This window comes from Alloprevotella sp. (genome assembly GCF_057240785.1).
In genome coordinates this window covers 1-115,343 of sequence record NZ_DBHHRH010000032.1, presented here as the reverse complement: position 1 = coordinate 115,343, position 115,343 = coordinate 1, and the positions used below count along the sequence as shown (strand labels likewise).

Annotated in this window: 84 protein-coding genes, 2 tRNA genes and 3 pseudogenes (1 of these 89 running past the window's edge); 42 read left to right on the top strand and 47 right to left on the bottom strand. The window is 38.9% G+C overall.

Features of this window, described 5'->3' with window-relative positions:
- Nucleotides 1-1,050 carry the 5' portion of an alpha-L-fucosidase gene (locus ACO4R2_RS07605; RefSeq protein WP_484769772.1) on the bottom strand. The gene continues 249 nt to the left of window position 1, outside the view, so the window shows 1,050 of its 1,299 coding nt (coding positions 1-1,050); it begins with the start codon at nucleotides 1,048-1,050; the stop codon falls past the left edge of the window.
- Between the two features lie 262 nt (nucleotides 1,051-1,312).
- Here ACO4R2_RS07605 and ACO4R2_RS07600 point away from each other — a divergent pair, with 262 nt between their 5' ends.
- From ACO4R2_RS07600 to rplT, 7 genes are all read left to right on the top strand, one after another.
- Nucleotides 1,313-2,506 carry a pyridoxal phosphate-dependent aminotransferase gene (locus tag ACO4R2_RS07600; protein WP_484769771.1) on the top strand — a complete coding sequence of 398 codons (1,194 nt, stop codon included), beginning with the start codon at nucleotides 1,313-1,315 and terminating at the stop codon, nucleotides 2,504-2,506.
- Between the two features lie 25 nt (nucleotides 2,507-2,531).
- A complete protein-coding gene (locus ACO4R2_RS07595; protein WP_311490472.1) occupies nucleotides 2,532-3,779 on the top strand; it encodes an ABC transporter permease in 1,248 nt (415 codons plus the stop codon).
- A gap of 540 nt (nucleotides 3,780-4,319) precedes the next feature.
- On the top strand, nucleotides 4,320-6,113 hold the full coding sequence (locus ACO4R2_RS07590; RefSeq protein ID WP_484769770.1) for a M6 family metalloprotease domain-containing protein: 1,794 nt from the start codon (nucleotides 4,320-4,322) through the stop codon (nucleotides 6,111-6,113).
- A gap of 247 nt (nucleotides 6,114-6,360) precedes the next feature.
- A complete protein-coding gene (thrS, locus tag ACO4R2_RS07585) occupies nucleotides 6,361-8,310 on the top strand; it encodes a threonine--tRNA ligase (protein WP_347719107.1) in 1,950 nt (649 codons plus the stop codon).
- Nucleotides 8,311-8,463: 153 nt separating this feature from the next.
- The gene (gene infC, locus ACO4R2_RS07580) at nucleotides 8,464-9,102 is read left to right on the top strand and encodes a translation initiation factor IF-3 (protein WP_311490475.1); all 639 of its coding nucleotides are present in this window, start codon (nucleotides 8,464-8,466) and stop codon (nucleotides 9,100-9,102) included.
- Between the two features lie 74 nt (nucleotides 9,103-9,176).
- Entirely contained in the window at nucleotides 9,177-9,374 is a 198-nt protein-coding gene (rpmI, locus tag ACO4R2_RS07575; protein WP_311490476.1) for a 50S ribosomal protein L35, read from the top strand.
- A 91-nt stretch (nucleotides 9,375-9,465) separates the two neighbouring features.
- Nucleotides 9,466-9,810 (top strand): 50S ribosomal protein L20, encoded by a 345-nt coding sequence (rplT, locus tag ACO4R2_RS07570; RefSeq protein WP_311490477.1) that lies wholly within the window; start codon nucleotides 9,466-9,468, stop codon nucleotides 9,808-9,810.
- Between the two features lie 80 nt (nucleotides 9,811-9,890).
- Here rplT and ACO4R2_RS07565 read toward each other — a convergent pair whose 3' ends face one another.
- From ACO4R2_RS07565 to ACO4R2_RS07530, 8 genes are all read right to left on the bottom strand, one after another.
- Complete coding sequence (locus tag ACO4R2_RS07565; RefSeq protein ID WP_311490478.1) at nucleotides 9,891-10,658, bottom strand: ABC transporter ATP-binding protein; 768 nt, start codon at nucleotides 10,656-10,658, stop codon at nucleotides 9,891-9,893.
- On the bottom strand, nucleotides 10,655-11,401 hold the full coding sequence (locus ACO4R2_RS07560) for an MlaE family ABC transporter permease (protein WP_315090744.1): 747 nt from the start codon (nucleotides 11,399-11,401) through the stop codon (nucleotides 10,655-10,657). The genes ACO4R2_RS07565 and ACO4R2_RS07560 overlap by 4 nt, the downstream gene beginning before the upstream one ends.
- A gap of 96 nt (nucleotides 11,402-11,497) precedes the next feature.
- Nucleotides 11,498-12,646: a diaminopimelate decarboxylase gene (gene lysA, locus ACO4R2_RS07555; protein WP_484769769.1), complete on the bottom strand. Its 1,149-nt coding sequence runs from the start codon at nucleotides 12,644-12,646 to the stop codon at nucleotides 11,498-11,500.
- 13 nt (nucleotides 12,647-12,659) lie between these two features.
- On the bottom strand, nucleotides 12,660-13,970 hold the full coding sequence (locus ACO4R2_RS07550; RefSeq protein WP_347719110.1) for an aspartate kinase: 1,311 nt from the start codon (nucleotides 13,968-13,970) through the stop codon (nucleotides 12,660-12,662).
- Between the two features lie 9 nt (nucleotides 13,971-13,979).
- Nucleotides 13,980-14,687, bottom strand: a complete 708-nt coding sequence (locus ACO4R2_RS07545) for a cell division ATP-binding protein FtsE (RefSeq protein WP_311490484.1) — start codon at nucleotides 14,685-14,687, stop codon at nucleotides 13,980-13,982.
- A gap of 135 nt (nucleotides 14,688-14,822) precedes the next feature.
- Nucleotides 14,823-17,288 carry an alpha/beta hydrolase family protein gene (locus ACO4R2_RS07540; RefSeq protein WP_484769768.1) on the bottom strand — a complete coding sequence of 822 codons (2,466 nt, stop codon included), beginning with the start codon at nucleotides 17,286-17,288 and terminating at the stop codon, nucleotides 14,823-14,825.
- Nucleotides 17,285-18,100, bottom strand: a complete 816-nt coding sequence (gene lptB / locus ACO4R2_RS07535; RefSeq protein ID WP_311490487.1) for an LPS export ABC transporter ATP-binding protein — start codon at nucleotides 18,098-18,100, stop codon at nucleotides 17,285-17,287. The genes ACO4R2_RS07540 and lptB overlap by 4 nt, the downstream gene beginning before the upstream one ends.
- 105 nt (nucleotides 18,101-18,205) lie before the next feature.
- Nucleotides 18,206-19,879 (bottom strand): AMP-binding protein, encoded by a 1,674-nt coding sequence (locus tag ACO4R2_RS07530; protein WP_311490489.1) that lies wholly within the window; start codon nucleotides 19,877-19,879, stop codon nucleotides 18,206-18,208.
- Between the two features lie 316 nt (nucleotides 19,880-20,195).
- Here ACO4R2_RS07530 and ACO4R2_RS07525 point away from each other — a divergent pair, with 316 nt between their 5' ends.
- The 8 genes from ACO4R2_RS07525 (at nucleotide 20,196) to ACO4R2_RS07490 (ending at nucleotide 28,339) form a co-directional block, all read left to right on the top strand.
- The gene (locus ACO4R2_RS07525) at nucleotides 20,196-21,119 is read left to right on the top strand and encodes a glucosaminidase domain-containing protein (RefSeq protein ID WP_484769767.1); all 924 of its coding nucleotides are present in this window, start codon (nucleotides 20,196-20,198) and stop codon (nucleotides 21,117-21,119) included.
- Between the two features lie 182 nt (nucleotides 21,120-21,301).
- Nucleotides 21,302-22,255 carry a hypothetical protein gene (locus tag ACO4R2_RS07520; protein ID WP_484769766.1) on the top strand — a complete coding sequence of 318 codons (954 nt, stop codon included), beginning with the start codon at nucleotides 21,302-21,304 and terminating at the stop codon, nucleotides 22,253-22,255.
- 46 nt (nucleotides 22,256-22,301) lie between these two features.
- Complete coding sequence (locus tag ACO4R2_RS07515) at nucleotides 22,302-23,939, top strand: OmpP1/FadL family transporter (protein WP_484769765.1); 1,638 nt, start codon at nucleotides 22,302-22,304, stop codon at nucleotides 23,937-23,939.
- A 441-nt stretch (nucleotides 23,940-24,380) separates the two neighbouring features.
- Complete coding sequence (locus ACO4R2_RS07510) at nucleotides 24,381-24,917, top strand: DUF1599 domain-containing protein (RefSeq protein WP_311490496.1); 537 nt, start codon at nucleotides 24,381-24,383, stop codon at nucleotides 24,915-24,917.
- Nucleotides 24,910-26,832, top strand: coding sequence for a triose-phosphate isomerase (gene tpiA / locus ACO4R2_RS07505; protein ID WP_484769764.1), 1,923 nt, complete (start codon nucleotides 24,910-24,912; stop codon nucleotides 26,830-26,832). Before ACO4R2_RS07510 ends, tpiA begins: the two co-directional genes overlap by 8 nt.
- A gap of 120 nt (nucleotides 26,833-26,952) precedes the next feature.
- Nucleotides 26,953-27,633, top strand: coding sequence for an SPOR domain-containing protein (locus tag ACO4R2_RS07500; RefSeq protein WP_484769763.1), 681 nt, complete (start codon nucleotides 26,953-26,955; stop codon nucleotides 27,631-27,633).
- Between the two features lie 4 nt (nucleotides 27,634-27,637).
- Nucleotides 27,638-28,210 carry a GTP cyclohydrolase I FolE gene (folE, locus tag ACO4R2_RS07495; RefSeq protein ID WP_484769762.1) on the top strand — a complete coding sequence of 191 codons (573 nt, stop codon included), beginning with the start codon at nucleotides 27,638-27,640 and terminating at the stop codon, nucleotides 28,208-28,210.
- A gap of 56 nt (nucleotides 28,211-28,266) precedes the next feature.
- Nucleotides 28,267-28,339, top strand: a tRNA-Gly gene (locus tag ACO4R2_RS07490).
- Between the two features lie 123 nt (nucleotides 28,340-28,462).
- Here ACO4R2_RS07490 and ACO4R2_RS07485 read toward each other — a convergent pair.
- The 14 genes from ACO4R2_RS07485 to mazG all read right to left on the bottom strand — a co-directional run bounded on the left by ACO4R2_RS07485 (nucleotide 28,463) and on the right by mazG (nucleotide 43,634).
- A complete protein-coding gene (locus tag ACO4R2_RS07485) occupies nucleotides 28,463-28,969 on the bottom strand; it encodes a hypothetical protein (protein WP_484769761.1) in 507 nt (168 codons plus the stop codon).
- On the bottom strand, nucleotides 28,956-29,318 hold the full coding sequence (locus ACO4R2_RS07480) for a hypothetical protein (RefSeq protein ID WP_484769760.1): 363 nt from the start codon (nucleotides 29,316-29,318) through the stop codon (nucleotides 28,956-28,958). The genes ACO4R2_RS07485 and ACO4R2_RS07480 overlap by 14 nt, the downstream gene beginning before the upstream one ends.
- A 52-nt stretch (nucleotides 29,319-29,370) precedes the next feature.
- On the bottom strand, nucleotides 29,371-29,901 hold the full coding sequence (locus ACO4R2_RS07475; protein WP_311491123.1) for an RNA polymerase sigma factor: 531 nt from the start codon (nucleotides 29,899-29,901) through the stop codon (nucleotides 29,371-29,373).
- A 71-nt stretch (nucleotides 29,902-29,972) separates the two neighbouring features.
- On the bottom strand, nucleotides 29,973-30,284 hold the full coding sequence (locus ACO4R2_RS07470) for a T9SS type A sorting domain-containing protein (protein ID WP_484769759.1): 312 nt from the start codon (nucleotides 30,282-30,284) through the stop codon (nucleotides 29,973-29,975).
- Between the two features lie 64 nt (nucleotides 30,285-30,348).
- The gene (locus tag ACO4R2_RS07465; protein WP_484769758.1) at nucleotides 30,349-31,194 is read right to left on the bottom strand and encodes a glycoside hydrolase family 25 protein; all 846 of its coding nucleotides are present in this window, start codon (nucleotides 31,192-31,194) and stop codon (nucleotides 30,349-30,351) included.
- 68 nt (nucleotides 31,195-31,262) lie between these two features.
- Nucleotides 31,263-32,915, bottom strand: coding sequence for a diphosphate--fructose-6-phosphate 1-phosphotransferase (locus ACO4R2_RS07460; protein WP_484769757.1), 1,653 nt, complete (start codon nucleotides 32,913-32,915; stop codon nucleotides 31,263-31,265).
- A 74-nt stretch (nucleotides 32,916-32,989) separates the two neighbouring features.
- The gene (locus ACO4R2_RS07455; protein WP_484769756.1) at nucleotides 32,990-33,436 is read right to left on the bottom strand and encodes a lipocalin-like domain-containing protein; all 447 of its coding nucleotides are present in this window, start codon (nucleotides 33,434-33,436) and stop codon (nucleotides 32,990-32,992) included.
- Nucleotides 33,436-34,917, bottom strand: coding sequence for a capsule assembly Wzi family protein (locus ACO4R2_RS07450; RefSeq protein ID WP_484769755.1), 1,482 nt, complete (start codon nucleotides 34,915-34,917; stop codon nucleotides 33,436-33,438). The genes ACO4R2_RS07455 and ACO4R2_RS07450 overlap by 1 nt, the downstream gene beginning before the upstream one ends.
- 153 nt (nucleotides 34,918-35,070) lie before the next feature.
- Nucleotides 35,071-36,600 carry a ribonuclease Y gene (gene rny, locus ACO4R2_RS07445; RefSeq protein WP_311491129.1) on the bottom strand — a complete coding sequence of 510 codons (1,530 nt, stop codon included), beginning with the start codon at nucleotides 36,598-36,600 and terminating at the stop codon, nucleotides 35,071-35,073.
- A 98-nt stretch (nucleotides 36,601-36,698) separates the two neighbouring features.
- Entirely contained in the window at nucleotides 36,699-37,010 is a 312-nt protein-coding gene (locus tag ACO4R2_RS07440) for a cell division protein ZapA (protein WP_484769754.1), read from the bottom strand.
- 25 nt (nucleotides 37,011-37,035) lie between these two features.
- Nucleotides 37,036-37,329 carry a hypothetical protein gene (locus ACO4R2_RS07435; protein ID WP_311491131.1) on the bottom strand — a complete coding sequence of 98 codons (294 nt, stop codon included), beginning with the start codon at nucleotides 37,327-37,329 and terminating at the stop codon, nucleotides 37,036-37,038.
- A gap of 926 nt (nucleotides 37,330-38,255) precedes the next feature.
- Nucleotides 38,256-40,529: a GumC family protein gene (locus ACO4R2_RS07430; protein WP_484769753.1), complete on the bottom strand. Its 2,274-nt coding sequence runs from the start codon at nucleotides 40,527-40,529 to the stop codon at nucleotides 38,256-38,258.
- A 153-nt stretch (nucleotides 40,530-40,682) separates the two neighbouring features.
- A complete protein-coding gene (locus ACO4R2_RS07425) occupies nucleotides 40,683-42,680 on the bottom strand; it encodes a family 20 glycosylhydrolase (RefSeq protein WP_484769752.1) in 1,998 nt (665 codons plus the stop codon).
- Nucleotides 42,681-42,836: 156 nt separating this feature from the next.
- Nucleotides 42,837-43,634: a nucleoside triphosphate pyrophosphohydrolase gene (gene mazG, locus ACO4R2_RS07420; protein ID WP_484769787.1), complete on the bottom strand. Its 798-nt coding sequence runs from the start codon at nucleotides 43,632-43,634 to the stop codon at nucleotides 42,837-42,839.
- A gap of 159 nt (nucleotides 43,635-43,793) precedes the next feature.
- On the opposite strand from mazG, the gene ACO4R2_RS07415 reads away from it, so the two are divergent.
- From ACO4R2_RS07415 to ACO4R2_RS07400, 4 genes are all read left to right on the top strand, one after another.
- Complete coding sequence (locus tag ACO4R2_RS07415) at nucleotides 43,794-44,708, top strand: ribonuclease Z (RefSeq protein WP_484769786.1); 915 nt, start codon at nucleotides 43,794-43,796, stop codon at nucleotides 44,706-44,708.
- Between the two features lie 98 nt (nucleotides 44,709-44,806).
- Nucleotides 44,807-46,789, top strand: a complete 1,983-nt coding sequence (locus ACO4R2_RS07410; protein ID WP_315090021.1) for a fructose-1,6-bisphosphatase — start codon at nucleotides 44,807-44,809, stop codon at nucleotides 46,787-46,789.
- Entirely contained in the window at nucleotides 46,786-47,994 is a 1,209-nt protein-coding gene (locus tag ACO4R2_RS07405) for an L-serine ammonia-lyase, iron-sulfur-dependent, subunit alpha (RefSeq protein WP_484769751.1), read from the top strand. The genes ACO4R2_RS07410 and ACO4R2_RS07405 overlap by 4 nt, the downstream gene beginning before the upstream one ends.
- A gap of 105 nt (nucleotides 47,995-48,099) precedes the next feature.
- The gene (locus tag ACO4R2_RS07400; protein ID WP_311491137.1) at nucleotides 48,100-48,657 is read left to right on the top strand and encodes a 30S ribosomal protein S16; all 558 of its coding nucleotides are present in this window, start codon (nucleotides 48,100-48,102) and stop codon (nucleotides 48,655-48,657) included.
- Nucleotides 48,658-48,976: 319 nt separating this feature from the next.
- On the opposite strand, the gene dapA is transcribed toward ACO4R2_RS07400, so the two are convergent.
- Together dapA and ligA are read right to left on the bottom strand one after the other, a co-directional pair.
- On the bottom strand, nucleotides 48,977-49,867 hold the full coding sequence (gene dapA / locus ACO4R2_RS07395; RefSeq protein ID WP_484769750.1) for a 4-hydroxy-tetrahydrodipicolinate synthase: 891 nt from the start codon (nucleotides 49,865-49,867) through the stop codon (nucleotides 48,977-48,979).
- 57 nt (nucleotides 49,868-49,924) lie between these two features.
- Nucleotides 49,925-51,934 carry an NAD-dependent DNA ligase LigA gene (gene ligA, locus ACO4R2_RS07390; RefSeq protein WP_484769749.1) on the bottom strand — a complete coding sequence of 670 codons (2,010 nt, stop codon included), beginning with the start codon at nucleotides 51,932-51,934 and terminating at the stop codon, nucleotides 49,925-49,927.
- 72 nt (nucleotides 51,935-52,006) lie between these two features.
- Between ligA and trmD the strand changes: the two genes are divergently transcribed.
- The gene (gene trmD, locus ACO4R2_RS07385; RefSeq protein ID WP_311490439.1) at nucleotides 52,007-52,687 is read left to right on the top strand and encodes a tRNA (guanosine(37)-N1)-methyltransferase TrmD; all 681 of its coding nucleotides are present in this window, start codon (nucleotides 52,007-52,009) and stop codon (nucleotides 52,685-52,687) included.
- Nucleotides 52,688-52,779: 92 nt separating this feature from the next.
- Here trmD and ACO4R2_RS07380 read toward each other — a convergent pair whose 3' ends face one another.
- Both ACO4R2_RS07380 and ACO4R2_RS07375 read right to left on the bottom strand, forming a co-directional pair.
- Nucleotides 52,780-53,370, bottom strand: coding sequence for an OmpH/Skp family outer membrane protein (locus ACO4R2_RS07380; RefSeq protein ID WP_484769748.1), 591 nt, complete (start codon nucleotides 53,368-53,370; stop codon nucleotides 52,780-52,782).
- A gap of 8 nt (nucleotides 53,371-53,378) precedes the next feature.
- Nucleotides 53,379-53,564 carry a hypothetical protein gene (locus tag ACO4R2_RS07375; protein WP_484769747.1) on the bottom strand — a complete coding sequence of 62 codons (186 nt, stop codon included), beginning with the start codon at nucleotides 53,562-53,564 and terminating at the stop codon, nucleotides 53,379-53,381.
- A gap of 173 nt (nucleotides 53,565-53,737) precedes the next feature.
- On the opposite strand from ACO4R2_RS07375, the gene ACO4R2_RS07370 reads away from it, so the two are divergent.
- The 3 genes from ACO4R2_RS07370 (at nucleotide 53,738) to dnaB (ending at nucleotide 59,032) form a co-directional block, all read left to right on the top strand.
- On the top strand, nucleotides 53,738-55,258 hold the full coding sequence (locus ACO4R2_RS07370) for an aminoacyl-histidine dipeptidase (RefSeq protein WP_484769746.1): 1,521 nt from the start codon (nucleotides 53,738-53,740) through the stop codon (nucleotides 55,256-55,258).
- 744 nt (nucleotides 55,259-56,002) lie between these two features.
- Complete coding sequence (locus ACO4R2_RS07365; RefSeq protein WP_484769745.1) at nucleotides 56,003-57,439, top strand: hypothetical protein; 1,437 nt, start codon at nucleotides 56,003-56,005, stop codon at nucleotides 57,437-57,439.
- A 72-nt stretch (nucleotides 57,440-57,511) separates the two neighbouring features.
- A complete protein-coding gene (dnaB, locus tag ACO4R2_RS07360) occupies nucleotides 57,512-59,032 on the top strand; it encodes a replicative DNA helicase (protein WP_311490433.1) in 1,521 nt (506 codons plus the stop codon).
- Here dnaB and ACO4R2_RS07355 read toward each other — a convergent pair.
- On the bottom strand, nucleotides 59,029-59,922 hold the full coding sequence (locus tag ACO4R2_RS07355) for a glycosyltransferase (RefSeq protein WP_311490431.1): 894 nt from the start codon (nucleotides 59,920-59,922) through the stop codon (nucleotides 59,029-59,031). The two genes, dnaB and ACO4R2_RS07355, sit on opposite strands and share 4 nt — an antisense overlap.
- A 191-nt stretch (nucleotides 59,923-60,113) precedes the next feature.
- Here ACO4R2_RS07355 and ACO4R2_RS07350 point away from each other — a divergent pair, with 191 nt between their 5' ends.
- The 5 genes from ACO4R2_RS07350 to udk all read left to right on the top strand — a co-directional run bounded on the left by ACO4R2_RS07350 (nucleotide 60,114) and on the right by udk (nucleotide 64,463).
- Nucleotides 60,114-60,317: a winged helix-turn-helix domain-containing protein gene (locus tag ACO4R2_RS07350; protein WP_311490429.1), complete on the top strand. Its 204-nt coding sequence runs from the start codon at nucleotides 60,114-60,116 to the stop codon at nucleotides 60,315-60,317.
- A 92-nt stretch (nucleotides 60,318-60,409) separates the two neighbouring features.
- The gene (locus tag ACO4R2_RS07345; RefSeq protein ID WP_484769744.1) at nucleotides 60,410-62,341 is read left to right on the top strand and encodes a BatD family protein; all 1,932 of its coding nucleotides are present in this window, start codon (nucleotides 60,410-60,412) and stop codon (nucleotides 62,339-62,341) included.
- 7 nt (nucleotides 62,342-62,348) lie between these two features.
- A complete protein-coding gene (locus tag ACO4R2_RS07340) occupies nucleotides 62,349-63,086 on the top strand; it encodes a tetratricopeptide repeat protein (RefSeq protein WP_484769743.1) in 738 nt (245 codons plus the stop codon).
- A gap of 24 nt (nucleotides 63,087-63,110) precedes the next feature.
- The gene (locus ACO4R2_RS07335) at nucleotides 63,111-63,731 is read left to right on the top strand and encodes a hypothetical protein (protein WP_311490425.1); all 621 of its coding nucleotides are present in this window, start codon (nucleotides 63,111-63,113) and stop codon (nucleotides 63,729-63,731) included.
- 105 nt (nucleotides 63,732-63,836) lie between these two features.
- A complete protein-coding gene (gene udk / locus ACO4R2_RS07330) occupies nucleotides 63,837-64,463 on the top strand; it encodes a uridine kinase (RefSeq protein WP_311490423.1) in 627 nt (208 codons plus the stop codon).
- Nucleotides 64,464-65,033: 570 nt separating this feature from the next.
- Here udk and lpxA read toward each other — a convergent pair.
- The 8 genes from lpxA to ACO4R2_RS07290 form a co-directional block, all read right to left on the bottom strand.
- Nucleotides 65,034-65,831 carry an acyl-ACP--UDP-N-acetylglucosamine O-acyltransferase gene (gene lpxA / locus ACO4R2_RS07325; RefSeq protein ID WP_484769742.1) on the bottom strand — a complete coding sequence of 266 codons (798 nt, stop codon included), beginning with the start codon at nucleotides 65,829-65,831 and terminating at the stop codon, nucleotides 65,034-65,036.
- A 22-nt stretch (nucleotides 65,832-65,853) separates the two neighbouring features.
- Nucleotides 65,854-67,239 carry an efflux transporter outer membrane subunit gene (locus ACO4R2_RS07320; protein ID WP_484769741.1) on the bottom strand — a complete coding sequence of 462 codons (1,386 nt, stop codon included), beginning with the start codon at nucleotides 67,237-67,239 and terminating at the stop codon, nucleotides 65,854-65,856.
- Nucleotides 67,240-67,297: 58 nt separating this feature from the next.
- Nucleotides 67,298-70,504, bottom strand: a complete 3,207-nt coding sequence (locus ACO4R2_RS07315) for an efflux RND transporter permease subunit (RefSeq protein WP_484769740.1) — start codon at nucleotides 70,502-70,504, stop codon at nucleotides 67,298-67,300.
- Nucleotides 70,505-70,523: 19 nt separating this feature from the next.
- Complete coding sequence (locus ACO4R2_RS07310; RefSeq protein WP_484769739.1) at nucleotides 70,524-71,693, bottom strand: efflux RND transporter periplasmic adaptor subunit; 1,170 nt, start codon at nucleotides 71,691-71,693, stop codon at nucleotides 70,524-70,526.
- 263 nt (nucleotides 71,694-71,956) lie between these two features.
- On the bottom strand, nucleotides 71,957-73,252 hold the full coding sequence (locus ACO4R2_RS07305; protein WP_484769738.1) for a bifunctional folylpolyglutamate synthase/dihydrofolate synthase: 1,296 nt from the start codon (nucleotides 73,250-73,252) through the stop codon (nucleotides 71,957-71,959).
- A 39-nt stretch (nucleotides 73,253-73,291) separates the two neighbouring features.
- Complete coding sequence (dnaJ, locus tag ACO4R2_RS07300; RefSeq protein ID WP_484769737.1) at nucleotides 73,292-74,449, bottom strand: molecular chaperone DnaJ; 1,158 nt, start codon at nucleotides 74,447-74,449, stop codon at nucleotides 73,292-73,294.
- Nucleotides 74,450-74,455: 6 nt separating this feature from the next.
- Nucleotides 74,456-75,049: a nucleotide exchange factor GrpE gene (locus ACO4R2_RS07295; protein WP_484769736.1), complete on the bottom strand. Its 594-nt coding sequence runs from the start codon at nucleotides 75,047-75,049 to the stop codon at nucleotides 74,456-74,458.
- A gap of 77 nt (nucleotides 75,050-75,126) precedes the next feature.
- Nucleotides 75,127-76,743: an ABC-F family ATP-binding cassette domain-containing protein gene (locus ACO4R2_RS07290; protein ID WP_347719603.1), complete on the bottom strand. Its 1,617-nt coding sequence runs from the start codon at nucleotides 76,741-76,743 to the stop codon at nucleotides 75,127-75,129.
- Nucleotides 76,744-77,381: 638 nt separating this feature from the next.
- On the opposite strand from ACO4R2_RS07290, the gene ACO4R2_RS07285 reads away from it, so the two are divergent.
- On the top strand, nucleotides 77,382-77,567 hold the full coding sequence (locus ACO4R2_RS07285; protein WP_484769735.1) for a hypothetical protein: 186 nt from the start codon (nucleotides 77,382-77,384) through the stop codon (nucleotides 77,565-77,567).
- 83 nt (nucleotides 77,568-77,650) lie between these two features.
- Here ACO4R2_RS07285 and ACO4R2_RS07280 read toward each other — a convergent pair.
- Nucleotides 77,651-77,890 (bottom strand): annotated as a pseudogene (locus ACO4R2_RS07280) (IS982 family transposase); the annotation flags it as partial.
- 297 nt (nucleotides 77,891-78,187) lie between these two features.
- On the opposite strand from ACO4R2_RS07280, the gene tig reads away from it, so the two are divergent.
- The 9 genes and pseudogenes from tig (at nucleotide 78,188) to ppdK (ending at nucleotide 90,313) form a co-directional block, all read left to right on the top strand.
- Entirely contained in the window at nucleotides 78,188-79,546 is a 1,359-nt protein-coding gene (tig, locus tag ACO4R2_RS07275; RefSeq protein WP_484769734.1) for a trigger factor, read from the top strand.
- A gap of 162 nt (nucleotides 79,547-79,708) precedes the next feature.
- The gene (gene clpP / locus ACO4R2_RS07270) at nucleotides 79,709-80,374 is read left to right on the top strand and encodes an ATP-dependent Clp endopeptidase proteolytic subunit ClpP (RefSeq protein WP_484769733.1); all 666 of its coding nucleotides are present in this window, start codon (nucleotides 79,709-79,711) and stop codon (nucleotides 80,372-80,374) included.
- A 5-nt stretch (nucleotides 80,375-80,379) separates the two neighbouring features.
- Nucleotides 80,380-81,630 (top strand): ATP-dependent Clp protease ATP-binding subunit ClpX, encoded by a 1,251-nt coding sequence (gene clpX / locus ACO4R2_RS07265; protein WP_484769732.1) that lies wholly within the window; start codon nucleotides 80,380-80,382, stop codon nucleotides 81,628-81,630.
- A 230-nt stretch (nucleotides 81,631-81,860) separates the two neighbouring features.
- Complete coding sequence (recQ, locus tag ACO4R2_RS07260) at nucleotides 81,861-84,041, top strand: DNA helicase RecQ (protein ID WP_347719605.1); 2,181 nt, start codon at nucleotides 81,861-81,863, stop codon at nucleotides 84,039-84,041.
- Between the two features lie 21 nt (nucleotides 84,042-84,062).
- Nucleotides 84,063-85,754 carry a glutamine--tRNA ligase/YqeY domain fusion protein gene (locus ACO4R2_RS07255; protein ID WP_484769731.1) on the top strand — a complete coding sequence of 564 codons (1,692 nt, stop codon included), beginning with the start codon at nucleotides 84,063-84,065 and terminating at the stop codon, nucleotides 85,752-85,754.
- Between the two features lie 271 nt (nucleotides 85,755-86,025).
- Nucleotides 86,026-86,273: pseudogene (locus ACO4R2_RS07250) on the top strand (GlsB/YeaQ/YmgE family stress response membrane protein); the annotation flags it as partial.
- 87 nt (nucleotides 86,274-86,360) lie between these two features.
- Complete coding sequence (locus tag ACO4R2_RS07245) at nucleotides 86,361-86,660, top strand: glutaredoxin-related protein (RefSeq protein WP_311490402.1); 300 nt, start codon at nucleotides 86,361-86,363, stop codon at nucleotides 86,658-86,660.
- A 1-nt stretch (nucleotide 86,661) separates the two neighbouring features.
- A complete protein-coding gene (locus tag ACO4R2_RS07240; RefSeq protein ID WP_484769730.1) occupies nucleotides 86,662-87,066 on the top strand; it encodes a translation initiation factor in 405 nt (134 codons plus the stop codon).
- 523 nt (nucleotides 87,067-87,589) lie between these two features.
- On the top strand, nucleotides 87,590-90,313 hold the full coding sequence (ppdK, locus tag ACO4R2_RS07235; protein WP_484769729.1) for a pyruvate, phosphate dikinase: 2,724 nt from the start codon (nucleotides 87,590-87,592) through the stop codon (nucleotides 90,311-90,313).
- Nucleotides 90,314-90,925: 612 nt separating this feature from the next.
- On the opposite strand, the gene ACO4R2_RS07230 is transcribed toward ppdK, so the two are convergent.
- The 5 genes from ACO4R2_RS07230 to fabD all read right to left on the bottom strand — a co-directional run bounded on the left by ACO4R2_RS07230 (nucleotide 90,926) and on the right by fabD (nucleotide 104,860).
- Nucleotides 90,926-101,086 (bottom strand): LPD3 domain-containing protein, encoded by a 10,161-nt coding sequence (locus tag ACO4R2_RS07230; RefSeq protein ID WP_484769728.1) that lies wholly within the window; start codon nucleotides 101,084-101,086, stop codon nucleotides 90,926-90,928.
- A gap of 48 nt (nucleotides 101,087-101,134) precedes the next feature.
- Complete coding sequence (locus ACO4R2_RS07225; RefSeq protein WP_484769727.1) at nucleotides 101,135-101,812, bottom strand: hypothetical protein; 678 nt, start codon at nucleotides 101,810-101,812, stop codon at nucleotides 101,135-101,137.
- Nucleotides 101,813-101,979: 167 nt separating this feature from the next.
- A tRNA-Ser gene (locus ACO4R2_RS07220) sits at nucleotides 101,980-102,066 on the bottom strand.
- 58 nt (nucleotides 102,067-102,124) lie between these two features.
- On the bottom strand, nucleotides 102,125-103,837 hold the full coding sequence (locus ACO4R2_RS07215; RefSeq protein WP_347719967.1) for an alpha-amylase family protein: 1,713 nt from the start codon (nucleotides 103,835-103,837) through the stop codon (nucleotides 102,125-102,127).
- 120 nt (nucleotides 103,838-103,957) lie between these two features.
- Nucleotides 103,958-104,860, bottom strand: a complete 903-nt coding sequence (gene fabD, locus ACO4R2_RS07210; protein ID WP_315090602.1) for an ACP S-malonyltransferase — start codon at nucleotides 104,858-104,860, stop codon at nucleotides 103,958-103,960.
- Nucleotides 104,861-105,239: 379 nt separating this feature from the next.
- Between fabD and ACO4R2_RS07205 the strand changes: the two genes are divergently transcribed.
- The gene (locus ACO4R2_RS07205) at nucleotides 105,240-105,854 is read left to right on the top strand and encodes a deoxynucleoside kinase (RefSeq protein WP_484769726.1); all 615 of its coding nucleotides are present in this window, start codon (nucleotides 105,240-105,242) and stop codon (nucleotides 105,852-105,854) included.
- Nucleotides 105,855-105,883: 29 nt separating this feature from the next.
- Nucleotides 105,884-106,501, top strand: coding sequence for a deoxynucleoside kinase (locus tag ACO4R2_RS07200; protein WP_311490385.1), 618 nt, complete (start codon nucleotides 105,884-105,886; stop codon nucleotides 106,499-106,501).
- Between the two features lie 206 nt (nucleotides 106,502-106,707).
- Here the strand turns inward: ACO4R2_RS07200 and ACO4R2_RS07195 are convergent, their stop codons facing one another.
- From ACO4R2_RS07195 to lon, 4 genes are all read right to left on the bottom strand, one after another.
- Nucleotides 106,708-108,006 carry a DEAD/DEAH box helicase gene (locus ACO4R2_RS07195; protein WP_347720152.1) on the bottom strand — a complete coding sequence of 433 codons (1,299 nt, stop codon included), beginning with the start codon at nucleotides 108,004-108,006 and terminating at the stop codon, nucleotides 106,708-106,710.
- An 11-nt stretch (nucleotides 108,007-108,017) separates the two neighbouring features.
- Entirely contained in the window at nucleotides 108,018-109,109 is a 1,092-nt protein-coding gene (locus ACO4R2_RS07190; RefSeq protein ID WP_311491298.1) for an LptF/LptG family permease, read from the bottom strand.
- 122 nt (nucleotides 109,110-109,231) lie between these two features.
- Nucleotides 109,232-110,389 (bottom strand): tRNA guanosine(34) transglycosylase Tgt, encoded by a 1,158-nt coding sequence (gene tgt, locus ACO4R2_RS07185; protein WP_311491293.1) that lies wholly within the window; start codon nucleotides 110,387-110,389, stop codon nucleotides 109,232-109,234.
- On the bottom strand, nucleotides 110,376-112,841 hold the full coding sequence (gene lon, locus ACO4R2_RS07180) for an endopeptidase La (RefSeq protein WP_484769725.1): 2,466 nt from the start codon (nucleotides 112,839-112,841) through the stop codon (nucleotides 110,376-110,378). The genes tgt and lon overlap by 14 nt, the downstream gene beginning before the upstream one ends.
- A gap of 145 nt (nucleotides 112,842-112,986) precedes the next feature.
- Between lon and ACO4R2_RS07175 the strand changes: the two genes are divergently transcribed.
- Together ACO4R2_RS07175 and ACO4R2_RS07170 are read left to right on the top strand one after the other, a co-directional pair.
- Nucleotides 112,987-113,685, top strand: coding sequence for a tRNA1(Val) (adenine(37)-N6)-methyltransferase (locus ACO4R2_RS07175; RefSeq protein WP_347720150.1), 699 nt, complete (start codon nucleotides 112,987-112,989; stop codon nucleotides 113,683-113,685).
- A gap of 147 nt (nucleotides 113,686-113,832) precedes the next feature.
- A complete protein-coding gene (locus ACO4R2_RS07170; RefSeq protein WP_311491296.1) occupies nucleotides 113,833-114,753 on the top strand; it encodes a M23 family metallopeptidase in 921 nt (306 codons plus the stop codon).
- Between the two features lie 31 nt (nucleotides 114,754-114,784).
- Here the strand turns inward: ACO4R2_RS07170 and ACO4R2_RS07165 are convergent.
- Nucleotides 114,785-114,967: pseudogene (locus tag ACO4R2_RS07165) on the bottom strand (IS256 family transposase); the annotation flags it as partial.
- Between the last annotated feature and the right edge of the window lie 376 nt (nucleotides 114,968-115,343).

The window sequence follows — 115,343 nt, the reverse complement described above, 5'->3', positions numbered from 1 at the left end:
TCCATAAATACTTTCCCCATATTCTTTGAGCCAAATTCCTATTTGGGTTAATCTAGCGAGTGCTGTATCAGGTAAACTTCCATCTGGTTGTGGTCCAATATTAAGGAGGAGATTTGCTCCCTTTCCACTTGTTTTGACAAGTAGTTGGATAAGTTCTTTCGGGCTTTTATAGTTTTGATCTTTTACTTTATATCCCCACATTCCATTCATCGTTTGGCATGTTTCGAGGGGTAATCTTCCAATCGTTTGTCCTGATAATCCTGCCTTGTTTTCCCCTGGCACATCTCTTTCAAAGATTTGAATATCCTCTCCTTCGAAAGGGTGCTGATGATGATTGTTTCCAATCAAGCATTGAGGTTGTAGGCGGTGTATGTTATCATAAATTTCATTAAACTGCCAATTAAAAGGAATAGAATCTTCGTCATGATCCCACCATCCGTCAAACCAAATAGCTCTGATATTACCATAATTACAAAGAAGCTCTGTCAGTTGATTATTCATAAATGCTAGATAACTGGGCCAGTTTCCTGTCTTTGATGCATGTATTCTCTTGGTGCCGAGTCCTGTTCTTCCTAACGGGTAATCTTCTCGTGTCCAGTCAAGAAGTGAATAGTAGAGATGTAAGGAAATACCTTGTTTGTGACACTCATCTGCTAATTCCTTTACGATATCTTTGCCGTACGGAGTATTCATAATGTTGTAGTCACTCTGCTTCGTGTCCCACAGAGAAAAGCCGTCGTGGTGTCGAGTTGTAAATGTTATGTATTTTGCTCCACTTGCTTTTATTGCCTCTACCCATTTCTCTGCGTTAAAGTTATGCGGGTAGAACGCTTGTGCCGATTTTGCATATTCATGACAATCTATATTTTCATTTGTCATATACCATTCGCCTTGTCCGAAAATAGAATATAATCCCCAATGAAGGAAAATGCCGAACTTATCGTTTGCAAAATCATTCCTGGATTGAATATTTTCTTGTGTTGGTTTATAACTCTGAGCAAAAGATGAAAGAAAAGAAAATAAGAAAATTACTACAATAATCTTTTTCATACGAATCTAACATTTTATCTTTTAAGTGTGTGAAATGGATCGCTTATTTTAACGGTGTTGAGAGAAAATACTTCTTTTAGTGTGATTTCTATCGTTTCTTCTGCAATATTCTTAAAAAATATTCATAATAGCAAATGTTTTTGAGAAATCCTTCTCTATTAGGATTCTTGACAATAGTGCTGCAACAGATTAAAATATTTGTGAAATTTGTGTCATAAGGCAATAATTTGTACATTTGCCTGAATAATATAAATATTTAATTATGCTAACAATTTCACACCGTGCAGAGATGATGCCGATGTCACCTATACGTAAATTGGCACCTTTAGCAGAGCAAGCGAAAGCTCGTGGAATCAAAGTGTATCATCTAAATATTGGACAACCAGATTTACCGACTCCCGAAGAAGGCTTAGAGGCGTTAAAGCATGTCACCCGTACAACGTTAGAATACAGTCCAAGTGAAGGTTTTTTTTCCTATAGAGAGAAATTAACTCATTATTATAGCAAGTATAATATATCTCTTTCTCCAGACGATATAATAATAACTACCGGGGGCTCAGAGGCTGTCTTTTTTGCTTTTATGACTTGTTTGAATCCAGGAGATGAAATTATAATGCCAGAACCCGGCTATGCAAATTATAAATCATTTGCAATAGCTGCAGGAGCTAAAATTAAAACGATTGCGACCACGATAGAGGAAGGATTTGCTTTACCTAAAGTGGAAGAATTTGAAAAGCTAATCAATCAGCATACTAAGGCAATAATGATTTGCAATCCCAATAATCCAACGGGGTATTTGTACACGCGTCGTGAAATGAATCAAATCAGGGATTTAGTTAGTAAGTATAATCTGTATTTATTTAGTGATGAGGTTTATAGAGAATTCATATATACAGGCTCCCCCTATATAAGTGCTTTTCATCTTGATGGCATCGAACAAAATGTTATTTTGATTGATTCCGTTTCTAAGCGTTATAGCGAATGTGGTATTCGTATTGGAGCATTAATTACAAAGAACGAAAAGGTACGTGAAGCCGTAATGAAATTTTGTCAGGCACGTTTGAGCCCTCCTCTTTTAGGACAGATTGTTGCCGAGGCTTCTATGGATGCAGGACCAGAATACAGTATGGCTTGTTATGAAGACTATGTGGATCGACGCAAGTGTTTGATAGATGGACTTAATAGGATTCCTGGTGTATATTCTCCTATACCGATGGGGGCTTTCTATACGGTTGCTAAGCTACCAGTAGATGATGCTGAGAAGTTTTGTGCTTGGTGTCTAACAGATTTTGAGTACGAGGGAGAAACTATAATGTTGGCGCCGGCTGCTGGATTCTATGTGACGCAAAATGCGGGGGGTGATGAGGTTCGAATAGCTTATGTTTTGAAGAATGCGGATCTGAGTCGAGCTCTATTGATACTTCGTAAAGCCTTGGAATGTTATAATCTAAAATAATAAAAGAAAAGAGTCTGTTTAAGTTATGAATCTTTTTTTAGCCAATCGTTTCTTTAGAAATAATTCGCAAAGAAAACGGAAGGCATCTGTTCCTGCCATTCATATTGCAACTTTGGGTGTTGCATTAGGCTTGGTTGTGATGATATTAAGTGTATGTGTTGTTCGTGGCTTCAAATTTGAAATAACAAATAAGCTCACGGGCTTTGCTTCGCATATAGAGATATTGGATATAAACTCTTTTAGTTCTCCTGAAAGCTATCCAATATCTGTTAATCCACAGCTGATTTCTAAAATTTCTCATCTTCCAAACGTAGAGAAAGTTCAGTATTTTTCTGAGAAAATGGGAATACTTAAAACTGACAATGATTTTCAAGCTGTGAGTATAAAAGGAATTGGGGAGGACTATGATACCTCTTTCATTGCTCAAAGTATAATTTCTGGTAAAATGCCACAACTGAGTAATAGTACTCCTTCGAATGATATTATTATCTCAAAAATGATGAGCGATGCCTTAAACCTGCGCGTGGGCGATAGAGTTTTTGCATACTTCTTTGAGAACACTGTGAAGATGCGCCGCTTTCGAGTTTCAGCAATATATCAAACGAACTTAAAACAGTTTGACAAAACATTTGTTTTAACAAATCTAGCCTCTGTTAATCAATTGAATGGATGGAATACAACTCAAACTAGTTGCTTGGAAGTTCGATTGAATAATATGAAAACTATGACTAGTGCCACCTCTCAAGTAAGAACTTTGCTAAAGAATCTTCCAGATAATCAGTCAAAATCTTATTATGTGCTACCTTTAACTGAAAACCCACGTACTGCTAGCGTGTTGAATTGGTTAGGACTTTTGGATATGAATATCTGGGTTATTCTGATTCTTGTGGCCCTTGTTGCAGCTTTCTCAATGATTAGTGGGCTGTTGATTTTGATTTTAGAGAGGACCAATACAATAGGGATATTGAAAGCTATGGGAGCAACAAACGCTCGAGTTCGACATATCTTTTTATTGTATGCTTTGATGATTGTGGGGCGTGGTCTTCTCATTGGCAATACTGTAGGATTAATCTTAGTTTGGTTTCAATATCAGTTTGGAATGATAAAGTTGGATCCTGCGACATACTATGTATCCGCAGTTCCTGTAGATGTAAATGTTGGAATAATCCTATTGCTTAATGTTGCAACTGTGTTGATAACATTACTAGCTATGCTGGGGCCAAGTTTTATGATAAGTAGAATCCAACCAGCCAAGGCTATCCGAACAGAATAAAAAACTTTTCCTAGTCTTCAAAGAAAAGGAATCTCCTTTTGTTCATTTGATATGCCTTTTTCAGTACAGAGCAGTATTTAAGAATTTCCTTATAACGTTTAAGAATTTCCTTATTGTGCCAACTGATGCAATAGGGATATCAGTTGGCAGCCTTATTGTATCGTTTTCTTTGAGGCAAGTAAAATTCTAGTGGAAGGTAAAGAGAAATAGGAGATATTTGGAAGTGAACTTAAGAAAGATGCATTTGTGGTTATAGAAACAATATAAAGAGAACTTAAGCGATTGTAATAAAGCTGAGTGCTAAAAAATTTATAAAGTGCCCTCATAACTCTATAAATATCGATTATGGTGTTTCTATCGTAATACTATGCCGTTGTCTGAGTTCTTTTAAAATATGCTTTGGGAAATTATACGTCTGGTGTATTGCTCTGGTTTAAACTATCATTTAAACACATTTTTGGCTCATTTATATAAAAATTTTGCTTTATGAAATGAAATTCATAATTTTGGCATCGGTAAGTATTTCGAAATACATTGATCATGAATAGGTTTTTTTGTCTTTTTATTGTCTCTTTACTCTTGGCAATAACATCTTTGGCTAATATTCCCACTCGTCCTGCATTCATATATCAACAAGCAGATGGTAGTGAGATTTCTGTTGTATCGATATCTAAAGAATCCTTGATATATTATCTTACACAGGATGGTAAAGTATTATTTTATAATTCGCAAAATAATAGCCTTTGCTATGCTATCTCTTCGGAAGATGGATTTAAATCATCTCTGGTTGTAGCTCATTCCGTAAATAATAGAAATAAGGAAGAACAGCATTTTGTCGCTAAATCTGCATTAAGTGAAGACGCTTTATCAAATCAAATTCTACCGAAGAGAATTGAGAAAAAAACATTTGCTACTGTAAATTCTAATGGCTTAGGAACTTATGGAGTCTCAGGAAAAGGCGCAGTTAAGAGTATTGGCTCTCCCAAAATTCCTATAATTATGGTAGAGTTTGCGGATACGAAATTCCAATCTACAACGACTAAGGAAAAGCTTACTCGCTTCTTTAATGAGCCTGGATATAAAGATGAAAAGTATTGTAAGGGTAGTGTTCGTGATTACTTTATTTCGCAAAGTAAAGGCCTTTTTACTCCGAATTATGTGATTGTTGCAAAAGTTGAAGTGGGAGCTGGCTATGCTCATTATGGAGCTGATGAAAACGGACATCGAGATACAAGATGCTTAGAGTTTGTTCAGGAGGTCTTGGAAAAGGCTAATGCTGCAGGTGTTGATTTTTCTCAGTTTCTTGTTGATGGGAAAATCCCACTAGTCGGAATTTTTTTTGCAGGAATGGGAGAACATAATACAGAACGCATAAGTGGTTCTCAGGATTATCTTTGGCCGCATTTTCGTTCCCTTGACGCCCAAGAAGTCAAGATCAATGGATATAAGGTAGGTTCATATTATGTGGGCAATGAAACAAATCCACAGTTTGTATCTAAGGTCTATTCTGGAAAACAGGTTTTTGCAGGAATGGGCATTATGGTTCATGAATTTGGCCATGCGCTTGGTTTACCTGACTTTTATAATACTCGGGGAAAAATTGTTGACGAGAAAGGTGATACCATTAAAAATATGGACTATTGGAGCGTGATGGATTATGGACAATATGCCTATAATGGCTATAGACCGATTGGTTATAATGCCTATGAGCGTTCTGTTTTGGGTTGGCAACGTGTAGTGGATCTTAAAGATTCTCTTCAATACAAGCTTTATAGTTTTGCAAATGAATCTGCTGATAGTGTTTCATGTTATCGCATTGTAAATCCTGTTAATGACAAGGAATATTTCTTATTGGAGAATCGTCAAGTGGACACCTGGTATCCTTCTTTTATGGGGACAGGGTTGCTGATTACACATGTTGATTATAATCAGTCTGCGTGGGTGGCTAATATTTTGAATAATATTACAGATCATCCGCGTTTTACTTATGTTCCAGCTGATGGTAATAAGTCAGGAATTTATCTTGCATCGTGGGCAGGCTATCAAAACGATCTTTTTCCGGGGACCACAAACTCGTCTGAATTCTTTACCGATAACCTTCTATATTCTCGCTGGGCGTCTGCTTATATAGGGCGTTTCAAGACTCATTTATATAATATTGCAGTAAATAATGGACTTGTGAGTTTCGATTATGGAAAAGTTCAGACAGGAATTGCCTCTACTGAAGTATTCCAAACGAATCTAGAGGGAGTATATGATCTCCAAGGTCGCAAAGTTCAGCACCCAGCTCATGGCTTATATATTCAGAATGGACGGAAAGTGTTTATTAAGTAGACAGACGTGGAACATATAAGATAATCTACTGGGCAATTGGATTTTATCTTGAATCTGATTGCCTAGTTTGTATGTAGAATCTTTGTCTTATGGAGAGTATCGGAAAAACTTAGCTATTCGTTGATAAAAGCTTTTTGGGAAAAACAAATTCTAGGTAAAATACAGAAATATCTTGATTTATGGAAGCTAAATTTTGTACTTTTGTACAATTGACCTAATTTTGCAGAAATGAATAAAAATGCGTAATATGATTAAAATTACTTTTCCGGATGGTTCTGTCCGTGAATATGAAAGTGGCGTAACGGGACTTCAGATTGCAGAAAGCATTTCTCCAGCACTAGCACGCGATGTTGTTAGTTGCAGTGTGAATGGAGATACTGTAGAGTTGAATCGTCCAATCTTGGAGAATGCTACGATTGCGCTTTATAAGTTTAGCGACGAAGAGGGTAAACATACATTTTGGCATACATCGGCCCACTTGTTGGCAGAAGCTTTGCAGGAATTATATCCTGGTATTCAGTTTGGTTTTGGTCCAGCTGTAGAAAATGGCTTCTTCTATGATGTAATGCCAGCAGACGGGCAGACAATTTCTGAAAATGATTTTAGCAAGATTGAAGCTAAGATGTTGGAATTGGCAAAAAAGAACGAGCCTGTTGTGCGTAAAGAAGTTTCCAAGGAAAATGCACTTGCAGAGTTCAAGGCGGATGGCCAAGTTTATAAATGTGAACACATTGATCAAGACTTGGAGGATGGGACAATTACAACTTATACTCAAGGTAAGTTTACAGATCTTTGTCGTGGTCCACACCTTGTTTCAACAGGCTTAATTAAAGCTGTTAAGATAATGAGTGTTGCAGGTGCTTTTTGGCGTGGTGATGCGAAACGCGAGCAGATGACTCGTATTTATGGTATCACATTCCCCAAGAAAAAGATGCTTGAAGAGTATCTGACTCTTTTAGAGGAGGCAAAAAAGCGTGACCATAGAAAGATTGGTAAAGAGATGGAACTCTTTATGTTCTCTGAGCGCGTAGGAAAAGGACTACCTATTTGGTTGCCAAAGGGGACTCAATTGCGCTTGGGATTGCAAGAAATGTTGAGAAGTCTCTTGAGACCATACGACTATCAAGAGGTGATAACTCCTGGTATTGGAGGTAAGAATCTCTATGTTACTTCGGGACACTATGATCATTATGGGAAAGATGCATTCCAGCCCATTCATACTCCCGAAGAAGATGAAGAATATATGCTTAAGCCTATGAACTGCCCTCATCATTGTGAAGTTTATGCTCGCAAGCCACGGTCGTATAAAGATTTACCCCTTCGTGTTGCAGAGTTTGGTACTGTGTTTCGCTATGAGAAGAGTGGCGAGCTCCATGGCTTGACGCGTGTGCGTACATTTACTCAAGATGATGCTCATATTTTTGTACGCCCAGACCAAGTAAAGGCAGAGTTTGAATCAGTCATTGATATTATCTTGAAGGTTTTCAAAACATTCAACTTTGAAACTTATGAGGCTCAGATTTCGCTGCGTGATCCCAAAGATACAGAGAAGTATATTGGTTCTGATGAGATTTGGGAAGAAAGTGAAAATGCTATTCGAGAGGCTTGTAAAGAAAAAGGACTTAATGTGCATGAAGAAATTGGTGAGGCTGCGTTCTATGGACCTAAACTTGATTTCATGGTGAAAGATGCCTTAGGGCGTCGTTGGCAGTTGGGTACAATTCAAGTAGACTATAACCTTCCTGAGCGTTTTGAACTCGAGTATACTGGCGAGGACAACAAGAAACATCGTCCTGTGATGATACATCGTGCTCCTTTTGGTTCTTTAGAGCGTTTCGTTGCTGTCCTTATCGAGCATACTGCAGGTAAGTTCCCTCTGTGGTTAACTCCTGAGCAATGTGTTATTCTACCTATTTCGGATAAGTTTAATGATTATGCGGAGAATATTCGTCATGAGTTACTAAATTTAGGAATTCGTTGTGAAACAGATTCCCGTAGCGAAAAAATTGGTAGAAAGATTCGTGATAATGAGATAAAACATACTCCGTACTTATTGATCGTTGGAGAGAAAGAAGCTGCTGAAGGAAAAGTTAGTGTTCGTCGGCAGGGAGAAGGTGACAAAGGAGTTATGTCAATTTCTGAATTTGGTCAATTTGTTCTTGCAGAGGTAGTCAAAGAAAAGGAAAATTTGTTATAAGTAACTTATCTGTAGAACAGAAATAGCTATATACGAGAAGGATAAGGTAAAAAAATAAAGAAATGCTTTGTCCTTCTCTTTTTCTTTTATAAATTTGCAACCGCTTTGGGAGAATAGTACCCATAGTTCAATATTAACATCAATATTAGTAAATTGAAGAACGACAAGAATAAGTTGCAGTATCGCATTAACAGGCAGATTAGAGTCCCTGAGGTACGCATTGTTGGTAATGAGATAGAGAGTCAGGTTCTTTCTACTCGTCAAGCGTTGCAACTTGCGGAGCAAAAAGGTCTAGATTTGGTTGAAATCTCGCCCAATGCTGCGCCTCCAGTATGCCGTATTATTGATTATAGCAAATTCCTCTATCAACAAAAGAAGCACCAAAAGGAATTAAAAGCTAAGCAAGTGCGGGTGGAAGTAAAAGAGATTCGTTTCGGGCCGCAAACAGATGACCACGATTATAATTTTAAGTTGAAGCATGCCAAAGGCTTTCTTGAAGAAGGTAATAAGGTGAAAGCTTATGTATTCTTTCGTGGACGCTCTATTTTGTTTAAAGAGCAAGGAGAAGTTCTTCTTCTTCGATTTGCCAATGATCTAGAAGAATTTGGTAAGGTCGAACAAATGCCAGTATTGGAAGGAAAAAGAATGATTATCTTTATTTCTCCCAAAAAGGTACCAGTGAAAAAGACTACTAAGTCTGAAGACTTATTTGATAAGGCTGAACGTAAGGCTCCACAACAAAAGGCTAAGAAGGAGTATACTGGTCCCAAAATAGAAGGTGAAGATTTTTAACTAAAGAAAGTGCGCGCTGTGTTTGGTATATCACTCAGCCGCCTATTAATTTTATATATTTAATATTAAAAGCAATGCCAAAAGTAAAAACTAATTCCAGCGCAAAGAAAAGATTTGCTCTTACTGGAACGGGTAAAGTGGTACGCCGTCACGCTTATCACAGTCACATTCTGACAAAGAAAACAAAGAAACAAAAGCGTAATCTTGTTCATGTCGCAATCGCTGACAAGACAAATCTGAAGCAAGTTCGCGAACTTCTTTGCCTCCGTTAAAATTAGTTCATTTTAAGTTTAACCGGTTGTTTAGCTCCAAAGACCGATAACTACTGTTATGCGGCGCTAAGCTCCAAAAAGAATTAAAAAAATGCCAAGATCAGTAAATCACGTTGCATCTAGAGCAAGACGTAAAAGAATTCTGAAACTCACTCGCGGTTACTATGGTGCTCGCAAAAATGTTTGGACTGTAGCTAAGAATACTTGGGAAAAAGGTCTTACATACGCCTTCCGTGACCGCCGTTCAAAGAAACGTAATTTCCGTGCTCTCTGGATTCAGCGAATTAATGCTGCTGCACGTCTTGAGGGACTTTCCTATTCTCAATTGATGGGTAATCTCCACAAAGCAGGTATTGAAATTAACCGCAAAGTTTTAGCAGATCTTGCTGTTAATAATCCTGCTGCATTCAAAGCAATTGTTGCTAAAGTAAAGTAAGAAGAATAGCGACAAAATTAAAAGGTACAGTCTTTTTTGAGATTGTACCTTTTTAAGTTTCTCTTTTGTCAGAAAATAATTTATTTGTTAGAGTCTGTCATTTCGTTTCTTACTTTCCTAAAAAGATCTGATGCAAAGACAAAGGAATTTAAGCGTTCGTTGTCTGAATTTATAATTTCATCCTTTGTCCCTTCCCATTCTTTATGTCCTTTATAAATATATAGAATGTGTTCGCCAATTCCCATTACGGAGTTCATGTCGTGAGTATTGATAATAGTTGTGATACTACTTTCTTGCGTAATGCTATGAATCAGTTCATCAATGACCAAAGATGTTTTTGGATCTAAGCCAGAATTAGGTTCATCACAAAACAGATATTTAGGGTTCATAGCAATTGCGCGTGCAATGGCTACACGTTTTTGCATTCCTCCAGAAATTTCATCTGGATATTTAGCTTTTGAATCTAATAGATTTACGCGATCTAGACAGTATTCAGCACGCTTTTTTCGCCGTGCATAATTTTCGCTTGAAAACATATCTAATGGGAACATTACATTATCCAAGACAGGCATTGAATCGAACAATGCTGCATTTTGGAAGATCATACCCATTTCTCGGCGAAGTAACGCACGTTCTGTCTTTTTCATATTTACGAAAGAGCGTCCATCATAGATGATATCTCCCTTTGTTGGAGAAAAGAGGCCTACAGTGCACTTTATCAGGACAGTCTTTCCTGAGCCACTTTGGCCAATTATTAAATTTGTCTTACCATTTTCAAAAGTCGTAGTAATATTTTTTAATACGTCTTTATCTTCAAAAGATTTGTATAAGTGTTGTAGTTCTATCATGAAAGAAGTCGTGTTAAGAAAAGGTCTGAGAAAAGAATTAACATGCTGCTGGAAACTACAGCATTAGTAGATGCTTTGCCTACATCAATAGATCCACCCTCTACAGTATATCCGAAGAAAGATGAAACACTTGAGATGATGAATGCAAAAAATAGCGACTTTATGACTCCCATCCAAAAGAACCAACTTTCAAAGTCGTGTTGTAAACCTGCCGTTAAGTCAGATGCTGTAATTATATGACCAATCCACGCAGTGCAGTAAGCGCCCAATATACCGCTCCCAGTACTAAATATTACCAAGAAAGGCATCATAGTTAAGAGACCAAAAATCTTAGGTAAGATTAAGTAATTAGCCGAATTAACTCCCATAATCTCAAGCGCATCTATCTGCTGTGTAGTTCTCATTGTGCCTAACTCAGAAGCAATATTGGAACCTACTTTTCCTGAGAGGATAAGACACATAATACTACTAGAGAATTCTAGCAACATAATTTCACGAGTTACGTAGCCAGATACCCATAATGGCATCCAAGCACTTTGAATATTCAGTTTGATTTGAATACAAATTACAGCACCTATAAAAAACGAGATTAGCAAGACAATGCCAATGGAATCAACTCCAAGTTGAGCCATCTCTTTTAGGTATTGTTTTCCGAACATTCTCCAATTGTCGGGGCGTCCAAAAGTTCGTCCCATCAATTCTATGTATCTTCCAAATCGAGTTAGAAATTTTTGTATAAACATAAAAAATAGATTGTTTGAGCAAATGTACGAATAAATATATTGTCTTTTATCAGAATATTTTTTTTAAAAGCTTGTGAAAGCTAAAGTTTCTAGGTGCTATTCTGAGACGATACTATTTGGTAGTGAGCGACAATTATATTGGCTCGCCATAATTTCCCCATAGGCACCTGCAGAACGAAAGGCAATCAGATCTCCGCGTTTGCCTTCAGGCATGTAGAAATCCTTTATAAATATATCACTACTTTCGCAAATGGGGCCTACGATATCATATTTCTCTATTTTTTTTGTAGTTGCTGTCAGGTTTTGCGCAAGATGAAAAGCATTATACATGGCTGGTCGTATGAGATCTGTAAAACCTGCGTCAAGAATGAGAAACTTTTTGTGGTGCCCTTCTTTTACATATAGAACTCTACTAATTAAAGTACCACATTGTGCAACTATGCTACGGCCTAATTCGAAATGTACCTGTTGTCCAGATCGCAATTTGAGAATTTGACGAAATGTATCAACATATTTTTTGAAGTCTGGAATGAGATGCTCATCAGGATATTCATAGTTAACTCCCAATCCTCCTCCAACATTTATAGTTGATGTTTTAATATTCTCTGCATCTAATTGATCCTGAAGTTTGTTAATACGTTCAGATAAAACAGCAAAGCGGGAAATGTCAAGAATTTGGCTTCCAATATGAAAATGTAGTCCTACATAATTGATATGAGGGAGAGATATGGCCTCTTTAACAGCAAAAACCATATCCTCCATCGCTATTCCAAATTTGTTTTCTCTGAGTCCCGTTGTAATTTTTGAGTTTGTATGTGCATCTATGTTCGGGGTAATTCTGAATGCAATATTTGCTTTTACTCCTTGCTCTGCAGCTAAGTCGTTTATGACGTATAGTTCAGGGATACTTTCTACATTGAAACAACTGATTTGTACTTCTAAAGCAAGTTTTATTTCCCAATCGGCTTTTCCAACTCCTGCGAAGACAATGCTAGAAGCTGGAAACCCTGCAGCTAGAGCTGCTTTTATTTCTCCACCACTTACACAGTCAGCTCCAAGTCCAGCTTGGCTAATCTTTTTTAGAATTTGTGGATTAGAATTGGCCTTAACAGCATAATGTAAATGATAGTTGTTGTTTTCCGCTACAGCCTTTTTTGCTGCCTCCAATGTTTTTTGAAGAATTCTAAAATCGTAGTAGTAGAAAGGAGTTGTTTGCTGCTGAAACCAATCTATAGGAAATGGCATATTTTGCATATTGTTAATTAAAGAGTTTTGCGCTGAGAGCAATCAGTGCATTTTTCTTATCTTGTTCGCGCACAAGGAAGGATATGTTGTGGTTGGAACCACCATAACTAATCATGCGTACTGGTATATTGGCCATTGCTTCAGAGACGCGGGATTCAAAGCCAACGTTCCCCCAACGTAGATCGCCAACAACACAAATTATACACATCTCTTCATCTACTTCAACTGTACCGTATTTTTTGAGTTCTTCAACAATTTGAGTTAGTTGGCTCTTGTTGTCGATACTCAAAGATACACCAACTTCGGATGTTGTAATCATATCGATACTAGTCTTATATGTTTCAAAGATTTCAAAAACTTTTGAGAGAAATCCTGTTGCCAGTAACATACGTGAACTAACAATTTTGATAGCGGTAATATTATCTTTTGCTGCGACAGCTTTAATTTTATTAGGCATCATCTCATTGTTGATAACTGTTCCTGGAGCCTTGGGGTCCATTGTATTTAGTAATTTTACTGGGACGCCTGCATAGCGAGCTGGTTGAATACAAGTAGGATGAAGAATTTTTGCTCCAAAATAAGCTAATTCAGCAGCTTCTTCAAAGTTGAGTTGGCGAACTGCTTCTGTATTTTCTACAACCCGAGGATCATTATTGTGCATGCCGTCTATATCTGTCCAAATCTGAATTTCTTCAGCTTTCAATCCGGCTCCAATTAGACATGCAGTATAGTCAGACCCACCACGTAGTAAATTATCTATATCCCCCTTTGCATTGCGAGCAATAAATCCTTGAGTAATATAAAGATCCGCAGGATTAGCTTGTAAAAGCTCACTCAAATGTTCTTTAATATATGGAAGATCTGGCTCACCATTTTCACTAAGTCGCATATAAGATAGTGCAGGAAGAAGTTTTACTTTTATTCCTTGTTCAGTGAGGTAGTTAGTGACCATATTGGTACTAATAATTTCACCTTGTGCAACAATTGTTTTTTCTACAGTATCAGTAAAAGATACACATGCAAAAGAATGAAGAAGAGTAAATTCTTCATCAAGGAAGCTCAGTGTCCGTTGTTTCGATTCTTCAGAAGAGTAAAGATCTTCTATATGCTGTGCATATTTGGAGCGGAGCCTATTAATGACTCCACTAGCTGCTTCTGGATTTCCTTTTTTGAAATAGTCTGCAATTTCTACCAAGCTATTTGTCGTGCCAGACATAGCTGATAATACTACGATATTTCCCTTCTCTTGCGTAATGAGGTTGCATACTTCTTTCATTCGCTGCGGAGTACCTACTGAGGTACCACCAAATTTCTGTATCTTCATAATTCTGCTTTAATCTAATTCTATAGGAGTATTATATTCGTTACTTACATCTTTAATGGAAAAACCTTCTATTCGATATACAATACCAGGAAAGCGACTAAGGTAGTTAAGATTGTGAGTTACCATTAAAACTGTTGTTCCTTGTTCACATACGTTTCTCAGTATTTGTACAATTTTGTATCCTGTATTTTGGTCAAGATTTCCCGTGGGTTCATCGGCTAAAATGATACGCGGCTTATTTAAAAGTGCACGAGCAATACTAATGCGTTGTTGTTCACCACCAGAAAGCTCATGTGGAAATTTATCTTTTTTATCAGTGAGTTCTACTAAGTTAAGAACTTCTTCTATGCGTTGAGATCGTTCGTTTTTTTTCTTCCAGCCTGTGGCACGGAGTACAAAATCAAGATTGTCACCAATAGTTCTATCATGTAACAGCTGAAAATCTTGAAAGATAATTCCCAGTTGTCGGCGTAGCTCAGGCAAGTGTTTACTTTTTACAGTTAATAGATTAACATCTAAGATGTTGGATATAACTTCATCTGAGTTAGATTTGGTGATGGGAAGTTCACCATAAAGAGTTTTTAGCAAGGAACTTTTCCCTGAGCCAACGCTACCAATGATATAGACAAATTCGCCTTCTTCTACATAGAATTCTACATTACTTATGAGCGTTTTATCTCTATGAGCAATATCTATATTTTTTAATTCAATAAGCATAACATGATTGATTTCTGTTGTCGTTTATTCGGGAAAGTCATATAAGACTCTTCTTTAAGACGGTGTAGAGTTACTATTAATATATTTAATATGCTTGTGAGATCTTTATTGTTGTGATACTTTGTTTTTGATTTTTTAATTTTTATCAAAACAATCTCCAGGATAGAGAGAATTCCACCATTGCGGTTCATCTTTCAACCACATAGCGAACCATGCGTTGATAATTTCCTGCCAAGCCATTCTATTCTTGAACTTACTGATTACATGATTCTCTCCATCAAATGTTATATAGGCTGTTGGACGATTTAATATTCGTAGAGCAGTATATAATGCTTGACTTTGATTAGTAGGGACATTAGTATCGTCCGTTCCGTGTAATAATAATAATGGAGTATGAATCTTGTCTGCATTGTAGAGAGGGCTGTGCTTTACGAATAGGTCAGGATTAGACCATGGGAAATTTCCATATTCAGCTGTTTCTCCATAGGTATACCCCCAATATCCACCTCCCCAATATGCCGTTATATCGCTGATACCAGCATGACTAATGGCGGCTGCAAATAGATTTGTTTTAGTTTGTAAGTATTGCGTCATAAATCCTCCATAAGAAGCTCCCATACATCCGATTTTCTTTGAGTTAATGAATGAATGCTCAGAACAGAACCTTTTAACACCTTCAATAATATCATCACTACTCTCATCTCCCCAGGTATTTACGTGGCGAGCTGCAAATTCTTGACCAAATCCTGTGGCACCGCTTGGCTCAAGAATGAGTACGATATAACCTTGGCTTGTTAGAGCAGAAAGGGGCCAAAAGCCTTCTAGATTCTTGCTAGTTGGAGAGCAACCTCCATAATAGTAAACAATCATTGGATACTTCTTTGAGGTATCAAAATTCGCAGGAAGATAGTAGAAATTATGAATAGTATCCCCACGCGAAGCTTTAAAGTTCCAATCGATGCACTTAGGCAGTGCTACATCGTTCATCTCTTTTTCAAAGTTGATCTCTCCAAATTTATTCATCTTTTGCCCTGCGACTCCAAGGAACATTTGGCGTGCAATCTCTCCACTTTGCCCTGTGACAAGTAGCAAAGGTTTACTACTATTCTCTGCTATAGAATATTGTTGAATGTTTGTAATGGGAAGATTCAGCCGTTCTACTTTTAGTGTTTTTGGATTAAGACTAAAAAGTGAAATATTGAATCCATCTTCAGCATTAAAATAGATTTTTCCGTCTCCCTTCAACCATTCGTAGTTCTTTACATTTGGTTTGAAATTTCTTAATAGGGGAGTAACTTTTTTACTTGCAATATCGTAAAGATAAAGACGATAGTCAAATGAATTTGGAATTTGATTAGTTTTGACTTCGCATCCTATTTTATTAAACGACCAAGGAGATGCTTTGACAAGCAGTTGCTGTCCATCAGGCGAATAACTTGCAGATGAAATAAAAGGTTGTTCACAGAGAAGGGTGTCTACCTTTAGTGTGTGAGCATCCATCTCCAAGATTGTTATTGCATCAAAAGGTGTCTTACTAGGCGTCATTTTATTCCATGCAAAGAGAATTTTTTTACCATCCGATGAAATATCGTACAGATGAATACTACGATCACCAAATGTAAGACGTTGCATTTGTTTTGTCTTTAGATTGTACATAAATAGATCTGATCGATCGCGCCAACCTGGTATGCGATCATCTGGATCTATTATGCGTTTTGTTCCTTCTAAATCAGTACTACCTTTTTGCTCCTTATCATAGATGAGATAGTCCATTGTTGGACTCAAGGTGAAGTCACCTTCTGGAATATTAGCGGCAATAAGTGTTTCTTCAGAAGTTTCTAAATTTATGCTAAACAGATTCGTATTCCCTTTTTCATCTTTTCTGGTAGTATAAAGTTTATCTGTGGTTGGAATCCACTGTGTTGCAACAAAATCATTGTATTGCCGAATAATTTTGTGCGTTTTAGCTTCTTTTATATAAGTCTTATAGGCTGCACTACCATCTTTGCGTGTATTGTAGATAGAGTAGGAGATATAACGTCCATTAGGAGAAACAGAGACTCCCCAGTAGTGTGGCCCAAAGAGCATGTCTTCTTGACTCCACAGATGTTTCCCTGGAGCATTTATTTGTAATCCGGTGAGATCTCTGCCTTCAATTTGTACAAAGAAAGAGTCTTTATCCGTCTTATTGGTGAGACACAATAATTCAATAGTTGTATCTCCTGGCTTCAAGCGTAGAGAACTATTTGCTTCTTGGCCATTAACGTAAGTTGTATAGTATGCTAAACTTCTGATGTTTAGTCTTGCTGAAATAAATCGATCTGTTCTCAACTTAAAGCGCAGAACACGCATTGTTGGAGCTTCAGCAGTCAGTGCAGCACCTCTATCGATTGTGCTCATAGATTTCTCTTGCAAGAGAGAAATATTGTTGTTGAAGAATTCTTGTTGGTTGAATGTCTGACCTTTTTGGTTCTTTTCCGATATAATATAAGGAGAGGAAAATGTTACTGGTCCAACTATTTCAGCCTGCTTCACTGCAATGGTGTCTGCAAAGGATGAAAGGGGAGTAGCAAGTAAAAGAGTTGCAAAAAAGTGTTTCATATCTTTTGTTCTCGTTGTTCTTCCATCAGTTGGAAGTCTTTTTTTCGTAATTTGAATGAATTGGTAAGGTATTTATCGCGTACTGTTTGATTATCCGCTAATTCTTCTGGAGTGCCATGGAAGAGAATACGCCCCTCGAATAGCAAATAAGCTCTATCTGTGATGCAGAGAGTTTCTTCTACGTTATGATCTGTAATAAGAATTCCGATATGTTTATCTTTCAGTTTCCAAACTATATATTGAATATCTTCAACGGCAATTGGGTCGACGCCTGCAAAAGGTTCATCAAGCATGATAAATTTAGGGTCAATGGCTAGGCAGCGCGCAATCTCTGTTCTTCGTCGTTCACCTCCCGATAATTGATTGCCATTATTATTTCGAACCTTTTGGAGGCGAAATTCAGAAATAAGACTTTCCAATCTTTCTTTTCTGTATTCTAGAGGTTTACCAGTCATTTCTAAGACGGACATGATATTATCTTCAACACTCATGGTGCGAAATACGCTAGCTTCTTGAGCTAAATAACCAATACCATAACGTGCTCGTTTGTAGACTGGATATGTCGTGATATCATGATCATTTAGGTAAATGTGTCCAGCGTTTGGAACAACTAACCCTGTAGTCATGTAGAAAGATGTGGTTTTACCTGCTCCGTTTGGGCCAAGAAGACCAACAATTTCGCCTTGGTGTACTTCAAAAGAGACGCCATTAACGACCGTTCGTTTACCATACTTCTTCACCAAGTTCTCAGAGCGAAGAATCATGCTATCGTTTTGTGCTAGTTGATCAAGATCTTTTTGAATATCATTCATGAAACGAAATTTTGTTGCGAAGTTAAAGAAAAATCCCCGTCTTCAGAAAGAAAACAGGGATAATAACTTTATAAATTACAGGTATTTGTTTTTCGAAAGAGGTTTTTAAATCTCTGCATCAGCATAGAGGAAGCGTTTGATACTACGCTTGGGCGTTTTCTCAAATTCTTCTTGGAATATTTTGATGCCAGAAAGTTGTTCGTAATTATTTACTATAGAGTTTAGTTCTTTTCTATTTTGCTCCATTTGTGCTGCAAGCATCTCATCATCCAAACCATCTTTTTGTGCTTCTTCGAAATCTGGATAAACTAGACCATAGAGTTTCTCTCCTTTTTGAATTACGATGGATTCGCTCACATAAGGTAGTGTATTTAGTTTGTCCTCAATCTCTTCGGGATAGATATTCTGTCCGCTGGAGCCAAGTAGCATGTTTTTAGAGCGCCCGCGGATGTATAGAAAGCCATCTGCATCAAGTATACCTAAATCCCCTGTATGAAACCAGCCATCACTGTCGATGACTGCTGCTGTAGCTTCTGGATTCTTATAATATCCGAGCATTACGTTAGCACCGCGTACCATGATTTCTCCAACAATATTTTCAGGATCAGGGCTGTCTATTTTTACTTCCATATGCGGGACAATACGGCCGCAAGAACCTAGCGGTAATTCTTTCCAATCTGCATATGAAATAATAGGAGCACATTCTGTTGCACCATATCCCACAGTGTAGTTAAAACCTATCTTGTGAAGTAATTGTTCTATTTCGCTGTTAAAGGCAGCTCCACCAATGATGATTTCATAGAAGTTTCCACCGAATGCATTATATAGTTTTTCGCGGATTCTTTGACAAATCTTATCGCTAATAACCGGCAAGCGGAGCAATAGTTTCATGCTGGGGGTTTGCAGTTGTGGAAGTACTGCTTTGCGAATAATCTTTTCGATAATCAGCGGAACACTTATGATTAAATCTGGCTTTACTTCTGCAAAGGCCTGGAATATGATTTTTGGGGATGGTAGGCGTGTAAGGAAATATATATGTGTACCACTCAAAACTTCATATAGAAACTCAAAGGACATACCGTACATGTGTGCCATAGGTAGGATACTAATGATTTTTGATCCTGGCTTAATGATGTGTCCTAATGCTTTTTCTGCAAAGTCCATATTAGACCAGAGTGCACGATATGGGATTAATACCCCCTTTGAATTGCTAGTAGTTCCACTGGTATAATTCAATATAGCAAGACGATTGGGATCATCTGCAGCCTTATATTTGACGTGTTCTGCACGGAAGTATTTGGGGTATTTTTCACCAAACTTCTTATTGAGCGTTTCACGTGCTTCTGTTAGTGATTCGCTGCGACTTATTAGAAGACTATAGTCTGGGATGTTGATGATTCCTTCTAGTTTAGGCATCTCGTCAGCCTTTATCGTAGGCCATACTTGATCGCCAACAAAAAGTAATTTGGCATCAGAGTGATTAACAATGTCGTGAACCTGAGGTGCCTTAAATTCGTGAAGGATGGGGACTGCAACTGCTCCGTATGTTAGGATTGCTAAAAAAGCACTTGCCCACGCCGAACTATTACGCCCACATAGAGCTATGTTGTCACCAGGCTTAATACCTGCATTTTCAAAGAGTATGTGGAGTTTCTCAATCTTTCTTGCAACATCGTGAAATTGTAATGTGCTGCCCTGGTAGTCGGTGAAAGCATTTCGATCCCAGTTTTCTTTAATGCTTTTCTCAATAAGCCCAACAAAGTCTTGATATTCAATCATAATTGTTTTGTAGAATTAAAACTATTTTTGCTCATTAAAGTTGTTTCTGTGCAAAAGTAGCGCTTTTTCTTTATTTACCACTAAAAATGAATTATATTCTTTTGTTCGTATCTTTTAGTTTATTAGTTGAAGAGTATAAAACTTTTAGGACTTCTGTGTGAATATATTTTGATTTAACAGACTCCCTTAGTTTTTATGAGATAAAAACTTGATAAAATTTTTAATTTATATAAAAAAAGAATGGAAGAGTAAAGGAATAAAGAAATAATCAATAGAAAAATTTGTTTTGTATACTGCATCTTGTAATTTTGCATCTATGAGAAAGATTATACTCTTATTATTGCTATGCCTAGGTTCTTGTTACGCGAAAGCGCAAAATGAGGCTTATAAGCAGTACATCAACACCTATAAGGGAATGGCTATTGAGCAGATGCGGCGTTATGGTATTCCTGCTAGTATAACTCTTGCCCAAGGTTTATTGGAAAGTGGGGCCGGGACAAGTTTCCTCGCTATAACTGCTAACAATCATTTTGGTATCAAGACAGGTGGAACTTGGGACGGAGCGTTTGTCTTTAAAGATGATGACAAAAGAGGGGAACGTTTTAGGAAATATGAGAATCCTCAACAGAGTTACGAGGATCATTCTTTGTTTTTAACAACACGGAGTAGATATGCGTCTCTTTTTCAGCTTGATAAACTTGATTATCAAGGTTGGGCAAGAGGCTTGAAGGCTGCAGGATATGCTACAAACCCAAAGTATGCAGACAAGTTGATAAGTTTGATTGATTTATACGATTTAACGCAATATGATCGTATATCCTTTTCCAAGCCATTCGTGGTAGTTGCAAACGAATTTCCTCGTATATCCCAAACAGCAGTAAGTGCGAATTCAATACAGATGGTTGTCCGTCAATGTAATGGACTTCGTTATGTTGTGGCCAATGCTGGTGACAAACTAGAAATCATATCTCGTCAAACTGGTGTATCAGAGCATCGCCTTAAAAAGTTTAATGAATTGCCAGAACACTATGTATTGAAAGCTGGCGATATAATTTTTCTCGATAAAAAAGGTAAACGTGCCGCAAGCGTATACAAAGATCGTCAGCACAAAGTGCAAGTTGGTGAAAGTCTTTATTCAATAGCTCAACGTTATGGTATTCAGCTTAAGTATCTCTATAAAATGAATAATTTTCCTTATTCTTATCAAGCAAGGGTGGGAGATGAAATTCGTGTGTATTAAAAGGTGTATCATTTGTTGAAGATTCTTACAATTAAAGTTTTCTTGAAATTTCAGTTTGTATAGATTTGGAGGATTTAATAAAGAAATTGTGAATAAAAGATAATTTAACAAGACGGAGTGTAACTTTTATGCGCCTCTTACGTCTCCTTTAAAATAAGAAAAGAATAAATTATAACAAAATTATGAAGAAGTCGTTTTTATTTTTGTCATTTGTCTGCATGGGCGTTATGGGCGGCTATGCGCAAGACGATGTCTACTTTGTTCCTAACGGGCAAGAGACAAAAGAGAATGTGTCAAACTCTTCTTATCAAAGAATAGAGAACGACAATAATTCTACTTGGTATGAAGGCCGTAGTAGTAAGCGTAGTGTGGACGAATATAATCGTCGCGATTCAAAAACTAAATCTTCTAGTTCAGCTTATTATGATAATGAAGATTACAGTCCAGATGGTGAGTGTACAGCACGTATTGTTCGTTTCCATTCACCACGTATGGTGGTAGTAGCAAGTCCTTACTATTGGGATTTCTATGATACCTATTTATACGATCCTTGGCTATCTTCTTCTTGGTATTGGAATTCGCGATGGGGATGGAGCGATCGTTATGGTTGGTATGATCCGTGGTATTCTTGGACTTGGGGTGGTTACTATAATCCTTATAACCCGTATTGGAGTTGGAGTAATTCCTACTGGGGATGGGGCAATCCTTATTGGAACTACTACACTTGGAATTATGGTCCACGAGGTTGGCGCGACACAAATCGCGGAGGCTGGGGAGGCCGTCGAGATTTTGATGCCCGTAATACATCTGCTTCTGTGAGTGGGTCACGTGGCGGTTTTGCTGGCCGTCGGACAGGTTTCGAGGGAACTACAATGAGCAACAATCGTAGTTTTGGAAATCGTCCTAATGCTTCTTCGAATAATCGCTCCTTTGGAAACCGTTCTTTCGAAAGTCAGCAGCAACCACAGCGTCAGTCTGTACCACGTATGGAAACGTTTCCCAATCGAAGTTTCGGACAACCAGCTGGTGGCTCCTTTGGTGGCGGTCGTAGTTTTGGAAATAGCACTGGTGGTTTCTCTACAGGCGGTGGAGGCAGCGTAGGAGGTAGTGGCGGAGGCCGTACTTTTGGTCGCTAATGAGTTTAGACAAAATATTGCTTAGTTTACTAAAAAAAGATTCTTAATGATGAAAAGGACATATTTGCTTTTAGGAGCGCTAGTTTTTGCGCTTCCGCTGAGCGCACAGGATATCTATAAGGTTGAAAGCTTCTCTAGTGAGGACCTCAATGGGACGGCACGTTATGTTGGTATGGGGGGTGCTATGAATGCTTTGGGGGCAGACATTTCTACTATGAGTATGAACCCAGCAGGTATAGGTCTCTATCGTCGAAGCGACTTTTCTATGACAGGAAGTTTCTTGATGGAAAAAGGTGCGAAGCGTTTCAATGATATAGGTAGAAACCGGGCAAGTTTCGACCAAATAGGTTTTGTTTGGTCCACTCCAACTCGAGGCAATAGTTTGAAGTTTATGAACTTTGGCTTTAACTATCGTAAGAGCAAGAATCTAAAAAATTATATTGGAATTGAGAACGTTTCTACAAATGGTGCTTCACAGGCTATTAGTGCTGCAAATCTCGGATATATGTATGGTGGAGATTATTATACACAAAACTCCAACGGTTCTCTTTCTTTTAAAATGCCATTGACGGATGCAGCTTATAATTCCTATATGTTGGAGCCTACTTTCAAGACAGGTTCAACGACAGCTGTAGAGTCTTGGAACCCAACAAGCGCTAATGCATATAATTACCGTCGTGAGCAACATGGCGGTATTCATGAGTTTGATTTCAATCTAAGCTTTAATTTCAATAATAGCCTATATGCAGGTCTAACTATGGGCGTGTATGATGTAGATTGGAATAGTCATCTTTTCTACAAAGAAGGTATCGCTGACGGGACGGGTAAGATGCATGATTATTTCATGACCAATGATGAGGCAATCAATGGTAATGGTTTTGATTTGAAGCTGGGCGTTATTCTCCGCCCCATAAAGAAATCTCCGTTCCGCATAGGTTTAGCATTCTCTACTCCTACATGGTACAGTTTAACAGGGAACAATATCCTGTGGATGAATTCTCCATTTGTTGCACCCGGTAGCACGGAGAAAGAGACACAAGCAGGATACCGTACTGGAGACTTTGATTATAATATTCGCACCCCTTGGAAGTTGAATGTGAATGTGGCAACAACTGTAGCCAATCGTTTAGCTTTGGATGCAGAATACGAATATAAGCATTTGCCTGCCGCAAGTGTTCGCTTTGCCAGTTATACTCCAGATATTTACGGAGGTTCTTGGAGCAGTAGTTATCGTGATGCAGCCATCGATAACCAGATTGATACATGGCTACGTGGACAACACACGTTGCGCTTAGGTGTAGAAATGCGTTTAGATGCAAATTTTTCAGCTCGCGCAGGTTATAACTATGTCAGCAGTCCTTTCAAAGATGGAGCATTCTTGAATCTTTATCCAAATGCCGGTACTTCGTATAAAGATAGCAAGTCCTTGTTCAATGCTACGGGTACAGACTATGTAAATATAGGCGGCACAAATCGCTTTACTTTGGGACTTGGATATCATAATAAGAGTTTTTATGCAGATCTGGCTTATCAATATCAGCAACGCAGTACGACCGTGTATCCATTCCATGATACAAAGGAATACACGTCTGATGTGCAGATTGTCGCAGATCATAGTGTTCAAGGTCAGAAGTTAAAGAATATTCAAAATCGCTTAATGCTCACTATAGGATGGAAGTTCTAAACCTATAGGAAGAGACTGATCTGTTGAGCTTCTCTTCTTTTAAAGTAAGTAGGCAACTACGATTCTTTCACAGAATTGTAGTTGTCTTTCTTTTTTATTTTTTTCTGTGAGGGTGTGATGGAGATAGTTTGTAATATTTTGTAAAATCGTTGAATAAGACGCTATAAAATATCTTTATTGTATTTTATAATATCCTTATTGCGGTGATGGATACAATAAGGATATTCGTTGACATCCTTATTGTATTTTTAGTTTTTCTATAGCTACCTTTAAATACGTCTTTGGGATAAATAGTATCAGTTTGCAGAAACAAAAATATCCAAGTGCGAGAACCTCTCTCCTAGAGATTACAAAGCTTTGAAGTGGATGCAGTTTGCTGTTATGCTTGCAAAGTACTATCTTTGCAGTATTGAAAATTTCTAGTTTTATACTTGATGTTTTATGACTACAGAAGAGGAGTTTCAAAAGGTCTTAACAATATGTCGTGACTTATTTATAAAGAAGATGCACGACTATGGAGTGGCTTGGCGAATTTTACGTCCAATGTCACTGACAGATCAAATATATATCAAGGCCAATCGCATCCGCACTTTGGAGACAAAGGGGGAGGCTTTGGTTGATGAAGGAATCGTCCCGGAATTCATTGGTATCGTAAATTATGCTGCTATGGGACTTATTCAATTAGAAAAAGGCGCATCTTCAGGAAATGATATTTCCACTGAAGAGGCATTAGCCCTTTACGATAGAATGACCGCGAGCGCAATGGAGCTTATGCTAAAGAAAAATCACGACTATGATGAAGTGTGGCGTGCTATGCGTGTAAGTTCATATACAGATTTGATTCTGATGAAGATTTCTAGAACAAAACAAATTGAAGACTTGCAGGGAAAAACGTTGGTATCTGAAGGGATCGCCGCTAATTATCGAGATATGATGAATTATGCAGTTTTTGCACTAATCAAATTAACACTTGAGTAAGCCTCTCAACATATTGCTCTTTTGGCTGACAAGAATAAGTGTGTTGCTCTTGTCGGTTGTATTTATATTTTCTGGCTTTGTCAAAGCAGTTGATCCTGTTGGCATGGTCATAAAGTTGAATGCCTATTTTCAGCATTGGGGCTTTCACATTGCAGATAATAATATCTGGCTTCAGATGTTTGTAGGAGCAATGGCTGCAATTGAATTGCTGTTGGGCGTGAATTTGTTGTTGGGGATACGTCGTAAACTTACAACTATTTTTATTGCTATTTTTATGCTTGTTATGACAGGCATAACACTATATGTTTTTCTGTACAATCCTGTCCCAGATTGTGGTTGCTTTGGTTCAGCCTTGAAGCTTTCTAACTCGGAGACTTTGTTGAAGAATGTGGTGTTGCTAGCTGCTTCTGTATTCTTGTCTGCGCGTCCTCAATATATTCTTAGATTGATTTCAGAAAGGAATCAATGGATTACAGCAGTATGTTCTTTGGTCTATGTGGTGAGTGTTACTGTCTATTCTTTTCGCCACTTACCCGTGATAAGTTTCACGCCATACAATGTTGGGACAAACATCAAGTCGGCTTATGAAGGGAATGTGCCAGATCAAGCAGCAATGGAATTGGCCAATATATATATATATACAGCCAAGGGAGAAGATGTGACATACGAGCTACTTTCAGATACTTCCTTTACTTTTCTTCTTACTTTACCAGAGGAGAAAGAGGCTGATGATGGAAATAATGATCGAATCAATGACTTGTATGATTATTGTGTTGACAAGCATTATAAATTGATAGGTGTGGCCTCCCAGGCTTCAGGTAGTTTTTCTGATTGGATTGATCGCTCGGGTGCTGCATATCCGATGTTTTTTGGAGAACCTTCACAGCTGAAAGCAATGGTGCGTTCCAATCCTGGTTTGCTCTTGCTAAAGAATGGAGTCATAATAGGAAAATGGAGTCAAAATGATCTTCCAAGTGTTGATGAACAAACTCAAATTTCTGAGATTGTGAAGAGCGGGAACCCCACTAAGAGTGGGTTAGTTTTATTACTCTGGTGGCTCATTCCTGTATTATTAGCTATCCTTGCTGATCGTATATGGATTGGAAGTAAATTCTATAAACATTATATTTTCAAAAAAAAATTAAAACTAACAATTATGCGAAAGAAAATTGTAGCAGGCAACTGGAAAATGAATAAGAACCTGCAAGAAGGTATTGCTCTGGCAAAGGAACTTAATGAGAAACTTACAGCTGACGCTCCAAAATGTGATGTTGTCATCTGCACGCCATTTATCCATTTGGCTTCTGTTGCTAGTATCCTAAATCCTGAACTAATTGGTCTTGGTGCTGAAAATTGCGCTGATAAAGAAAAGGGAGCTTATACCGGTGAAGTTTCTGCCGAAATGGTGAAGAGTACTGGCGCTCAATATGTAATACTTGGTCACAGTGAGCGTCGTGCTTATTATGCTGAGACTCCTGAAATACTTCGTGAAAAAGTAAATCTTGCCTTGGCAAATGGTCTAGAAGTGATTTTTTGCATCGGTGAGGTTCTAGAAGATCGTGAAGCTAACCGCCAGAATGATGTTGTTAAGGCTCAGTTAGAAGGTTCATTATTTAATTTGACTGTGGAACAGTTCTCTCACATTATTCTTGCATACGAACCCGTTTGGGCTATTGGTACTGGCAAAACGGCTACTTCTGAGCAAGCAGAGGAAATGCACGCATTTATCCGTCAGACTATCGCTGAAAAGTTTGGTGCTGAAGCAGCAGAGAATGTTTCTATTCTTTATGGTGGAAGTTGCAAGCCCAGCAATGCTAAGGAACTCTTCTCTAAGCCAGATGTTGACGGTGGCCTCATTGGTGGCGCTGCCCTCCAAGCAGACGACTTCAAAGGTATCATCGATGCTTGGAAATAAATCTGTTTGAACCTTAGAGGGCAAGAACATTTCTTGTTAAGAGAAAAAATAAAAGGGTAGGCAAGTGTTGTTTTTCATCTAGAGACACACTTGTCTACATTCTCTCAATAAATGACTTTTATGCTAAAAACCTACCTGTTTTTTATAATCTTGCTTCTTCCTTTCTCTGTGAATGGGCAAACTTTTACAGAGCACCTTAAACAGCAACGTTCTGGACATGGTAAGATTGTCGTTGTGCAAGATTCTATTTTGGAGAGAATCGTAAATAATAAGTCTACTTCTATTCCTGTAATCAGGACACACCCTGTGAAGCAAGAGCAAACACCTCAAAAGAAGTCTGAAGCCACTCCAAAGAAAGTTGATTCTGTACCTGGAAAAAGAGACGATGTTTCAACTTCTGCAGAAGGAAAGAATACAAAGAAAGCAACTGAATCTCGTGCTCGTACGATACAAGAAGCGCATCTAAAAGTTGAGAAACAGAAAACATCGCGTGAGCAAGCTGTAGAGAATGTCAGTTATATGGCTCGTGTTCGTTACAAGGCGGAGGGTTTTAGAATACAGGTTTATACTGGAGGAAATTCTCGTGCAGATAAAGGGAAAGCTCAACAGTTACAACAGCGCTGTCGCCAAGAGTTTCCTGAACTTTCTGCTTATGTCCATTTTGTTTCCCCTCATTGGGTTTGTCGTGTGGGAGATTTTAAGGATAGAGAAGAAGCTCAACGCTATGCCAATCAGATACGAAGAAAGAGATTAAGTTACGAAGCACGAATAGTGAAATCATCAGTATTGCTAGCAAGATAGAATAATGACACAAGAAGAAAAGATAGAACGCCTTAAGGCATTGAATGAAGAGATTTTGACACTTTTGGGGGAGAATCCTCAGCGAGAAGGGTTATTAAAAACTCCAGAGCGTGTAGCTAAAGCACAACTGACTTTAACTCGTGGTTATGAAATGGACGCTGGTGCTGTGCTCAATTCTGCCAAGTTTCAAGAGTCTTACCAGCATATGGTTATAGTGAAAGACATCAATTTCTATAGCCTCTGTGAGCACCACATGTTGCCTTTCTATGGGAAGGCTCACATTGCCTATATACCAAATGGTTATATAACAGGATTATCCAAATTAGCGCGAGTAGTAGATATTTATTCTCACCGTTTGCAGGTTCAGGAACGTATGACTCAGCAGATTATGGAGTGTATTCAGGCAGCTTTGAGTCCGTTAGGTGTGATGGTGGTTATAGAAGCAAAGCACATGTGTATGCAAATGCGCGGTGTGGAGAAAGATAATAGTATGACTGTAACTTCTGCCTTTTCTGGTGCTTTTAATCAAGCAAAGACTCGTGAGGAGTTTCTTAATTTGCTTCATAACTCTAAATAAAAAGAGTGAGGTCTTGGCAATCGCAAAAAAATATGTTACTTTTGCATTGCTAAAACGCGGTAATAGCTCAGTTGGTAGAGCGTTGGCTTCCCAAGCCGAAGGTCGCGGGTTCGAGCCCCGTTTACCGCTCATTTTTAGTTTTTACTTTGGGATTTGTAAGTTTTTGGATTTTACAAAACTTTTAAAAAGAACTAGCCTCTTGGCGTATATAGACGTTAAGGGGCTAGTTCTTTTTGATTATAGATATATTTATTATTCTTTTGGTGCAGCCATTTTTCGGAAAATATGTTTACTAAAGCGATGTTCAGCTTCCATAATGCGGAGTACTTTTTGTTCGCAGATGGCTTTTGATATTCTCTCGTAATAAGTTATTTCTAAATTATTTGATTGTTTTTGAAGTCTAATGACTTCTTTGAGTATGATTGCAGCATCTTTTTCAGAGAGATTTGGCAGATTGCCTCTTTTGCAAGCGCGATATATCATTCCTTGTATGTTGCGCTGTTGCGCCTTCATCTGATGGAAAAGTGGAAGCACTATTTGAGCTTCTTGTGGAGTGAGTGCAGCTTCTTTAGTGATATAGTCCTCAAACTTTTTCTTGAAAACTGCTGGGTTAAAGTCTTTATGGTGTCCTGCTTCTTTCGTTTGAATAGCATCTTCTATAGGAAAATGGTTTGGAGTTTGACAGTAGGCACTAATAGATATGCTAGCAGAGAGTAGTATTGAAGAGAAAAATGCGATACTGTTTCTAATTATTTTCATAATCATAAATTTTCAAATCGTTTAACATCATGTAATCATAAGCCTTATCAACATTTGTTAGGCGATAATCATTATATTCAGTTGTAATGCCTTTTCCTGATGTTAGTTCATTTCTGCTAAATTTGATACTAGAAATGTGCGTAATACTAAAGAATATAGAGAGACAAGCTGCAGCACAGCTTGCGTAGTTTAAGAATGTTTTCTTCTTGGAGATCTTGTTGAAAACAATCTGTGAAGGCTCTTGATTCGTGCATTCGATAAGTTGTGCTATTCGAGTATTGAAATTTTCAAAGTAATGATCTGGAATCAGAAATGGATTTTTTCTATATTGTCGAGGTATATTAGCCATAATTATTGTATTTGTGTTTATGATAAATTTAGATTAAAATGGTTTAATACTGCTACTCAAGATTTTTTAAAAATGTTTGTATTTTCTGTACCGCAATATGATAGGATGCCTTAAGAGCTCCTACACTGGTATTTAATATGAAACTCATTTCTTCATATTTCATTTCTTCAAAATATTTCATATTGAAGATAATACGCTGTTTCTCTGGTAAGAGCGAAATCGCTTTTTGAAGTTGAGCTTCTGTTTCGTCACCATCAAAATAGGGATCACTTATCAAGTTGTTGACAATATCATTTCCTCCACTAGAAAGTGAAATGTTCTCTCTTTGGCGAGCAAGAAAACTAAGTGATTCATTTACTGCTATTCGAAAAAGCCATGTGGATATTTTTGAATCTCCACGAAAAGAATCTAATCCTATCCAAGCTTTCATGAAAGTGTTTTGTAGAATATCATCTGCATCTTCATGATAGAGTACATAGTGCCGGATGTGTTGGTAGAGAGGTCTAGAGTATTGGCAAACAACTTCTTGAAAAGTAGCCTGCCGAGTTTCTGGTGACTTAAGTCTTTCGATGATGGTGTCCAAATGACTAGTAAAATAAAAAGAGAACCTGCTTGGCAGGTTCTCGAGTTCTAATTAGAACAAAGAATCTATGTTTACAAAATAGAGATCTTTCTACTGATCTTACCTATCTTGACTATATAGCAGCCTCGGTTAAGATTTAGATTAAATGTCTTATCGTTGGAATCAATTTTAAAGGTTGTCACCTTTATTCCTGTGATATTGAAAATCTCCATCGTTAATCCTGCACCGTTTAAAACTCTAAGATTTGTTCCATTGAGGGTTATGGAAGGATCTGTATTCTCCATGAATGTCTCTATTGTACTTGCAAAGAAAAAGTTTGCATGTGCCATCTGAGGGATTATGAAAGAAAGAGAGAGTATTATTACGAGTAGTTTTCTATTCATACAGAGTCTATTTTTGGCAAAAGTAAAAACTTCTATTCTTATATGCAAATTTTTTGTATGAGAATTACTCTTCTATTGTTTCATCTCCTTGTATAGAGAATTGTTTTAGTTCATACATTGAACCATTATAGATATTAAAATCTACGTTCTCTTTTATGCCATCAAGCCTACCTAAGTCTGTATATTGCCAAAATTTCCATCTACCTTTATAGGTGAGTTTTTCTACATAGTAATGAGCAATCCAGTAAGGATATTTGTTGAACTCAGGCGTATTGAGATATTGTTCCTTGAACTTATAGTTAGTATAGATAATAGGTTTTGTCTTATATTTCTCTTCAACAATGTCAAGCCAAGTTTTGGCAGCTTTTCTGACCTCTTCTGTGCTGAGATTTCCTACTGTTTCTATATCTAAAACGGGTGGGAGATCCCCTTCTTCTAAATGTACTTGTTTTAAAAAATATTCAGCTTGCTGCTTAGCAGATATTCCAGGAGAGAAAAAGTGATAGGCACCTCTTAAAAAGCCATATTCACGTGCTTGGTAAAAATTATCATTGAAATTCTCATCAAGTAGACTTATTCCTTCAGTTGCTTTAATAAATATGAAATCTACTGTTTCGTCATTGACGGTTGCTTTGCTTAACTTTTCCCAATTTATCTTTCCTTGATGATGCGAAATGTCTATACCTCTAATAGAATAACCTTCAGGACTATTTATATTACCGTACAGAGCTTTCCATTTGAGAGTGAAAGGTGAGACAGCAAAATTATAGAAGAGATACCCATATATAAGAAGTATTCCTAGGCAACCAATGCTTAAGAATTTTTTTCCTCTCTTGTTAATCTGCAGTATTGTCCACCAACTTTTCTTTTTAGTGTGACGACTCCTCTTATTTTTTGCTTTTTTAGGCATTAAATGAAAAGAAAGAGGCGAGGCTCGTTAAGACAGCCTCGTCTCTTTAAAGCTAGATGTTTATTATATTATTTACTCTGTTCGAGTGCTAAAGTCTTAGTACAAGGGTCGCAAACTTCCGTAGGCCCCCAATACTGGATAGGGCCAGGATATAAATAACGAGTATTTACTGCCCAGTCGTCACGATTCTCAGCAAAAGTCTTGAAAGGTGCACCATCAAGGCGAACGAGAGCCTTGCGAATAACTGGCTTCATCTTACCATTACGGCGTTCCATGTTCATCATCATTGTGATGGGTACACCACCTGCAATCCATTCTGCAGCTGGAGCCGTAGTATTCTTGACAATTGCCATATATCCAGTCTTACCATTAGCGACAAGCTGTGCGGCACTAGTGCCTAATGCATAACAGTAGTCTGCATCATAGTTGGAGGGTGCGGCGCAACGACCTTCATAGCCAAAGAAATGGTGTTGTGCTGCAAACTTACCAACATATTTACTTTCAGCTTTCCACGTTGCAAGTTTTTTACCAACCATTTCGCTTAATAACTTTTCTGTTTCGATGAGAGATACTTGAACATTTCCATGCGGATCGCGTTCCAAAGCTAACTGCATTGCGACTGCTTCAGGAAGCTCTTCAAGAGTTTTGAGATTCTCAGCAGAAATATTTTTCTTAACCCAAGCAAAAGTATCTTCATTGTTCAAGCTTGCTGTTTCAGTTTGTGCTTGTTCTGTAGAGAGTAGGTCGTTGAGTTCAGCGATAAGTCGCTTGATAGCAGGTACGAATTCGATAAGACCTTCAGGAATCAGAACTGTGCCAAAGTTATTGCCATCAGCAGCACGTTTTGCTACGATATCAGCAATGTAAGATACAATATCATCTAAAGTTTGGTTTTTAGCTTCTACTTCTTCGCTTATAATTGTTATATTGGCATGAGTCTGAAGTGCGCACTCCAAAGCGATGTGACTTGCACTGCGTCCCATCAACTTTATGAAGTGCCAGTATTTGCGAGCTGAGTTAGCATCACGTTGAATATTACCGATCAGTTCACTGTACGTCTTGCAAGCTGTGTCAAAGCCGAAACTAGTTTCAATCTGTTCGTTCTTTAAGTCACCATCGATAGTCTTAGGACAACCTATAACAGAAACACCTGTGTTCTTTGCTGCATAGTATTCAGCCAGCATACAAGCATTTGTGTTTGAATCATCACCACCGATAATAACAACTGCTTTAATTCCAAGTTCGTTGATGATTTTCAGACCGCTTTCAAATTGATCTTCAGTCTCTAACTTAGTACGGCCAGAGCCAATCATGTCAAAACCACCTGTATTGCGATATTTTTCTACAACTTCGCTAGTAATTTCAATATACTTATGGTCTACTAAGCCACCAGGCCCCATTAAAAATCCATAAAGTTTGTTATTGGAATTTTGCTTTTTCAATTCATCAAATAGGCCACAAATTACATTGTGTCCACCAGGTGCCTGGCCTCCTGAAAGTATAACTCCGATATTTATCGGAGCGTATTCTTTCTTTGTCTTTGTCGGAACAAACTCCACAAGAGGCATACCGTAAGTATTGGGGAAGAGTTTCTGAATTTCTTCTTGATTGTCAACACTCTGGGTTGACGCACCTTCTTTGATTTCTACATTGCTGCGCAGACCTTGAGGAAGCTTAGGCTGATAAGCAGCTCTAGCTTTTTGTAAAGCACTAATATTCATTTTTATTTGTTTATGTGTAAGTTTCTTTCAACTGATGCAAAGTTAATATAACGGCTAAGAACTGCCAAACATTCTTATTCTAGTTTTCTGAAAAGAAGTTTCTTGTTACCATTTTCTAACAGCATATTTTTTTTGTTTAATGTTATAACTTTGAAACCTTCTTGCGATCCAGTGATACCTGCTTCTTCAAAAATTGTTGTTGGAGTTACAATAAGAGAATCCCGATTTCGGAAGTTTAAGTAGATATTAAAAATGAATAGTGAATCGTTCTTATATAAAAATCTTGTATTGGCTATATTTGATGCACCATCAAAGAGTCCTCTCATATAGGTGATTTGACAGAGTTTCAATTGAAAACTCCAAAATATGCCAGAGTCTTCTTGATTCTTCTTTTGCGAGTTTTTTATAATTGTTTTAAGTTGCCACTTTCCGTCCAATTTTCCATTCATGGGAAGTTTGTCACAACTCCCAACTATCATCAATCCCGCTAGTATGATTATTATATAAATGATTTTTTTCATTAGAAAGTCTTTGATAATTTAAGTTGAAATCCTCTGTTGTTGCCAATTTGTGTTCCCGAATCTAAGCCTATAGCTGCTGTTAAGCAAAACTCTTTGAGTGGGTCTTTACCAAATTTATAAGAGCTTTCCAGTAAAAAACTATTAAGGTTCTTACTACCGTGCAAGTAAGGTACATTATATGTTCCCCAATTCTTTTCATGAGTGTATAGGAAACGGAGGTGTAGCTTATTGATAGGATTACTAGTTATTCCTAAGTGGTGAGCGCGAAATCTATTTCCAGAGAAGAATAGTTCGTTATTATCATTATATAACGGAGATGTGAAAAGAGGATTACCAATAGCTTGGCCAAAATATTGCCAGCCTTGATAAATCACATGATTGTAATAGTTGTCAATGCCACTTATTTGGTCAGGAATTGATGTTGTATGATCATGATATATTGGTCCTGATTGGTAGTCTGTCTTTATATATTCATATACTATTTTGCTAATGATTCTATTTTTAGGTAATCCCACTTCAATCCCCACTAGATAATCCTTCCATCCATATTGAAAGAAAAGTTGAGAATGATCTTCAAAGAAATGATCCATGTAGCCGCGTATATACCAAGATGGTGTTTGATAGCGGAGAGAAAAAAGAAGGCTTCCTAAGGTGTTTCCTTCAGCGTTGGCATATTGATCGTCTGTGGGGTCGCTTCCACCAGAGTAGATAGCTTTAAGGAAAGATTTCAGATTGTGTGACATTGTGAAATTATACCCTTTGATATTCATAGCATTCTTGATTTTTCCTCCAAAGATGGTAGCCATTTCTATACCTGTCTCGAAACTTAGCGGGAAATGCTGTTCATTACCTAGCTTTAAGTAGAGTGCTTTAGAGTGGAGTAGGGCTTCTAGTGCATAATGTCGATCTTTCTTTAAGTAATATTTTTGCCATGGTCCATCCATCATCATTCCATATCCAAAATGTCCTTTTATGGAGAGCCAAGGTAGAGTATGACTAAAAAGGATATAATCTGGGATTTCAACTCTTATTTGTGGTATGGGCCGTGAGTTTATACCAAAAGTCTGAGATCCAGAACTGAGTTCTTGGTCTTTTAATTCCATTGGACGTTCTCTGGTACCTATGGACAATCTAACTTTTTTCAGTTCTATGTCGATAAAAGCTTGTTGTATCCAACCACTCCATTTTCTTGTAAGTTGAGGTCCACCAATAAGGTCAAGTCCATATCCAATCCTCCAATTATAGCTAGAATCCGCCTCTGCTGGGCGAAAAACGGCAGTTCGAATCCATGCGTTATTATTTTGGATCCCGACCGTCCCGTTTTTATTGGCAGCAAGCCATAGTGGGGTTGCTCCATTATTTATTGTTGTTCCAACTTCAACTCTGAAGCGCGCATCATCAATGGCATCTGATAGCGCAGTTTGTGCTGATACCATTATTGGGATATACAGAGTTAGAAGTATCGTTTTGATTTTTCTCATGTATTGTTTAGGGTGATTGAGATAAAAAGGGTTGTTTACGTGTATATCAGTTTATTGCGGCGTTTAAATGCTTTTACTTTAAGCAATCTGCGCCCAAGGACCATTTGTTAAACTTGGTCAATTGGGCGCAGAAAGAATGTTGTGTTTTATATATTATTTCGCATAGCTTACAGAGCGTGTTTCACGGATGACTGTAATCTTTACTTGACCGGGATAGGTCATCTCGTCTTGAATTTTTTTCGCAATTTCACCGCTGAGTTCTTCTGTTTGTTTATCATCAATCTTATCAGCTCCAACGATGACACGCAATTCACGGCCAGCTTGTATAGCGTAAGTTTTAGTAACGCCAGGATAGCTCATTGCGATGTTTTCTAAATCGTTAAGACGTTTTATGTACGCTTCAACGATTTCGCGGCGTGCTCCAGGACGAGCTCCACTGATGGCATCGCATACCTGAACGATAGGAGCTAAGAGTGTGGTCATCTCCATCTCATCATGGTGTGCTCCTATTGCATTCACAATTTCTGGTTTTTCCTTAAATTTCTCTGCAAGTTTAGCACCATACAAGGCGTGGGGGAGTTCGCTTTCTTCATCAGGAACCTTCCCTATATCGTGCAGTAAGCCTGCTCGTTTTGCTTTCTTGGGATTAAGTCCCAGTTCGCTTGCCATAACAGCACAAAGGTTTGCTGTTTCTCGAGCATGCTGTAACAAGTTTTGGCCATAGGAAGATCTATATTTCATTTTACCGATAATACGTATCAATTCGGGATGAAGACCATGGATTCCTAAATCAATTGCAGTACGTTTACCTGTTTCAATGACTTCTTCTTCTACTTGTTTCTTCACTTTTGCCACAACTTCTTCAATACGTGCAGGGTGAATACGCCCGTCAGAAATGAGTTGGTGCAGAGCTAATCGGCATACTTCTCGACGAACAGGATCGAAAGCGCTAATCACAATGGCTTCAGGAGTATCATCAACAACGATTTCAACGCCAGTAGCAGCTTCTAAAGCTCTGATATTGCGACCTTCTCGGCCAATGATTCGACCCTTGACTTCATCATTATCAATATGGAACACTGTGACACTATTTTCAATAGCCGTTTCTGTAGCGACACGTTGAATCGTCTGGATGACAATCCTTTTCGCTTCTTTATTAGCCGTCAACTTGGCATCGTCCATGATGTCATTGATATATTGCTGGGCATTTGTACGAGCCTCATCTTTTAACGACTCAACAAGGCGTGATTTGGCTTCTTCAGCACTTAGTCCACTGAGCTCTTCCAATTTAAGCTGTTCTTGCTTGTGCATACGGTCAAGCTCAATTTCACGATTGACTAAAGCTTTCTGTTGGCTTTCTAGTTTTTCTTTAGAATCATCCAGCTCTTTTTTCTTGCGATTGATCTCTTCTTGACGCTGGTTGAGGCCGAGTTCTCTTTGTTTTAGTTTGTTCTCAACTTGCTGAATTTTAGAGTTGCGCTGCTGCACTTCTTTTTCGAGTTCAGACTTTTTGTTTAAGAATTTTTCTTTAACTTCAAGAAGCTTCTTTTCTTTAACTACTTCTGCTTCGTGTTCTGCTTCCTCTAGACGTGTCTTGTACATTCCGTTTATCACATAGCGGAATAATCCGTATCCAATAGAGACACCTATGAGTAAGCCTACCAATGGTATGATAATATTCATAAAAAGTTTTGATATTTGGTTTTATTCTATTTGTTTTACTTTCTGTTATCTATTTTGAGATATTCCGAATATTTAATTTCTATCTTGGTGGAGAAATCTCAGAGATGTTCTTTCTCTTTTATGCTGTCTAGTTCTTCATCAATTTCTTTTGATATATCTTTTATGCTATCCAGTACAAAATCCATATCCTTTTGATGTCTAATGGAATGAACTACAAAATCGAGCAGTGTTATAGAGAGGTATGTCTCATAACTCTGTCCTCTAAACTTTTGTTCATAACGACCTAATTGTTCAGTAATTATTTTTGCAGCTTTTCGGAATACTTCTTCATCCTGACGCCTTATATTGATTTCGTGTTCTTGACGCCCAATCAGTATCCTAATAGTTAGCTTATCACTTACTTCATTCATTATTATAAGCAAACCTTTTACTGGGTTATATGTTTAGCATTGCAATGCATTTATCTACTTTATGCACTAGCTTGTCAATACGTCTCTTAGATTGAGCCAAATCCTCGTTGCTTATATTTATAATTCTTGCCGTCTTTAAAGCTTCGTAATTATCTTCTGATTTCTTTTGTGCGGCAGTTGCTATTTCGAGTGAATCTTTGAGTTGCTTGACCTCTTCGTGTAAATGCATGCTGTCCTCCTTCAATTGCTTAAATTCTAAGAGCAAATGACGGATGCGCGATTTAAAATCTTTAATTGCTTTTTCCTCTTCTAGGGTCATTGTTGAGATTTTATTCGGCTCATGCCTATATACGACAGAATTCTAAATTTAGAGTTTCGTAGGCAAAGATAACCACTAAATATGAGATTTGCAATAAATTAGAAGTATTAAATCTTTATATATGTCCTTGTCTAGTAGCTAAAGAAGCCTTTAAAAACTCTTGTCTTTATGAATCATATCCTTTTGGAAGATAATCCCTTATAGTTGCTTTCTTATTCCTTTATTGTCTAGTTATAGTATGAATGTTGATCCTTTTTTCTGAGAGTGAATGTATTCTTTTTTCTACTTTTGAGAAAGGAAACTTCGAATAATAGTAGTTATCAAAAAGAGTTTCTTATGTTTATATAGAAACCACCATCTTTCTCGTTTTAAAAAGTTTAATTGTGAATTTTATTTTTATTATATAATACCGAGATTATTGTGGAATTAAAAGTGCTATAAGATAATTTAATAACACAATAATAGTTTTCGCAAATAGCCTTATTGTATTATAGAGCAGAATAAGGCTATTTTCTGTTGTGTTACTCATTTTATGACCTTTTGTATGAGAACTGAGTACATGAATGGTGTGCTTGGATGGATATTTATTTATTTTGCGATTAATGGTATTTAGATATCCTTCTGATATTATTTTTCTAAACTTGTAATTAGCATATTTCTATACTCATAATTTTGATTGTTACAAAAGCTGATCTTCTTAGACCAAGAGAATAATTACTGTTAGATCTCAAAAGAATGTGGTATTTTTAGGTTTTAATAGTTTACATAACTATATCAATGATGTTGAGTTTTTTATTTCTATGTACATATGATGAGATAACAATTCTCTAAATGCTTAATTTTAAACATTTAGAGAATTGTTTGAGGGAAAGTGAGCGTATCTCTAGCTATGAGAGGTTACAAAGACCACAGTGAGATGTGAATATTTATTCATCGCTAGTTTGTCCGTAGTGCCCATAAGATCCATAGCCATAACCGCCATAGCCGTAAGAGTTGCCATAACGATAACTTCCGTATTTACCGCTAATGTAGTTAGAACCATTAAGGATAATTGCCATGTTATTATAGCTATTCTCCTTATATAATTTTTCAATTTCTGGAATAAGACGGCGATCCATGACACCAACGCGGACAACAAAAAGAGTTGCATCACAATGAGGCTTTATAATGGATGTGTCGGCAACAATTTCAATAGGTGGACAATCAAGATAGATGTAGTCATATATCTCTCTCATTTCTTTCATGAGCGCTGTTAATCGGCTAGACTGCAGAAGCTCAGTAGGATTAGGAGGAACAATGCCAGATGGTAGAACATCAACATTTTTGCCAAAGGCATCTTTAATGATGAGATCGTCTATATTGTCAGTGATGCCACTAAGATATGCACTGACCCCACTCTTTGTGCGTTGTGGAAGCATCTGAGACAAGGAACACCGACGAATATCCATATCTACGACAAGAACGCGATGATGATTGAGTGAAATGGTTTTAGCAAGATTGGCTGTAATAAAAGTCTTACCGGAACCTTGATTGAAGCTTGTCACCATAATTACTTGTGGCTTCTTACTTATTGTGCCATCAGTTTTGTTTGTGATAGCTCCTAAGAAGTAATGCAATTTAGTTCTTACAATGCGGAAAGACTCGTTTACCATATTACGATTTCCTTGCTCAATGACAATTTCACGCTGCTTGTGTTGTGTCTTTTGCCACCAATGGTTGCGAATATCCAAATTGGGAATCTCTCCAATGAACGGAATATTGAGAAAGTCAATATCCTTGCGCCCACGGACTGTCTGATTTAGGTATTCGCGTAGCCATAGTAGGAAACCTGGGATAACTAAACCGATAAATAGAGCGATCAATAGAATGCGACTTCTCTGCGGAGATGTGGGCGCATTGCTACCAAAGGGGGGTTGGATAATGCGGGTATTCCACGCTGTGTAGGTTTTTGAGAGTTCATTCTCTTCTCGTTTCTGAAGTAAATAAATGTAAAGACTTTGCTTAACATCCTGCTGACGCTTAACGCTTTGCAGGTCTTTCTCAAGTTTAGGATTGAGTGCAATTTTATTGTTGGTTTCTGCTTCAGAGCGTTGATAGTTTGCAATCTGTGACTTGATTTGTGCTATTGTATTTTGAACAGAGCGAAGAATAGCAGTTTTTAGTTGCATCAATTTTACATCACTCTTTTTTACTTCTGGATTTTGCTCGTTACTATTAGCTGCTATATCATTGCGCGTTAAGAGTAGCGTATTGTATGCTTCAATCTGAGATTCGATGTTTGCATTGCCTACTGTATTAAGAGGGAGTAATTGCTGCTTGGAACTATTATTACGTAGCGATTGTTCCAAGAATTGAGTCATACTCAGCTGATTCTGTAATTCGAGCGTATGCTTATAATTGTCATCAGACTGAGACATATACATAGTGGCTGAAGCTTGAACGTCGGGGGTTAGATTACGGCTTCGAATGCTTGCAATGTCTGAATCAACATTTCCTAGTTCTTTTGTTAGATTGCTAAGCCGCTCGTTTATAAACTCATTGGTTGATTCAGCCATACGATTTTTATCTTTCATCCAGTTATCATTGTATACACTGATGAGAGAACGGAGAATATCTTCAGCCCTTTCAGGGTTCTCGTCGTTTAGTGAAAGATCAATGATAGAAGATTCCTCATCGCTCTGGCCTACAGATAATCTGCTAGAATATATTGCTCCAACGGACTTTACATTGTACTTATGTACAGTAATTTCTTGTCCAATCCATTGGTTAGAAAAAGATGGGGTAAGTTCAATTTGTAAAGTGCCATAAGGACTCTTAAAGGTAGTTCCAATAAGAGCTGTAATGTCGTTGCCTTGGTTGAAATCGTAAAGTTTTACATGATTCTTATCTACAATTTTTAATTTGAACGTAAAGGTCTCTAGTTCGGATAGATTAGAGAAATGTAACATCACAGGAGCATCGTTATACAGAGGACGTTCACGCAAACGTTGAGGTACAGTCATCTGCAAATCCAAATGAAGGCGTCTAACAACCTCTACCATGTTTTCGGATGCACTGATTGTTTGAATTTCATTTCGAATATTAGTGTTTGCTGCCCCAATCCCTAAATACTGGAAATCCTTAACTGTGGAATATTTTGTGTTTTTATCATCCTTGATTAAGAGAGATGTATTACGAGTGTAAATGGGAGGTGTCGTCATAATTTTATATACAGCAACACTTAAACTCACAAGTACGGCAAATACAAACCAATACCAATGAGATAAAAAAAGGAGACTTAACTCTTCGAGTTTTATTCCACCTCTATTTTCCTGTTTGATTTCTTCTAATTCTTCAGCTTGCATATTCTTTTTTTAATGTGTTACAGATATTGTGAGATTACTTACTTTACTCTTGAAATTTCCAGTCTTTTGGAGAGGAAAGAAAAGTGTACGTTGATAGTATAGAGCATTCTTTTCAACGGGAGCATACACGGTGGGAATGAATTTTGCATCTGGCATGGTATTGAGCTTATTTTCTGGATATATAGCCCAAACCTTTTGTGCGCCAAGAGTCTCTTTGTGTTTACCATCAATATATAATTGTGTTTCTCGATTTGTCATAACGATACGAATGTTCACTTTTCCTTGTGTGGGCAAACGATAGTTAAAGCAATTGAGGTATCCATCACGTGAGAAACCTAACTTTCCCTCTTTAGGATCTGCCAAGTAAAATATTGAGTTATGGCTCTGAGTAAGTATTGTTCCGTTATCTTCTTTACAACAATCAATGTCTAAAGCAACAGTATTTCCATATCCTGCCTCAATCACGGGCAAGGCTAAAGATGTATTAGGATAAATACTGTTAAGTTTTAAAATTTCCTGAGGTAAACGTCCTAGCTCATTGACACCAGGTGCTTCCGATAGTTGCGTACGTAAAGAATCAAAACTAGCATAAGAAAAAGTAGTTTTTTGACCAGTCCAGCATTTCACGGATAGAGTTTGCAAAGCAGGGTAAAGGCGGTCATGGATATCCTTTGTCGAAATTCCATTACCATAGTGATCATTCCATATTGCAAACATACCTCCTCTAATGGCGGGATCCTGCTCTTTAAACTTCTTATTACCAATTTGGGCTGGAGTCCAATTATTGTACAAAAACTGGCAGTTAAGATAATCATAATAATATCCAGCAGCAGGTACAATATATACATAGCCATCGGGAATAGAAACTAATTCATAACCTTGTTTCTTCATTTCAGTGGGATCAGCATAACCATTATACCAAATATTCATTAAGACACCTTTACTTCTGACTTTAGTTTCTCCATTTGCATGAGTAAGAGCTCCCCACAGCATTGGCTGTTTGTTATATTTCTCAATAAGAGCAAGATAATGATCTGTAAAAGCGCGAAATTTTTCTACGACCTTTTTGTCTGCATTACTATATTCGTCTGTTCCTATATTTACGCGCGGTCCTCGGAACACAGGGTCTTTTCCCTCGAGGTATTCTTTGTAGAGTGCATCAAGAAACGTGTATGTTTTAGGATTAAAAAGATCTAGATGATCTTTTCCATAATTTTCTGATGCAATTTCAGGACGATAATGAGTAAAAGCTAAAGCATGTGCAGGAGCATCGATTTCTGGGATGATTTCAATATGATATTTTTCAGCAAGTTTCTGTAAATCACGGAATTCTTGCTTGGTGTAGCTTCCATCTTTAGCTGTGAGACCCGGATATGTTTCACATTCAAGTCGAAATGCAGCAGGGGTTTTATTCCAGTCATTTTCAAAATACTGACGAAACCCATTATCATTAAGATGAATTTGAAGCGTATTCATCTTATAGTAGGACATTATTTTGACTAAATTGCGTAGATAATCAATAGGAACAAACTTGCGAGCAACATCAATCATAAGTCCGCGCAATTTATATTGCGGTATATCTCGAGCTGTTCCTCTCTGTAATAGTCCATCTTGGTTTATCATTTGAAGGAGTGTTTGTGTTCCCCAAAAAAGACCAGTATTTGAGCTTGCCGATATGCATATAGTGTTGCTGATATTTAATTTATATCCTTCATCTCCTAAAGTTTTGTCGTCAATAACTTCAAGAATTATATCTCCATTTTTTTGTTTGCCTTTGGTTAGTATAAGTTGTTTGCCTGTAAGTAATTTGTATTGTTCAACTAATAGTCTAGCTGTTGATGCTAGTTGGCTAGAGCGTACAATCACTCTACCGCTCAGTGTTGAAGTTCCTTGGCTTGCGGTCCACTCTGTTAATTCTGGTATAACAAAAGGTTTTACAGGGGATTGCCCCTTCAAGATAGTTGCAAAAAGCAAAATGCCCGTTATCAAGGCTAAAAGTCTTTTCATGTAAAGAGAGATTTATATATCATTATATGTGTGGACAAAAATACGAACTTATTGTTAAATAGCAAAACTTATAAAATTTAGGAATAGAATAATGAGGAAAAGTACAAAATAAGTTGAAAACGGTGCTTTATGGCCGTTTTTATTATTGAAAAGATGCTACTCTCTTTGTTTGGCCTCCTCCCAAATACTGTTCATTTGACTAAGGGTAAGTTCTTTGAGTTGAATCCCTTTTTTAAGAGTTTGTTCTTCTAGGTAGTTAAATCTTTGTGTGAATTTCTGATTTGTGTACTCTAGCGCGTTATCTGGATTGATGTGATAGAGTCGCGCAGCATTGATAAGGCTAAATAAAATGTCCCCAAACTCTCGCGTTGCTTTTTCTTTGTCTTTGTTTTCTATCTCGGATTCAAACTCATGGATTTCTTCTTTCACTTTATCCCAAACTTGTGAACGCTTTTCCCAATCAAAACCTATCCCACGTGCTTTGTCTTGAATCCTATAAGCTTTTATAAGAGAAGGTAATGCTTTCGGAATGCCACTTAAAACAGTCTTATTTCCATCTTTCTCCATTGTCTTTAATTGCTCCCATTGTTCTGTGACTCCCTCTGCTGTGCTTATATCTGCCTTATCTCCTCCCTGCGGTGGGTATACGTGAGGATGTCGGAAGATAAGTTTATCGCAAAGTTGATTACAAACATCAGCTATGTCGAAAGCCCCCTCTTCGCTTCCTATTTTAGCATAAAAGACAATGTGTAGCAGAACATCTCCAAGTTCTTTACAAATATTTTTATCATCTCTATGTAAAAGAGCATCACACAATTCATACGTCTCCTCAATGGTATTAGAGCGCAAACTTTCATACGTTTGTTTTCGATCCCAAGGACACTTTTCTCTGAGTGTATCCATTACATCAAGCAGACGCCCAAAGGCTTCTAGTTTTTCTTTTTTACTATGCATCATTTATAATCTTTTGTTCGCAAAATTATGAATTTCCCTGGTAATAAGCCAATCAACTTAGAAGAGTCTTTGTTTGTGGACTTGCATTGTTTGTATAAAAATGTTTCTTTTATACAAATATTCAAGTTAATTTCGCACCCTATTACGGAGAGGAAGCGAATGGAAAAATTTGAAATTCATATATTAGGATGTGGTAGTGCTTTGCCAACATTGAGGCATCACCCTAGTTCTCAAGTAATAAACTTGCGAGAAAAACTTTTTATGATAGATTGTGGAGAAGGGACACAACTTCAATTTCGGAAGACTCGGTTGAAATTCTCTCATCTTAATACGATTTTTATTTCTCATACTCATGGCGATCATTGTCTTGGACTTATGGGGCTTATACAGACTTTTTCTATGTTGGGGCGGACAGCTCCTATTCACATATATGGGCCACAAGATTTAAAAGAATTTTTACAACCACAATTAGATTTCTATCAAAGGAGTATAAGTTTTCCTGTAAATATTCATTGTGTTAACTCTAAAAAGAATGAATTGATTTATGAGGATCGAAGTGTGGAAGTGTATACTATTCCTTTATCCCATCGAGTTCTATGTTGTGGTTATCTTTTCAAAGAAAAACGAGTTTTGCCACATATCCGTAGAGATATGATTGATTTTTATCAAATCCCTAATTATGCAATAAATAGTATAAAAGAAGGAGCAAATTGGATTCTGCCAGATGGTGAATGTGTAGACAATTCGAGATTAACGTTTCCTGGAGAAATTCCTAGAAGTTATGCTTATTGCTCTGATACATGCTACCTTCCTAATTTGGCTGGGGTGTTAACTGGAATAGATTTATTATACCATGAAGCAACCTTTTGTGAAGAGAATGTTGTACGCGCTCAAGAAGTGATGCATACCACTGCACGTCAAGCAGCTATGTTGGCTAAATCTGCAAAAGTTAGGAAGTTAATGATAGGACATTTCTCTGCTAGATATGAAAATGAGTCGATTCTATTACAAGAAGCTCAACAAGTTTTTCCGCGAACAATATTGGCAAATGAGGGCTTAGTTATTAATGTCTAATTAAAGAAGATTTTCATTTACTTTTCAAAGTGCTTCAATTTCTCTTCTTGCTATGCCGTTGAAAGAAAATACTTATTTTTGCATATAATAAAATAACTATGACGCATCCGAATTTAAAAAGTGTATTAGATTGTGAACGATACTTGCGCCTCCTGGCACGAGATTTTCCTACAATATCAAGTGTTACAACAGAAATTATAAACCTAGAGGCTATATTACATCTGCCAAAGCCTACCGAGCATTTTATGGCAGATCTCCATGGCGAGAACGAAGCATTTCAGCATGTTCTTCGTAACGCTTCAGGTAATATTAAAAGAAAAGTTCAAGAACTGTTTTCTAATTCATTGAGAGATAAAGATATGACAGACTTGTGTACTTTGATTTATTATCCTGAACAAAAATTGGAATTAGTAAAGCAAACAGATAAGAATATAAAAGATTATTATCAGACGACGCTTAACCAATTGATAGCTGTATGCCGTCGAGTTTCTTCGAAATATACACGTTCAAAGGTACGAAAAAGTTTGCCTTCAGAATTTACATATATAATAGAAGAACTCTTGCACGAATCAACCGAAGATCATAATAAGGAAGCGTATGTAAATGTTATTATTCAGACGATTATTGGTACAAAACGAGCCGATCAATTTATCATTGCTCTTTGTTACCTTATTCAGCGTATGGCTGTAGACCAATTGCATTTATTGGGTGATATTTTTGATAGAGGCCCAGGTGCTCATTTAATATTGAATACATTAGAAACTTATCATCATTGGGATATACAATGGGGGAATCATGATATTCTATGGATGGGAGCAGCTGCCGGAAATCCTGTATGTGTGGCTAGTGTGTTACGCTTGTCTTTGCGTTATGCAAATATGCAAACGTTAGAAGAAGGATATGCTATAAATCTTTTGCCACTTTCTACTTTTGCTATGGAGACTTATGCTGAGGATCCATGTGAGATTTTTATTCCTAAATTAGAAGATACAGGAAGAAATTTGAGTGAGAAAGAGGTTCATCTTTTAGCTCAGATGCATAAGGCAATAGCCATTATCCAGTTTAAATTAGAAGGTCAGTTATATGAGAAGTATCCTGACTGGGATATGAAAGATCGTGGAGTTTTGGCGAAGATTCATGATACGACAATCTCGCTTTATGGTAAGAGCTATGATTTATTAGATTCTGTTTTTCCAACATTGGATGAGTCTAATCCTTTTATGCTTACGGAAGAAGAACGTAGAGTTGTTGAGCGTCTTGTCCATAGTTTTATTATTAGTGATAAACTCCAGCGTCATGTTCAATGTCTTTTGTCTCATGGTTCTATGTGTGGGACCTATAATTCTAATCTACTATTCCACGCTTCTGTGCCACTTAATTCTGACGGTTCTCTACGGAAAGTAAATGTCTGTGGGACTAAAGTAAGTGGAAAAGAATTGATGACCCGTGTTGAACAAGAAATTCGTGCGGCTTTTGATGATGGACTTGATTCAGCAGAGCGGGAACAAGCCTGTGATTATTTTTGGTATTTATGGTGTGGTCCCAATAGTCCTCTATTTGATAAGTCAAAGATGGCAACTTTTGAACGCTATTTTGTTGCTGAGAAAGAAACGCATGAAGAAGAAAAAGGTTTTTATTATCGTCTTAGAGAACAAGCAGATGTTTGTGATAAATTAATGGATGCTTTTGGTGTAATAGGAAAGCATCGACATATTATAAACGGACACGTCCCCGTGAAAGTTGGTTCTGGAGAGAATCCAATTAAAGCAGATGGTCGTTTGATGGTAATAGATGGTGGTTTTGCTAAAGCTTATCATCATACGACAGGTATTGCTGGTTATACGCTTGTATATCATAGTCGCGGCTTTCAATTAGTTCAACATGCTCCATTCAAGAGTACCGAAGATGCAATAGCTAATGGTACAGACATAAAGAGTACCACTCAAATCGTTGAGATGATGGGACGTAGAGAAATGGTAAGTGATACAGATAAAGGAGAAGAACTGAGAGGACAAATTGTTGACCTCGAAAAATTGCTAATAGCTTACAGAAAAGGGATTATCAAAGAGAAAGAATCATGAAAAGTCTAAGAGAACTCTTTAGAACAGGGCAGGGACCTTCATCTTCGCATACTATGGGGCCCAGATTTGCAGCTGAAAAGTATTTATCTTTGCATCCAGAGGCACAAAGGTTTCGTGTCACTTTATACGGTTCACTTGCGGCAACAGGGCGTGGCCATTTAACAGATTATGCTATTCAACAGGTTTTTGGTGATACCTGTGAGATTATTTGGAGAGCTGATATTATGCCAAAGTTTCATCCAAACGGAATGATGTTTGAATGTGCTGGTGCTTTGGCTGAATTTGGTGATCCATGGACAGTTTATAGTATTGGAGGAGGGGCTCTGGCTGAAGAAGATAGTGATGCTTTAGAAACACCAGATGTTTACGAACTTAATCATCTTGGTGATATTAAACACTGGTGTGAACAGCGAGGCAAATCTTATTGGGAGTATGTAGAGCATTGTGAAGGTCCGCAGATTTGGAGCTATCTTGATAAAGTTTGGAAAACAATGGAAGCATCAGTAGAGCGAGGATTAGTTCATGAAGGTGTTCTTCCAGGTGTGTTGAAATTGCGTCGTAAGGCCCCCGATTATTTTATTAAAGCAATGGGGTATGGCACTAGCTTGCAAACACGCGGCCTTGTCTTTGCTTATGCATTGGCAGTGAGTGAAGAGAATGCAAGTGGTGGAGAGATTGTAACGGCTCCTACTTGTGGTAGCTGCGGTGTTGTTCCTGCAGTATTGTATCATATTGCTAAATCCCGTAAATTCCCAGAGCAACGCATTCTTCATGCCTTAGCCATTGCAGGATTAGTAGGTAATGTGGCAAAGAGCCTAGCAAGTATTAGTGGAGCAGAATGTGGCTGTCAAGCAGAAGTGGGAGTAGCCTGTGCTATGGCGGCAGCTGCAGCTAATTATATTTTCGGTGGAAGTCTGGCTAGCATAGAATATAGCGCAGAAATGGGATTAGAACATCATTTGGGTATGACATGTGATCCTATCTGTGGATTAGTGCAGATTCCTTGTATTGAGAGAAATGCTCATGCAGCAGCACGAGCATTAGATGCTAATATATATTCTACTTTTGCAGAAGGCATTCATCGTATTAGTTATGACAAATGCGTTGAAGTGATGAAAGAAACGGGGCATGATCTTCCTTCTGTTTATCGAGAGACGAGCGAAGGTGGACTCGCAAAAGAATATAGTCGTGGCATGGGAAGTTAAAATGTTCAGCAAAGGTATTGTCATATAAGGAAAAAGAATTAACTTTGCGCTCGCTATTACGAGTTAATGGCATATAATTCAAACCTAATAAAATATTTATTAAAAATGGCAACAAGAATTAGATTGCAGCGCCACGGCCGTAAGGGCTATGCTTTTTATAGCATTGTAGCTGCAGACGTAAGAGCACCACGTGATGGTAAGTTTATCGAAAAGATTGGTACTTTCAACCCTAATACCAATCCTGCCACGGTAGATTTGAATTTTGAACGTGCCCTTCATTGGGTAGAATGCGGTGCGCAACCTTCTGATACAGTTCGTCATATTCTTAGTGCAGAAGGTGTTATGTTGATGAAGCACCTCAATGTTGGTGTACGCAAAGGAGCTTTTGATGAAGCTGCTGCCAAGGCTAAGTTTGAGGCTTGGAAGGATGCTAAGGTAAAAAAGGCTGAAGCTGATAATACCAAGACTGCAGCAGAGAAGAAAGCTGCAGTTGCTGCACGCTTAGAAGCTGAAAAGAAAGTAAATGAGAAAATCGCTGAAAAAGTAGCTGAAAAGAAGGCTGCTGAAGCAGCTGCTAAGGCTGCTGCCGAAGCTGCCGCAACAGCTGAGTCTGCTGAAGAAGATACAGTAGCTGAGGCTACTGAAGCTCCTGCAGAAGCATAAATAAGATTTTTAATTCTAAAAGCTACCCTCTTTGAGGGTAGCTTTTTTATTATCCTATATTTCATTATCAAGGTCTTACTGAGAATATTTTAATTTGTTAAAGTCGATAATTTTCTCTATCTTATTTCTCTATGAAATTGAGAGGGTAGTTAGCGGTTGAGATAGGAGAGAATATGGGTATTACGGTGCTGGATATTGCTAAGTTAAAAAAGGCTCCCGAAGAGGCTTATACACCTTTGGAAGCACTTATAATATATGTAAAATAAGATGAGACGAGTAAAGACCTTTTTCTTATTTATTTTTATTCTTTGTCTTGACGCTATTCAGTCTTGAACTTTTCAGTAAAAAGTTTTATACGTTTTTCTATCTCTTCAGTTACAGGGACAAGTGGTAGGCGAAGTATATTTTCAGCCTTACCTAGAATGTTAAGGAGGCATTTGATTCCAGAAGGATTACCATTTATACTCATTAGTTTATAAAGTCCATTGAAACTACGGTGGAGTTTTAGAGCTTCTGTATATTCTTCTTTTTGTGCGTAATGAATCATATTGCCAAAGTCTTGGGGGTAGGCATTGCCTATAACAGAGATGACACCTTTTGCTCCAATAGTCATTAGCTCGAATGTTATAGAATCATCTCCACTTATTACATCAAATCCTTCTGGTGCATTGTCAACGATATCTTCAATTTGTTCAATCTTTCCGCTTGCTTCTTTTATGGCCACAACATTTTTACAATCTTGTGCAATGCGAAGTGTTGTTTGCGCAGTAAGATTAACTCCAGTTCTACCTGGAACATTGTAAAGAACAATGGGAAGTGGGCTTGCTTCACTTATAGCTTTGAAATGCTGATACAGTCCTTCTTGTGTTGGTTTATTATAGAATGGGCAGACAACAAGAATACCATCAAATCCAGAAAGATCTTCCGTTTTTAGGAAGTGGCAGACGTCTGAAGTATTATTGCTACCACATCCAAGGAGAAGAGGCACATCTTTTCCGGCAGTTTCTATTAGTGTTTCTCTAATAGCTATTTTTTCTGCATCACTAAGAGTCGGTGTCTCTGCAGTTGTTCCTAATACGCAGAGGAAGTCTGCACCTGCTACAAGCTGGTCACGTACTAAAGTGCGAAGGGTGTTCAACTCAACATGGCCTTCTTTGTCGAATGGTGTAGCTACGGCAATGCCAAAGCCGCGGAAAGGATTATGTCTCATAATATGACTCTTTCAATGAATTTATATGTTTGTAAATTGTGGTATGTACAACGCGCTTTAAGGCTTTTCTCCAATGATTTCTAAAAATTCTTCTTCTGTAATTAGTGGTATATTAAGAGTTTCTGCCTTCTGGCGTTTACTGATTCCCATTTTCTCTCCCATTAGTACGAAAGATGTATTTTTTGAGATGCTGCTGGCGTTTTTACCGCCGTGATTTTCGATGATTGTTTTATATTCTTCCCTGGAATGTTTGCTAAACGTCCCACTAATTACGACAGATTTGTCTTTAAGTTCTTCGCCTAACAATTCTATTTGCTCAATAGCCGTTTGGACTCCATGTCTTCTGAGTTCTTCTACTATGTCTTTGTTGCGCGGCTCCTTAAACCATGCAACAACACTTTGAGCAATAACAGGGCCTATACCTTCTACTTGTAGCATATCCTCCAATGTGGCAGATTCAATTGTTTCAATATTACCAAAGTGACGAGCAATAGTTTGAGCAATTACTTTCCCGACAAAACGAATGCCTAAAGCAAAGAGTACTCGCTCAAAAGGTTGTTGTTTGCTTTTCTCAATAGCCCCAACAATTTTTTGTGCGGAAATAAGTCGACTTTTATCAGCTCCTGCTAGGTCTGTAATCGTGAGTTTATATAAATCTGCCACAGTCCTAATAAGGCCGCGTTCAAAATAATCGTCAATAGTTTCCGGTCCCAACGAATCTATATTCATCGCATCGCGACTTATATAATGCTCAATCTTACCTTTTAGTTGCGGAGGACAAGCTGTATCGTTGGGACAATAGTGAGCGGCCTCACCTTCATAGCGAACTAGTGTCGTACCACATTCGGGACAGGTGGTTGCAAAATAGACTTTTTGTCCAAGGTCTGAAGTGCGTGCAGATTTATCCACATCAACAATTTGAGGGATAATCTCGCCAGCTTTTTCTACATAGACATAGTCGCCAAGGTGTAAATCAAGTTTAGATATTATATCAGCGTTATGAAGAGAAGCTCTTTTAACTATAGTTCCTGCTAATTGGACAGGTTCCATAATAGCCACAGGAGTTACAGCTCCTGTCCGACCTACTTGGTAGGTTACTTCTTTGAGTTTTGTACGTTCTCTTTCTGCTCGAAACTTATAGGCAATTGCCCATCTTGGTGTTTTAGCTGTAAAGCCTAATTGTTGTTGTTGTTTTAGAGAGTCTACTTTTAGAACTATACCGTCTGTTGCTACTGGGAGATTCTTGCGTTCAATATCCCAATAGTCTATAAAATCATAGATGTCTTCCAAAGAATGTACTAGTTTTGTATGCTCTGATACCTTAAAACCCCATCCTGCAGCCATTTTCATATTGGCATAATGGCTTGTTTGGGAAATTTCTGGGCCTAATAGATAATATAGGTAGGCGTCAAGCTTGCGCTTGGCTACAGTTTTAGAGTTCTTACTTTTAAGTGTTCCTGATGCAGCATTACGTGGATTAGCGAAAAGTGGCTCTTCATTTTTTGCACGCTCTTCATTAAGTGCTTCAAAACTCTTCCAAGGCATGAGAATTTCTCCCCTAATTTCAAATTCTTCGGGATAGTTTAAATGATTGGGAAGTCGAAGTGGAATACTTTGGATTGTGCGTACGTTGTCAGTGACATCATCTCCTTGAATTCCATCCCCTCGAGTAACAGCTCGGATCAGTTCCCCTTTTTCATACCATAAAGAAATGCTAAGTCCGTCAAATTTTAGTTCACAACAGATTTCAAAAGGCTCCCCATTGAGGTTCGTGCTTACTCTGTTATAAAAGTCTGCTACTTCTCCGCGATTGTAGGTGTTTCCTAGAGAAAGCATAGGGTAACGATGAATCACCTGCTTAAAATCATGGTTTAAATCAGAGCCTACGCGTTGAGTAGGGGAGTTGATATCAAACATGTCTGGATGCCGAGCTTCTAATCCTTGAAGTTCGTGCATTAAGCGATCGAACGTCTCATCGCCAATTTCTGGAGAATTCTTGACGTAGTATAAATAATTATGCCGATGTAGTTCCTTACGGAGAAAAGCAATTCTTTCTTCTTCACTCATAACAAAGGCAAAAATACGGAAAACTAGGAAAAAAGAACTACTTTTGCAAGTAAAATAATTAAGAACAGGAAGATGCGTATAGATATTATTACGGTATTGCCTGAGATGCTGACGGGATTTGTTAATACTTCTATCTTAGCTCGCGCACAGAAGAAAGGCTTAGCTGAGATTTGCATCCATGATTTGCGTGATTATACAAAGGATAAACATCGCCGTGTAGATGATTATCCTTATGGTGGATTTGCCGGCATGGTAATGCAGTGTCAGCCTATTGATGATTGTATTTCTGCGCTGAAAAAAGAACGCGATTACGATGAGGTTATTTTTACTACGCCCGATGGTGAAACTTTTGACCAGCCCATGGCTAATAAACTTAGCCTTCATCAGAATCTCATAGTATTATGCGGACATTATAAGGGTATAGACCATCGTATTCGCGAACACCTTATTACAAGAGAAATTTCCATTGGAGATTACGTATTAACAGGTGGAGAGATAGCTGCAGCTGCAATTATAGATTCTGTAGTACGTCTCATCCCTGGGAGTATCTCAGACGAACAAAGTGCATTGAGCGATTCTTTTCAAGACAATCTTCTCTCTGCTCCCGTCTACACGCGCCCAAGTAACTATAAAGGTTGGGAAGTTCCTGACATTCTATTGAGTGGTAATGATGCTAAGATTAAGGAATGGGAGATACAGCAGAGTTATGAACGAACGCTTAAACTTCGTCCAGATTTATTACATAAAGATTGAGAATACATAAACAGAAAAGGCGCACATAAGAAGAATGTGCGCCTTTTTGTTTATACCCACTTATCGGGATGTGATAACGTGGCTTTTATTAATTACTTCTTATATTGCTTGTTAAGACCTTCAATAACTTCATCTGTAATATTCAGTGAAGGCTCAGCATAAAGAACATTGACAGTTGCTGCACTATTTGTAAGAATCATAGCATAGCGACCATCTTTGTTATATTCTTTCAAGTAATCTTTTACGCGACGGTGGAATTCTTCGTAGTATGCATTCGTAGCTTTTTCCATTTCTGCAGAGTATTGCTGTTGATGCTGCATATACGTTTGTTGTTTCTGCTGACCGCTAGCCATTGCACGCTTATATTCATCTTCGCTCTTGTATACACCTTTCTGTGCATTACGTTGAACTGTAGAGGCTAAATTTGTAAGTGCGTTTTCTTCAGACTGAAGTTTCTGCTGGTAGGAAGCTTGCTTTTGCTTTAGGGCTTCCGTTTGATCGATGCAGTATTGGTATTTCGTAGCAAAGCTATCCAATTCTACATAGGCAATGTTGCCTCCTTTTGTTTCTTGAGTAGAAACTCTTGCCAGTCCATTCTCTTTGGGCTGAGTACTTTTGTTTTTGTTGTTACAGCTGGTTGCAACTAAAGTGAGCGCAGCCAACATTAGAGTTGTATATTTCATTGCTGTTATTATTTTGATTTCTCTGACACTGCGAATCGGTTATGACTACGCTCTTTCTTTTCCATATCACGATAGCAAGTGATACCTTGATCGTTCATCGCTTTATTTCCTTCTATGTGTGTGTGTATGAATTGCTTACCGAGTAATAATCTAACACCAAGAAGCAAGAAACTAACGGCTACTATCAATATCAATATCAATAGTGTTTTTATCATCTGATATTCTTTTTATTTAGGGCGCAAAGTTACGCTAAAAGTGTTATAATCTCTAATATTTAATGTTTTTTTATCATTTCTCTTTGTCTGAAGTCTTGAACATTTGAAATTGTTCCTAAATTTGCATTATACTCAATTTATAAAAACAACTTATGGAAAATAAAGATTTACAACCGAGAGAAGTCTTTGATTGCTTTGCGATGGTAAATAGAGTTCCTCGACCTTCTAAGCACGAAGAAAAAATGGCTGAGTTCCTTTTGAATTTTGGTAAGGAATTAGGCTTAAAAACAAAAATAGATGAGACAGGAAATGTTTCTATCTTTAAGCCAGCCACTCCTGGGTATGAGAACCGCGCAACTGTTGTGCTGCAAAGCCATATGGATATGGTTTGTGAGAAAAATGCAGATGTGGATTTCGACTTTAAGAAAGACGCTATTCAAACTTATGTTGATGGAGAATGGCTAAAAGCTAAAGGAACCACACTGGGTGCAGATGATGGTATTGGCGTTGCTATGGAAATGGCGCTACTACAATCCTCAGATATAGAGCATGGTCCTATCCAGTGTATTTTTACGCGCGATGAAGAAACGGGTCTTTCTGGTGCTTTTGGTATGAAGTCCGACTTTATGGAGGGCGACTACCTTATCAATCTTGACTCTGAGGACGAAGGACAAATCTTTGTGAGTTGTGCTGGTGGTGCCAATACGATTGCGGCGTTCCCCTTCACTAAAGAATCTCTCCCTGCAGGCTTTGATACGTTCCGTGTTGTAGTTAAGGGATTGATGGGTGGTCACTCAGGTGATGACATTAATAAGAAGCGTGCCAATGCTAATAAATTGTTGCTGCGTTTCCTTTGCGACGAAATGGAGAAAACGGATCTCCGCCTTGTAGATATTCAAGCTGGAGGCCTTCATAATGCCATCCCACGTGAGGCTGAAGCACTTTGCGCAGTTCCCTCTTCTTTCAGCAAACAGTTACAAGAGGATTTAGCAGTGTTCCAGGATGAGATAAAAAATGAATTCTCTGAGACGGAAAAGTCTATAATGGCAACTCTCATTTCTGAAGCTCCTGCCGAAATGGCTCAGGCTCCTGCTGAAACTCGTAAGATGTTACTGTCCTTACGCGCTGTGCATAATGGCGTTTTAGCAATGAGCCAAACCATTGACAATTTTGTAGAAACGAGCTCAAATCTTGCTAGCATTCGCTTAATGACTCCTGAGCAAATTGCATCAAATCCTGAATTGGCTTTCTTTGCTGCATCTCAGAAAGAACCTGCTGTAGTAGTCATCACAAGTCAGCGTTCAAGTATTGAGAGCAATCGTCGCAATATAAGTGCCATGGTCCGTGCTGCTTTCGAGCTGGGAGGAGCACAGAACGTCAAAACTGGTGACGGTTATCCTGGTTGGACAACTAATCCTAGCAGTATTCTTGTGAAGATGGCAGTTGAAACTTACAAAGAGCTCTTCAACAAAGAACCTCAAGTATTAGGAATCCATGCTGGGTTGGAGTGTGGCCTGTTCAGTGTGAAGTACCCTCATATGGACATGATAAGCTTTGGTCCAACTCTTCGCGGTGTGCATAGCCCTGACGAACGCTTGCTGATTCCTACAGTGCCTATGGTTTGGGATCATCTTTGCTTACTTTTGAAGCGAATCCCTGAAGCTGGTAAGTAAACCCTTTATATAAGCAGGTTTTTTAGTTGAGCTAGTCACTAAAAACCTGCTTTATATATTTTCTTTCTCCTCGACTATGACAATGTATTTCTTGTTGTGTTCTAAAAGTCGTTTTCTGTTTTGAAAAAAGAGAGGAGGAAATGTGTTGTAGGTTGTCGTTTTATTTGACAATCTATTTCTTGGGAATAGAGAAGCTTCTTTTAAAAAGTTTCCTCAAAAAAGAAAGATGGTAAGAATACACGCACTTTTTTATGTGCTTTTTTATCAAAGTTGAAGCGATTTCAGTATTATAAAGCCTATTTTTATCTTTATTCTGTTCGAAAATACAATAAAACTGTCGGCTGACATCCTTATTGTAATTGAAATTTTCCTTATTATATTTCAAAATCCTATACTACAAAATAAAAATCCTATACTAGAAAATAAAATTTGCTCTTGAGAAATTGAAAATAATCCTATTTTTAGAGGTGTTTTTGGGAGGTTATATTCGATCTGTTGTAGAGAAATTGATTTTTAGGCTATTCTTGGGGTGATAAAATAAGAATAAAATTGACAACAAATATGTTTTTTGTGGGCGATTGTTGTCATTCTTTTTCTCTGTTTTATATAATTTATCTATATAGAGATTTCGGTAATAGCAGAAAGAAGTAGGGTTTGAGAATTGCTAGCTTTTTTATGTTCTCTCAAAGGATAAAAATATGATTATGTATGTAATAAATAATCTGTTTCTTCGTTCTATCTATCATGAATAAGTTACTCTACATTTTTGTATTTCTTTTTGTGGCCATTGGCTGCGTAGATGAAGATCAATATATTGTTTCTGACACGGCTTCTCTACGTTTCAATAGAGATACTCTTTCGCTTGATACAATATTGGCGGGACTTCCTACGCAAACGGATACTTTCAAGGTCTATAATCCCAATAATAAATCCATCCGTCTTACTCGAGCTTGGTTAGAGAAGGGAGCAAATTCTCCATTCCGTGTTAATATTGATGGCGAAATGCTAGCCAATGGTGTCGGAACAGATTTTGAGATAGCGAAGAAAGATAGTATGTTTGTTTTCTTCTTTCTCAATACTCCAGAAATTGATGAGGATGCTCCTGCAATCGTAAGGGATCGCCTATTTTTCCAAACAGAAGGAGGAAGAGTGCAGAATGTAGTGCTGCAAGCATACGCACAAGGTGTCTATCACCTTAAAGGAATCACCATATCTTCAGATACAACTTTTACAGCAAATCGTCCGTATCAGATTTTTGATAGTTTGGTCGTAGAACAGGGAGCTACTCTAAAATTACTTCAAGGTGCGCGACTTTATTTCCATCCAGGTGCAAGTCTTATCGTACGAGGAAAATTACAGTCGGAGGGTAGTGCTCAACAAAATGTGGTACTACGTGGCGACCGTTTGGGAAATATGCTTAGCGGTATCCCCTATGATCGCATTCCCAACCAGTGGGGGGGAGTTTTTTTTGCAGCCGAAAGCTATGACAACAGTTTGATGTACACTGACATTCATAGTGGCCAATACGGCATTCGTTGTGATAGTTCAAATGTCTTGCAAACAAAACTGACAATGAATGGTTGTGTAGTTCACAATGTTGCTAGTGATGGACTTTCCCTAAAGTCTAATAAAGTATTCGTTATTAATAGTCAGTTGACCAACGCAGGTGGCGATTGTGTGAGTGTTAAAGGTGGCGATGTTCAGTTTATTCATTGCACGATAGCTCAGTTCTATCCTTTAGTGGGCGGTGACGGAGTGGCTCTGCGCTTCTCGAATTATGATGGTCGCTATGGCATACCTTTGACAGCTTTGAATGTTTTCAATACAATAGTGACAGGACGAAATAAAGATGATGTGCAGGGTGAGCAACAAGAAAAGGGGAGTAGTATCGCCTTTAATTATTTGTTTAGAAACTGTTTATTGAATACCGAGAAAGTTGCTGATGAGCATTTCTTGAATTGCTTTTGGGAAGGCGATAATCCGAAAGATTTTTCTAATTCTAAAAATTTTACTCCTACCTTTAATTACGACAAATTGATTTTTACTTTTCAGCTCGATAGCTTGTCTCAAGCTGTGGGGCACGCAGATGATGGCATCAGCAATAATTATCCTACAGATCGTTTGGGACATCCTCGCTTGCAAGGTAATACGCCAGACATTGGTTGTTATGAGCGGCAGTGATATTCTTCATTGCTTTAGCTCTCATAGTGTAGAAATAGTGTTACTTTTGCATCCCAAAAATAAGTAGAGACTATGCCCATTACAAATACTACTCGTCGTTCACGAAAGGCTCAGACTGTCGTGCCAATACAAGACGATCTTGGTCGTTTGCAACCACAAGAACCTAAGTTTGAACAAGCTATCTTGGGTGCCTTGATGATTGAGAAAGAAGCCTTTTTTCGTGTTTCTGACATCCTTCGTCCTACATCTTTCTATGAACACCGTCATCAATTGATTTATTCTGCCATTCAGCAGCTTTATCATGATGAACGCCCCGTTGACATACTTACTGTTACAGAGGAACTCAATAGGGAAGGCAAGTTAGAGGAGATTGGTGGACCTTTCTATATCACTCAGTTGAGTGGTATGGTGGCAAGTAGTGCGCACATAGAGTATCACGCGCGAATTGTTGCTCAAAAGGCTCTTGCGCGTGAACTAATTACTTACACATCTGGGATACAGTCGAAGGCCTTTGACGCAACCACCAATGTTGACGATTTGATGCAAGAGGCTGAGGGAAAACTTTTTGAACTCTCACAATCCAATGTCAAAAAGGATTATACCAATATTGAGCCTGTTATTAGAGATGCAATAGAACAACTGAAAGCCGCGGCAGCACGAAAAGACGGTTTGAGCGGAATTCCTTCTGGCTATCATGAACTAGATAGAATGACTGCCGGTTGGCAAAGGACAGACTTGATTATCTTAGCAGCACGTCCAGCGATGGGTAAGACAGCTTTTGCCTTGAGTATGGCCCGTAATATTGCCATAGACCAGAAAATTCCTATGGCTTTCTTTTCATTGGAAATGTCCAACGTTCAGCTTGTAAATCGTCTTATAGCTAATGTTTGTGAGATACCTAGTGAAGAAATTCGTAATGGGCAGTTGAAAGAATACGAATGGCCACAGCTGGACTCTAAGATACGCTTGATGGATGGTGCGGAATTGTATATCGACGATACGCCCAACCTCTCGGTTTTTGAACTTCGAACAAAGGCGCGCCGCTTGGTGAGAGAACATGGTATAAAGATGATTATGATTGACTACTTGCAGTTGATGAATGCAAGTGGCATGTCTTATAATTCTCGACAAGAAGAGGTGAGTACTATTAGCCGTTCGTTGAAGGGTCTGGCTAAAGAGTTGAATATTCCTATTATAGCTTTGAGTCAGTTGAATCGTGGCGTTGAAGGCCGTGAAGGAATTGAGGGAAAACGCCCTCAGTTAAGTGATTTGCGTGAGTCGGGAGCCATAGAGCAAGATGCCGATATGGTGCTCTTTATCCACCGTCCAGAATACTACCATATCTTTGCAGATGAGCATGGTCGCAACCTCAAGGGTATGGCACAAATCATTATCGCAAAGCATCGTAATGGTTCGGTGGGGGATGTGACACTGCGCTTCAAAGGAAAATATGTGCGCTTTGAGAATCCTGAAGACGATCAGGTTGTACCTTTGCCAGGTGAAGATGCAAATATCATTTCTTCGAAGATGAACCAATCTGTTCAACAAGGATTTGACGATATGCCACCAGCTCCTAATGAGGTACCATTCTAGAGTTGAGAATAATAAAGTAGTTTATATGTATTGAGAAGGAATACTTTTGGGTGAGAGCTCAAAAGATTCCTTCTTATTTTTTTATTAAGTAGTCGGAATAAAAGGCGTAAGAGCCATGCCGCATGGAATCTTTCAAAGATTGAATAATATATTGAAGTTCCAGCCCGTAATTGCATAGGAAAACCTAAATGTTTTAGTGTTCTTAGTGAAGCTTCTGTCTTTTTTAGAAAATCTGAATTGCAATCTATTCCTGCATGAATGAGTGGATTGTCAATGTGGAGAATACTACATTCTTCTTTTTCCAAGGTGATACCAAGAAGGGCATCTTCATATCCATATTCCTTGCAACGCTCATCGAAATGAATTCTCTCAAAAATGTCCTTTTTGAACAAAGCATTGAAGGTTGTAAAGGCATCATAAGGATGGTTGTTTTTGTATTGCACCGAACGATGTTTCTGCGCATGATGTTCATACACATAACGTAGTTCATGCTCTCTTTGTGGGGGAGTTTGCGGATTTTTTAGTGAACCGCAAACCACATCAGCTTCGTGCCGATGTGTCCAATAGGTGCGGATAAAGTCCGGAGTGCAAACTTCTGCATCGTCGTCTATTAGAATTACCCATTTGTACTGAGCCATTCCAACTAGAATGTTACGATTACGTGCTCTTCCCGTATTTTTCTCTTGATGAATAAGCGTACACGAAGATATGCCTTCTAACTTTTCACTCAAAGTTCTATAATGTTCTTTAGTGGAGCAGTCATCACTCACAATAATTTCATACATAAAATCTGTTGGCTGCTCTTTGTGTAACTCTTGGCATTGTGTGTTTAAGTCATCAATTAACTTAGAACAATCGTATTCAAATGTAGGAATAAGGATAGAGAACATTTTATTGAGGAATACTTGCTAAATACAGATTACAAAAATAGTAAATCACAATGGAATAAATGAATTATTTTACAGAAAGAATGCAATATCTCATGGTAAAGTGCTAAGGATGTAAACATTACATTTAGAAAAGATTATCTTTGTCGCAAAGGAAATAAAATATCTCCGTTAATTTTATTAAATTCAAGTTTATGTTTCAAGAAAAAGCAGGCGCATTAGCTGGAAAGATTTGGGAAGCTCTTAATGCAAATGGAGAGCTTTCAGGCAAAGATTTGAAGAAAGCAATAAAAGTGCGTGCCGACAAAGACCTCTATTTAGGTTTGGGCTGGTTACTTCGTGAAGACAAAATCGTAGTAACAGAAGAAGGCAAGGACATCACTGTTGTTTTGAAGTAAGTAAGCGATAAAGCTAATATTTGTTAGACTTTATTGAACATAGTAATTAAAGCTATGCCATCTGTTGTAGATGACATAGCTTTTTAAGCTCTATGGATGAGTTTGCTCTTTATAAAACTACTTTTTTAATCTTCTCGATTTCTTTGCTATCGGTGAGATATTTGTTTATCTGCTTAGCAAGCACTACTTTTGTATGCAAAATTGTGAAAAGAATGATTAGGTATATTTTCTTTGCTATTTTTTCGTTACTTCTACCTACTGTGATGTCTTCTCAATCCTTGGTTATTAAGGCTCCATCAGTGGTTGATAGGAGTGAAGACTTTTTTTATGTACGATTTATAGTAGGAAGTTCTGATGCAAAAGATTTCCGTGGTCCGTCCTTTCCTGATTTTGATGTTCTTGCAGGACCTAATGTGTCTACATCCAATAGTATTCAAATGATAAATGGACGCACAACATCCTCTTCTTCTACAACATATACCTATTTGTTATCTCCACGCAAGAATGGAACGTTTAAAATAGGTGCTGCTTCAGTAACATTGAATGGTCATATACTTCATTCTAGTCCTTCTGTTATTCGAGTGAAAGGTGCAGCGAGTGCGGCAAATTCGTCCTCCCAATTCCAGCATTCTTCCGTTAATCAAAATTCTGTGCAAAAAGTAGGTTCAGCAGTAACTAATAAAGACTTGTTTATAACCGTTACGCCAAATCGTAAGCGTGTGTTTGAACAAGAGGCAATTTTATTAACTTATAAGATTCATTGCCGACCAGGTGTAGGACTCAGTAATGTTATGCTAACACGCAAACCAGACTTTAAAGGTCTAGTCTCTCAAGAGATTCCTGTTAAAAGCATACAAATAAGTAATGAATCTGTAGGTGGAAAGTTATATCGGACTGGTGTGATTTATCAGAATGTTATCTTTCCACAAAAAACGGGGAAAGTGTCCATACCTAGTCTTTCTTTTGAATGTGTAGTAGCACAGCAAGAGCAGTATTCTGATCCTTTTGATGCCTTCTTCAATAATGGTGTGATAGGTGTAAAAGTAAATCGTCAAGTTCCTGAAACGAATATAGACGTTATTCCTCTACCTGAACCTAAACCTACAAATTTTTGTGGGGGCGTTGGTCAGTTTAAACTCACGAGTAATTTACAAACAAAAGTACCACGATCTAACGATGTGATAAATTACCGCTTAACGCTTCGTGGAACTGGAAATTTGAAACTGATTCCAGCACCTGTTCTAGTTTTTCCCAAAGACTTTGATTCGTATGCTCCCAAAACCACTTATAATACGAAAGTAACATCCTCGGGAACGACGGGGGAGGTTTATTATGATTATACGTTTGTTCCTCACAATGTAGGAAAATACGAAATTCCAGCTGTTGATATGCGAGTCTTTAATCCTGAGACTCAACATTATGAGACATTACATCTTGATGCGCTCAATTTGAATGTTGAAAAAGGTGTGCGCTCCAGAGAAGATGTTCAGGAGGAAATGGCTCTTAGAAAAAGCGATATAAACCCTATAATTACGGGACCTGTTTCTACTCGCGATTTAAATCATCCTTTTTGGATTGGAAGTTGGGCTTTCTATATCTCTTTGTTGTTGATTTTATTGTTAGGCATTATAGGGAATAAGTTTGCAGCTCAGTATATATCTCAAATTCATGATATTTCAGGGCGTAGACGTGATAAAGCAGGTCGAGTGGCCAATCAACGTCTGAAAGCCTTAGATAAAAAGCTTCAAACTATAGATAATCCAGCTTTTTATGAAGAGTTGTCTCGGATACTGCAAGAATATGTAGATTCTAAGTTCCATATAGCGATGAGCGATTTTAGCAAGGACTCTCTTCAGTTACATCTTCACAAGGCTGGGCTCGATGAGGCAGTCGTTGAAGAGTTTGTTGGTGTTGTTTCAGAATGCGAATACGCTCGCTTCGCTCCCTCTGGAGAACTGTTTAATCAAGAGCTATTAACTAAGGCTTTTGATGTGTTAAGTAAAATGGAAAAAAAGAAAAGATAAGAAGCTTATGAAGACACATTTATATATATTGTCTTTTTGGTTGTTAGGTTTTGTGGCCGCGATGGCACAAAAGCACATGGCCGACAGTCTTTATGCTGCAAAGAATTATGTGGAAGCAACGCGCATTTATGAAGTAGATTTGAAGAAAAGTCCTAATGTGGCCGAGTACAATAATTTAGGTAATGCCTATTATCGACAAGATAATTTGCCATATGCTATTCTTAATTACCAACGCGCTTTGCGTTTAGAACCAGCTAATGATGATATACGCCATAGTTTGGAACTGAGTCAGATTCAATTACCAGATAAGTTTGATGCTCCCTCTGAAATGTTCTTTTTCCCTCTGATTAGAAAGCTCAGAACATCTTTAAATCCTGATACTTGGGCTTTTGTCGGACTTTCTTTTCTGTTTATTACTTTTGTCTTTTTAGCTCTCTTTCGTTTTGTGCAGAGTGTTTGGATGCAAAAAGCGGTTCTCTTTTCCCTTATCTTGGTTGCGATACTAAGTTTGGTTAGCCTTACCTTTGCTTATCAACTTCGTTATCAATACTATAATAAGCAGTTGGGGGTTGTGATGAAAGATTGTGAACTTTTTGATGGTGCGGTAACTTCTGCTCGTAAGATGAGAACCTTACATGCAGGAGTAACAGTGGAGGTATCTTCAGAAAGCGGAATGTGGCTACAAGTCATTTTGCCAGATGGGACAAGTGGTTGGTTGGAACAGACTTCTTTGGAAAAAGTCTGAATAGGAAATATTCTATAAAATCCTATGCAATATCATTCTCTTTTCCTCGATAGTTTAGCTTCTGTATTGTCGTATCCTGCATTGTGGCTCCCATTGATGCTGCTCTTCATGTATGTGTTGATACGTAATAATAATTTGCAAGAATTGTTGTGGATCTTTTTGTTCTTGTTTTCTACAGTAGTGTTGGCTAATCAAGGAATATACATACTTCAAAGTTATTTTTCCCCCGATACTCTTTCAAAGGATATGGTTATCCTTGCGTTAAACTATCATAGAGAAGGAGTAGGAATTTTAGCAAGTCTTATTCCAGCTGCGCCTGCTATGGGCATCTTCCTCGCTCTCCTTGTGCGCCATCGCAATTTAACGCTGTGCCTCGTTGCATGGAGTATTCTAAATAGTTGGACTCGGCTGTATTTATCGATAGTAAGTCCATTGGAATGGGGAAGTGAATTTATTGGTGAACTTCTTTTGGGCAGTTTGATGTATTTACTTTTCTTGCGGTTGCACAAACGTGTCAATTCACCACATTTCGGAAGAATTCGTGCCGTAAGAACTCTTACAGGTTATTCTGAGGCAGATATTCGCGTGATTGTTTTAGGCCACGCTCTAACTTTTTTACTCATAGCTTTCCTTGCCTTTCTTTAGTCGGAATCTCTAGATGCTTTGTTTTTCCTTATTTTTAGTCTATATTTGCATTAACCTGTTTAAAATAGGCGTAAATAAAGAAAACAAAGCAAATAAATCTTTACGATGATTGTTATAGGTATTGCAGGTGGAACTGGTTCTGGGAAAACAACGGTAGTGCGTAAGATCATAGAGCAACTACCAGCTAATCAAGTATCCATAATTCCACAAGATTCTTATTATAAACGTGCTCCAGAAGGTGTAGCTCTTTCTGAATTGCGCAAAATGAATTATGATCATCCCGATGCTTTTGATTGGGATTTATTAGAGCAACAAATCAAAGAATTGAAGGAGGGGAGAGCAATAGAACAACCTACTTACAGTGTTCCTATTTGTGATCGTTTGCCTGAAACTATACACGTAGAGCCGACCAATGTTATTATTATAGAAGGTATCATGGCTTTATATCGTAAAGAGATGCGCGACATGATGGATTTGCGTATATATGTTGATGCAGATTCCGACGAACGCCTTATTCGAGTTATAGAACGTGATGTTGTTGAGCGTGGAAGAACAGCTAGAGTCGTGATGGATCGCTATTTAAAAGTGCTCAAACCTATGCACCGCGAGTTTATTGAGCCGACTAAAGAGTTTGCTCATCTCATCATTCCTCAAGGAGGAGAAAATGTTCGTGCAGTGGAAATTATGAAAATTTATATCGAGAAGATTTTGCGTGAACAAGCAAAGAAATAAAACTACTGATAAACAGGAATTTTCATATCCGCAATACCTATTATAGATGTTGCGGATTTTTCTTGTAAGACCTGTTTTCTTAACTGTTTCTTTATTGCATATATTATACTTTATAAAAAGAGCTTTACCTGATTGTTTTATAATCTTTTATCTTCTCTAAAAATGTAATAAGGAAACCTGCTGACACTATAAGGATATTGGCTGATAACCCCAATTCGGTTTTAAGAAACTCATGAAAGAGCGTTGCTTAAACCGAATTGGGGTTTTATTGATTCTACAGACACCCAACTTTTCATCAATATGGAGTTTGAGGTGAGAGAAATAGAGAAAGTAAAACAGTTGACTCTGTTCTAAAAACTTTTTATGAAACACTTTTCTTTCGGTTGAGAATAAAGATCAAAAGAAGGAACTGTGCACTATTAACACCTCAAAAAATCCTTAAACCGAATTAGGATTACCACATTTGTGTTTTTTACATGCTGTAATAGTACTGTTTTTTGGGCTTTGAAGAGCAATAAATGAAAGACACGGAAAATACCTTATTTTCCGTGTCTTTTTATGTTGTTTGTATTATTGTTCTTCTTTCATTCTCCTCACAATGCCTTGTTCTGAAGCTTTGATGAAATTAACTATATTGTCAATTTCTTCGCTCTGTGGAATCTGCTGCCCAATACGGATGAGGGCATCTTCAAGAGAGAAGTTGCCCATATATATAAGGCGATATGTGTTGGAAATATGGCGAAGAATTTTTTCACTGACGCCTGCATATTGGGAGAGTATTTCAGCATTCACTCCATGGTATGTAGCAGGATTTCCGCCAAGAATAATATAGGGAGGGATATCCTTTCTTGTACGGCAGCCATTTTGTACTAGAGTGTAGCGACCTACACGAACTTTATGTTGCAAGATAACTGCCGATGAGAGAATGACATTGTCCTCTATCAAGCAATCTCCAGAAATCTGAGAATGAATGCCTACAACGCAGTGGTTGGCTATTTGCACATCATGACAGATATGCACACCATCCATAATGAAGTTTTCGTCACCAATGGTCGTAGCATGGTCTGCATTTAGAGATCCAGCTATTACTACATTTTCGCGAATGGTATTGCCGTTACCAATAACTAGGCGACTATCTCCCTCCTTGTAACGAAAACTCTGTGGTTCTGCTCCTATTACAGTATTTTCAAAGAAGCGGTTACCAGAACCAATGGTTGTTCCTGGAAGGATTGACACATGGGAATGAATATCGCAGTTGTTACCAATGACGACATTCTCACCAATTACTGAGAAAGGTCCTACCTTAATGTTCTCACCCAGTTGTGCCGAAGTGGCAATGGAGGCTAATGGACTAATTTGATTTGCCATAACTTAAAGGTTAAATAAAGGTTTAGTCGCGGCCACCACCGAGTGCTTGATAGAGGCTGATGACGGCTTGGACTTTATCAAGTTTTGCACTAATGAGATTCAGTTGAGCTTGAAGAAGGCTTTGTTGAGCGGTAAGTGTTTCAAGATACGAAACAGAATTGTCATTCTTGAAAATGAAATCAGTGGTTTCAACACTCTTTGTGAGTTCTTTTACCAATTCCTTATTGCCGTCAATGCGGAGTTTTGCAGCATTATAGTTGTCGATAGCTTCGTTCACTTCGTTTCCTGCATCAAGAAGTTTTTGCTCAAAACTAAGTGTTGCACTTTCTTGTTGCGCTTTAGCAATGTCAAGATTAGCACGAAGTTTTCCTTGTGCAAAGAGCGGCTGAACAAGCGAGCCTACAGCAGATGCTAGTATTTTTCCCGGATTCACAACTCCTAAGCCTCCACTATTTGTCCAAGATGCTGCACCGGAAAGGGTGATTTTCGGATAGAAAGCACCGCGTGCACCAAGAACTCCATAGAAGGCATAGGCCATTTGGAGTTCTGCACTTCTCACATCTGGTCTATTGGAGAGTAGCTGCATAGGAACACCTGCTGAAAGCGAAGAGGGGAGTTTGACATCTTCCAATGATCCACGCTCTATGGAGTGAGGAGCCTCATGGAGGAGCGCACAAAGAGAATTCTCTGCTTTCTGAATGCTTGCTTGCATTGCAGGAATAGTTGTAAGAATAGAAAGTCGATTGGCTTTTGCTTGTGATACGGCAGAGCTATTAGTGAGTCCAGCCTTAAACATCGTTTCCATTGCAGAAACATTCTTATCCCAAAGTTTCGCCGTAGCCTTGGTTGTTGCAAGTTGAGCGTCGAGCATCTCAAGAGTGTAATAGAGATTGGCTACAGATGCAATAATAGAGGTGCGTGTGGCCTGTTTGGCAGCACGTGTTTGCATCAAACTCATTTCGCTTTGTTTCTTTGCATTGCGCAATGTACCAAAGGCATCAATTTGCCAGCTGGCTTGTACAGGAATGCTGTAGGTCTTTGTTGCCTTACTAAAGTCCCAACTAGTAATTGTTCCTTGCGGGGATAAACTTACACTAGGAAGGAAGGCCAACCTACTAATCTTTAATCCCGCTTCAGCTTGACGAATTGTTAAGTCAGCCTGCTGCAAATTTGTGTTATTAGCAAGAGCTTTCTCTATGAGGTTTTGAAGACGCGCATCGACAAAAACTTCACGCCATGGCATATTACCAAAGTTTGTCGTATCGGCATCTATAATGTTCTCCAGCTTAGTAGAATCTCTATAGATATTATTGGGTATTTTTATATCTGCTGGACGTTCGTAGTTTTTATAGAGGCCGCAAGACGATAGGGTAGCACTTGCTATGATTATAAAAAGAAAATTCTTCATAATTTTTGTCTTGGAAAGAAGCTCAGTTGGGAGTGTATTCCAACTGGCTTCATATAAATTATTTTTTTTTGTACTGCTCAATGTCTGCTTCTGCATCACTATTGTCAATATCTTCCCAAATCATTGGCTTGAAGCGTTCTTGAATGGATTGGAATATGACAAATAAGGACGGAACGAAGAAGATTTGGCAAATAACGCCTACTAGCATACCTCCAACGGCAGTTGTACCAAGAGATCTATTTCCGTGGGCACCAACACCAAAATTGAACATCAAAGGTAAGAGTCCGACAATCATAGCTAAGGAGGTCATCAAGATGGGGCGTAAACGTGCACCAGCACCGAGAACTGCAGCCCAGGTGATGCTCATACCCATCTTTCGGCGTTCGAGGGCAAACTCTACAATGAGAATTGCATTTTTTGCTAAAAGTCCCATCAACATGATCAACGCAATCTGTACGTATATGTTGTTAGATGCATTATCGAATATTGGTAGAATCTGATTTATACCCCCCATCATCCACAAGAAAAGGAACGAACCTGCAAGACCGAAGGGCACAGAAAGCAGTACTGACCATGGGAGAATATAGCTTTCGTACTGTGCAGCAAGGAGGAGATAAATGAATAGCAAACAGAGGGCGAATACATAGATTGTTGTATTTGACTGACTGTTCTGCTCACGGGTCATACCAGAAAATTCGTAGCTGTAGCCTGCTGGAAGATTCTGAGCTGCTGTTTCTTCAATGGCTTTCATTGCTTGTCCAGAAGTGTACCCACTCGCAGGTGAACCATTCACAGAAATGGATGTGTACATGTTAAAACGGTTGATATTATCGGGGCCGTAAACACGTTTAATAGACATGAATTGCGTGATAGGAGCCATTACACTACCATTGCGAACCATGATATTTTTCAGGCTTTCCGTATTAACTCGCTTGTCTCCTTCTGCTTGTATCATAACACGGTACAATTTACCGAAGCGGTTGAAGTTGGAGGAGTAAAGGCCACCAATATACCCTTGCAGAGTTGTGAGAATATCGCTTGGCGTTAAACCGGCTTTCAGACATTGTGCAGGATCTATATCAATAAGGTATTGAGGGAAATTAGGACTAAAGGTCGTCTGTGCCTGTTGAATTTCGGGGCGTTCCTGCAACTTTGCAATAAAATCTTGAGTTACCTTGAAGAATTTATTTAAATCACCACCTGTTCGGTCTTGGAGAGAGAAGGTAAAACCATTTGTGGTACCATAACCCATAATCATAGGCGGTTGGAAGAAAAGTACTTGAGCATCCTTGATAACATCGCGTGAGCGAAGTAAAAACTGGATGGCCAAAATTTGTGAATTTTCCTTCATTGAACGTTCCGACCATGGTTTAAGTTTAATAATAATTGAGCCATAACTTGCACCTTGTCCACCGGTCATACCATACCCAGAAATAAGCGTATGACTCTGGACTGCTGGACATGTAGCAACAATACTGTCAACTTGGGCTAAGATTTTGTCTGTGCGATCCTGCGAAGTTCCAGGGGGGAGAGATATAGCCCCCACGATGGTGCCGGTATCCTCAGAAGGTATCATATCATCTGGGGTGACTTTCATGAGGAACATAAGTCCAGCAATACCAATAATTACAGCTGAAATAGCAATAATTGGACGGCGACATATCTTAACAACCGAATTCTTATATTTTCCAAGGATGCGTTCGTAAGATGTATTAAATGCTGTATGGAATTTATCAACGAAACTCATCTTCCTCTCTTTTCCATCCTTGTCGTGTGCTTTTAAGAAGATTGCGCACAAGGCAGGTGATAGCGTAAGAGCATTTAAGGCAGAGAAGAATATGGAGATAGCCATTGTCAGACCAAATTGGCGATAGAAGATTCCGGACGTTCCACTGATAAAGCTTACTGGAATAAATACTGCCATCATGATGAGCGTGATGCTGACAAGAGCACCGCCCAGTTCGCGCATGGCATCAATGGAGGCCTTCTTTGTTGAAGAGTAGCCCTGGTCTAACTTTGCGTGAACACCTTCTACTACAATGATCGCATCATCTACCACAATCGCAATGGCCAAGACAAGAGCATTCAGTGTGAGTAGGTTGATAGAAAATCCTAAGAGACTCATACCGAAGAATGCGCCAATCAAACTGACGGGGATTGCAATGGCAGGGATGAGCGTAGAACGCATATCTTGCAAGAAAATATAGACGACTAAGAATACTAGGATAAAAGCTTCAAGCAAAGTCTTGATAACTTCCTCTACTGATGCAAAAAGGAAGTCGTTTACATTTTGTGCTTGCACAAACTCCATTCCGTTGGGAAGGGATGCAGATTGGGCATCAAGGAATTTCGTGATATTGCTTACTGTTTCAGTAGCATTTGTTCCTGAAAGCTGGAAGACAATACATGGGACGGCTTTATGCCCATTTACCTTGCCACCAAAGCTGTAACTACTGCTACCTAATTCAATTTTTGCAACATCTTTCAAGCGCAGAACTTCCCCCTCTGGCAATGCCTTGATAACAATATCACCAAATTCTGTTTCAGTAGAGAGGCGTCCTTTCCATGTAAGAGTGTATTGATATGTTTGATTTTCGCGTTCACCGAGAGTACCAGGAGCTGCCTCAATATTTTGAGTGGCTAAGGCTGCTGTGACATCAGAAGGCATCAGGTGATATTCCGCCATTTTAGCTGGATCTAGCCATATACGCATCGAATAGTCAGAACCTATGACCATGGCTTCACCCACTCCTTTAATACGCTGTATCTGCGGGACAACATTAATTTTTGCATAGTTGTCGAGGAATTCTTGCGAGTATTTATCTTCCATGTCAACGAGGGAGAAAACCACTAGCTTAGAATTCTGACGCTTTTGAGTGATGACACCTACACGTGTTACTTCCGCTGGAAGAAGACCTTGCGCCATGCTTACACGGTTCTGTACGTTGATGGCAGCCATATCCGCATCAGTCCCTTGTTTGAACGTGATGGAAATATTTGCCTGGCCAGTATTTGTTGCGGTGGATGTCATATAGTCCATATTCTCTACACCATTGATCTGTTCTTCCAAAGGCATGATCACAGAGTTGAGTACAGACTGAGCATTTGCACCAGTGTATGAGGTTGCTACCGAAACAGTTGGGGGTGCAATTTCTGGATACTGCGTAATGGGCAGTGATGTGATACTGATGATACCGAGAATTACAATGAAAATCGAAATAACGGTAGACAGTACAGGCCGATTTATAAATCTATCTAACGACATGATATCAATACTTTAAGTGTTAAAACGGGAGTTTCCCCTCTTTTACATCTTTTGCAGCTTGTGCTCTTTTTTCTGCTGCTTGCTGAGGAGTGATAGGCTTGATCTCCATATCATTCTTTAGGTTCTGAACACCTTCTATAACAATGCGATCACCCGCTTTTAATCCACTTGTTACATAATAGTATGTACCATCGTTCTGTTCCTCAACAGTAATTTCAGTGCTTTTGACTTTATTCTTGGCACCAACAATGTAAACAAATTTTTTATCTTGAATCTCTGTGACTGCTGCCTGAGGTACTTTTATTGTATTGCTTACAATAGTGGGCAAAAGGATATTACCGGTTCCTCCACTGTGGAGTAAATGACGACTATTTGAGAATGTTGCGCGCATCTGTACGGCACCTGTTGATTGGTTGATTATTCCACTAACGGCATCAATAGTTCCATATTCATCATACATAGTCCCATCTGCTAACTTTAATCGAACATTTGGCATGTTTTTGATTGCAGCTTTCACTCCTCCATTGCCAGTGCGAGCCATAGCTAAAAGTTGTTTTTCCGTCATTGAAAAATAAATGTGGACACGCTCTATATTGCTGACAGTTGTAAATGCTTCAGCCATAGATGGACCAACAAGTGTACCAACTTTATAAGGAAGAAGACCGATGACACCATCAGCAGGACTGCTGACAGTACACCATTTAAGGTTATCGCGTGCACTGGATAATTGTGCTTGTGCACTCGCTAGTTGAGCCTGTAGTGCTTGTAATTGATTCTCTGCCGACTTCATAGCATAATCACTTATAATCTGTTTAGAATGAAGTAGGCGTTGATTGGCAACTGTCAGCCGTTGGGTGGCAATATTTGCTTGGCATACTTTGATTTGAGCCTCCGCAGCTCTTACGGCTGCAGCATACTGTTCGCTATCAATGGTGAATAATATTTGTCCGCGATGGACAGTCTGTCCTTCAGCTACATAGATCTGAGTTATATTACCCGAGATTTTTGGACGAATTTCAACATCTTGAATACCCCTTATTGTAGCAGGATAAGTTGTGTTTAAGTCTGCACTAGACGAATTGACAGTTTCTACTGCATAACTGTTGTCTGCGTCTGGCAAACCTTGTTGTTTCTTGCTGCAACCGGCAAATAGGATGATACCGAGTGCTAAATAGACAAATCTTCTCATAATTCTTTTTATCTATGATGTTTTATTGTTTCAAGTAGTCCGAGTTGTTTATTATTCTTTTACTCAGTTGTATCTGAATATAGATTTTACAAATGCAAAGATACTGTAGAAACTAATAATAACCACGTGGTTTTCTCTTTAGTTTTTCATGGCTTATAGTATTTTAACAAATATATAAAAGAATGTGCTAACTTCTGCTGACATAATTGGTGATTCTTGTCTAAACAGATGTTAGCACGATCGTATCGTATTTTGTGGCATTCCTATGCTTCTAGGCGATTAAGATAAGATAAAAGATCTGATACAACAAAGTTGCTGCCTCCTACAAAAATGAAATCATTTGCTGAAGCCTCTAGAAGTGCTTGTTTATATGCCGCTTCTACTGTTGTGAATTTTTTTCCTCGTAGTGCATATTTTGCTGCAATTCCTTCAAGCTGTGATTCAGTAAGTGCTCTATCAACACTAGCGTGAGCCCAATAGTATTGCGCGGTTTTAGGAAGAATCTCTAAAACTCCATCAATGTCTTTATCGTTGGCCATACCGAAGACAATTTTGAGAGGTTGCTCTTGGCTGATTTTAGTCAATCGTTCTCCCAAGTATTTCCATCCTCCCATATTATGACCTGTATCACAAACAACTGTGGGATTTTTTTGTATATATTGCCAGCGTCCCATGAGTCCCGTCGTTTCGCAAACTTCTGCAAAGCCTCTTAAAATTGCTTGTAGTGGAATCTTGAAACAGTCTAAATGAGTAATCGCGGTAAGAATTGTGTTTGTATTTTTATCTTGGCAATCTCCTGTTAGTGCTCCATAAATCTCTCCGTAGATGGTTGTGTTATAGACTCTAAAGTTCTTTCCATTGACAAAAGATTTCAGAACAATAGGGGCATCTTCTGCAAAGATAATCCTTGTATCTACTGTTTTAGCCTTTTCTTTAAAAACAAGCCGAGTTTCTGGTACTGTCTCTCCAATAATAACAGGTATATCTCTTTTTATGATACCTGCTTTTTCTCCTGCAATTTCTGTAAGTGTATTGCCTAAGAACTGTTGGTGATCAAAACTTATATTAGTTATGATAGAGAGTTCTGGCTTAATGATATTAGTGCAATCCAAGCGTCCTCCCAATCCAACTTCAATAACAGCTACATCCACAAGTTCTTCTGCAAAATACTTGAAGGCCATAGCTGTTGTAATTTCAAAGAACGACGGATGGAGAGGCTCGAAAAAACTCTTTTCTTTTTCCACAAAATCAATTACATATTGTTCTGGAATCATTATTCCATTGATGCGGATTCGTTCACGAAAATCTAGTAGATGCGGAGAGGTAAACAAACCAACTTTATAACCCGCAGCTTGAAGTATAGCAGCTATGGTATGGCTACAACTCCCTTTCCCATTTGTTCCTGCTACGTGAATGCTGCGAAATCTATGGTGTGGATGTTCAAAATGCTCATCAAGAGTCTCCGTTGTTCGCAGTCCAGGTTTGTAAGCCCCTGCTCCAAGATTTTGGAATAGAGGTGTTACATTAAATAAATAATGAATAGTTTCCGAGTAGTTCATATCGAAAAAGCTCCTTTCAGCTGAAAGGAGCTATTATAGTTAAGCTTTAAAATAATTTTTGAAAGCTTTGAAAATCTTATCTTTAATAGATGGAGAGCTTTGGATATTCTCGCTATCTTTTAGATCTTCAAAAATTCTTTTCTCTGTCTTTGATAAGGTTTCAGGAATATATATACTGACATTGACAATAATATCTCCAGTTCCATAACCATATCCCTTAATTGCTGGTAGCCCCTTGCCACGGAGGCGAAGCGTTGTCCCAGGTTGTGTGCCCGCTTTAATATTTATTTTAGCCTTCCCATCAATGGTTGGGATTTCAACGGAATCTCCTAGGACAGCTTGAGGGATAGTTAGTAATAAATTATATATTAAATCCTGTCCATCACGAATTAGTTCAGGGTGGGGTATCTCTTCAATGACTACTTGAATATTACCAGGAATGCCATTATGCTTGCCTGCATTGCCTTTGCCATGAGCATTAACAATCATACCTTCAACGACACCTGCAGGAATCTTTACTTCTACAATCTCTTCGCCTTTGACAATTCCTTCACCATGACAATGACTACAAGGCTTTTTTATAACTGTGCCTTCTCCATGACATGTTGGGCAAGGTTCCTGTACTTGAGTCATGCCAAAAAAAGACTGCCGTGTGTGTAGTACATAGCCACGTCCTTGACAAGTAGTACAATTTTCTGGCTTATAATCCTTTTCACATCCGCTTCCGTGGCATTCGGGGCAAGTTATATCTTTTTGAACCTTATATTTCTTTGTGACGCCTTGTGCCATTTCTTGCAACGTGAGCTTTGCTTTAACTCTCAAATCGCTGCCTTGGTATTTACGTGGATCAGTGCTGCTTGCATCGTCAAATGAACCACTGAAGCCGCCAAAACCAAAATTTTGTGCGAAGTTGCGAATGATATCATTGAGATCCATGCCGCTAGCATCGAATCCCCCAAATCCTCCAGTACTCCCGTCAACACCTGCTTTTCCAAACTGGTCATATTTTGCACGCTTCTCAGGATCACTTAATACTTCATAGGCCTCAGCTGCCTGTTTGAATTTTTCTTCGGCTTCTTTATTATTAGGGTTGCGATCAGGATGATATTTTATGGCTGTGCGGCGATAGGCTTTTTTTATTTGATCCGTCGTTGCATCCTTTTCGACACCTAGAATCTTGTAGTAGTCTTCTTCCATGTTCTTTTATTGACCTACAGCCACCTTTGCATGGCGTATGACTTTATCATTAAGTGTATAACCCGTTTGAACGCAATCTATAACTTTCCCTTTTTGATCTCCTTCGGGTACAGGAATCATGGCAATAGCTTCATGAAAATCTGTATTAAAATCCTGATTTTTTGTCTCAATTGCTTTCAATCCTTGTTTCTCCAGTGTGTCACGGAACTTCTTGAAAACGAGATCTAGACCTTCTTTGAGTGTCTCAATATTAGTGTTTTCTTGGATATTCTTTTCAGCACGTTCCAAATCGTCCAAAATGGGAAGTAAAGAGGAGAGTGTCTTTTCTCCTCCGTTCAGAATGAGTTCAGCCTTCTCCTTTAGTGTGCGTTTCCGATAGTTGTCGAATTCCGCAATTTGGCGCAATAATTGATCCTTCAGTTTTGCGTTTTCTTCTTCTGTAGCTGCAAGTTTCTCTTCTGTTGTAATTTTTTCTTTTTGAACTTCTCCTTCTGCGTCAGCTTGAAGAGTTGTTTCGTTTGCCTGATTACTTCGCCTTTCTGTTGTATCTTTTAAATGGATTTCTTGTTCCTCTTTGTTATAGTGTTTATTTTTTGACATGATATATAATGTAAATTGTATACTATGTGAAATAATACAAATTGTATACCAGTTTTAGCTCAGAAGAGCTGGCTGTTTTATTTTGCATACATCTTATCTCTTAATTCCTTGATATGTTCATCATGGATGTAATCTTCATAATTCATCAGTTTGTCAATGCACCCATTGGGAGTAAGTTCTATGATGCGATTTGCAATAGTATTGATAAACTCATGGTCGTGACTGGCAAAGAGGATATTGCCTTTAAAGAGTTTCAAGTTGTTATTGAATGCCTGAATACTTTCCATATCCAAGTGATTTGTTGGAGTATCCAATATTAAACAGTTTGCATTGTTGAGTTGCATACGTGCTATCATACAACGCATTTTTTCACCACCGCTAAGTACACTGACTTTCTTCTGAATGTCTTCATCCTTGAAGAGCATTCGTCCTAGGTAGGCTTTGAAGAACACTTCGTTTCCTACACCAAATTGGCTCAGCCAATCGAGCATGTTTAAATCCGTATTGAAGAATTTCGTATTATCCAAGGGGAGATATGCTGTTGTAATGGTGACGCCCCATTTATAGCTTCCTTGTATAGGTTTAGTATTGCCATTGATAATTTCAAAAAGGGCTGTCATAGCACGTGGGTCATGGCCGATAAATACAACCTTTTCTCCTTGTTCTACGTTGAAAGTGACATTGCTAAATAGAATCTCTCCGTCTTCAGTCGTGGCTTTTAGATCGTTAACTTCAAGGATTTGATTACCTGGTTCACGTTCCATTTGAAATATAATACCTGGATATTTACGCGTAGAAGGTTTAATTTCTTCGACATTAAGTTTTTCCAACATCTTCTTACGACTAGTTGTTTGACGGCTCTTAGCTGCATTAGCAGAAAAGCGGCGAATGAATTCTTCTAACTCTTTTTTCTTCTCCTCCGACTTTTGTTTCTGATTCTGAGCTTGTCGTAGTGCAAGCTGAGATGATTCATACCAGAAGGAGTAGTTACCAGCGTAGAGGGTTACTTTGCCAAAATCGATATCAACTGTGTGTGTGCAGACTTGATCAAGGAAATGGCGGTCGTGACTAACGACGAGAACAGTGTGTTCAAAATTGCCTAAATAGTCTTCTAGCCACTCTACAGTTTCAAGGTCCAAGTCATTGGTTGGCTCATCCAATAAAAGATTGTCAGGCTCTCCGAATAGTGCTTGTGCTAGCATGACGCGAACCTTTTCTTTACCAGAGAGTTCACCAACCAACTTATTGTGAAGTTCAACCTTTATGCCAAGTCCTTCAAGCAGGGCTGCTGCATCATTCTCTGCCGTATAGCCACCCATCTCCGCAAATTTATCTTCTAATTCTGCTACTCGGATACCATCTTCATCGCTAAAATCTTCTTTTGAATAAAGAGATTCGCGTTCTTTCATAACGCTCCACATCGTTGTGTGGCCCATAAGTACTGTTTCTAAAACGCTATGCTCGTCAAACTTAAAGTGGTCTTGAGAAAGGACACTCAAGCGTTCACCTGGTCCTAATTCAATACTACCTTTCGTGGGCTCTAATTCACCACTGATAGCTTTTAGCAGCGTAGACTTTCCGGCTCCGTTGGCACCAATAATACCATAAATGTTGCCATTAGTGAACTTCATATTCACATCTTTATATAAGACGCGTTTGCCAAACTGGATGGCCAGGTTTGTAACTGTAATCATTCTTTGAGTATTGTTTTTTTACGAGTGCAAAGTTACACTTTTTCCACGAGAGGGCAAAGTAACTCTCTTTGCATGGTCTGAAACAGAATTAGTTGGTGGCGTTTAAAGCAAAATTCACATGAAGTGAAATGTTTCTTTTTTATAAACCCCAATTCGGTTTAAGGTTACCTCTTTTTTTTACTCGGCTTATAGTCCACAATGATTCTTTCGACCTTGTTGTAGGCCGAAGATTCATTGTTTCACGCAGGTAGGTTTAGAAAAGTGTGAGCTGCTTCACTTCTGCTTTCCCCTCCCTCTCAACCTCCATATTGATAGAGGGTTTTCTACTTTTTTACTACCCTAATAAAAGTAACACATTATTTGAAGCTGTTAGTTTCGGTAGCATACCTATATCTGTAAGTCAAATCTTGATGTTTTGCTGTTACTTTTTCAGCTGTACATGGGTAGGGTGAAGCAGAATAAACAAGAGAATAAATTATTCTACCCTAATGATATTTGTGCGCTTTATTTGACAAAACTGTGTTCGTTTTTAGAGACAGAAAATGCTCGTTGAAAAGAAAATACTGAACTAGCTACCAATTTCTCCCCCTCTTCTTTGTGGAAAAGAAAGGTAAATCTTGAGATTTTCTATAAAATCTATGACAGAAAGGCAAGGAAATAGCTTTTTTCTGCTTATTCTGTTAGAAAATACAATAAGAATGTCAGCTGATTTCCTTATTGTATTTTTAATTTCTCAAGGAGAAAATAAAATTTGTAGTATAGAAAATAAAATTTGTAGTATAGAAAATAAAAATTCTCCTTTTGAGGAGGTGCTTTTATTTTGAGTTATTTCCACTCGCAGACAATAATTTTATTTTTTACGCCATTCTCACGGCTCTAAAAAAGCGAAAAATATTTACAAATACTGATATATCTGTAAATATTCAGAAAAACTAGCGAACGAGATCTGCCTAATAAACCGAATTGGGGTTATGAGAATTGTAATCATTTCAGCATCGCTCATTCGCCCTCTTCTCTTGCGATGTTTTGGACTATTGGCAGAAGGATTAGAGAGCGAAAGAGAGGTTTTGTTCAATTCTAAATGATATTCTTTGCAGAAATCATCTGCAATACAATAGATTTCCGTAACTTTGCTGACAAGTTTCATGAGGATTGTTATTTTGTTATATGATTGATTATCAACAGTAAATATACAAAAAACAATCCTCTTTTTAGGCTTTTATTGAAACTTTTTTTGAGGAAAAAGAAGTACTGCTTATCCCGAATTGGGGTGTCTAAGATATTTATAGGAGGTTAAGTTATAAACTTATTAATGATGTTTGCTGCTGTGTGAGGGAATGATAGGTTTGAGCAAAAAAGACATATAATAATTTGATGCTCTAAGAAGAATGTGTTATTTTTGCAAGCCGAATTCTCAAAGCGAATACAAATATAATTATATAATATGAATATCTCATTAGAAAAGAACACGCCCGTCACTGCTGTCATCACTTTGAAGATGGAGAAAACTGACTATGAGGCTGACGTAACAAAAGCAATTAAAAACTTCTGTCAGAAGGCGCAGATGCCAGGTTTTCGTCCTGGTAAAATTCCTTTTGGCATGGCTAAGAAAATATATGGTGCCCAGGCTAAGATGGAAACTATCAATAAGCTTCTTTCTGATAAGCTCTTCTCGTATATTCGTGAAGAGAAGCTGAATATCCTCGGCGAACCATTGCCTAATGAGCAACAGCAAACTCAAGATATCGAAAATCAAGATGAGTTTGAGTTTAGTTTTGATGTGGCTCTTACGCCTGAGTTCAAAATAGAACTTACAGACAAAGATACTATCGACTATTATGAGATCGAGGTAAGTGAGGAACAAATTGACCAGCAAGTAAAGGCTTTGACACAGCAAGCCGGTCACCCTGAGGAAGTAGAGGAATATAAAGAAGGTGATATACTTCGCGGTTTGCTTGCAGAACTTGGCGAAGATGGTCAGCCTCTCGAAGGTGGTGTACAAGTAGAAAAGGGCAGTCTTATGCCTCAATACATGCAGTCTGATGACCAAAAGAAAATCTTTGACGGTGCAAAGAAGAATGATGTTCTGACGTTCAATCCTGCTGAAGCTTATGGTAATACGGAGTTGGCCTCTCTTCTTCATATAACAAAAGAGGAGGCAGAAAAACATAAAGGCAACTTTAGCTTCCAGGTTGATGAAATCAGTCGCTATGTTCCAGCAGAGCTCAATCAAGAATTCTTTGATCGTATGTTTGGCAAGGATACCGTGAAGAGTGAAGAAGAATTCCGCGGAAAGGTGAAAGAACAACTGGCTAAGCAGTTTGAGGCAGATAGTGACTATAAGTTCTTGCTCGATCTTCGTGCCTATGCAGAAAAGAAGGTGGGTGAACTGGAATTCCCCAATGAGATGCTGAAGCGTATAATGATTGCTAATAATAAAGACAAAGATGCAAGCTTTGTTGAGGAGAATTTTGAAAACAGCATTAGGGAATTGAAGTGGCATCTCATTAAAGAGCAATTGGCTGAAGCGAACAAGGTGAAAGTTGAAGATAAAGATATTAAAGCAACAGCACTTGAGGCTGCTCGATTCCAGTTTGCTCAGTACGGTATGGCAAATATTCCTGATGAATATCTAGAGCAATATGCACAACAGATGCTCAAAGATCAAAATCAAGTAAATGGTCTAGTAGAACGTGCTATTGATAAAAAGTTAACAGATGTTCTTAAAAAAGTAGTAAAACTGAACCGTATAGCTATTTCTCAAGAAGACTTCGGTAAGCTTTTTGAAGAAAAGAAAGACTAAATTTTTATTGTAAGATTATGACTATTAGAGTAGGGGCGGCCAATAAGGTTGACCCCTATTTGCTAAGAGATAAGAATCTCTAATAAAAATAAACTTAGCTTTTGGCATAAGCTTTGTAGTGTTCTATAAAGCATTATAATAAAGGAATAGACATCAATTTATATGATAAAATCAGATTTTGAGAAATTTGCTCTATCAAAGGGCATTAGCAGCATGACAATAGATTCAGCTGTGAAGGCACAAGCTCAGTACTTGAATCCCTACATCCTTGAGGAACGACAATTGAACGTGACACAGATGGATGTATTTAGTCGTCTTATGATGGATAGAATAATCTTTTTGGGGACTCAAATTGATGACTATACTGCTAATACACTTCAAGCACAATTACTCTATTTAGATTCTGCTGATCCAGGGAAAGATATTTCTATCTATATCAATAGTCCAGGTGGTAGTGTTTATGCGGGTCTGGGCATTTATGACACTATGCAGTTCATTGGTTCTGAGGTTTCCACGATATGTACTGGTATGGCAGCGAGTATGGCTGCAGTCTTACTTGTAGCTGGTAAAGAAGGAAAGCGTTGGGCGTTACCGCATAGTCGTGTGATGATTCATCAACCAATGGGGGGAGCACAAGGACAAGCAAGTGATATTGAGATTACTGCTCGTGAAATTCAGAAGTTGAAAAAAGAACTTTACACTATTATAGCAGATCATAGTCATCAATCATTTGGTAAAGTCTGGGCTGATAGTGATCGTGACTATTGGATGACAAGTGAAGAGGCAAAGGCATACGGTATGATAGATCAGATTTTTACGAAAAAATAATAAGAATGTCTAATAAAAAGCATTGTTCCTTTTGTGGAAGAAATGAGGATGAAGTAGATTTATTGCTTTCTGGCCCAGAAGGATGTATTTGTAATGATTGCATTGAAAGAGCATCGCTAGTACTTAAAGACGCAGGACTCTATTCTAATTCTTCGTCTGATCGCAATAAGAAAAGTAATCAGCCTATCAACCTACGAGATATCCCAAAACCTAAGGAAATTAAGGAATACCTTGATCAGTATGTAATAGGTCAAGACGATGCAAAACGCTATCTTAGTGTCTCTGTTTATAACCATTATAAAAGGTTAATCAAGTTAGAAGATACCGCGAAGAAAGATGATGTGAGTATTGATAAATCCAACATCATTATGGTGGGAACTACTGGTACGGGAAAAACCTTACTGGCGCGTACTATAGCAAATCTTTTGGATGTTCCTTTTACTATTGTGGATGCTACTGTTTTTACAGAAGCTGGATATGTTGGAGAGGATGTGGAGAGTATCTTGAGCCGTCTTTTACAGGAAGCTGACTATGACAAAGAACGCGCTGAGCGAGGTATAGTTTTTATTGACGAAATAGATAAAATTGCTCGTAAAGCAGATAATCCCAGTATCACTCGCGATGTGAGTGGAGAAGGCGTTCAGCAAGGTTTGTTAAAATTGCTTGAAGGATCTGTGGTAAATGTTCCTCCCAAAGGAGGGCGGAAACATCCAGATCAAGATTATATCCATATTGATACACGAAATATTCTCTTTATTTGTGGTGGAGCGTTCGATGGAATAGAGAAGAAAATAGCTCAGCGCCTCAACACTCATACTGTTGGCTATAATTCCGTGGGCAATATAAAAAAAATAGATCCAAAGAATTTAATGCAGTATATAGAGCCCATGGATCTGAAGAGTTTTGGACTTATCCCAGAAATCATTGGGCGTCTACCTGTTTTGACATATCTTAATCCCTTAGATAAAGAAGCGTTGCGGCGTATCCTATCTGAACCCAAAAATAGTTTGGTGAAGCAATATATTGAGCTTTTTCGCTTAGATGGTGTTACTCTTGAGTTTGAAGATGAAGCGTTGGATTATGTCGTAAATAAAGCACTTGAATATAAACTTGGTGCACGTGGATTGCGCTCGATAATGGAGAGTATTATGATGAATGTCATGTATGAGACCCCTTCTACACGAAAGAAGAAATTGGTCATTACACGCGAATACGCAGAACAGGAGTTTGAGAAAGAAAGAGGTAAACTTGCTTAATCTCTATTTTATTTAACAATACACCAATTTTATAATCCAGCTAATTCCATCTTTGCCTAACAAAGTGAGATTGGCTGGATTTTTCTTGTGTTATAGATTAGATATAGGGGAGCTTTGTTAAAAATATAGCCGATTTCATTAGTTTTTGTATAGACATTTCTAAAACTTTGTTTTATCTTTGTTCTGCCGAAACATAGTAATATGTATATATCATGAGGACATATAATGGTATGATAGAAAGGTCTGAAATACATAGAGCACTAAAGAAGTATTTTGGTTTTGATTGTTTCAAGAAGAACCAAGAAGACATTATTCTATCCTTGCTTAGTGGTAAGGATGTCTTTGTTCTGATGCCTACAGGTGGAGGAAAGAGTATGTGTTATCAGTTGCCTTCTTTGTTGATGCAAGGAACGGCAATTGTAATATCCCCGCTAATAGCATTGATGAAGAATCAAGTGGATGCAATTCGTCATACCTGTGAAGAAGATGGTGTCGCTCATTTTATAAACTCCTCACTTAATAAAAGCGATATTGACCAAGTAAAATCAGATATACTTTCAGGTAAAACAAAACTTCTCTATGTCGCTCCTGAATCTTTGGCAAAACGCGAGTATGTGGAGTTTTTGAAAACCATAAAGATTAGCTTCTATGCTGTAGATGAAGCTCATTGTATATCTGAATGGGGACATGACTTTCGTCCAGAATACAGAAATATTCGATTGGTTGTAGATGAAATTGGCCGTGCTCCTATTATAGCTTTAACCGCAACTGCGACTGACAAGGTTCGACTTGATATCAAGAAGAGTCTTGGCATTCAAGATGCGGATGAATTTAAGAGTTCTTTTAATAGGGCCAATCTATATTACGAAGTTAGGCCTAAGACTAAAGAGATTAACAAAGAAATTGTTACTTTCATTCGTCAGAATGCAGGTAAAAGTGGTATTATTTATTGTTTAAGTCGCAAGACCGTTGATGAACTGGCAAAAGTATTGCAGGCTAACGAGATAAAGGCAAAGCCATATCATGCAGGTTTAGAGCCTGATGAACGTTCGCAGACTCAAGATCTATTTCTTATGCAAGACATTGACGTGATTGTTGCTACAATTGCCTTTGGTATGGGTATAGACAAACCGGATGTTCGTTTTGTTATTCATTATGATATTCCTAAAAGTCTTGAAGGCTATTATCAAGAAACCGGTAGAGCTGGACGTGATGATGGTGAAGGAAAATGCATTACATTCTATTCTCCTGATGATTTGAAGAAATTGGAGAAATTTATGGAAAAGAAAGGAGAGCAAGAGCGAGAAATAGGCTATTTACTTTTGGCAGAGACAGCAGCTTATGCAGAGAGTTCTATCTGTCGTCGTAAATTGCTTTTACATTACTTCGGAGAGGAATACCCTAAAGATAATTGTGGAAATTGCGACAATTGTTTAAATCCAAAAAAGAAAGTGGAAGCTAAAGAAGAATTGGAGAAAGTTCTTAATGTGGTTCTTGCAACGAAGGAAGTCTTCAGAGCGGAACATATTAAGGATATTCTTATGGGACATAAAACGGAGAGTGTCCGGGATTATAAACACTATGAATTAGATGATTTTGGATGCGGAGAGGATAAAGATGAACATCTTTGGAATGCAGTAATCCGTCAAGCACTACTAACTGGTTATCTCAATAAAGAAATAGAAAATTATGGTGTTTTAAAGATTACGGATAAAGGACGTCGGTTTATGAAAGAACCTGTATCTTTCCAAATCATTGAAGACCAGGACTATAGTGAAACCTCTACTACCGAACCTGTGCAGAGTGGAGCTGATTGCGCAGTTGCTCCAGAATTGTATGACATGCTTTTAGGTTTGCGAAAGAAGATGTCTAAAGAACTGCAAGTTCCTCCTTATGTGATCTTCCAGGATCCTTCATTAGAAGCTATGGCAACGGTCTTTCCACAGACATTGGAGGAATTAAAGAATATTCCTGGTGTTGGTGAAGGAAAGGCTAAGCGTTATGGACAAGCTTTCTGTGATTTGATCCGTAAGTACTGCGTAGATAATGATATTGACCGCCCAGAGGACATTCGTATTCGTACCGTTGCTAAAAATTCAAAACTAAAGATAGCAATCATTCAAGCAATAGATAGAAAAGTTGCATTGGATGATATTGCTACTGCAAATGGTATTGAATTCGAGGAACTTTTAGATGAAATAGAATCTATTGTTTATTATAGTGGAAATAAAATAAATATAGATTATTTCATAGAAGACGTTATGGATCCAGATGTTGTAGATGCAATTTATGAGTATTTTCGAGAGTCAGATACAGACGATATAGATGTCGCCCTTGAAGAACTCTCCGAATATGAAGAAGACGAAATACGATTAGTACGAATCAAATTTATGTCAGAGATGGCTAATTAAAAAACGAACGAGTAAAAAGATATGACTACATCAATAGAAGAACCAATGAAAGAAAATCTGAACTTTATTGAGCAGATTGTAAAGGATGATTTGGCTGCAGGGAAGAACGGGGGGCGTCTGCAAACACGCTTTCCACCTGAACCCAATGGATATATTCATATAGGTCATGCAAAGGCTATATGTATGGATTTTGGCGTAGCTGAAAAATTTGGTGGAGTATGTAATTTGCGTTTTGATGATACTAATCCTCAAAAGGAAGATACCGAATATGTTGACGCAATTTTGCGTGACATAGAATGGTTGGGCTTCAAGTGGGAGAATATTTATTATGCTTCTGACTATTTCCAACAATTATGGGATTTTGCCGTTCGTTTAATAAAAGAGGGCAAAGCCTACGTAGATGAGCAATCTAGCGAGGAAATAGCTGCTCAGAAAGGAACTCCAACTGAACCTGGCACTCCAAGTCCTTATCGGGATCGCCCCATTGAGGAAAATTTGGAACTCTTTTCAAAGATGAATACGGGAGAGGTTGAGGAAGGTAAGATGGTACTACGCGCAAAAATTGATATGGCCAACCCCAATATGCACTTTCGCGATCCAGTGATTTATCGAATTATAAAACATCATCATCATCGCACAGGTGACACGTGGAAAGCTTATCCTATGTACGATTTTGCTCATGGTCAAAGCGACTTCTTTGAGGGGGTGACACATTCTATTTGTACATTGGAGTTCGTTCCTCATCGTCCTCTCTATGACTTTTTTATCGATGAACTGAAGGAACAAAAAGACCTAGAAGATAATCGTCCACGTCAGTTTGAATTCAATCGTCTTAATTTGACATATACTGTTATGTCAAAGAGAAAACTTCTTGCTCTTGTTCAGGAACATCTTGTAGATGGTTGGGATGACCCTCGTATGCCGACAGTTTGTGGTTTACGTCGCCGTGGTTATTCTCCTGAATCAATCCGCAAGTTCATCAATATGATTGGTTATACGAAATATGATGCGCTTAATGATTATTCTATGTTGGAAGCTGCAGCAAGAGAAGATTTAAATAATCGAGCCTTGCGTCTTAGTGCTGTCCTCGATCCAGTGAAACTCATTGTAACGAATTATCCAGAAGGACTTTCAGAGGAAATGCTTGCAGTAAATAATCCAGAGAATGAAGCAGAAGGAACTCATTCAATAACATTTAGTCGTGAACTTTGGATTGAACGCAATGATTTCATGGAAGATGCCCCGAAGAAGTTTTTCCGAATGGTTCCTGGTAAAGAAGTTCGTTTGAAGAATGCATATATTGTAAAATGTACAGGATGCAAGAAAGATGAAGCAGGTAATATAGAGGAAATTTATTGTGAATATGATCCTGAGAGTAAAAGTGGTATGCCCGGAGCTGATCGTAAAGTGAAGGGTACTTTACATTGGCTTAGTGCCAAACATTGTTTACCTGCGGAGGTTCGTATTTATGATAAACTTTTCAGTATTGAGAACCCTGCTGCTGACGAGCGTGATTTCCGTGAGTTGTTAAACCCTGATTCAAAGAGAGTCGTAAATGGCTATGTTGAGTCCTATGCGGCACATCCAGGACTTACTCGTTACTTGCAGTTCCAACGTATTGGTTATTTTACTTTCGATGACGACTCAACGCCAGAGCACCTTATTTTCAACCGTACTGTTGGCTTGAAAGATAGTTTTGCAAAGAAGAAATAGCGATAAATACTAATTTTTTAGTTGCCCAACAAAACATTTGCTATAAGATGAGATTTTTGTTGGGCAACTTTTGTACTCATCATGTACAAAAATAAAGGAAGAATATGTCCGACTCTTAGCGGCAGCTAAGAATCGAGCATATATTTAGTATTTTAGAATTATTCTTATCCTTCCTTTTTTACTACATTTGCAAAAAATAATATTTAAGAAAGGAACGCTTGATGTATGTTTCTTAGTAATGACAGATACTGTAAAACTGTAAAACGAAGAAATGCTTGAACATATTGAAGAATTCACAGCGTGCTCCATCTTGGCAGGGATTGTTATTGGTTATGTGTTGCTAATCGTATTATGAGCGGTAAAGGAAAGGGGTGCTGTTAGAACCTATTTATAGGAATAATAGGCAGTTACGCTGGTTCTTTTATTAGTTGTGTGTTGAATATAGAACTTTTTGATAAAGGAGTTTTAAGCAATTTCGTTTTCTGCGTATTAGGTGCTATTTGTGTTTTGTGGATTTGGAATTTTTTTTTGACTAGTAAATGCTCCTCTCGTAATTCTTCTTATTTTCGTTTTATACTTGTTTCTATATCAAAGAATAATCCTGACATGATAAAAGTTTTTGTTATGAATACCTGCCCTGATTGTGAAGATATCGAAGGGCAAATTAAAAATGATTCTCGTTTTGAATTGATAGATATTAGTAAACACATTCGCAATCTAAAACAATTCCTAAAATTGCGTGATTCGCATCCTGCCTTTGACAAAGTGAAAAAGCAAGGAGCAGTAGGAATACCCTGTTTTTTGCTTGAAGATGGTGCTATAACTTTTAGACCTGAAGATGTGGGGTTAAGATCTGATGTAGAATCTATAGGAGCTGTCTGTAATCTTGACGGCAGTGGTTGTTGATATGACCGGAACAGATTGGAAAAGTGCCTTAGCTGCTCTTGGTGAGAGATGTGAAGGTGAAGAAGCTAAGAATAAATCATACGTTATTCGAAAAAAGCGTAGAGGAGTTGTTTTTTCTACAAATCCAGACTATGATTATTCAGAATGTGAAGAGGATGAACCTAAAAAGCTTTTGAACCACCAGCAAAAACTTCATTTGAGTATGGAACGATCAGGTCGTGCTGGTAAGACGGTTACAATCGTAAAAGGTTTCGTTGGTACTGACGCTGACATGAAAAAACTTTGTAAACTTTTGAAGCAGAAATGTGGAGTAGGAGGGAGTGTTAAAAATGGAGATATTATTATTCAAGGCGATCATCGCCAGAAACTTCTGGATATACTAAAGGCTGAAAGCTTCCCACTATAAGTACTCTCCTTTACTCGAAACTCTTATATTTTGCAAAATATACAATAAAGAAGTCAGCTGATAGCCTTATGCTATCAACTGACATTCTTATTGCATTTTTTTACGCAATAAGGATCTTCTTGATAATCTTATATAAGTTTTATAGTCGCTTTTTGACGGAATGGCGAAGGTACATCTTTGTAATTATGTCGGACGATGTTTTTTGAGAGACATATCAATTTTCATTGATTTTTTATAATAGAAGCTATATTTAGAGGCGGCATTTCTCTTGCTTATTTCTTGTAAACGAGGATAAACTTTCTAGATATTCTAAGATGATTATATCTCAGTCTTCTGAAATAATCATTTTTCCAAGTTATAAATTAAGAAAAGTTGAAAGAAAGTACATATAATGACATTTAATTCCTCTCAAATGTTAATAGAAGAATATATAAAACTAGTAAAACGCTTTGTTGAGTGAGCAGAAAAATATAATTTTGCCTATTATTCTCAAATTATAAATTTAAAAAACTTCAAAATGGCTATGAAGGGCGGAAAGAGAGTTTACACATTTGGTAACGGCCAAGCAGAAGGTCGCGCCGATATGCGTAACGAATTAGGTGGCAAAGGTGCCAACCTCGCAGAAATGAACCTTATTGGAGTCCCTGTTCCTCCTGGGTTCACCATAACAACAGATGTCTGCAACGAATACTACGAGATTGGGCATGACAAGGTCGTAGCACTTATCAAAGATGAAGTGGAACGTTCTTTGGCGCATATTGAAAACTTGACAAACCAAAAGTTTGGAGATGCGGAAAATCCTCTCTTGCTGAGTGTTCGTTCAGGTGCTCGCGCGTCAATGCCTGGCATGATGGATACTATTCTAAACCTTGGCCTTAACGACACTGTTGTTGAAGGCTTGGCAAAAAAAACAGGAAATCCTCGTTTTGCTTATGATGCTTATCGCCGCTTTGTTCAAATGTATGGCGATGTAGTGATGGAGCTGAAACCAGCTTCAAAAGAAGAGATAGATCCTTTTGAGGAGATTATCGAGAAGGTAAAGGAACAAAAAGGTGTTAAGACCGATAATGAACTTGACACTGAAGACCTGAAGAATTTGGTGAAACTCTTTAAGGATGCCATCTTGGAACGTACAGGAAAACAGTTTCCCGATGACCCTATGGAACAGTTATGGGGAGCTATCTGCGCTGTATTCGATAGTTGGATGAACGAACGTGCTATCCTCTATCGTAAGATGGAAGGAATTCCACAAGAGTGGGGTACAGCTGTAACCGTAATGGCTATGGTCTTTGGGAATATGGGCGAGACTAGTGCTACAGGTGTTTGCTTTAGCCGAAATGCAGCAACTGGTGAAAATGTCTTCAATGGTGAATGGTTGGTAAACGCACAAGGCGAAGACGTAGTTGCAGGTATTCGTACTCCACAGCAAATCACTTTGGCAGGAAGCCGCCATTGGGCTGAATTACAAGGTATTTCTGAGGAAGAGCGTGCTGCAAAATATCCTTCTATGGAGGAGGCTATGCCCGAGATGTTCAACGAATTAGATGCCCTGCAAACTAAGTTGGAAGATCACTACCGCGATATGCAGGACATGGAGTTTACAGTGCAGGAAGGCAAACTTTGGTTCCTTCAGACACGTAATGGAAAACGTACAGGAGCTGCAATGGTTAAGATTGCAATGGATCTGCTTCGTGAAGGTAAGATTGATGAGAAAACAGCCATTAAGCGTTGCGAGCCGTTGAAACTAGACGAACTTTTACACCCTGTATTCAATAGGGAAGCACTGAGTCAAGCAAAAGAGCTTACACGTGGTCTCCCAGCAAGTCCTGGTGCAGCTTGTGGTCAGATCGTATTCTTTGCTGATGATGCAGAAAAGTGGCATCATGATGGACATAAAGTCATTCTCGTTCGTCTTGAAACTAGTCCTGAAGATCTTGCAGGTATGGCCGAGGCGGAAGGTATCTTGACAGCTCGTGGAGGTATGACGAGCCACGCAGCAGTGGTTGCTCGAGGTATGGGTAAATGTTGCGTTAGCGGTGCAGGTGCTGTAAATGTTGACTATAAAAAACGTATCATTGAAATTGATGGCCAGATTTTGAAAGAAGGTGACTATATCTCTCTGAATGGTACAAACGGCCATGTTTACAAAGGTGAAATTCCTACGCAGGCAGCAGAACTCAGCGATGATTTTGCAGCTCTGATGGATTTGTGCAGCAAATACACACATCTTCAGGTACGTACCAATGCTGATACTCCACATGATGCTGAAGTTGCAAGCCGTTTCGGAGCTGTAGGTATCGGCCTCTGTCGTACAGAGCATATGTTCTTCGATAATGAGAAGATTATCGCTATGCGCGAAATGATTCTAGCAGAAGATGCAGAAGGGCGCGAACGTGCTTTGGCAAAGTTATTACCTTATCAGAAGGAAGACTTCAAAGGCTTATTCAGAGCTATGAACGGATATCCCGTAAATGTACGCTTGCTTGATCCACCACTCCATGAGTTTGTTCCTCATGATACTCTCGGCCAACAGACGATGGCAGAGGAAATGGGCGTTAGTGTAGAGACTATCAAGCAGCGCGTTGAAAGTCTCTCTGAGCATAACCCAATGTTGGGACATCGTGGTTGCCGTTTGGGTAATACTTTCCCCGAGATCACCGCAATGCAAACACGTGCTATTCTCATGGCTGCTTGTGAACTGAAAAAAGAAGGACTTGATCCTCATCCCGAAATCATGGTACCTTTAGTTGGTAATGTTCATGAGTTTGAAAATCAAGAACGCGTGATTCGTGCAGAGGCTGCAAAGGTTTTTGCAGAACAAGGCCTCGAAATCAAGTTCAAGGTTGGCACAATGATTGAGATTCCTCGTGCAGCTCTTACAGCTGATAAAATCGCTACGCATGCAGAATACTTCTCATTCGGAACAAATGATTTGACGCAGATGACCTTCGGTTATAGCCGTGATGATATCGCAAGTTTCTTGCCGGTCTACTTGGATAAGAAGATCTTGAAAGTTGATCCATTCCAAGTTCTCGACCAAAAGGGTGTAGGTCAGCTTATTAACATGGCTGTAGAAAAGGGGCGCTCAGTTCGTCCCGAACTAAAATGTGGTATTTGCGGCGAGCATGGAGGTGAACCAAGTTCAGTTAAGTTCTGTCACAAGGTTGGTCTTAACTATGTGAGCTGTTCTCCATTCCGCGTGCCTATTGCACGTCTCGCTGCAGCTCAAGCTGCCGTAGAGGAATAAACGAGTACATTTTATAATTAAGTAAATATGGATAGGCACTTGTTCAACAGGAGCTTGTCCATATTTTATGTTTATGAAAAAACTAAATAATCAATAAATGAATCTATAAAATAGGAGTTCTCAACATTTTCAAGTAGTTTTGCAACAGGAAGAGTTGAGTAATCAACTCTTTTAATAGAGCTATTCAGTGCATTGCTCGTTGGAGAGCCACTTATGATTAGCTCTATTTCTGTAACTCTATAATCATACATGAACATTTCCTTTACTCTGTGTATGTCATGCCTTCAATCTCTACAGCACCATACATGCGATGTACAAGCATATTTCCATCACCAATACCATTGTCTGAATTACGTTTCCCATTAACTTTCTTATAGTCGGAATGTTCCTCTACTTCTATACTACTATCAATAACGTCTAGTAACTTAGTGAGAACTGCAATATGTACACCAATATTCTCACTATTCAGTGTAGATGATTCTTTCTATCTATTCTGGGCTTCTCAAAATCTTTCAGTATATTTGCAGCAGAGATGAGGACTTGTTTGTCTATTTCCTGCTGAACCTGATGTGACGCTGAGGAGAGATAAGCAAGTCCTTTTTCTTTATCTGCCTACATCAAAGTATGATTATTCACAATAGGCTCTATAATATTCTTAAACACCTCCATGAGTTGAGCACCTGCGGCATCAAGCTTACCCTGCACCTTAACACCCTTCGCATTCACCTTGCTGCCTTTAATCGCTTCCAGTGCGCCCAATGCTTTTTCGGCTCTCCTCAACTGGTTCTTCACCATGATTTCCATCACCTTCTGCACATCTCTGTCGATGTCATTATGGCCCACACTATTCCGCACAGCAGCAAGTAAACTCTTCACTTCCTGTTGCGTCATATCGCCTATGTATCCATTATTCATCAACACACGTGCAAGGTCTGAAACACGTTTCACTGTTGCCATATCAAACTTACGCTGCAGGCTCATTGCCTTGCGCAAATCTGCAAGGTTGTTGCCGATAGCGCGCATAGCATCATTGCGAAGTGTCTTATTCTCTTGGTGCTTATCGGCAAGGCGCATAGCAGCAGCAGTAGTGCGCTCATATAGCCCCATACTCTTGTCCTTCCAAATATCCTCCGTCTCTCCTCCGTCGCGGTAGAGAATAGGATTTTCGTCTGCCTTTCGGCTCTCATCAAGAACTTTTTTACCACTATCGTAGGATTTCTCAACATCTTTCAGTAGCTTTGCAACAGAGATAGAACTGTTTGATGTCATTGCCACAGGTCGGTTGCTGGTTTCAATACCACCAACGGAAGGCGCATCAAGCAGTTCAATTTTTGTAAGCTCATAGTTGTGCGCATTTGCGTTTCTGTTCGTATCTGCATATTCTCTAATTGTGGTCTTCACACGATAGAGTTTACCATCAATATTTACAGCACCATAGAAACGATGCATCAATGACTGCGCATTAACTTCGTTCTCGACACTTCGTTTGCTCGACTTGTCCTTGGCATAGTCTGCATGCTCTTCTACCTCAATACTATTGGCAATGACATTAGGCAACGTCTTAAGCACGGAAAGATGTACTCCTAAGTTCTCACTCTTGGCAATCGAAGAGGCCGATACATACTTTTCTATGGATTTACCACTGATGTTATAGTCGAATTCAATACCATCACTATTGGTAGCAGTATGCATACCAGTGATATTGTCCTTTGCCCACCTTTCAGCACTGCGCAAAGCGTCTTTGCCCGTTCCTGTAAACGAATGTCTCGGCACATCCACCACTTTCACTTCCGCACTATTAAGCCCAGGCATAACAACTCCTTTCTCTTCTACAGCTCGTCTCTGGCGCGCCTTGAAAGTGTCGGGAGTATCGCCCATACGCATCCGTGCTGCATCACTCAAGCCCAACTCCTCACGCATCACCATGTCGCGTGCAAGGTCTATCGGGTGCTCCTTGCCATGCTCCAAACGCTCCTTGCTACGCCACAACATATAGCGCAACTCATTATCGCCAAGCTCAAACCACTTCGGCAGCTTCAAAGATTCCAAGAACTTATCCAATAGCTTACGAACAACCTCCTTGAGTTTCTGCCACAACGTGCGCTCGCCCTCGCTGAACTCCTCAAATGGTTTCTCTGCCATGTCTCCGAACAACTCATCAACAGCAGTTCTGCGGTGCTGCTCGTAGCTCTTCGCACGCTCTCCATTCTTGGTGCTATCATCTACAAACGCACGACCCGCTTCTGCATCAATGCCCTGCTTCAAATCACCACGCAGATGCTCGTAAACCTCATCAAGGAACTCATCATAATGTTCCTCGCCCACAAGTTCGCGAAGTCCCTTGTGTGCCACAGTCTCGTGCATCACCGTTGCAGCCACATCCTCCACATCACGATTGTTAGGCAGAACAACCACAACCTCACCAGTCCTCACATCATACCAGCCCTTTGAGTTGCGTTTGCGTCTCTCCACCTCAGCATTCGAATGTGTAATATCTTTCACATCCTCCACAATCTTGATAGGAGTGTGCAGCTTGTCAGACAACTGAACAGCTTCATTACGCATAGCCTCTCTATCATGAGAGGGTTCTGATGACAAAGCATTCTCACTGAGTGCAGAATGATTCTTCTCATCTATTGTGGGGTTCTGAAAATCTTTCAGTATATTTGCAGCAGAGTCCAAATCAAGATAGTCCACCTCAGCGAGATTGATTCGCTGTTGGTCTATTAAGGTTTGGATTTTTTCTTTGTTTAGATAATCAGCCTTACCTTGTGAAATCCAATTCAACCATTCTGCGTTATCTTTAGGGAATATACCTCGAACATCTGATATTTCCATTCCTCTATGCGACTGATTGAAATGTACACCTACAAGGAATTGTTTCCCATTGTGTTCAATACCTACAATAACATTCTTAGCATTATTGCCGTATCGGAAAATCGCAATGGGGTTATTTATTTCTTTGACAAGGTCTTTTACTTCCGAAAGCTTAAAGATATGATTCGCTTGCCTTGATTTTTCAGAAAGTCTCGTCGCGCTTAATTCAATCGGCATAGTGGGGAAACCTGCGGCAAGCAATATCTCCCCAGGCATCCCTAACTGATAGACATGCCCTGCTGGCAAAGTGCCATCAATCTGCTTTTGCAACTCCTCATTGAACCGCTCATTCACCTCTGCCAATTCTCGCGCAGCTCTTTCTTCTTGGCGGAATCGAATATCATCAGATTTACTCGCTTCCTCCACAGCTTTGGCGCGGGATTCTTCGTTGCCTGCCTCATATTCAACGACTTTCAAACCTGCATCCCGCAACTGCTGCTTAATTTCAGCATCAGTGTTGTGAGGCACTACTGCCGCGGCAAACTCATCAAACGTAACTGGACGCTCAAACTTTGTCTCAAAATACATTGAAGGACGCTCTTCCTTGATTGCCTTAACCATATCTTTGAGACGCTGTGTATCCTCGTCAGATAAAGTCACGCCATACTCCTTCTGTAGGTAAGCTTGAGGGTCGGCTTTAGAAGCAGCTTCTTGCAAGCGTGCGAAGCCATAATCATCATATGCATTAGCATCGGGCTGCAACTTCCTTGAGAGGTCAACATAGACATCCTGCCACTTCTCTTCAAAATCGTCAAGTTCTTGATGGTCGTTTGTAAGCTTGCCTTTCTTTTTTCTGATACTATCAAGGCTTGTGTTAGCCTTCATCACACTTGCAGCGAAATTTGAAAAAGAAGACCCAATGCCATTAGAGGCGTTGCGACCCTGCTTCTTCATCAGCTTAGATACATTCTCCAAAGTGTTAGGAACATACCTGCGCATCCCTGAAGGAGTAAAACCATCAAAGATTACCTCTTTCGTCTGATAGCGTTCGTTCAAGCCATCTGTCCATTTTTTGTAGTCGTGTTCTAAACCATCTTCTTTTATCTTTTTATTTGCAGCATCAAAGGTCTTTTCTATGCTTACTCTCCCTTGTGTATTTTTATCTCTCCACACTTCATCGACAAATCTTTGTAAGACATCAATAGGGCGACCATACTTTTCAGCATCTCTTAAATAGATTAATGCTTTTTCATAACGGAGAGACCCTGGCTTTTTATTAGAGAGAATTTCTTTATGCTTGGCTATATTTCTTTCATATGATTGATTAAACTCATCGAAGTCGCCATTAAGTTCCGTTTTTACATATAGATCAACTAATTTCTCAATATCGTTTTTGGACAAGTCATATACATTAGTAACCTCATGCATTATGTCACCAAAAGCTCTATGGACTTCTTTATTATACTTTGGCTTAATTGTTTCAAAATCGGGTGCTTTCCCTTGCTGGAATAAATAAAGGTATGACAATTTTGTATCAACGCGATTGTCTAACCAATTCCTTAATGCATTGCGTACACCGAGTTGCATCTCATTTGGAAGAGCCTTAATGTCATGTTCCATTACCAGACTACCTTCTCTGCTCATCTGTCGTTCAACAGAAGGATACATCGGTGTCCACGCATCACCCTCAAACGTTCCTGCATTCTTTCCCGTTCGCTTATTGATTTTATCAGAAGGCATAATCAGCGAAATCTCGCCATACCCCGTATGTTGCTGCTTACTTATGTCTATAACCGCAACGCTCGGATTTGCCAAACCGCCTTGCTTGATAGCCTTAGAAAGTTTATCTGCGCTTATATTGTGAATACCAACAAGCGTCCTCTCGCTGCTGCCCTTACTTTCTCGATAACGTATATCATCAGATTCTTGAGAAAACTCACCATTGTTATCCGTAGCACTCTTGATTTGATTAGGTTCAAATACGACGGCTTCTTGTCTAAGGTCACCATTGTAGAAAACACCATCATAGCCCTCTTCCTCTAAGTTCTCTCTGAAGTCAACAGACATGTCTCGGGAATTAGCTTCTGCAAGTTGATTGTTCTCTTTACTCGTAGCATAATACGGGTCACGGACATTTAAGAATACGCCCATTTTAATATTACCGTAACCGGAACCCTCATTTTCATCACCATAGAAATAAAAACCGTCACCAAGCCAACCTGCATCAGTATGTGTCCCATTCCTTTTCGAATCGAAAACACTAAAATTATTGTTAGTGTTGTGATAGAACACCATAGGCTCACCGTTCTCATCAACGAATTTTGAACTGTTGGTTTGCAGAATGGAAACTAACTTCGTATCTTTGCTATCGGTAACAGACGGATTAGGCTCTGCCCCCGTTGACATAAAACCATTATCAACTGCTTGTCCATTAATTTGGTCAAGCAGTTTGCCTTTTTCTATCTCAGTCAAGGCGTGGTCATAATATTTATTACCATTCTCATCAACCCCAATGGTCAACTTTGCCGTATAGTCTACGCCAGCAATATTCAAACCAACAACGTAATAGCGATATGTCGGATATTGAGCATTGAGTTTATCAGCCTTTTCCTCCGTAATAAAAACGGACTGTTCCAACATTTTCGGGACAGCAATGAGGCTCTTCAGATGGGTTTCGTTTCCCATACTATGAGAGGTAACTTTATTGATGCCCTTTCTTCCAATAGCGATTTTTTCCCCTGTGTCGGCAATGGTATACTCACCCCGTAGGTTATCCTTTATCCACGCCTTGGCACTATCTCGGTTCAATTCATACTTTCCTTTGTATTCTTCCCCTGTAATAACCACAGGCTCACTCTTACGCAGCTTCTCAATCCGCGCAGCCTTTTCCCAATCACCAAACCAACTCTTGAAAGCTTTGGTGCGCACTTGTGCCCACTGCTTCTCCGTCAGTCTCGTAGGCTCACCGTTCGGAGCTTTCATGTAAGTGCCGCTCTCCTTGGCGTGCTCAATGATTGCACGCTCTTCTTCAGAACCAGTAGATACTTGCTGCTTTTCTACCTTCTCTGATGCGGCACCTTTCAAGTCAGTTCCATTCGTCAAGTCATACAGAACTCTGTCCGTAATTTCATCCACAGAGCTAAACTTCTTGATGCCGAACAAATCCTTTCCGACCCAGTTCCAGAACTTCTTCAACGCACTCTTCATACGCTCGAGCAATGAGATAGCCTTTGCCTTGTCCACATAGTCCTTAGCTTCGTCTATCATCTTCCGTGCTTCGGCTTCCATCTTCCCAGCGTTTTTCTTTCCGCTGATGCGGCTCAACGCCTCGCTGGCTATAGCATCTTCATCATCAAGAATATCCTGATAGTTCTTGTCTTTCAACACCTCATCCCACACAGGGGTATCGCGGAGCAATTCTTTCACACTCTGCCACCCCTCTTTATTGCGCTCCTTCATGGCCCGCGCCCATAGGTGAGTGTACTCATGGATAGGCGTGTTAGGGTTCAAACCATCCTTGGTAAGATAAATCTTACCGCCAACAGTCCAACCATACAGCGTACCAGATGGCGTCTTCATGAATTGCACATGATCCGTTATCTTCAGGTCTTCCTCGTCAAAGATAACATAATTCCGAGCATCGTCTTCGCGACCGCCACTTCTATATTGAGCAGGGTAGGAGATGCCAACAACACCTTGCCTGTGTAAGAATTCGCTGGCCTTTTTATCACTGCCCAGATAAGAGGATATATCACCATAGATGTCTTTTCCAAAACTAAAATCTAATTCGGAAAGTTCTTTTCTAAGCTCCTTCTTAGCTTGCTTACTGTCATAGAGATGATCATCATCTGTTGAAAGAATCTCATCATACAGCGCATCAATAAAATGGTCTGTGTTTATACCGCTTCTATTATCTGCATAATTTTTCGTATAGTCCAGATAGTTGCTTCCTGTGTCGTCAGGAATTTCAACAGAGTAGAGATGACGAGCAGGCACAGTCATATACTTTTCAAATAAAGCTTGGACATCCTCTTGGACAACATCATCCATAGATCGTTCCAAAGCCCGTCCTAACTCTTCTATCCCTTTTTCGTCAAGGGTACTCACGTCTATCTCATTAGGATCTTCCCAACTATCGAATTCATTAGGATGCTCTTTGAAATAATCTAAGAAATAATTAAGAGTTTCAGGGTTTCTATTAACATTGAATATTTCAAAGCCACCATCGTTATACGCATAATCCAACCCATCACGACTACCGAAGACCTCCTCTATATATTCATTTGCTTCATCATAAAAAGCCTCCTCATCGAAGTCAAGATTTCCATGATTAGCTTCAGCATACTGTTCCCCTATGCCTTCAACCTCGGTCACATACGTTCCCCAGCCGTACGCTTGCTGACCTTCACCCTCTCCCATATGAGAATGGTCGAACGCGTCAAAGTCAGCACCACTACCATGGTACACCATGTGAAGCTCCGCACGAGGCACATTCACCTCCTGCACCTCAGCAAGCCCTGTAGTATCCTTATATTCTCCGCTGTACAATGCCTGCTTGATGCTCTTCAGAATCTCAACCAATGGTTTTCCTTCAGCACGACGAAGTTTAACAGCATTATAGTAGAATTCTGTTATGTGAGCTTCGCCATCATTAGTTAATTTAGCATTCTCTTTTGGAGTAATAACGATACTAAGACCTTCGCTCTCTCCATTATTATCAAACGTAGAAACCTTAGCATTGTGATTAGCCAAGCGGATGGTAACCAGTTTCCCATTCTTTGTTTCAAAAGAAGCATACTCACTGTTGCTACCATGTCTTGTTGCTCCCAAAACTTTAGCAATGTCACCAATCAAAGTATTTGGCTTATTACCTTTTAATTTTTCGTATTCCTCAATGGCATTATCCAAACCTTTTAATACCTTTGTGCCATCAGCACTTGAGACGACAGTATGATGATCCTGCATAGCAGGGGAGGCGGTCTCAAGTGCTCTTTTTTGTTTCGCACTCAATTCCACCCCTTTTTGTTCTCCAAGCATCACTGCTGCCTGCTCATCCGAAACCACTTCAACAGGTACACCCGCACGCTTCAAACCTTCCAATGCCGCATCAGTAGCCAAGCGTTGAGATTCAGTATCTGCCGAAAGAAGAACATTACTGAATTGTTTCAAAACGACATTACCCGTATTATCATCCTTAGCTTCTTGCTCCACTTCTTGTTCTGATGGATAAGGATTATCCAGTGCTCCATCGGAAACCTCCTCCTCACCTTTCACCGTAGGAGCTTCGTAAGCAAAGTTATTGTAACCAGCATTATAACGAGCCTTTTCTTCACCTTGGATAATCACAATTGCTTTTCCAGCAGAACTTTCTGCAACAAGAAATTCCTTATCAGTCCCGAATCTCAAGTCATCAGCACCAACGCTCTTTGCCGCACGCAGCATCTTTTGCAGGTCTACTAATTGACAGCAGACAACGTTGCCATCCTGGAATTTAATGTAAGCCAAAGCTCCGTCCACTTCATACTTTTTTGCCTTTTCTGCTTTCATTCTTGCCAGCGCACCATTGACAAACTCCAGAAGCGGCTCAGTCTGTAAACCTGTAGGAATAGTTTCTTTAGGGATAGCACCTCTCCAGTCTGGGAATTTCCCCTCAATGACATCACCTTTACTGGTAATAATTTTACCCTCTTTTGCTTCATCATAAGCCTCTTTATGCGCAAACATAACGACCCCATTCGTAGCAACAGCCATCCCTCCGTCATAGTAGACGCCTCCGAACATCGGACGGCGAGGGTCTTTTATTGTAATGTCGAACACAGTAAAAGGCTTCCTCTTCTTCTCAGCAATAGGCTCTATAATGCCTTGCTCGCGTTTTACCTTATTAAATGTTGCTTGTATTATAGGCTGATACTTCTCAGAAGGGCTTTGCACATTATCAATCTTCACACCCTTATATTCCGCAAACGGCTTTGTCTTACGATGGCTGCTGGAAATCCACTTCTCGAAATCTTCAAGGTCTGTAGTAGACACTTCTATTCTGCGTCCATTCTCCCAACCTTTTTCGTAGTTAGCAAGATAGTTACTCTTGGCGTCATCGGCATCATTGAAGCCTAACATCACCTTATGCTCGTCAAACGTACCATCAGGATTGTATTGATCCACTACAAAGACCTTACGTCCATTCCAACCGTCAATGTCATTGGAAAGGAAAACGTCTATATGGTCACCGTCTACACCCTCTGTACCGCGGAAGTATCCGTAAGTGTTGTTCATTTTGCTTTCCCACTCCTTGCCGTCAGCATCCTTACCTCTGCGCACACTGCCTTTGGGCTGCTCAACAGAAATGTCGAAAGCCCCAATCTGTACATGCCCTTTCTTGTAATTTCCTGCTTTCTTCTGCCCTTCAGTAGGATTTGTATCTGTGGCATTTTCAGCAGCTTTGATAGCATCATGTTGAGCTTTCACAGCAGCTACGCGAGCAGCATAGTTCACATAGTCCTCCCCATCTTCGATAGGAGCAGGCGTAAATTTATCCTCCTTTCCTTGCCACTCTTCAGAGCTTTCCGTAACTTTGCCCATAGGATCATTGCCATGGTTTGATGCGCTGCCAGTAGGCTCGTTGCCTTGTAGGGCTTCATTGGTGGTAACATTTGCAGGAGCAACACCTGTAGCAGAAGTTTCTTTCGCGCCCTTCTCCCATAGCAATGGTCGTTTATGGAGTCCCTCTATTCTTTCGTATCCAGAAGTTTTGATGCCATAGTATTCTCCTCTTTGTGAGTCTAACAATACGGTCACCGCACGTCTTCCAGTACGACTTCTGCCATTTTCAATAGAGAAAATTATCGCTCCTTTGTCGCCTTGACGTACATGGTCGAAATTATCCATAACATCAAGCACGAAATCTATTGCATCATCTGCATGATGTAAGCCCATTTCTTTCCCATGCCTGTCAAATACATGCTTTAACATGGACGGTGTAAGACGGAAGGGGGCTTTAGGCTTACCTATTTTATCAAATACTTCATCAGGAATATCCGCTAAATCGATATTACCATCATTATTCTGATAGAAACTTTCTCCATTCTCGGAGGTTTCGGAGCTTAGCGTATAGGTTTCTTCTTCGCTTCCTATATTGCCTGATGGAGTAGGAGAAAACTTTTCCTCCTGCTCTTGCCACTCTTCAGAGCTTTCCGTAACTTTGTCGGCAGAAGAGATTCTTTGAGGAGTTAATCCCGAGCCCTTTGTCGCAGTCTCGGCATCTAATGGCTGCACATAGTCCAAACCTTGCCTCTCTGCTGAAGAGGTAGTTGCATCTTTCGGAGTGCGCCAAATTATTTCTTCATCAGTTAAGAGTCGTAGCAATCTGTTACGGCTCTTTTCTTGACTTGAAACAACAACTTCTTTTCCTTCTTTACTTACCGTTACAGAAGTAAAATAATAATAGCGTAAACCATCTGATTTCCTAAATGCTTTCACAAAGATGTAAGAAGAACCACGCTCTGTAATACTACCTTCTTTAGCTTCACTTGATGCTTCGATAATCACATCTGGATTTTCGAGTGTAGGCTTAATCATACCAAGTTTACTTTCTCGGCCCTGACGCATAAGCTTCGCAAACTGGTTTTCTCCCATCTTTACTTCTCCTAGCGGAGTCTTTACAATGCCTTCTTCCCCAAATAAGGTATCCCAATTCGAGATAGTCAATTCTATTTCTGGAGCTATTTCTGCATCATCCTCCATTTTATTAACCAGAGATACTGCCTCGTCTCTTCTTGTCAAAGCGAACTGTTCATGCTCGTCTTCTTCGCTTCTTGTATTGCCTGATGGAGTAGGAGAAAACTTTTCCTCCTGCTCTTGCCACTCTTCAGAGCTTTCCGTAACTTTGTCGGCAGAAGCAGTGTCTTGCGGAGTAGCTGTGTCATTCCGCTTGCCTTTCGAGGTATCAGCAGTGTCCATCCTATTGTTGGTGGCACTGCTTTCTTTTTTCTCATACGCAGTCAATAGCTACGGTGAACGTTCTTTTACTGCGTCCCGCTCTCTGACGTCTCTTTCTCTTGCTTCGCTTCCAGTATTGCCTGATGGAGTAGGAGAAAACTTTTTCTCCTGCTCTTGCAACTCTTCAGAGCTTTCCGTAACTTTGTCGGCAGAAGTCGTTGAAGAGTTCCCGCTGGTGGCGACTGCATCCATAGAATGGTCGCGATTAACTTCAGCAGTCTCGGTGCTTGGATTGCTTCCGATGGTGGGTAAGGATGCGACTTTTGGTTTACGGCGCGAGTATGCTTCTCTGAAGATGCCCGCGCTGTTTACATTCCAATACTGACCATCTCTCGACAATTGTACAAAAAGAGTGTTATTGTGCTCATCAGAAACTTCTAATAAATACGTTTGTTTCTTCCCAATGAGACTTCCCTCACGGATGGTATCATAATTCTCTGCCACATTCTCGACAAACTCTTCAATAGAATGAAACCCTGCCTTACGAATCTGTGTTCCATGAGATGCTTCAATATGGAGTAAGCCATAACCATGATTTTTTCCTTTCACATCTTTAGTATTCTCACCAATACTAAGTTTAATAGGAGCTGCAGGTAAGCCGCTATCCGCTGTGACTTCGCCAAAATTAGTTAATCCTTTAGAAGATAACACAAAAGGCTTCCCATTCTTGTTAACTTCTTTACTCAAAGGAGCATGGACTTCGTTTTGAAAGCATCATTAATATTATAGTTCTCAGTAGAAGTAACTATTCTCTAATTAAATGTGACAAGCTGAGTAGTTACGATGTCGAAAATATATCTTATTGATTATTAATAAAAGGGAAGCCATCAATTTGACTTCCCTTTGATTTCTTGCGGAAAGTGAGGGATTCAAACCCCCGATACCCAACAGGGTATACCGGATTTCGAGTCCAGCGCATTCGGTCACTCTGCCAACTTTCCTTATATTGATGCAAAGATAAGAATAAATTTTATATCTGAGTTCTATGCATCAACCTTTTTAGAAAGCAATAATCACAGCGTTATTCGCTGAAATTGTAACTTTAGTAGGCTCTGTTGTGCTAAGCGTTAGAGGGAGAGATTTGCCAGAAATAAGCTCTTTTGCCTTTATAGTCTGTGGCTTTATGCCTAAATATTCAAATGCAGCAGATGGAATATTGATACAGAGTTTTTGTTCTGTATCAGCAAAGTTTGCTACGATTAGTGCAGTCTTTTCTCCCGTTGAGCGAAGCATTGCAAAGGTACGATGAGGATTGAAGTTTTGTGATGCATCGTTAGCATACATAAGATCAAATTTTTTTCCTTCTCGAATGGCTTCAGAACTATTGATGATTTTAATTATAGAACGATAGAAGGTATAAAGTTTGGCTTCATCTTTATCCAAGTATTTGATGCCACGTATTAGTTTCTGATAAGAAGGAACTCCCCAATAATCAAAAATCGTCGTTCGTCCATCTTCTCCACTAAAGCCTTCGTTGCCCATTCCTTTTTCTCCAATTTCTTGTCCTGCATAAATCATCATTGGAGCTTTATCGAGTGTTGCACTAACGACCAATGCTGGTAGAGCCTTTTCTGCATTTCCAACAAAGAATGGTGAAGCGATTCGTTGCTCATCATGATTTTCAAGAAAATGAAGCATGTGGTCTTGAATGTCGTCAGTAGCTTGCCAGCAGTGGGTAATAGCTGTAGCAGAATTCTCTCCGCGAACAATAGAACGGAGTGTATCATATAGCCCGACCTTATCGTAAAGATAATCGAATCCTCCCGTATGAATATAGTTACGGTATTCTCCTGGATTGTAAACCTCTGCAATAAATTTCAATTCAGGATGTTGTTTCTTTACTTGTGCAATGGCATAATTCCAATATTCAACTGGAACCATCTCTGCCATATCACAGCGGAAGCCATCAACTCCTTTCCCTGCCCAAAAAAGAAGAATCTCGGTCATTTTTTTCCAAGTGTCGGGGATAGGGGAGAAGTGTGTAGAACGTCCATTCTGATAGTCAATACCATAGTTTAGTTTTATAGTTTCATACCAGTCATTGATACTTGGCCATGCATTGAAAACGTCATTTCCAGAAACTCGTGCAGGAGTTTCGATATAAGAAGCTTTATTCCCTATTATATTGTCCAAATGTAATGATTCATTGGGAATATAGTAGAAGTTGTTTTGGGCTGAAAAAGCTAGCTCTGTGTTATCTGTTTCCCCTAAATCTTTGACACCAGCAGGTTTGCTGTCTGAATGATATTGGCGAGCAACATGATTTGGGACAAAGTCCATGATCATTTTTAGTCCGGATCGATGTGTTCTTTCTACTAATTGTTCGAATTCTTTCATTCGTTCTGGGACATTAACAGCTAAATCTGGATCAATATCGTAATAGTCCTTTATTGCATAGGGAGAGCCTGCATTTCCTTTTACAACTTCAGCATTATCGCGAGCGATACCAAAAGCAGAATAATCTGTCTTGGTAGCATGTTCGATTAATCCTGTATACCAAATATGAGTAAAGCCCATATCCTTGATGCGTTTTAGGCGGCGAGCATCAAAGTCGTTCATCTTGCCACATCCGTTTTCGGATAATGTTCCATTATTTTTATTGAGAGTGACAGTATTTCCGTATAAACGGGGTAAAACCTGATAGATGGTGATTCTTTCCTGGCTCATAACAGAGAGAGGCACTGCCAAGGCAAGTGCACTAAGTAGTTTCATTATATTTATTACTAATTACTAACATGTGAAAATGCAAGAGCCTAACGGCTTACGTTATTAGAGACGTTCTTCCGTTAGGCTTTTATAATATTGTTAGAATGTTTTTTAAGTTCTAAAAGATTAGTCTTCTACACCTTGGATTTCTACTTCGAGATTCTGTGCACGTGCAATCTTAGAAACCATTCCTTGAAGGGCTTTTCCTGGACCACATTCAGTGAAACTTGTGCAACCATCTGCAAGCATACTTTCAACTTCTTTTGTCCAAAGAACGCTATGCGTAAGTTGTTGAATGAGGTTGGTTTTAATCTCTTCAGGATCAGTGTGTGCAAGACCATCGTAGTTCTGATAAACAGGACAGATAGGTTTCTTGAACTCAGTAGTAGCAATAGCAGTTTCGAGTTCTTCTTGAGCAGGTTGCATAAAGGGGCTATGGAAGGCACCGCTTACGGGAAGCACAAGTGCACGCTTAGCACCAGCCTCTTTAAGAAGCGTACAAGCCTCTTTGATGGCTTCTTCGTCGCCAGATATAACAAGTTGTCCAGGACAGTTGTAGTTGGCAGGTACAACCAATTTATTGTCTTTACTTACTTGCTTGCAAATATCTTCCACTTTCTCGTCAGACAAGGAAATGATAGCTGCCATAGTGCCTGGTTTTACCTCGCAAGCAGCCTGCATGGCCTTAGCACGAGCAGCCACAAGTTTAAGACCATCTTCAAAGCTAAGGCAACGAGCTGCTGTAAGTGCAGAAAATTCACCAAGAGAATGACCTGCTACCATATCAGGATTGAAACTTTCTCCCAAGCAGAGAGCTTTAACAACACTGTGAATATATACTGCCGGTTGCGTCACTTTTGTTTGTTTCAGTTCCTCATCTGTCCCATTAAACATGATGTCTGTGATGCGGAAACCGAGAATCTCATTAGCTTTCTCGAAGAACTGTTTGGCAACGGGATGCTTCTCGTAGAGATCTTTACCCATACCAACAAACTGTGCACCCTGGCCAGGAAAAACAAATGCTTTCATTTAGATTATTTTTTTATTATTGGATATCTGTACGCAAAGTTAATCATTTTTTATCTATAATAGGTATGTGTGTCCTTTTTTGCCATCTAAGAAGTAATCTTCTTATCCTCCATAATATAATTCACGATAAAATAGGAAACGAAGTTGGTTTAAACAAATCTATAGTTAATGCTTGAAAGATGAAAAAATGTAAATTATAGAAGTTGTACCATACTGTGTGTTTATCGATTTTCATGTTTTTTCTACAGAAAAAACATGAAAATACTTCTAGTTTGACTAGAAGTGTTTATGATGTCTTACGATATTATTTGATTTTCGTTTGATGAATCCTTTCGAATGAATTACCTTTGCACAAACAAAATCAACAACTTTAAATACTGTGTACATTGCAATCGCAGGAAATATAGGTAGTGGGAAAACCACGCTGACCACCCTTTTGTCTAAGCATTACAAATGGAAACCCCATTTCGAAGCTGTTGATAATAATCCTTATCTCAATGATTATTACAAGGATGTTCCTCGGTGGTCGTTTAATTTAGAGGTGTTTTTCTTGAAAGAACGCTTTCGCAACCTATTAGAGATATCCCAGAGCCAAGTTCAAATAATTCAAGATCGTTCTATTTTTGAGGGAGTCTATGTCTTTACGGCTAACAATAAAGATATGGGATATTTGTCGGATCGCGACTACGAAACTTATATGGAGCTTTTCAACTGTATGGTTTCGGTAGTGAATTATCCTAGGCTACTCATTTATCTTCGCTCCTCAGTGCCTCATCTTGTGGAGAATATTCAGAAGCGTGGACGTGAATATGAGCAAGCTATTCCTCTTCAATATCTCGAAAATCTCAACAATCGTTACGAAGATTTTATATTCAATAGCTATCAAGGTGAGACACTCGTTATTGATGTTGATAATCTTGATTTTCTTTTACATCCTGAGGATTTTAGATCTATTGTTGATAAGATAGATGCAAAACTTTATGGTTTATTCTAATAACTTGAAACTGAAAACATACATTTATTATGCATATAGCAATTGCTGGAAACATTGGTAGCGGGAAAACAACACTGACAAAGATGCTTGCTAAACGCTACAACTGGATGCCACATTTTGAACCCGTGGACAACAATCCATATCTAGACGACTTTTATGGAGATATGTCGCGTTGGTCGTTTAATTTGCAAATCTATTTTCTCAACAAGCGTTTCAAAGATGTTGTGGAAATTTCGAAGAGCAATGATGTGATTATACAAGATCGTACTATTTTTGAAGATGCCCGTATATTTGCGCCAAACTTGCATAAAATGGGGATGATGAGCGATAGAGATTTTCAAAACTATACGGACTTATTTGATTTGATGATGTCGCTGGTAAAGTTACCCGACTTAATGATTTATATTCGTTCGACTGTACCCAATTTGGTTTCGCAGATAGCAAAGCGTGGCCGTGAGTATGAGAAGTCTATCCGCATAGATTATTTGGAAGGTCTAAATAAACTCTACGAAGATTGGATTAAAACCTATAATCATCATCTCATTATAGTGGATGGTGACACTACTAAATTTGAGAGTAATCCAGAAGACTTTGAAAAAATCACAGATATGATTGATTCAAAACTTTATGGATTATTCCCAATGTAGTAGTCGTTTAAAGTAAACGAAAAAGAAAGTCGACATGAGTTCTTTTGCTCTTGTCGGCTTTCTTTATTGTATAGAAAAATCCGAGTATTCTATTTCCAAATACAAGTATTGTATTCTCGAGGACGGGTATCGTTTTAAATAATAGATATGATACGTTACCTGTTTGTTCTTTCAATGATTATAGACTCTTCCTTTTATAAAATTTCTTATTGGACAGGTTTGTTTGCTGCATTGGCGATCTTTTTACGGCGTCGTACCTGCTGATGTCCTTGTGTGTTTTTTGGGGTGGTATTGGTTCGTTGGTTTCCATGTCTCCTATGCTCATTACGATTTTTTCTTGTTTGTACCTCTGGCTCCTTAAGTCCTTCTGGTAGGGGAGTTCGTGGTAATTTTTCCGCCAGTAATTTTTCAATATTATGGAGAGCATAGAGATCTTTTTCTCCCACAAGTGTTACAGCTATACCGTTGCGGCCTGCACGGGCGGTTCGGCCAATGCGATGAACGTAGTCCTCAGCATCGCGCGGGGCATCATAGTTAATAACCATTTGTATGTCATTGATGTCAATGCCGCGTGCTACAATATCTGTTGCAACGAGTATGTCAGTTCGACCTGCCTTAAAGTTTAACATCACTTCATCACGTTGCTGTTGAAGCAAGTCAGAATGCATTGCTTCACAATTAAAGTGAGCACGTTTTAGAAGTATGTTGAGTTCTTTTACTTTTTGTTTGGATGAACAAAAGATAATAACGCGTTCAGGTTTATGCTGCTTGAAGAGATGACGTATAATTATATTTTTATCTGTTTCCCTACATACATAAATGCTCTGTTGGATTTTCTCTGCAGGCTTACTAACAGCAAGTCTGATTTCCACAGGATTGTGCATAATGCTACGAGCAAATTTGTCGATAGTATCTGGCATCGTTGCAGAGAAAAGGATGGTTTGGCGTTTTTCAGGCAACTGCTCCACAATTTTTAGAATATCTTCAGAGAAACCCATATCCAACATACGATCTGCCTCATCTAAGATGAGGTAAGTTGTGCGACTCAAGTCAATATTTCCTAAGTCAAGATGAGTGAGAAGGCGTCCAGGTGTGGCGATGACAATATCTGCACCCTGTTTGAGACTACGCTTTTCTTGTTCAAAGCGCACTCCGTCATTGCCACCATAAACGGCAATACCGTTTACACTAACATAGTACCCAAATCCCTGCAAGGCTTGATCAATTTGTTGTGCTAATTCTCGTGTGGGAGCCATTATAAGACAGTTAATAGCTTCAGTGGGGTGGGGCTCTCTTCTCAAGAGTGTTAAAATAGGTAGCAAATAGGCGGCAGTCTTACCTGTACCTGTTTGTGCTATCCCAATGATATCTTTACCCTCCAAAATTGTTGGAATACAACGAGCTTGAACAGGAGTACATTTTTCAAACCTCATGTCGTAGAGGGCATCTAGCACGTCATCCGAGAGGGCTAGATCCTCAAAATATATGTCTTCACGTTCTTTCATATAGTCATAATTTATTGTGGAGTACGTTTGTATAGAACAAACGCTATGATGGCAAAAATAATATTGGGCATCCATACACTTAACATAGGCGACATATTTGCATTAATGGCAAAGGTTGCACTCACTGTTTGGAAAAGGATGTATCCAAAGCTAAGAGCTAGCCCTACACCAATACTTGTTCCCATACCATTCTTCCTCTTCTCTGTGGAAAGAGAGACTCCTATCAATGTAAGGATAAAAGCAGCAAAAGGCATGGCAAATCGTTTGTGATATTCTACCTCAAAGGTGCTGATGCCAGCAGCACCGCGTAACTTTTGTTTGTCGATAAACTCGCTTAGTTCAGGCAAGGTCATAGTTTCTTGCTGATTGCGGACGAAGAAAAAGTCGCGAGGCTCCATCATGATGATGCTATCTAATTTATCTCCTCGTTCCACTTTTTCGCGCATACCGCGTAGTGTGCGTTTTTCGTACATTCGTAGTGTCCAACTATACCGTTTATCCGCCAGCGTATCGTATTCAATGGTTTGTGCTGTGAGGCGAGATACGAGTTTTTTACCAGAAATTTTATCTAGTGAGAAGCCATAACCGCTTTTTGTCTGATTATCAAAATGCGTAATATAGGCAAAAACTCCTGTATCTACTTGCATTTGAATGTTGTCGATACTTGTGACATCTTTCTTTTTGATGTAATGGTTCTCAAAGTTCACACGCGCAATATTACCTCTTGGAATAATGTAGGCTCCCAAAAAGAAAGTGGTAGCTGCAATGAGAGTGGCAGAAATCATATAGGGGCGCAGCAGGCGTTTGAAGCTCATACCCGTAGATTTCATAGCTATTATTTCAGAGTTGCCTGCTAGCTTTGTTGTAAAGAATATAACAGCAATGAAGACAAATAGTGGGCTGAAAAGATTGGAGAAGTAGGGGATGAAATTGGCATAATAGTCGAAGATTATTTTATTCCAACTTGCATGGCTTGAAGAAATCTTATCAATCTTTTCATTGTAGTCGAAGATAACTGCAATGGTAATAATGATGGCTATCAAGAAAATATAGGTGGAGAGAAATTGCCACATGATATATCTATCGATGCGTAGAAATCCCATCTTTATCAGCAAATTGCCAAATATCTCCTTGTGAGAAGAGGACTTCCTTTTGGAGTTCTCTCCTTTGCTATGTCTTCCCCATTTGAAGTGTGGAAATGTTATCTTCTTCATCTTATATAAAATTATAAGCGACGGCTTACTTTCTCAACCATCATCTTTTTCCATGTTGAGAAATCATTTGCAAGAATATGCTTGCGAGCTTCTCGCACAAGCCAGAGATAGAAGGCCAAATTGTGAATGCTACCAATCTGCATGGCAAGCAACTCTTTAGCTTTGTACAAATGATGGAGATATGCTTTAGTATAAGCTGAGTCGACAAAGCTTGTACCATTGGGATCAACAGGTGAGAAGTCTTTTGCCCATTTAGCATTGCGCATATTCATAATACCTTCTGAAGTGAAGAGCATCGCGTTGCGACCATTGCGCGTCGGCATCACGCAGTCGAACATATCTACACCGCGTTCGATACCTTCCAATATATTGACGGGAGTTCCAACACCCATCAAGTAGCGTGGTTTTGCTTGTGGTAAGATATCATTGACAACTTCAATCATTTCATACATCACATCCGTGGGTTCGCCCACGGCAAGTCCTCCGATAGCATACCCCTCTGCATCTAAGTCTGTTACAAAACGCGCACTTTCTTGTCGCAGATCTTTATAAATACAACCCTGGACAATAGGGAAGAGTGCCTGATGATAACCGTACTTAGGGAGAGTACTATTAAATTGAGTAACACAACGTTCCAACCAATTATGCGTGAGCGTTAAGCTATTTTGTGCATAAGCATAGTCCGCTGTTCCTGGCGGGCATTCATCGAAGGCCATTATGATGTCTGCACCTATTGTTCGCTCTATATCCATAACTCGCTCAGGAGAGAAGAAATGTTTTGAACCGTCAATATGAGAGCGGAATTCGCAGCCATCCTCAGTGAGCTTTCGGATTCCTGTAAGTGAAAAAACTTGAAAGCCTCCGCTGTCTGTAAGTATGGGGCGGTCAAACCCATTAAACTTATGCAATCCTCCTGCTGCTTCTAAGACTTCGAGTCCTGGGCGCAAATAGAGATGATAAGTATTCCCTAAAATGATTTGTGCATTGATGTCATCCTTTATCTCCCGCAAGTGTACAGCTTTAACGCTACCTACCGTTCCGACAGGCATAAAAATCGGAGTTTCAATAGTTCCGTGGTCTGTTTCAATGCTTCCAGCTCTAGCTGCAGAGTTGGTATCGGTATGTTGGAGAGTAAAGAATCTTCCAGCTCGCTTATCAGTGATGATCATTATCTTCTTTTATATCAAGGTTGATAGCGTTGTCTACTTTTTCTTTGAGGAGAGCAATGTCAAGTACTTCAAAGACATTCTCAACAAAGTGGAATTTCAATCCTTCAATATACTTCTGATTAATTTCCTCAATATCTTTTGTATTTTCCACGCTCATGATGATATCTTTAATACCAGCCCGCTTAGCAGCAAGAATCTTTTCTTTAATTCCACCAACAGGAAGAACACGACCACGCAAAGTAATCTCACCCGTCATAGCCGTATTAGCGCGTACCTTTCGTTGGGTCAGAGCGGAAGCTAAAGACGTGGCGATTGTGATACCAGCAGAAGGACCATCTTTAGGTGTTGCTCCTTCTGGTACGTGTACGTGAATGCTCCAATGGTCAAAGATGTTACTATTCAGTTTGAGCTTTTCTGCATGAGCTTTAATGTATTCTAGTGCTAAAACAGCACTTTCTTTCATTACATCACCCAAGTTTCCTGTCAATGTAAGTTTGGGAGCTTTGGAGCGGCTTATACTTGTTTCTATAAATAGGATTTCTCCACCTACACTTGTCCACGCCAAGCCTGTAACAACACCTGCGTATTTATTTCCTTGATATTTATCGCGGTTGAATAGTGGTTTACCTAGTAACTCCTCTATCTTGGCAGCATCAATTCCTGTGCTCTTAAATTTGTTAGACTCTTCTACTTCAGTGCGATAGGCCATCTTGCGATAAATTTTATCTAATTGTTTCTCAAGTTGACGCACACCACTTTCTCTAGTATAATTCTCAATGAGAAATTCAAAGGCTTTAGGCTTAAATTTTACCTTCAGTTGAGAGTCTGTATTTATTTTTAATTCTTTTTCTATTTTCGGAATTAAGTGGCGTTTAGCAATCTGTATTTTCTCCTCAGTTAGATATCCTTCCACCTCTATAATTTCCATACGATCGAGTAAAGGAGTGGGGATGTTTTGGAGAGAGTTCGCTGTGGCTATAAAGAAAATATTGGAAAGGTCATAATCTACATCCAAGAAATTATCATGGAAGGCTTTATTCTGCTCAGGATCGAGAACTTCAAGTAAAGCACTTTGCGGATCACCATTAAAATTGCGCTCACTGACCTTATCAATTTCATCAAGGATAAATACAGGATTGTCTGTAGTTGCTTTTTGTATGCTTTTTATAATACGTCCAGGCATAGCACCTATATATGTTCTACGATGTCCACGGATTTCTGCTTCATCGTGTACACCTCCCAAGCTGATGCGTACATATTGTCGACCTAACGCGTCAGCAATAGATTTGCCTAACGAAGTTTTACCAACTCCTGGAGGGCCATAAAGACACAGGATAGGAGCTTTCATATCGTTACGGAACTTTAAAACAGCCAAATGCTCCAATATGCGTTCTTTGACTTTCTCCATTCCATAGTGATTGTGATTTAAAACTTTTTCTGCATTTTTTATATTGAGATTATCATCAGTTTTTCTCCCCCACGGCAGACTCACTAGTGTTTGTGCATAGTTGAGTTCTATATTATAATCTGGGCTTTGAGGAGGAATACGTTGTAGTTTCTTTAGTTCTTTATCAAAGACCTCTCGTACTTTCGATGGCAACTCAATAAGACTGGCCTTATTTATTAGTTCTGTCACATCTTCATTTTGCTCATCACCCAGTTCGCTCTGAATATTCTTAATCTGTTGTTGGAGAAAATAATCGCGCTGCTGCTTATCTAGCTCCTCACGCGTTTGATTTTGAATATTTTGTTTGAGAATTGCAAACTGAAGTTCACGATTCAATATGGAGAGTAACTTATAGCCTCGTTGACATTGATCATTCTCGCTTAAGAGTTCTGCTTTCTCATCTAATTCAAAGGGTAAATTTGTGCATATAAAATTGAGAAGAAATATAGGGTGGCCAATATTTCTAATGGCGAAAGCAGCTTCTTCAGGATAAGATTCAGAAATATGAATAAAGCGAATAGTAGTATCTTTGCAAGCATCAGCCAACGCTTCGTATTCTTTATCGTCCTTACTTGGTAAGATGTCTTTTAGTTTTTCAACGTGTGCACGAAGAAAGGGCTTTTGGCGAGTCTCCTCTCCCAAGCGAATACGACCAAAGCTCTGTAAGATTGCAGACTTGTTGCCATTGGGGAGTTCGATAACACGCATAACCTTTGCTACGACAGCAATGGGGTAGAGATCGGATACATGGGGTGTTTCAACACTAGCATCACGTTGGCAGCCAACAGCAATGACTGTACCTTTTTTTTCGGCTTGCTCGATGAGGCGAAGAGATGATTCTCGTCCGACAGTAACAGGAGCAACTACACCAGGAAAAAGCATCAAGTTACGCAGTGGCAAGATAGGTAGAATTTCATCAAAAGGTGTTGCAAACAACTGCGCAATATCTCCCTCGAAATCAGCAATGAGGGAGAATGGATTAGCGGAAATATCTTTTTCGTTCATGATAAATCTTTCGAAACTGGGAAAATAAAAATAAAAAGTCCCAAAATGGAGAGCAAAGATAGCTTAAACGCCTCGAAACACCAAAAAGCAATAAAAGAATGTCGGCTTTTCATACTATTTTTAGTACTTTTAAGTTTATGAGGGTATGACAAATTTCTTTGAATTCAAACAATTTAAAATATACCACGATCGCTGTGCGATGAAAGTGGGAACAGATGGAGTACTTCTCGGGGCTTGGGCCGATGTTTCTAAGTCTAACAGAATTCTTGATATTGGTTGTGGGTCCGGACTTATCTCCATCATGGCAGCTCAGCGTTCTCAAGCATATGTGTATGGTGTTGAGATCGAGAGAGAGGCAGCATTGCAAGCAAAGGAGAATGCAGTAAGGTCGCCTTGGGCTTCCCGCATAAGTATTGTATGCGAAGATATTTCCAATTTTCAAGATTCTAAAGGCTTTGATACCATATTGGTTAATCCTCCTTTTTTTGAAGAAGATCTCCTTCCTCCTGATGCTGCACGAGCCAGCGCGCGTCATACTGTAGGATTGAGTTTTGCGACTTTATTACAACAAGTATCTCGACTCTTATGTGACACAGGACGCTTATATGTTATCATTCCTACAGTAGCTCGCGAGCGTTTTATGGTGGAAGCTATTGTTCGAGGTTTTGTCCTTAATCGTTTGACTCGAGTAGTCACTCGTCCTTTTAAGGCACCTAAACGTTTGTTGTGTGCTTTATCAAAAGTTGAAAGTGTCTTCACGGAAGATACTTTACTCTTGATGGACGAAAAAGGAGAAAGATCAGAACAGTATCAACAACTTACGAAAGATTTTTATATATACTGATTTAACTTGTTATTTGCTATCTAGACACAATTGATTTAACTAATTTTTTGAGCATACTTATTGTCAGTATGCTACAAAGTCGTAACTTTGTGACCGATACGTATAATAATAAGAAGCTTTTGGCTTCCTTAATTGTAACACGAACGAATGAATTTTTCAGCACTTCGAAAATTTGGCTTAGGTGTTTTTCTCTTAGGATGTACGCTTTCAGCTACCGCGCAAGATATGATATCTATGCAAGCTCCTGTCGATAGAAAAGTACGCTCGGTTGATTCTCTAGCACTCAATCGACTGATTCAGCGCGAGAACGTAGAAAGACCTTCGGGCGACCTTTACTCTAGTTGGAATACCACGCGCACTCATTGCTATAGCCAAGATCAGATTCCAGAAACATATCGTATTGATTTACGCAATTTTGCAATGCCGACCGACAGCCGACGTATTACAAGTAGAGTAGGCTATCGGTCGTCATTTCGTCGTTATCATAAAGGACTCGATATAAAAGTTTATGTTGGCGATACTATCCGATCTGCATTTGATGGTCGCGTACGCATCGTTGATTATGAGGGAGGAGGTTATGGAAAATATATTGTTATTCGTCATAATAATGGATTGGAAACAATCTATGCTCATCTCTCCAAGCATCTAGTCTCTGTTAATACTTATGTGAAAGCAGGAGAACCTATAGGTTTAGGGGGGAATACAGGGCTCTCCACCGGAAGTCATCTTCATTTTGAATGCCGTCTGTTAGGTGCTGTTATCAATCCTGAACTTCTGTTTGATTTCCCTAACCAAGATGTGACGGGTGACTATTTCGTATTCCATAAGAGTGATAATCCAAATATGTTTACTGGAGTCGCCTCAACTGCTAGTAGAAAGAATAAAGAGATGACTGCTCAGACAGAACATATGGCTGAAATTGCTCCTTCTCGCTACCACAAGGTAGCTGCTGGAGAAAACTTAACTTCTATTGCTCGCAAATTAGAAATCTCGCTTGATGCTTTGTGTAAAGCAAATCATATTTCTGCAACAAGTCATATTCGGCCAGGACAAATTTTGAGATATTAAGAACCTGTTGCTTATACACTTTATTTTATATATAGCCCCGCCAACGCCGGGGACGGAAACCATTGGCTTGTTCACCCGCATGTTCCGCGAGAAAGAGGGCGCGCTCCTGCTTGGAAAAACTATCCAAAAGCACGCGAACCAACTCATTAAAACCTGCCTCACTTGAGGCCATTTCAGAAATTAATTCCGATCTTTGTTCTGTTGTAAGCTTCATTGTTCTTTCTTTGATTTTTTTATTCACTACAAATATAAGAACTTTGGAGCTTACACACTTTTTTAGGACAGTATCGTTTTTCTCTTTATTGTATTTAAGAATACAATAAGGCTATCAGCAAACACCCTTATTGCATATGAAAACACCCTTATTGGGTGATGTCTGAAAAGTATTGGAGAGCGTGCAGCGATGAGAAGTTGGAAACTCCACCCATGCCTCGCCAACGCTGAGGACGGGAACAATTGGTTTGTTCACCTCTATGTTTCGATACTGTCCTAAAAAAGTGTGTAAGCTCCAAAGTTCTTATATTTGTAGTGAATAAAAAAATCAAAGAAAGAACAATGAAGCTTACAAGAGAACAAAGATCGGAATTAAT

What these genes read in the sequence shown, in the direction of transcription:
- ACO4R2_RS07600 (WP_484769771.1), top strand. Translation starts at nt 1,313, where the DNA reads ATGCTAACAATTTCACACCGTGCAGAGATGATGCCGATGTCACCTATA.
- ACO4R2_RS07595 (WP_311490472.1), top strand. Translation starts at nt 2,532, where the DNA reads ATGAATCTTTTTTTAGCCAATCGTTTCTTTAGAAATAATTCGCAAAGA.
- ACO4R2_RS07590 (WP_484769770.1), top strand. Translation starts at nt 4,320, where the DNA reads ATGAATAGGTTTTTTTGTCTTTTTATTGTCTCTTTACTCTTGGCAATA.
- thrS (WP_347719107.1), top strand. Translation starts at nt 6,361, where the DNA reads ATGATTAAAATTACTTTTCCGGATGGTTCTGTCCGTGAATATGAAAGT.
- rpmI (WP_311490476.1), top strand. Translation starts at nt 9,177, where the DNA reads ATGCCAAAAGTAAAAACTAATTCCAGCGCAAAGAAAAGATTTGCTCTT.
- rplT (WP_311490477.1), top strand. Translation starts at nt 9,466, where the DNA reads ATGCCAAGATCAGTAAATCACGTTGCATCTAGAGCAAGACGTAAAAGA.
- ACO4R2_RS07565 (WP_311490478.1), bottom strand. Translation starts at nt 10,658, where the DNA reads ATGATAGAACTACAACACTTATACAAATCTTTTGAAGATAAAGACGTA.
- ACO4R2_RS07560 (WP_315090744.1), bottom strand. Translation starts at nt 11,401, where the DNA reads ATGTTTATACAAAAATTTCTAACTCGATTTGGAAGATACATAGAATTG.
- lysA (WP_484769769.1), bottom strand. Translation starts at nt 12,646, where the DNA reads ATGCCATTTCCTATAGATTGGTTTCAGCAGCAAACAACTCCTTTCTAC.
- ACO4R2_RS07550 (WP_347719110.1), bottom strand. Translation starts at nt 13,970, where the DNA reads ATGAAGATACAGAAATTTGGTGGTACCTCAGTAGGTACTCCGCAGCGA.
- ACO4R2_RS07545 (WP_311490484.1), bottom strand. Translation starts at nt 14,687, where the DNA reads ATGCTTATTGAATTAAAAAATATAGATATTGCTCATAGAGATAAAACG.
- ACO4R2_RS07540 (WP_484769768.1), bottom strand. Translation starts at nt 17,288, where the DNA reads ATGAAACACTTTTTTGCAACTCTTTTACTTGCTACTCCCCTTTCATCC.
- lptB (WP_311490487.1), bottom strand. Translation starts at nt 18,100, where the DNA reads ATGAATGATATTCAAAAAGATCTTGATCAACTAGCACAAAACGATAGC.
- ACO4R2_RS07530 (WP_311490489.1), bottom strand. Translation starts at nt 19,879, where the DNA reads ATGATTGAATATCAAGACTTTGTTGGGCTTATTGAGAAAAGCATTAAA.
- ACO4R2_RS07525 (WP_484769767.1), top strand. Translation starts at nt 20,196, where the DNA reads ATGAGAAAGATTATACTCTTATTATTGCTATGCCTAGGTTCTTGTTAC.
- ACO4R2_RS07520 (WP_484769766.1), top strand. Translation starts at nt 21,302, where the DNA reads ATGAAGAAGTCGTTTTTATTTTTGTCATTTGTCTGCATGGGCGTTATG.
- ACO4R2_RS07515 (WP_484769765.1), top strand. Translation starts at nt 22,302, where the DNA reads ATGATGAAAAGGACATATTTGCTTTTAGGAGCGCTAGTTTTTGCGCTT.
- ACO4R2_RS07510 (WP_311490496.1), top strand. Translation starts at nt 24,381, where the DNA reads ATGACTACAGAAGAGGAGTTTCAAAAGGTCTTAACAATATGTCGTGAC.
- ACO4R2_RS07500 (WP_484769763.1), top strand. Translation starts at nt 26,953, where the DNA reads ATGCTAAAAACCTACCTGTTTTTTATAATCTTGCTTCTTCCTTTCTCT.
- folE (WP_484769762.1), top strand. Translation starts at nt 27,638, where the DNA reads ATGACACAAGAAGAAAAGATAGAACGCCTTAAGGCATTGAATGAAGAG.
- ACO4R2_RS07485 (WP_484769761.1), bottom strand. Translation starts at nt 28,969, where the DNA reads ATGAAAATAATTAGAAACAGTATCGCATTTTTCTCTTCAATACTACTC.
- ACO4R2_RS07480 (WP_484769760.1), bottom strand. Translation starts at nt 29,318, where the DNA reads ATGGCTAATATACCTCGACAATATAGAAAAAATCCATTTCTGATTCCA.
- ACO4R2_RS07470 (WP_484769759.1), bottom strand. Translation starts at nt 30,284, where the DNA reads ATGAATAGAAAACTACTCGTAATAATACTCTCTCTTTCTTTCATAATC.
- ACO4R2_RS07465 (WP_484769758.1), bottom strand. Translation starts at nt 31,194, where the DNA reads ATGCCTAAAAAAGCAAAAAATAAGAGGAGTCGTCACACTAAAAAGAAA.
- ACO4R2_RS07460 (WP_484769757.1), bottom strand. Translation starts at nt 32,915, where the DNA reads ATGAATATTAGTGCTTTACAAAAAGCTAGAGCTGCTTATCAGCCTAAG.
- ACO4R2_RS07455 (WP_484769756.1), bottom strand. Translation starts at nt 33,436, where the DNA reads ATGAAAAAAATCATTTATATAATAATCATACTAGCGGGATTGATGATA.
- ACO4R2_RS07450 (WP_484769755.1), bottom strand. Translation starts at nt 34,917, where the DNA reads ATGAGAAAAATCAAAACGATACTTCTAACTCTGTATATCCCAATAATG.
- rny (WP_311491129.1), bottom strand. Translation starts at nt 36,600, where the DNA reads ATGAATATTATCATACCATTGGTAGGCTTACTCATAGGTGTCTCTATT.
- ACO4R2_RS07440 (WP_484769754.1), bottom strand. Translation starts at nt 37,010, where the DNA reads ATGAATGAAGTAAGTGATAAGCTAACTATTAGGATACTGATTGGGCGT.
- ACO4R2_RS07435 (WP_311491131.1), bottom strand. Translation starts at nt 37,329, where the DNA reads ATGACCCTAGAAGAGGAAAAAGCAATTAAAGATTTTAAATCGCGCATC.
- ACO4R2_RS07430 (WP_484769753.1), bottom strand. Translation starts at nt 40,529, where the DNA reads ATGACGACACCTCCCATTTACACTCGTAATACATCTCTCTTAATCAAG.
- ACO4R2_RS07425 (WP_484769752.1), bottom strand. Translation starts at nt 42,680, where the DNA reads ATGAAAAGACTTTTAGCCTTGATAACGGGCATTTTGCTTTTTGCAACT.
- mazG (WP_484769787.1), bottom strand. Translation starts at nt 43,634, where the DNA reads ATGCATAGTAAAAAAGAAAAACTAGAAGCCTTTGGGCGTCTGCTTGAT.
- ACO4R2_RS07415 (WP_484769786.1), top strand. Translation starts at nt 43,794, where the DNA reads ATGGAAAAATTTGAAATTCATATATTAGGATGTGGTAGTGCTTTGCCA.
- ACO4R2_RS07410 (WP_315090021.1), top strand. Translation starts at nt 44,807, where the DNA reads ATGACGCATCCGAATTTAAAAAGTGTATTAGATTGTGAACGATACTTG.
- ACO4R2_RS07405 (WP_484769751.1), top strand. Translation starts at nt 46,786, where the DNA reads ATGAAAAGTCTAAGAGAACTCTTTAGAACAGGGCAGGGACCTTCATCT.
- ACO4R2_RS07400 (WP_311491137.1), top strand. Translation starts at nt 48,100, where the DNA reads ATGGCAACAAGAATTAGATTGCAGCGCCACGGCCGTAAGGGCTATGCT.
- dapA (WP_484769750.1), bottom strand. Translation starts at nt 49,867, where the DNA reads ATGAGACATAATCCTTTCCGCGGCTTTGGCATTGCCGTAGCTACACCA.
- ligA (WP_484769749.1), bottom strand. Translation starts at nt 51,934, where the DNA reads ATGAGTGAAGAAGAAAGAATTGCTTTTCTCCGTAAGGAACTACATCGG.
- trmD (WP_311490439.1), top strand. Translation starts at nt 52,007, where the DNA reads ATGCGTATAGATATTATTACGGTATTGCCTGAGATGCTGACGGGATTT.
- ACO4R2_RS07380 (WP_484769748.1), bottom strand. Translation starts at nt 53,370, where the DNA reads ATGAAATATACAACTCTAATGTTGGCTGCGCTCACTTTAGTTGCAACC.
- ACO4R2_RS07370 (WP_484769746.1), top strand. Translation starts at nt 53,738, where the DNA reads ATGGAAAATAAAGATTTACAACCGAGAGAAGTCTTTGATTGCTTTGCG.
- ACO4R2_RS07365 (WP_484769745.1), top strand. Translation starts at nt 56,003, where the DNA reads ATGAATAAGTTACTCTACATTTTTGTATTTCTTTTTGTGGCCATTGGC.
- dnaB (WP_311490433.1), top strand. Translation starts at nt 57,512, where the DNA reads ATGCCCATTACAAATACTACTCGTCGTTCACGAAAGGCTCAGACTGTC.
- ACO4R2_RS07355 (WP_311490431.1), bottom strand. Translation starts at nt 59,922, where the DNA reads ATGTTCTCTATCCTTATTCCTACATTTGAATACGATTGTTCTAAGTTA.
- ACO4R2_RS07350 (WP_311490429.1), top strand. Translation starts at nt 60,114, where the DNA reads ATGTTTCAAGAAAAAGCAGGCGCATTAGCTGGAAAGATTTGGGAAGCT.
- ACO4R2_RS07345 (WP_484769744.1), top strand. Translation starts at nt 60,410, where the DNA reads ATGGATGAGTTTGCTCTTTATAAAACTACTTTTTTAATCTTCTCGATT.
- ACO4R2_RS07340 (WP_484769743.1), top strand. Translation starts at nt 62,349, where the DNA reads ATGAAGACACATTTATATATATTGTCTTTTTGGTTGTTAGGTTTTGTG.
- ACO4R2_RS07335 (WP_311490425.1), top strand. Translation starts at nt 63,111, where the DNA reads ATGCAATATCATTCTCTTTTCCTCGATAGTTTAGCTTCTGTATTGTCG.
- udk (WP_311490423.1), top strand. Translation starts at nt 63,837, where the DNA reads ATGATTGTTATAGGTATTGCAGGTGGAACTGGTTCTGGGAAAACAACG.
- lpxA (WP_484769742.1), bottom strand. Translation starts at nt 65,831, where the DNA reads ATGGCAAATCAAATTAGTCCATTAGCCTCCATTGCCACTTCGGCACAA.
- ACO4R2_RS07320 (WP_484769741.1), bottom strand. Translation starts at nt 67,239, where the DNA reads ATGAAGAATTTTCTTTTTATAATCATAGCAAGTGCTACCCTATCGTCT.
- ACO4R2_RS07315 (WP_484769740.1), bottom strand. Translation starts at nt 70,504, where the DNA reads ATGTCGTTAGATAGATTTATAAATCGGCCTGTACTGTCTACCGTTATT.
- ACO4R2_RS07310 (WP_484769739.1), bottom strand. Translation starts at nt 71,693, where the DNA reads ATGAGAAGATTTGTCTATTTAGCACTCGGTATCATCCTATTTGCCGGT.
- ACO4R2_RS07305 (WP_484769738.1), bottom strand. Translation starts at nt 73,252, where the DNA reads ATGAACTACTCGGAAACTATTCATTATTTATTTAATGTAACACCTCTA.
- dnaJ (WP_484769737.1), bottom strand. Translation starts at nt 74,449, where the DNA reads ATGGAAGAAGACTACTACAAGATTCTAGGTGTCGAAAAGGATGCAACG.
- ACO4R2_RS07295 (WP_484769736.1), bottom strand. Translation starts at nt 75,049, where the DNA reads ATGTCAAAAAATAAACACTATAACAAAGAGGAACAAGAAATCCATTTA.
- ACO4R2_RS07290 (WP_347719603.1), bottom strand. Translation starts at nt 76,743, where the DNA reads ATGATTACAGTTACAAACCTGGCCATCCAGTTTGGCAAACGCGTCTTA.
- ACO4R2_RS07285 (WP_484769735.1), top strand. Translation starts at nt 77,382, where the DNA reads ATGACAGAAAGGCAAGGAAATAGCTTTTTTCTGCTTATTCTGTTAGAA.
- tig (WP_484769734.1), top strand. Translation starts at nt 78,188, where the DNA reads ATGAATATCTCATTAGAAAAGAACACGCCCGTCACTGCTGTCATCACT.
- clpP (WP_484769733.1), top strand. Translation starts at nt 79,709, where the DNA reads ATGATAAAATCAGATTTTGAGAAATTTGCTCTATCAAAGGGCATTAGC.
- clpX (WP_484769732.1), top strand. Translation starts at nt 80,380, where the DNA reads ATGTCTAATAAAAAGCATTGTTCCTTTTGTGGAAGAAATGAGGATGAA.
- recQ (WP_347719605.1), top strand. Translation starts at nt 81,861, where the DNA reads ATGATAGAAAGGTCTGAAATACATAGAGCACTAAAGAAGTATTTTGGT.
- ACO4R2_RS07255 (WP_484769731.1), top strand. Translation starts at nt 84,063, where the DNA reads ATGACTACATCAATAGAAGAACCAATGAAAGAAAATCTGAACTTTATT.
- ACO4R2_RS07245 (WP_311490402.1), top strand. Translation starts at nt 86,361, where the DNA reads ATGATAAAAGTTTTTGTTATGAATACCTGCCCTGATTGTGAAGATATC.
- ACO4R2_RS07240 (WP_484769730.1), top strand. Translation starts at nt 86,662, where the DNA reads ATGACCGGAACAGATTGGAAAAGTGCCTTAGCTGCTCTTGGTGAGAGA.
- ppdK (WP_484769729.1), top strand. Translation starts at nt 87,590, where the DNA reads ATGAAGGGCGGAAAGAGAGTTTACACATTTGGTAACGGCCAAGCAGAA.
- ACO4R2_RS07230 (WP_484769728.1), bottom strand. Translation starts at nt 101,086, where the DNA reads ATGGACACTGCTGATACCTCGAAAGGCAAGCGGAATGACACAGCTACT.
- ACO4R2_RS07215 (WP_347719967.1), bottom strand. Translation starts at nt 103,837, where the DNA reads ATGAAACTACTTAGTGCACTTGCCTTGGCAGTGCCTCTCTCTGTTATG.
- fabD (WP_315090602.1), bottom strand. Translation starts at nt 104,860, where the DNA reads ATGAAAGCATTTGTTTTTCCTGGCCAGGGTGCACAGTTTGTTGGTATG.
- ACO4R2_RS07200 (WP_311490385.1), top strand. Translation starts at nt 105,884, where the DNA reads ATGCATATAGCAATTGCTGGAAACATTGGTAGCGGGAAAACAACACTG.
- ACO4R2_RS07195 (WP_347720152.1), bottom strand. Translation starts at nt 108,006, where the DNA reads ATGAAAGAACGTGAAGACATATATTTTGAGGATCTAGCCCTCTCGGAT.
- ACO4R2_RS07190 (WP_311491298.1), bottom strand. Translation starts at nt 109,109, where the DNA reads ATGGGATTTCTACGCATCGATAGATATATCATGTGGCAATTTCTCTCC.
- tgt (WP_311491293.1), bottom strand. Translation starts at nt 110,389, where the DNA reads ATGATCATCACTGATAAGCGAGCTGGAAGATTCTTTACTCTCCAACAT.
- lon (WP_484769725.1), bottom strand. Translation starts at nt 112,841, where the DNA reads ATGAACGAAAAAGATATTTCCGCTAATCCATTCTCCCTCATTGCTGAT.
- ACO4R2_RS07175 (WP_347720150.1), top strand. Translation starts at nt 112,987, where the DNA reads ATGACAAATTTCTTTGAATTCAAACAATTTAAAATATACCACGATCGC.
- ACO4R2_RS07170 (WP_311491296.1), top strand. Translation starts at nt 113,833, where the DNA reads ATGAATTTTTCAGCACTTCGAAAATTTGGCTTAGGTGTTTTTCTCTTA.